The 86382-nt window shown below is 56.7% G+C and carries 74 protein-coding genes and 3 pseudogenes (1 of these 77 only partly in view); 45 read left to right on the forward strand and 32 right to left on the reverse strand.

The genetic code is table 11. The features are described from left to right. The 11 genes from E8E91_RS24980 to folK (E8E91_RS25030) all read left to right on the forward strand — a co-directional run. A protein-coding gene (locus E8E91_RS24980) for a DUF1302 domain-containing protein (RefSeq protein ID WP_348530032.1) crosses the window boundary here: on the forward strand, positions 1-1321 show its 3' portion. Its footprint begins 323 nt before the window's first position; 1321 of the gene's 1644 nt are visible here — the last part of the coding sequence; its start codon lies off the left edge, out of view; its stop codon occupies positions 1319-1321. Between the two features lie 8 nt (positions 1322-1329). Next, the gene (locus tag E8E91_RS24985; RefSeq protein WP_179057929.1) at positions 1330-2688 is read left to right on the forward strand and encodes a DUF1329 domain-containing protein; all 1359 of its coding nucleotides are present in this window, start codon (positions 1330-1332) and stop codon (positions 2686-2688) included. Positions 2689-2763: 75 nt separating this feature from the next. After that, positions 2764-3861, forward strand: coding sequence for a YCF48-related protein (locus tag E8E91_RS24990; protein ID WP_256873270.1), 1098 nt, complete (start codon positions 2764-2766; stop codon positions 3859-3861). A gap of 56 nt (positions 3862-3917) precedes the next feature. Beyond that, positions 3918-6338 (forward strand): MMPL family transporter, encoded by a 2421-nt coding sequence (locus E8E91_RS24995; protein ID WP_280359978.1) that lies wholly within the window; start codon positions 3918-3920, stop codon positions 6336-6338. Between the two features lie 119 nt (positions 6339-6457). After that, a complete protein-coding gene (locus E8E91_RS25000) occupies positions 6458-7249 on the forward strand; it encodes a hypothetical protein (RefSeq protein WP_179057930.1) in 792 nt (263 codons plus the stop codon). A 166-nt stretch (positions 7250-7415) separates the two neighbouring features. Beyond that, complete coding sequence (locus tag E8E91_RS25005; RefSeq protein WP_179057931.1) at positions 7416-9446, forward strand: methyl-accepting chemotaxis protein; 2031 nt, start codon at positions 7416-7418, stop codon at positions 9444-9446. A gap of 666 nt (positions 9447-10112) precedes the next feature. Continuing rightward, positions 10113-11495, forward strand: a complete 1383-nt coding sequence (locus E8E91_RS25010; protein ID WP_179057932.1) for an aminomethyl transferase family protein — start codon at positions 10113-10115, stop codon at positions 11493-11495. 161 nt (positions 11496-11656) lie between these two features. Beyond that, complete coding sequence (locus E8E91_RS25015) at positions 11657-12811, forward strand: epoxide hydrolase family protein (RefSeq protein ID WP_179057933.1); 1155 nt, start codon at positions 11657-11659, stop codon at positions 12809-12811. Between the two features lie 68 nt (positions 12812-12879). Further along, the gene (gene purU / locus E8E91_RS25020; protein ID WP_179057934.1) at positions 12880-13755 is read left to right on the forward strand and encodes a formyltetrahydrofolate deformylase; all 876 of its coding nucleotides are present in this window, start codon (positions 12880-12882) and stop codon (positions 13753-13755) included. A gap of 14 nt (positions 13756-13769) precedes the next feature. Beyond that, positions 13770-14639 (forward strand): bifunctional methylenetetrahydrofolate dehydrogenase/methenyltetrahydrofolate cyclohydrolase FolD, encoded by an 870-nt coding sequence (folD, locus tag E8E91_RS25025; protein WP_179057935.1) that lies wholly within the window; start codon positions 13770-13772, stop codon positions 14637-14639. An 8-nt stretch (positions 14640-14647) separates the two neighbouring features. Beyond that, positions 14648-15184 carry a 2-amino-4-hydroxy-6-hydroxymethyldihydropteridine diphosphokinase gene (gene folK / locus E8E91_RS25030; RefSeq protein WP_179057936.1) on the forward strand — a complete coding sequence of 179 codons (537 nt, stop codon included), beginning with the start codon at positions 14648-14650 and terminating at the stop codon, positions 15182-15184. Positions 15185-15395: 211 nt separating this feature from the next. On the opposite strand, the gene E8E91_RS25035 is transcribed toward folK (E8E91_RS25030), so the two are convergent. Both E8E91_RS25035 and E8E91_RS25040 read right to left on the reverse strand, forming a co-directional pair. Beyond that, positions 15396-16100 carry an abortive infection family protein gene (locus tag E8E91_RS25035; protein WP_179057937.1) on the reverse strand — a complete coding sequence of 235 codons (705 nt, stop codon included), beginning with the start codon at positions 16098-16100 and terminating at the stop codon, positions 15396-15398. Between the two features lie 215 nt (positions 16101-16315). Further along, positions 16316-17002 (reverse strand): hypothetical protein, encoded by a 687-nt coding sequence (locus E8E91_RS25040; RefSeq protein WP_179057938.1) that lies wholly within the window; start codon positions 17000-17002, stop codon positions 16316-16318. A 255-nt stretch (positions 17003-17257) separates the two neighbouring features. On the opposite strand from E8E91_RS25040, the gene E8E91_RS25045 reads away from it, so the two are divergent. Beyond that, the gene (locus tag E8E91_RS25045; protein ID WP_179057939.1) at positions 17258-19021 is read left to right on the forward strand and encodes an AAA family ATPase; all 1764 of its coding nucleotides are present in this window, start codon (positions 17258-17260) and stop codon (positions 19019-19021) included. Then, positions 19018-20751: an ATP-dependent helicase gene (locus tag E8E91_RS25050; RefSeq protein ID WP_179057940.1), complete on the forward strand. Its 1734-nt coding sequence runs from the start codon at positions 19018-19020 to the stop codon at positions 20749-20751. Before E8E91_RS25045 ends, E8E91_RS25050 begins: the two co-directional genes overlap by 4 nt. A gap of 162 nt (positions 20752-20913) precedes the next feature. Here E8E91_RS25050 and E8E91_RS25055 read toward each other — a convergent pair whose 3' ends face one another. From E8E91_RS25055 to E8E91_RS25125, 15 genes are all read right to left on the reverse strand, one after another. Further along, a complete protein-coding gene (locus E8E91_RS25055) occupies positions 20914-21618 on the reverse strand; it encodes a hypothetical protein (protein WP_256873271.1) in 705 nt (234 codons plus the stop codon). Next, positions 21615-22601, reverse strand: a complete 987-nt coding sequence (locus E8E91_RS25060; protein ID WP_280359983.1) for a methyl-accepting chemotaxis protein — start codon at positions 22599-22601, stop codon at positions 21615-21617. Before E8E91_RS25060 ends, E8E91_RS25055 begins: the two co-directional genes overlap by 4 nt. A 332-nt stretch (positions 22602-22933) precedes the next feature. Further along, the gene (locus tag E8E91_RS25065; protein ID WP_179057942.1) at positions 22934-24181 is read right to left on the reverse strand and encodes an alginate export family protein; all 1248 of its coding nucleotides are present in this window, start codon (positions 24179-24181) and stop codon (positions 22934-22936) included. Between the two features lie 346 nt (positions 24182-24527). Then, complete coding sequence (locus E8E91_RS25070; protein ID WP_179057943.1) at positions 24528-25319, reverse strand: ABC transporter ATP-binding protein; 792 nt, start codon at positions 25317-25319, stop codon at positions 24528-24530. A 79-nt stretch (positions 25320-25398) separates the two neighbouring features. Then, on the reverse strand, positions 25399-26256 hold the full coding sequence (gene ntrB, locus E8E91_RS25075) for a nitrate ABC transporter permease (RefSeq protein ID WP_179057944.1): 858 nt from the start codon (positions 26254-26256) through the stop codon (positions 25399-25401). A 14-nt stretch (positions 26257-26270) separates the two neighbouring features. Continuing rightward, positions 26271-27554, reverse strand: a complete 1284-nt coding sequence (locus E8E91_RS25080; protein ID WP_179057945.1) for a CmpA/NrtA family ABC transporter substrate-binding protein — start codon at positions 27552-27554, stop codon at positions 26271-26273. Positions 27555-28058: 504 nt separating this feature from the next. Next, a complete protein-coding gene (locus E8E91_RS25085) occupies positions 28059-28637 on the reverse strand; it encodes an ANTAR domain-containing protein (protein ID WP_179057946.1) in 579 nt (192 codons plus the stop codon). 20 nt (positions 28638-28657) lie between these two features. Beyond that, positions 28658-29872, reverse strand: a complete 1215-nt coding sequence (locus E8E91_RS25090; protein WP_179057947.1) for a CmpA/NrtA family ABC transporter substrate-binding protein — start codon at positions 29870-29872, stop codon at positions 28658-28660. A gap of 270 nt (positions 29873-30142) precedes the next feature. Beyond that, positions 30143-32875 carry a LuxR C-terminal-related transcriptional regulator gene (locus E8E91_RS25095; protein ID WP_179057948.1) on the reverse strand — a complete coding sequence of 911 codons (2733 nt, stop codon included), beginning with the start codon at positions 32873-32875 and terminating at the stop codon, positions 30143-30145. A gap of 289 nt (positions 32876-33164) precedes the next feature. After that, positions 33165-34394, reverse strand: a complete 1230-nt coding sequence (locus E8E91_RS25100; protein ID WP_179057949.1) for an acyl-CoA dehydrogenase family protein — start codon at positions 34392-34394, stop codon at positions 33165-33167. Between the two features lie 83 nt (positions 34395-34477). Next, a complete protein-coding gene (locus E8E91_RS25105) occupies positions 34478-34930 on the reverse strand; it encodes a heme-binding protein (RefSeq protein ID WP_179057950.1) in 453 nt (150 codons plus the stop codon). A gap of 274 nt (positions 34931-35204) precedes the next feature. After that, positions 35205-36140 carry a catechol 2,3-dioxygenase gene (locus E8E91_RS25110; protein ID WP_179057951.1) on the reverse strand — a complete coding sequence of 312 codons (936 nt, stop codon included), beginning with the start codon at positions 36138-36140 and terminating at the stop codon, positions 35205-35207. A gap of 360 nt (positions 36141-36500) precedes the next feature. Continuing rightward, positions 36501-37448 carry a PDR/VanB family oxidoreductase gene (locus tag E8E91_RS25115; protein ID WP_179057952.1) on the reverse strand — a complete coding sequence of 316 codons (948 nt, stop codon included), beginning with the start codon at positions 37446-37448 and terminating at the stop codon, positions 36501-36503. 56 nt (positions 37449-37504) lie between these two features. Next, a complete protein-coding gene (locus E8E91_RS25120; protein ID WP_179057953.1) occupies positions 37505-38566 on the reverse strand; it encodes an aromatic ring-hydroxylating dioxygenase subunit alpha in 1062 nt (353 codons plus the stop codon). Between the two features lie 222 nt (positions 38567-38788). Beyond that, positions 38789-39841, reverse strand: a complete 1053-nt coding sequence (locus tag E8E91_RS25125; RefSeq protein WP_280358978.1) for an SGNH/GDSL hydrolase family protein — start codon at positions 39839-39841, stop codon at positions 38789-38791. Between E8E91_RS25125 and E8E91_RS25130 the strand changes: the two genes are divergently transcribed. The 13 genes from E8E91_RS25130 to E8E91_RS25190 all read left to right on the forward strand — a co-directional run bounded on the left by E8E91_RS25130 (position 39840) and on the right by E8E91_RS25190 (position 51436). Then, positions 39840-40934, forward strand: a complete 1095-nt coding sequence (locus tag E8E91_RS25130; protein ID WP_280358976.1) for a helix-turn-helix domain-containing protein — start codon at positions 39840-39842, stop codon at positions 40932-40934. The two genes, E8E91_RS25125 and E8E91_RS25130, sit on opposite strands and share 2 nt — an antisense overlap. A 101-nt stretch (positions 40935-41035) precedes the next feature. After that, complete coding sequence (locus E8E91_RS25135; RefSeq protein ID WP_179057956.1) at positions 41036-41740, forward strand: NAD(P)H-dependent oxidoreductase; 705 nt, start codon at positions 41036-41038, stop codon at positions 41738-41740. A 49-nt stretch (positions 41741-41789) separates the two neighbouring features. Then, positions 41790-42971, forward strand: a complete 1182-nt coding sequence (locus E8E91_RS25140; protein ID WP_179057957.1) for an acetyl-CoA C-acyltransferase family protein — start codon at positions 41790-41792, stop codon at positions 42969-42971. A gap of 442 nt (positions 42972-43413) precedes the next feature. Continuing rightward, positions 43414-44874 carry a 2-hydroxymuconic semialdehyde dehydrogenase gene (locus tag E8E91_RS25145; RefSeq protein WP_179057958.1) on the forward strand — a complete coding sequence of 487 codons (1461 nt, stop codon included), beginning with the start codon at positions 43414-43416 and terminating at the stop codon, positions 44872-44874. 60 nt (positions 44875-44934) lie between these two features. Further along, a complete protein-coding gene (gene dmpE / locus E8E91_RS25150) occupies positions 44935-45732 on the forward strand; it encodes a 2-oxopent-4-enoate hydratase (RefSeq protein WP_179057959.1) in 798 nt (265 codons plus the stop codon). Continuing rightward, the gene (gene dmpH / locus E8E91_RS25155; protein WP_179057960.1) at positions 45729-46532 is read left to right on the forward strand and encodes a 2-oxo-3-hexenedioate decarboxylase; all 804 of its coding nucleotides are present in this window, start codon (positions 45729-45731) and stop codon (positions 46530-46532) included. Before dmpE ends, dmpH begins: the two co-directional genes overlap by 4 nt. Positions 46533-46549: 17 nt before the next feature. Further along, positions 46550-46759, forward strand: coding sequence for a tautomerase family protein (locus E8E91_RS25160; RefSeq protein WP_179057961.1), 210 nt, complete (start codon positions 46550-46552; stop codon positions 46757-46759). Next, positions 46756-47670 (forward strand): acetaldehyde dehydrogenase (acetylating), encoded by a 915-nt coding sequence (locus E8E91_RS25165; RefSeq protein WP_179057962.1) that lies wholly within the window; start codon positions 46756-46758, stop codon positions 47668-47670. The genes E8E91_RS25160 and E8E91_RS25165 overlap by 4 nt, the downstream gene beginning before the upstream one ends. Next, positions 47667-48719, forward strand: coding sequence for a 4-hydroxy-2-oxovalerate aldolase (dmpG, locus tag E8E91_RS25170; RefSeq protein WP_179058010.1), 1053 nt, complete (start codon positions 47667-47669; stop codon positions 48717-48719). Before E8E91_RS25165 ends, dmpG begins: the two co-directional genes overlap by 4 nt. A 55-nt stretch (positions 48720-48774) precedes the next feature. Beyond that, positions 48775-49530 (forward strand): SDR family oxidoreductase, encoded by a 756-nt coding sequence (locus tag E8E91_RS25175; protein ID WP_179057963.1) that lies wholly within the window; start codon positions 48775-48777, stop codon positions 49528-49530. Positions 49531-49587: 57 nt separating this feature from the next. Next, positions 49588-50019 carry a tautomerase family protein gene (locus E8E91_RS25180; RefSeq protein ID WP_179057964.1) on the forward strand — a complete coding sequence of 144 codons (432 nt, stop codon included), beginning with the start codon at positions 49588-49590 and terminating at the stop codon, positions 50017-50019. Next, positions 50009-50365 carry a 2Fe-2S iron-sulfur cluster-binding protein gene (locus tag E8E91_RS25185; RefSeq protein ID WP_179057965.1) on the forward strand — a complete coding sequence of 119 codons (357 nt, stop codon included), beginning with the start codon at positions 50009-50011 and terminating at the stop codon, positions 50363-50365. Before E8E91_RS25180 ends, E8E91_RS25185 begins: the two co-directional genes overlap by 11 nt. A 165-nt stretch (positions 50366-50530) precedes the next feature. Then, positions 50531-51436, forward strand: coding sequence for an acetaldehyde dehydrogenase (acetylating) (locus E8E91_RS25190; protein ID WP_179057966.1), 906 nt, complete (start codon positions 50531-50533; stop codon positions 51434-51436). A 171-nt stretch (positions 51437-51607) separates the two neighbouring features. Here the strand turns inward: E8E91_RS25190 and styE are convergent, their stop codons facing one another. Further along, positions 51608-52978, reverse strand: a complete 1371-nt coding sequence (gene styE / locus E8E91_RS25195; protein ID WP_179057967.1) for a styrene transporter StyE — start codon at positions 52976-52978, stop codon at positions 51608-51610. Positions 52979-53469: 491 nt separating this feature from the next. Here styE and E8E91_RS25200 point away from each other — a divergent pair, with 491 nt between their 5' ends. Further along, a complete protein-coding gene (locus E8E91_RS25200) occupies positions 53470-55284 on the forward strand; it encodes a GGDEF domain-containing protein (protein WP_218648994.1) in 1815 nt (604 codons plus the stop codon). A 265-nt stretch (positions 55285-55549) separates the two neighbouring features. On the opposite strand, the gene E8E91_RS25205 is transcribed toward E8E91_RS25200, so the two are convergent. Continuing rightward, on the reverse strand, positions 55550-56491 hold the full coding sequence (locus E8E91_RS25205) for a LysR family transcriptional regulator (RefSeq protein WP_179057969.1): 942 nt from the start codon (positions 56489-56491) through the stop codon (positions 55550-55552). A 123-nt stretch (positions 56492-56614) separates the two neighbouring features. On the opposite strand from E8E91_RS25205, the gene E8E91_RS25210 reads away from it, so the two are divergent. From E8E91_RS25210 to folK (E8E91_RS25235), 6 genes are all read left to right on the forward strand, one after another. Further along, the gene (locus tag E8E91_RS25210; RefSeq protein WP_179057970.1) at positions 56615-57886 is read left to right on the forward strand and encodes an OprD family outer membrane porin; all 1272 of its coding nucleotides are present in this window, start codon (positions 56615-56617) and stop codon (positions 57884-57886) included. 32 nt (positions 57887-57918) lie between these two features. Next, positions 57919-59250, forward strand: a complete 1332-nt coding sequence (locus E8E91_RS25215) for an MFS transporter (protein WP_179057971.1) — start codon at positions 57919-57921, stop codon at positions 59248-59250. Between the two features lie 131 nt (positions 59251-59381). Continuing rightward, complete coding sequence (gene purU / locus E8E91_RS25220; protein WP_179057972.1) at positions 59382-60251, forward strand: formyltetrahydrofolate deformylase; 870 nt, start codon at positions 59382-59384, stop codon at positions 60249-60251. 49 nt (positions 60252-60300) lie between these two features. After that, positions 60301-61560, forward strand: coding sequence for an aminomethyl transferase family protein (locus E8E91_RS25225; RefSeq protein ID WP_179057973.1), 1260 nt, complete (start codon positions 60301-60303; stop codon positions 61558-61560). A 55-nt stretch (positions 61561-61615) separates the two neighbouring features. After that, on the forward strand, positions 61616-62491 hold the full coding sequence (gene folD, locus E8E91_RS25230; RefSeq protein ID WP_179057974.1) for a bifunctional methylenetetrahydrofolate dehydrogenase/methenyltetrahydrofolate cyclohydrolase FolD: 876 nt from the start codon (positions 61616-61618) through the stop codon (positions 62489-62491). Between the two features lie 5 nt (positions 62492-62496). Continuing rightward, positions 62497-63063: a 2-amino-4-hydroxy-6-hydroxymethyldihydropteridine diphosphokinase gene (gene folK / locus E8E91_RS25235; protein ID WP_179057975.1), complete on the forward strand. Its 567-nt coding sequence runs from the start codon at positions 62497-62499 to the stop codon at positions 63061-63063. Positions 63064-63405: 342 nt separating this feature from the next. Here folK (E8E91_RS25235) and E8E91_RS25240 read toward each other — a convergent pair whose 3' ends face one another. Continuing rightward, positions 63406-63873 (reverse strand): NUDIX domain-containing protein, encoded by a 468-nt coding sequence (locus E8E91_RS25240; protein ID WP_179057976.1) that lies wholly within the window; start codon positions 63871-63873, stop codon positions 63406-63408. Positions 63874-64076: 203 nt separating this feature from the next. Then, complete coding sequence (locus E8E91_RS25245; RefSeq protein ID WP_179057977.1) at positions 64077-64859, reverse strand: SDR family oxidoreductase; 783 nt, start codon at positions 64857-64859, stop codon at positions 64077-64079. A gap of 307 nt (positions 64860-65166) precedes the next feature. Here E8E91_RS25245 and E8E91_RS25250 point away from each other — a divergent pair, with 307 nt between their 5' ends. The 6 genes and pseudogenes from E8E91_RS25250 (at position 65167) to E8E91_RS25275 (ending at position 71012) form a co-directional block, all read left to right on the forward strand. Continuing rightward, a complete protein-coding gene (locus tag E8E91_RS25250; RefSeq protein WP_179057978.1) occupies positions 65167-65952 on the forward strand; it encodes an enoyl-CoA hydratase-related protein in 786 nt (261 codons plus the stop codon). Positions 65953-66079: 127 nt separating this feature from the next. Then, positions 66080-66964: an SDR family oxidoreductase gene (locus E8E91_RS25255; protein ID WP_179057979.1), complete on the forward strand. Its 885-nt coding sequence runs from the start codon at positions 66080-66082 to the stop codon at positions 66962-66964. 180 nt (positions 66965-67144) lie between these two features. Then, positions 67145-68332 carry an acetyl-CoA C-acyltransferase family protein gene (locus tag E8E91_RS25260; RefSeq protein ID WP_179057980.1) on the forward strand — a complete coding sequence of 396 codons (1188 nt, stop codon included), beginning with the start codon at positions 67145-67147 and terminating at the stop codon, positions 68330-68332. A gap of 33 nt (positions 68333-68365) precedes the next feature. Continuing rightward, positions 68366-69214: a 3-hydroxybutyryl-CoA dehydrogenase gene (locus E8E91_RS25265; RefSeq protein WP_179057981.1), complete on the forward strand. Its 849-nt coding sequence runs from the start codon at positions 68366-68368 to the stop codon at positions 69212-69214. A 66-nt stretch (positions 69215-69280) separates the two neighbouring features. Beyond that, positions 69281-70287, forward strand: a pseudogene (locus E8E91_RS25270) (IS5 family transposase). Between the two features lie 62 nt (positions 70288-70349). Next, complete coding sequence (locus tag E8E91_RS25275) at positions 70350-71012, forward strand: TetR/AcrR family transcriptional regulator (RefSeq protein WP_179057982.1); 663 nt, start codon at positions 70350-70352, stop codon at positions 71010-71012. A 391-nt stretch (positions 71013-71403) separates the two neighbouring features. Here E8E91_RS25275 and E8E91_RS25280 read toward each other — a convergent pair. The 6 genes and pseudogenes from E8E91_RS25280 to camD form a co-directional block, all read right to left on the reverse strand. Then, positions 71404-71547 (reverse strand): annotated as a pseudogene (locus E8E91_RS25280) (IS110 family transposase); the annotation flags it as partial. Positions 71548-71606: 59 nt separating this feature from the next. Then, positions 71607-71755 (reverse strand): annotated as a pseudogene (locus tag E8E91_RS25285) (IS5/IS1182 family transposase); the annotation flags it as partial. Between the two features lie 79 nt (positions 71756-71834). Next, positions 71835-72158 carry a 2Fe-2S iron-sulfur cluster-binding protein gene (locus E8E91_RS25290; protein WP_179057984.1) on the reverse strand — a complete coding sequence of 108 codons (324 nt, stop codon included), beginning with the start codon at positions 72156-72158 and terminating at the stop codon, positions 71835-71837. Positions 72159-72211: 53 nt separating this feature from the next. Further along, complete coding sequence (locus E8E91_RS25295; RefSeq protein WP_179057985.1) at positions 72212-73480, reverse strand: FAD-dependent oxidoreductase; 1269 nt, start codon at positions 73478-73480, stop codon at positions 72212-72214. A gap of 18 nt (positions 73481-73498) precedes the next feature. Continuing rightward, entirely contained in the window at positions 73499-74746 is a 1248-nt protein-coding gene (locus E8E91_RS25300; protein ID WP_179057986.1) for a cytochrome P450, read from the reverse strand. 27 nt (positions 74747-74773) lie between these two features. Continuing rightward, positions 74774-75859: a 5-exo-hydroxycamphor dehydrogenase gene (camD, locus tag E8E91_RS25305; RefSeq protein ID WP_179057987.1), complete on the reverse strand. Its 1086-nt coding sequence runs from the start codon at positions 75857-75859 to the stop codon at positions 74774-74776. 266 nt (positions 75860-76125) lie between these two features. On the opposite strand from camD, the gene E8E91_RS25310 reads away from it, so the two are divergent. Further along, entirely contained in the window at positions 76126-76752 is a 627-nt protein-coding gene (locus E8E91_RS25310) for a TetR/AcrR family transcriptional regulator (protein WP_179057988.1), read from the forward strand. A gap of 987 nt (positions 76753-77739) precedes the next feature. Here the strand turns inward: E8E91_RS25310 and E8E91_RS25315 are convergent. The 4 genes from E8E91_RS25315 to E8E91_RS25330 all read right to left on the reverse strand — a co-directional run bounded on the left by E8E91_RS25315 (position 77740) and on the right by E8E91_RS25330 (position 80553). Beyond that, the gene (locus E8E91_RS25315; protein ID WP_179057989.1) at positions 77740-78054 is read right to left on the reverse strand and encodes a transposase; all 315 of its coding nucleotides are present in this window, start codon (positions 78052-78054) and stop codon (positions 77740-77742) included. Positions 78055-78269: 215 nt separating this feature from the next. After that, a complete protein-coding gene (locus E8E91_RS25320; RefSeq protein WP_280358959.1) occupies positions 78270-79106 on the reverse strand; it encodes an alpha/beta hydrolase in 837 nt (278 codons plus the stop codon). A gap of 220 nt (positions 79107-79326) precedes the next feature. Next, positions 79327-80073 (reverse strand): glucose 1-dehydrogenase, encoded by a 747-nt coding sequence (locus tag E8E91_RS25325; RefSeq protein ID WP_179057991.1) that lies wholly within the window; start codon positions 80071-80073, stop codon positions 79327-79329. A gap of 63 nt (positions 80074-80136) precedes the next feature. Further along, complete coding sequence (locus E8E91_RS25330; protein ID WP_179057992.1) at positions 80137-80553, reverse strand: nuclear transport factor 2 family protein; 417 nt, start codon at positions 80551-80553, stop codon at positions 80137-80139. 253 nt (positions 80554-80806) lie between these two features. On the opposite strand from E8E91_RS25330, the gene E8E91_RS25335 reads away from it, so the two are divergent. Further along, on the forward strand, positions 80807-81328 hold the full coding sequence (locus tag E8E91_RS25335) for a nuclear transport factor 2 family protein (RefSeq protein ID WP_179057993.1): 522 nt from the start codon (positions 80807-80809) through the stop codon (positions 81326-81328). Positions 81329-81339: 11 nt separating this feature from the next. On the opposite strand, the gene E8E91_RS25340 is transcribed toward E8E91_RS25335, so the two are convergent. Beyond that, positions 81340-82338, reverse strand: a complete 999-nt coding sequence (locus E8E91_RS25340; protein ID WP_179057994.1) for an NADPH:quinone oxidoreductase family protein — start codon at positions 82336-82338, stop codon at positions 81340-81342. A 261-nt stretch (positions 82339-82599) separates the two neighbouring features. Here E8E91_RS25340 and E8E91_RS25345 point away from each other — a divergent pair, with 261 nt between their 5' ends. The 4 genes from E8E91_RS25345 to E8E91_RS25360 form a co-directional block, all read left to right on the forward strand. Then, positions 82600-83118, forward strand: a complete 519-nt coding sequence (locus E8E91_RS25345; RefSeq protein WP_179058011.1) for a nuclear transport factor 2 family protein — start codon at positions 82600-82602, stop codon at positions 83116-83118. Positions 83119-83158: 40 nt separating this feature from the next. Then, a complete protein-coding gene (ribBA, locus tag E8E91_RS25350; RefSeq protein WP_179057995.1) occupies positions 83159-84262 on the forward strand; it encodes a bifunctional 3,4-dihydroxy-2-butanone-4-phosphate synthase/GTP cyclohydrolase II in 1104 nt (367 codons plus the stop codon). Positions 84263-84386: 124 nt separating this feature from the next. Then, a complete protein-coding gene (gene ribA / locus E8E91_RS25355; RefSeq protein WP_179057996.1) occupies positions 84387-84989 on the forward strand; it encodes a GTP cyclohydrolase II in 603 nt (200 codons plus the stop codon). 247 nt (positions 84990-85236) lie between these two features. Continuing rightward, on the forward strand, positions 85237-86382 hold a 1146-nt coding region (locus E8E91_RS25360), incomplete at its 3' end, for an LLM class flavin-dependent oxidoreductase (protein ID WP_179057997.1).

Consider the following 86382-nt stretch of genomic DNA (forward strand, 5'->3'; position numbering starts at 1 on the left):
TCGCGTTAGCGGTGCAGCCTGGTATGACGATATCTACAACAAGAACACTGACAGCGATACCCAACGTCATTTCCTTGATGACACCGAAGAGCTGCACGGTCGAGACGCCGAGTTGCTTGATGCTTTCGTGTACATGCGCTCTGCTGTTGGTGATGGGCAGGCCACGGTCCGTCTCGGTCAACACAGTCTCATCTATGGTGAGAGTTTGTTCTTCGGGGGCAATGGTATAGCCAACGCGCAAGGCCCAATCGACGTGGTCAAGCTTCTGAGCGTACCGGGCACCCAGTTCAAGGAAATTCTGCGACCGGTCAATCAAATCTCCGGCCAGTATCAGATCAATCCCCAGCTATCCATCGGCGCCTACTACCAGTTTGAGTGGGAGCGCTCGACGATTCCGGGTGCCGGGAGCTACCTGAGTTTCTTCGACCTCTTGGGTCATGGTGCAGGCACTGTTCAGTCGCTGACTGGGCCTACTCGGAATGGTGGCGATATACACGCTAAGGACTCGGGGCAGGGTGGATTCCAGATCCGGTTCAGTCCAGAAGGTTCGGACGTCGAGTACGGCTTCTATGCCGCCCAATATCACGACAAGACGCCGAGCAACATCTACGCCAATCTGGCTGCCGTTATCCCGACTCCGGTAGGTCCGGCCCCTTTCTTTGACTCCTATAACCAGGTCTTCGCTGAGAACATCAAGACTGCTGGGGTAAGCGCTTCTACCTCCGTGGGGTCGTTCAACTTCGCAGGTGAAGCTTCTATCCGCTGGGACGCGCCACTGGTTAGTGGGCTACAGGCAGTGACGCCGGGAGTGACTGCGGATAACGACGAGAATGGCCTGTTCGCACGCGGTAAAACTGCTCACATCAACCTCTCGACCATCTACTCGCTCGATCCGTCCTCTTTGTGGGACGGCGGCACCTTGCTTGCAGAGCTGGCTTGGAACCGCACTCTCAGCGTGACGGAGAACCGCGCGGCTCTTGATCCCAACAGTAGTCGGGACGCTACAGCGTTTCGCGTCCTCTTCGAGCCTGCTTACTTCCAGTTCTTTGATGGCCTGGATTTGAGCGTGCCGATGGGCCTGGGCATTGGTCTGGATGGCCAGTCCTCGGCTGTTAGCCAGGCCGGTTTCGGCACTCGCCACGGCGGGGACTGGAGCATCGGCCTGAAAGCCAACTACATGCAGTCCATTGAGTTCGGTGTGAACTACGTGAACTTCTTTGGCAAGAAAGATCCGCTATTCGATGAAAACGCTGTGTTCACCTACGGCCAGAGTTTGGCCGACCGTGACTTTATCTCTGCCTACGTGAAAAAGACCTTCTGAGGCCGATCATGAACAACAAGATCCTGAAGATTTCTCTCTTGGCCTGCGCGCTTTTCAGCGCACAGATGACCCAGGCGGCTATATCAGCGGATGAGGCTGGCAAACTGAAAACGACGCTGACTCCGCTTGGTGCGGAGCGTGCAGGCAATGCCGACAACAGCATCCCAGCATGGGATGGTGGTTACACAAAAGCTCCAGCCGACTACAAGCAAGGCGACAAACGCACGGACCCCTTTGCCTCCGAAAAACCGGTGCTGAGCATCACGGCCGCGAATGCGGACCAGTATGCGGATCAACTGGCCGAGGGCACCAAAGTCATGCTGAAGAAATATCCAGACTACCGTCTGGATATCTATCCGAGCCATCGCACCGTTGCGGCCCCGCAATGGGTGTATGACAACACCTTCAGCAACGCAACCCGTGCTCAAGTTGATGAGAAGACCGAGAACGTAACTGGCGCTTTCGGTGGTATTCCTTTCCCCATTCCGAAGAACGGTGCCGAGGTCATGTGGAACCACCGACTGTCTTGGAATGGTGGTGACTCATTCAATAGCTACATCAGCAGTTGGCTTATGACAGCCGGTGGCAAGAAGGTATTGGCCACCACTACTCCTTATTATTTCCAATATCCCTACTATTTCCAGGAAAGCAGTCTGGAAAAGTTCGATGGAAACTATTATCAGGGCAAGATCATTACTGAGCGGCCGTCCTCGAAGAACGGCGAAGGTTTGATGATCTTCTACAACACCAATCAAGACGCACGTGCCAGTTGGCAGTATCTGGTCGGTCAGCGTCGCGTGCGCCGACTGCCTAACGTGGCCTACGATACGCCAAACTTCGTAGTGTCTGGCGTCAGCTTCTTCGACGAAGCGTTCATGATGTTCGGCCCGTCCAATAAACATGACCTGAAGATCGTCGGCAAGAAAGAGATGTTCGTGCCCTATAACTCTAATAAGTCTCAGTTGGTTTCGAGTGACGAGTTGATGAGCCCGAACTTCCTCAATCCTGATCATGTGCGTTGGGAGAAACACCGCATGTGGGTGGTTGAGGCGACGCTTAAAGCTGGCCAGCGCCACGTGGTTCCACGTCGCACTTACTACATTGATGAGGACTCCTGGCAAATCATCCTGGTCGACGGTTATGACGCGCAGGGTAAACTCATCCGCCAGCAATGGTCTCTTCCTTACTTGGCTCCGGATCTCCCCGCATTGACCACTCAGTTTGCGTGGGGGCTCTACAACATCGAAACCGGCGCCTACGTTTATGGCATGTCGTCCAACGACTCCAAGTTCCATTACAAACGCACGGATCGACTCCCGCCATCCGCTTTCACTCCGGATGCAATGGCCAGCGAAAGCTCTCGTTGATTCTCGCTAATGGGGCCGGGGCGACATACGTCGCTCCAGGCCTGCTTATGAATGTTTTTTGCTGTTGGAGTGAATATGGCTAACCGGATTCTCTCGTCCATGCAGTTCAGGCTGAGGATTCTCATGGTCGCCACAGTAGTGATGCAGGCCGCCATGCAGACCATGCCTGTTGTCGCTGCTGAACCCCTGCGTGTGCTCAAGGAATCGTCAACCATCAGTGCCAAAGCACAGAGATCGGTTCTGCTTTCAATTACTCATGCTGGTAATCGATTGGTAGCGGTAGGTGAGCGCGGAATCATCCTGCTCTCCGACGACGCCGGGCAGAACTGGCGACAAGCTTCATCGCCGGTGAGCGTAACTTTGACCGCAGTCCAGTTTGTCAACGCGGATCAAGGATGGGCCGTCGGGCATCTTGGCATTGTGTTGCACAGTGCGGACGGCGGAGAAACCTGGACCCGGCAACTGGACGGCATTCGTGCTGCCGAGTTGATGATGGAACAGGCCAAGCAGAGTGGTAACGGCCAGGCGATCAAGAATGCCGAGTGGCTGGTCGCTGACGGCCCTGACAAACCTTTCTTGGACCTGGCGTTCATCGACCAATCCACCGGCTTTATCACCGGCGCCTATGGGTTGATCTTCATGACCCGTGATGGTGGGAAGACCTGGCTGCCATGGGCGCAGCACCTCTCCAACGACTCAAGCCTGCACCTCAATGGCATTACAGCCAACGGGAAGAACATCTTCATTGTCGGAGAACGCGGGCTTTTGCTGCGCTCTTTAGACGGAGGGGAAACATTCGCGACGATGGAATCTCCCTATGAGGGGAGTTTCTTCGGAGCCCTGTCAACCGGCGCCGGCGATGTCCTGATCTACGGACTGCGTGGCAACGCCTACCTCTCCCGTAACAACGGGGAAAGTTGGCAGAAGGTGAGTATTAAAACTGACGCAGCTATCTCCTCGGCCGCGCAGAGGCGCGACGGCAGCTTGCTGCTTGCCAGCCAGGCGGGCGAGGTGTTCACCAATAGGGGAGGGGGCGCCAGTTTTGAAACGCTGCCGTGGCGCGGCGCAGGTTCTGTTTCTGACATTACCGAAACGCCGGCGGGCGAACTGTCAGCCGTGGGATTGCATGGTTTGGAGCGGGCCCCGCTCGACCAAGGGGCCGCCGCCGAGTGAGGCGGCATCGTCTCCGCCATACACGGTCATTCACTTCGTCAGATTAGGGGCATCCCGTGACCATTGATATCGCTGCACAAAATAAAGACATAGTGGCGTCCCTTGAGGACTTTGACACCAAGTCAGGCGGCCTCGTTGAGCGAGCCATTTTCAATCATCGACTGCTGGTGATCCTGCTGTGCGCGCTGGCAACTGCTCTCTTGGCGTACCAGGCATTGGGTATCCGGCTGAATGCCAGCTTCGAAAAGGCCATTCCGACCAACCATCCCTATGTGGTCAATTTCCTGGAGAACCGCAAGGACCTGAGTGGGATTGGCAACTCTATTCGAGTCGCGATCTCCACAAAGAAAGACAGCATCTTCGACAAGACCTATCTCGATACGTTGGCCAAGATCAACGACGAAATCTATCTGCTGCCGGGCGTCGAGAAGCCCTACATGAAGTCGCTGTGGACGCCTAGCACTCGTTGGCTGGCGGTGACCGAAGACGGGCTTGACGGCGATACTGTTATTCCTGCGACTTACGATGGTTCGCCCGAGAGTCTGGAACAGATCCGTCAGAACGTAGCGCGGTCGGGGGAAATCGGTCAGTTGGTGGCTGGCAACTTCAAGTCCAGCGTGATCTATGTACCGCTCTTGGACATCAATCCGGAAACCGGAAAGCCCCTTGATTACGGCCAGTTCTCTCGGCAGCTAGAGGAGATCCGCGCAAAATATCAGACCGACGATATCCAGATTCACATCACCGGGTTCACCAAGATTCTTGGTGACCTGATCGAAGGTCTTACGCAGGTGATGATGTTCTTCGTCGTCGCTGTGGCCATCACCATCGTTATCCTTTACTGGTACACCCGCTGCGTGCGCAGCACGCTGATTGTCGTGTCGTGCTCATTGATTGCGGTGCTGTGGCAGTTGGGGCTGCTCACCATCCTAGGCTATGAACTGGATCCTTACTCGATTCTGGTGCCGTTCCTGGTGTTCGCCATTGGCATGAGCCATGGCGCGCAGAAAATGAATGGCATCATGCAGGATATTGGCCGCGGCCTACATCGCATCATCGCAGCGCGCTACACCTTCCGCCGGTTGTTTGCCGCGGGTCTTACCGCATTGCTTTGTGATGCCGTTGGATTTGCAGTGCTCATCGTCATCCAGATTCAGGTAATTCAGGATCTGGCCATTACCGCAAGCATCGGTGTCGCGGTCCTTATTTTCACCAACCTCATCCTGCTGCCAGTGCTGCTCAGCTACATCGGAGTGAGCAAGAAGGCTGCCGCACGCAGCCTTGCGGCCGAGAGCGAGGAACTGACTTCGAAGAGCAAGCATCCGGTCTGGGCTTTCCTGGATCTGTTCACTCGTCGGTCCTGGGCTACTCCAGTGTGCATACTGGGTTTCTGTTTGGCGGTATTCGGCTTCGTCGTCAGTCTCAATCTGAAAGTGGGGGACTTGGACCCGGGTGCACCGGAGCTTCGTTCCGATTCACGCTACAACCGTGATGCAGCGTTCATGACCCAAAATTATGCTGCCAGTACGGACATCTTTGTGGTGATGATCAAGACGGGCGAGGACCAATGCACTCATTACTCGACACTGTCCGCTGTCGATGCACTGGCCTGGAAACTGGAGCAGCTCCCGGGCGTTGAGTCCACCAACTCCATGGCATCGTTCAGCAAGATTGCCACCTCCGGCTACAACGAAGGCAGCTACAAATGGTACGAACTGATTCCCAATGACAGCGCTTTGGGGACGGTTCAGGGGCGTGCGTCTCGTGAGCTCTTCAACCAGGACTGCTCGCTGTTGTCGCTGTACGTCTACCTGACCGACCACAAGGCGGACACCTTGACTCGGGTCGTAGATGCCACTGAGTCCTTCATCGCTGAAAACGATCTCGGCAATGCGAAGTTCATGCTGGCGGCTGGGAGCGCGGGTATCGAGGCCGCAACCAATATCGTCGTGAAAAAGGCGATGCGAGAAATGCTCTTCTGGGTCTATGGGGCAGTGATCATTCTTTGCTGGGTGACCTTCCGCTCTTGGCGTGCGGTACTAACCGCGGTGCTGCCTTTGGTACTCACCTCGATTCTATGTGAGGCGCTTATGGTTGGCCTTGGCATGGGGGTGAAGGTTGCGACGCTTCCAGTGATCGCACTGGGCGTAGGGATCGGGATCGACTATGCCCTGTATGTACTGAGCGTAACCCTGACAAGGCTGCGTGCTGGGGACTCGCTTTCACTGGCCTATTACCGATCCCTGCTGTTCACCGGGAAGGTGGTGATGCTCACAGGTGTCACACTCGCGGCTGCAGTGGCAACTTGGGTCTTCTCGCCCATCAAGTTCCAGGCAGACATGGGCATATTGCTGGCTTTCATGTTCGTGGTGAACATGCTTGGAGCCTTGATTCTGTTGCCAGCCTTAGCTCATTTCCTACTCCCCAGGAAGCTCTTCGATAAAGCGCCTGACGAGGTCAGCAAGGCAAGGAGCTAAACGTTTCCCGCAGCGCGAGTGAGGTGGATGGACGCGCGCTGCGGGCTTTTCAAACCGCGTCATCCTCTCGTTCTGACGACACGTCGCCCACAATAAAAAACAAGAAAGGCCCGCCTGACATGGATCGCACCAATACTCTGCCCCCTCCAAAACGGGGTGGTATTCACCCTATGCGGATTTGCATTGCTGTTCTTCTGATTCTCATCGTGCCTGCCATTGCATGCGCGCAGGCGAATACGCAGGCCCTGTACCAAAAGGTCCGTTCGTCGTCACTGCTAATCGCCACCCATGCCCTGATCTACTACGGGGCCGAAAATCGTTTGAGCGATCCGCGTAGTCTTGATGCCTATCAGAAGAGCTACCAGGACCTACAACAATTGGTGGAGGCGTTGGGTTATCCGCAATCGCTGCAGCGCCCCGTCGCGGAGATGAGCGCGCTCCTTCCCCAACTGGAATCTGGAGCCACGGATCATTCGGTCAGCTATCCGGACCTTCTCATAGGCCTGATGGATGCAGATGCCGAGATGAAGAAAGCTGTTGCCAGTGCTTATGCAGACGCGAGCCCCGAGCTCTCCCAAGCTCGCTTGATGCTGCGGGAGTTGAGCGAGCGCATTGGCGATTTGTTGATCTCTAATCAGGCTCGCATCACGCGAGTGGTCGGTGAGTACTCGGTGGCCTATGAGGCTCAAGATGCCGAGGCCAAGGACCAGCGAATCAATGAACTGTTCGAGGCGCTGAAAGTGCAGCTGCCTGAGCATGCCAAGGTTCTGACTGACCAGCATCGTGTGTTCCGTTTCGCCCGTGGTCATCTGCTCGGTAACAACTACAAGGCGGTGTCCGGGAGCGCGGCGTTTTACCTAGGATCGGTCATCGCAAAGCTCGATGAGTTGGCCGGACAAACCGCTCCTTGAGTTGCCATAGCATCGACATTTCTCCCGGCTAATGGATGCTGAAGTCCGCCAGAAAGACGCGGCCTTTCAGCCGATCCCTAGAAGCAAAATACCGCTGCCTTGCCGTATCCACAGGTCAGTCGACTGCCGCTTGGCGTACAACAATCACGGCAACAGGAGACGTCTAGTGAATAGCGTGTTGTACCCTGCCATCAACCTGATGAACCGCATGAGCTTCGGCATGAAGTTCAGTCTGATCAGTGTGCTGTTCTTCCTGCCCATGCTGGTCACCAACTATCTACTGGTGCGCGAGTCCTATGACGCTTTCGTCGATACGCGTACCGAGCTGCAGAGCCTGGCGCTGCTCAAGCAGGGCCAGCAGCTGCGCCAACAGCTGGAGCGTCTCAGCGACCTCTACGAGATCAATGCTGTGCTCGCCGAGTCAGATCACGCGCCGACGATCATCGCCTTGATCACTCCATTGGAGAAGGGCATCGCTGAGACCTTGGGCGCGCTCGAACCCCCTAGCAGCGATGCTCAGGAAACCGAGGAGTTCAATGACCAGCGTGAGGTAATCAAGACCACTCTGGACGCGGTAGCAGCAGAATCATCCCTGCGCAGCAAGGCCAGCTTGGTGACCAAGGCGCTGGATAACTCCGAGTTGTTCATCAAGCTCATTGCCAGTGAGTCCGGACTCAGTCAGGACGGTGATCTGAGCGTACGCCAGATCAGCGAGCTATTAACCAGCACAAGCCAGCCGGTAACGCGTGCCATCAGCAAGGGGCGTGCCCTCGGCTCCTACTCCCTGGGCCAGGGCATCCTCGGCGCTTCCGACATCACCAAGCTCGACGATCTGCTACTGGAGCTAGAAAAGCTGCATGCTGAATATGGTTTCAAGCTGCAGGGCGTACTCGAGGGCAATGTCCAGGCCAAAAGCGCCCTGGGCGGAGTTGCCGAAGCCAGCCACCGTAGCTTGACCGATATCGCCAAGGTGCTTGAGGGGCAGTTGCTTACTGCTGACAGCCTGAATACTCCCTGGATGGGCTTCTACGACGAGACCAGCGCTGCCATCGACAAGACCTATGCGCTGAACGATGGCGTGCTTGGTTTCCTAGAGCAGGAGCTGAGCCACCGCCTGGAGCAGAAGCGTCTGCAGATGATCCTACTCGTAGTTGCCCTGATGGTGCTGTTCCTGTCCATCGTTTACCTCTACGGCGGCTTTTACGTTTCCACTCTCGCCACGCTCAAGGGGTTTGCTGTGACTCTCGGCCAGGTCGCTGGCGGCGACATGACGGTGCAGGTTAACGTGCAAAGCAGCGACGAGCTGGGCGAGCTGGGCGCGGTGTTCAATAGCACCGTGGCGAAGATCCGCGACCTGATCGAGTTGGTCGGCCAGACCGTCATTGAGGTAGAGCGCCAGGCCGACCGCGTCGAACTGGTGTCCGGTGAGAGCAGCCAGGCAGTGAGTGCCCAACGCGGGCAGATCGAGCAGGTGGCCACCGCAATGAACGAGATGTCCGCCACCGCTCAGGAGGTGGCGCGCAGCGCCGCCGCGGCAGTGGGTAGCGCACAGAGCGTCAACGAGGAGACCGTGAGCGGCCGTGCCATGGTCAGGTCGCAGGTCGACAGTATCCAGCGTCTGGCCAGTGAGATCGACCAGTCGGTGGGTGTGATCAACCAACTGGCCGCCGACAGCGCCTCGATCAGCCAGGTGCTGGACGTGATCAAGGAGATCGCTGGGCAGACCAATCTGCTGGCGCTCAACGCTGCCATCGAGGCAGCGCGGGCCGGCGAGCAGGGCCGTGGTTTCGCCGTCGTGGCCGATGAAGTGCGTAACCTGGCTAAGCGCACCCATCAGTCCACCGAGGAGATTGAGCAGATGATCGTCCGTCTGCAGGGTGGTGTGGGCGCTACCGTGATCGCCATGAACGGCAGCCATCAAATGGTCGAAAGCACGGTCAGCCAGTCGAGTCAGGTGCAGCAAGCGCTGGATAACATACTCAGCGCGGTTGGCGTGATCGTTGATCAGAACCAGCAGATCGCCGCCGCCGTAGAGCAGCAGACCGCCGTGGCTCACGATATCGACATGAACATCGTCGAGATCAATCAGGCCGGCGAACTTACTGCTGAAGGTGCCATGCAGACTGAGCAGGCTAGCCGCTATCTATCTGGTCAGGTGGCGCGGCTGAAGGAGCTTATAAGCGCATTTCGTGTCTGATCTGATCGGCGGGCATCGTTTTATATCGCCCGAATGCCACTGAACCATTAGCCGTGACCGAGGGGTAGCGCAGTGACCTTTCGGCGACCGGTCTCGATCAGTGTCTCTTGCGTAGCTTCGCGCAGCCTAGCTAGAGCGAGGCAGATGATCGAGCATCAACCAGCGGAGCGTTCTTCAGCCGACCAGGCCTATGGACGTTCCGCGCAAGCTCGCGCTCATCCGGCGATAGTCTGCTCGATCTCCTTAATGAGGCGACAGCCGGCTGATTCATCCAACGCCTGAGGGGCTCCGGTCAAAGGCACTTCCTTTCCCGTATTGGCCTGCAAATGCTTTGTGCTATCCGAAGATTCGACAGCGAGGCTAAGTGAGCAGAGTTCTTAGCCAAGTCTCGGATCTAACTCGGAAACTTTCCGCACATCTATCACTGGATGGCCCTCAGAGTTAATAGGCCACTGCTCTTATCTTCGTATGAACATGCAGAGATTCCGATACCTTTTTGGTATGAGGCGGCGGGAAATAAGGTATTGGAGATATCGAGCATCGCTGGATATCGTACTTCTAAGCGGCCCATAGATTGGTGCTGAGTTATAGACCATACCACATAGACGTACGGCCCGTAGGTTCTGCGGCTTTCTTTAGTTATTGGCAAAAAATAAGAGAAATTTTATGACTAAGCATACAAAGACATTCGGTCCCAGCCCTGTAATTCCTGTCGATGAACGGTCTGTCACTAGTCATATGGTGCATTTCGTATCCTATGCTTCCAATCCTATTCTTGCTGGCTTGCAGCCGCTTGAATACACCGGATGGAGAGATGAATCTCTTTCTTGGCATGACTCTAGTTACATTCACGCAAATCTCAATCCCTCCCCGACTTACCGCTTCTGGGGGCCGGACTCTATTGAGTTTCTCAAGAAATACTGCGGGAATTCTTTTGAAAAGTTCCCAGTTGGATTCGCTAAGCACGGCATTATGCTGGACGAGCAAGGGCGGATCATGGTCGATGGTTTGCTGGTTCGCCGCGAAGAGGATTACATCACTTACTGGATGAATCCTTGGTTGCAATATTGCGTAGAAAATAGCGACCTTGACGTCCAGGGTGAGGATGTTACCGGCAAAGTGTTCATGTTCCAGTTGGGTGGTCCGACCTGCTTGCAGGTACTAGATGCAGCTAGTGGTGAGAACTTGCACGACATCAAATTCATTCACCATCGAATGAGTAAGATTGCAGGTCGAGATGTAATGATCCTGCGCGTCGGTATGGCTGGCTCCCTGGCTTATGAGGTTCATGGGAATGTAGAGGATGCCATTCCTGTTTATGAACAGATTCTCAAGGCTGGCGTAAAGTACGGTTTGAAGCGATTGGGTACCCCCGCTTACAATATGACCCATTGGGAGAATGGATTCCCACAAGCCTATCTCGATTTCCCCCTTCCTTGGTTTGAGCACAAAGAATTTGCTGCATGGCTCCGTGAGCGCGAAATTGGGTTCCTCTGCGATCCCGAAATTGTTAAAGATTCTTTGTCTGGCAGCGTCGGTCAAGATTTCGCAGCTCGTTACCGAAACCCGATTGAGTTGGGTTGGGGTAAGACCATTAATATGGATCATGAGTTTGTTGGAAAGAAGGCTATTGAAGAGCTAAAGGCAAAGTCATCGCGCCAGATGGTAACTCTTGAGTGGAATAAAGAGGATATCCTTGATATCCACCGCTCGCAATTGGCCGATCCAGTCCCTTATAAAGATATTTCTAGTCCCGAAGATCTGGCATTTGGCGGTATCTATCCAGCCGATTGGGTTTTGAATGATAAGGGCGAGCAAGTAGGTGTCAGTAGCGGTCGGATGGTGTCCTGGTTCTATCGGGAAATGATTTCGCTCTGCTCCATTGATGAAGAGTACCTGAGCGAAGGCACCGAGGTCTGGGTTCTCTGGGGGGAGCCCGGTACTCGGCAGAAGAAAGTGCGCGCTAAAGTAGCTCGGTATCCCTACTTCAATGAATGCCGGAACCAGAAGGTAGATACCAGCCTGATCCCCGTTGGTACGATGGATTGATAGAGATACTCTGGTTCTAGGTCGAGTTGAATTCTAGGGTCAGAAGATCTTTATATGAAATCCAAGACGGTGGCATTTATGCCACCGTTTTTCCAGCTGCGGGTTGTATTTCATTCCAATTATGTCTGCTTGCATATTGGAAGCTGTGGGGGGAGTTCTTCATGAATCCGACGCCCTATGAAATTTGCGTGCCTCAAGTAGTACTAAATGACTTGAAGCAACGGCTAATTGGCACTAGATGGATAGATGCGATTGAGGAGTCGCAATGGTTATATGGTGCCGATATTGATGTTGTTAGAGAGTATATAAGCTACTGGCGTGACGATTTTGATTGGCGTAAGCAAGAAGCTATTCTGAATAGCTGGAATCACTATACGTCAGAGATCGATGGTGTTGAGGTGCACTTCATACACCACAAAAGCCAATTTCCTAATGCTGTTCCTTTGCTGCTGCTGCATGGTTGGCCGAGTAGTTTTGTACAGCTCCTCCAACTGGCACAGCAAATCATTAATACAAATAGCGAAAGCCTCTCTTTCGATATTGTGATTCCATCGTTGCCAGGGTATGGCTTCTCAGGAAAGCCGGCAGTAAGTGGATATGGAACCAGGCGCGCAGCTCGTGCTTTGAATCTGTTGATGACTAGCGTTCTTGGTTATCAACGATATGGGGTTCGCGGGGGGGACATAGGGAAGCTGATTACAGACTGGTTGTGCAGTGATTATGCAGAGAGAGTAATAGGCGCGCATCTGGCAGAAATTATCATGCCTGGACCGTGTGAAGTGCCAGCTAATGCGTCGGAAGCAGAGGCGGAATATATCAAGAAAAATAACTTGGTATGGCAAGAAGAGATGTCCTACTGCCTCCAGCATATGACAAAGCCTCAAACTCTTGCTTATGGGCTTAATGACTCGCCAGTGGGTTTGCTGGCATGGATTCTAGAGAAATTTCAACGTTGGGCCGGAGTGGATGGGGATTTGTCTAGGCGATTTACCAAAGATGAGCTCCTGACCAATATCACTCTCTACTGGGTCACGCAGACGATAGCTTCATCTATACGAATCTATTACGAATTCTGTAGGGAAGACTATTCCAGTCAGGATTGTAGAGCTGTCCCAGTCGCTTTCTATCATGGCTCCAAAGATATGTTTCCGAATGCACCGCGAGAGTGGGCTGACCGGTTTTATAACGTTGTCAGTTATTCCGTATGCGAATCTGGTGGACATTTCCTGGAGTGGGAGGAGCCGGTCTTGGTGGCTGAGGATTTGCGTGAATTCTTCTCCGGTTTGCGGAGTTCAGCTTTTTCTTTTGGCTCTTGAATGTAATCGCAGCTATGTGTGGGTAGGATGGCTGTGGTTCTGATAAAACATAAAATTTAGGTGATTGCATGACTTATAAATCTCAAGAATCAACTTTTATATTGAATGTTAGTTGCAAGGCCGGGACAGGAATTTTGGCGGCAATTTCTACATTCCTTGCAGACAGAGGTTGCTATATTTGTGCGGTTGAACAGTTTGATGATGAAACAACTGAAAAGTTCTTCATGCGCGCCGTGTTCAGGATGGAAAGCCAAGATATTTCCATTGGCCAGATGCGCGAAGAATTTGTTGAGGTTTCTGAAAAATATGGCATGACATGGCGGTTCTATGATGCCGTTGAGCCTGTTAAAACGGTAATCATGGTTTCGAAGTTTGATCACTGCCTGAATGATCTGCTCTATCGCTACAAAAAAGGTGAGCTTAACTTGGAGATTGTTGCCGTCATCTCCAATCATCAAGATCTGCGAGGTATGGTTGAGCGCGAAGGTATTCGATTTGTTCATCTGCCTGTTGATAAGGATAATAAACCTGCTCAAGAAGCTCGCTTGCTCGACATCGTTAGCGAAACTGATGCTGAGTTGGTAATTCTTGCGCGTTACATGCAAATTCTTTCCGACAATCTAAGTCGCGAATTGTCAGGTAAGTGCATTAATATTCACCACTCGTTCCTGCCTGGATTCAAAGGTGCCCGCCCATACCATCAGGCTTTCGAGCGCGGAGTTAAGCTAATTGGCGCAACTGCTCATTATGTGACTTCCGATCTGGACGAGGGTCCAATTATCGAGCAAGTCGTGGCTCGAGTTGATCATAACTATAAGCCTGAGCAACTGGCACGTGTGGGTCGAGAGAACGAGTGTTATGCATTGGCTTCGGCGGTCAAGTGGCATATCGAGCGCCGTGTCTTCTTGGACGACAATAAAACTGTTATTTTCCTTGGCAGTTAAGTTTTGAGGCGCAAATGAAAGTCATTGATGGCAAGCTGTTTGCCGATAAATTATGCGCTTCACTCCAGGTTGAGATTGCGGCGCTAAAAGTATCGACTGGGCTCTATCCAAGCATTGCAGTTGTATTGGTAGGAGATGATCCTGCGAGTCATGTTTATGTGCGTAATAAAGTGAGGCGCTGTGAAGAGGTTGGCATCCGCTCCCTAGAATACCGATTGCCTGTTACTACTGGACAGGCTGAGCTACTGGAGTTGATTGATAGCCTCAATAAGGACAGAGACGTTCATGGTGTTCTGGTTCAGTTGCCACTTCCTCGTCAAATTGATGAAGAAGCGGTGATTGCAGCGATCGATCCAGCCAAGGATGTCGATGGCTTCCATATTGAGAACGTAGGTGCACTCTCTGTCGGCAAGGAGGGGATGATACCATGCACTCCTCTCGGGTCTTTGATGCTACTTGAGGACACCCTTGGGTCGCTGGATGGTTTACGTGCAGTAATTGTAGGGCGTTCTAATATCGTCGGAAAACCGATGGCTAGCCTGCTGCTGAAAAAAAATTGCACAGTTACCATCGCTCATTCAAAGTCCAAAGACTTGGCAGAGGTTTGCCGTCAGGCGGATATTTTAGTTGCTGCCGTTGGTCGCCCGAAGTTGATCAAGGCTGACTGGGTGAAACCGGGAGCTACGGTCATTGATGTCGGTATAAATCGCATCGAAGAGGGTGGTAAAAGCTTGTTGTGCGGTGATGTTGACTATGACGGCGTGGCAGAAGTTGCGGGTGCGCTTACACCGGTTCCTGGTGGGGTTGGCCCGATGACAATTGCTTGCCTTATGTATAACACGCTTACCGCAGCAAAGAGACTTGCCAAGCCTCTTGGTGATTGATCTATATAATGACGGATGAATTGCATACCGTTTATTTAGGTCTTGGATCTAACGTCCTGCCATGGGAGTCTCTCTCTGCAGGATTGGACCGTCTTGAGGGGGTTTTTAATATTCTCGAGAGTTCATCAGTCTATTTTAGCGAGGCTGTAGGATTCGACGGTCCTCCTTTTTTGAATATGGTGGTCAAAGTCTTGACGGAGTTATCTCTCGCTCAAGTCGTTTCGAGTGTCCGTGCTATAGAAAGTGACTTTGGTCGTGCTAATAATGATCTTCTTAAGTGCTCTCGGCGCCTTGATATTGATATTTTGCTATTTGATGACTTGTGTGGATTATTCGGTCATGTGCATTTGCCTCGTCCGGGGATGGTTGAGAGCGCATATGTTTTGGCTCCAATGGCGGAACTGAGTCCTAATCTGGTGCATCAAGGCTCATCAAAGACGTATGAGGATTTGTGGCTGCTATATGGGCATGATTTGCCATTAATACAGAAAGTGAATTTTGAGTGGAATGGTAAAAGAATTTCCTGTGATAAATCTTACCTGTAAACACATTGCTGCTCGCCCATTTTTGACTTGGTAAGATGTTAGTGTTACTCCCTCGGTCATTCCAGTTCGCCACGAATAATCATCGTCCGGCCTCAAGCTCGATTTGCCTAGCGCCGGTAGCCAATGGATATAGCAAGTGGTGAAAGGAGGCGCTGCGAAGGGTTGCGAACGGCCAAAAGCAGCCATAGAGCACCTACGAAGCTAGAAGCATTTAGACTTGACTAGCCTCAAACTCCTCAAGCAGGTACAGGGCAGCTGCTCCGGCAAGATTCACACAGAAACCCGCCTCGCTAACTGTTGGGGGTGTGCTGCTTGAGGCTGCGCCATGAGCGTCACCAAGTCTATTCCTCATTTCGCCTATGCCCCAGATGATCGAATTAAGCCCTTCGATAGTTTTCTCAACGGGCTGTCCTTTAACAACAATCCCAAGGGCGTCAATCGCTCTGCTAAATAGCTCTCTGTTATTTTCAGTGGGTTTTCCTCCGCGCTCCTCAATAATCCATTTAAGTGTTGTTTCAAGAAGGCTTCTTGCCGCCGTAATCGCTCCGCTTGGGTCTGTCACGCGGCGATGCAGAGCTTTTTCCCACTTATCTCGTATATTGTAGCTTGGAATCCGAATTAAGAGGTCGGTCAAAACGTCGTCAGCGGGTGTTGGTTGGCCGGAAAGCTCATTTAAATGGCATTCGCCTTCAAATGTAAGTCCGCCATCAACTAGAATAAGGCTGTAAGACATATGACCGGACATGGAGTCTATTTGCGGAATAATTCTCGATATATACCCTTGTTTGTGAGCATAAATAACCGCTTTCGCAATGGCTTGGAATTTATCTGGGTCGCCACTTGCATCTTTTTGGGGGGAGAATGATGTCGCTCCGGACTTCACCTTTCGCAAAACTTCGTGTAGCAGCAAATTCATGGTCGTCGCCCCTGTATCTCTTGTGGTTTTTAGCTCGATCAATCTGTGTGGCTGCTTCGCAATCTCTGTCGGCAGCCGACTGATTGAAGTACGACTGTGGCCGTGAACTCGCATGCTTAATGGCTAGCGAGAGGATCGCTACGTTTCTCCAATGCAGACAGTGACAGCTAAATCTATAGGGTCAGTGTTCACTACTCTGTAAGCCACAATCGAAGCTACAGACCCAGGCTTTTCTTGAGAAGGTCACCGAAAATTGGCCAAATTACAGGCTGAACAGCCGTCCATGCTGGCCCGCAGACTTTTTCAAGTAATCTCTTAGCTTCTTTTCCGTTACCTTCGCTCGCCTCCGCTATGGCGGAAACTAAAATTTCGCGCTGCTCTATTGAAACCACTTCCCCCTGTTTCTCCAGTATCGCAACCAATCTCACTAGAATGTCACTATCCGTACCGGAAACGGAGTCCATCCTTTGCACTACGCTACCGCCTGTGGCGAGTTGTAAATTGGAAAATTGGCCGCCAGAAATGTGTACATTGTTTATGATTCGCTGAACCTTGCTTGGGCGATTAGTTGACTGCCTAGCAGTCTTGTATCCTAGTTCTGTGAGGCCTGCGTATTCTCGCTTGCTATAGCCGCCAATAATAATGAGCCTATCACCAGGCTCATTCTTGTATGCCTCATAAGGCCCGGTATTAATTAGATTCTTTTTTTCAAGATCTGAAAGGGCAATATCGAAATCAACTTGTGTGATATCGTCCCCTGCACAAATAGCCTTGGCGAGATCAGATACTTTAGGGCCTTCATATCCGGAGTTCAGGTGATCAGCATTCAGGTTTCGATCTGAAAAATCTGCTAGAAGCGTGCCAAGAATTTGTTTTTCAGCTTCATCTAAACGTACGGTCATACTAATTCCTTGTAAATAAAAAACTTAATCTTGAGTTATTCAAATAATTGACACTCTTGACAGCCTATCATCTTTTGTCGCTGACCAGCATGGCTGGCCAGAGGATAAATTGTTCACGTTGAGCAATGCGCGTCAGAGGTTGGAGATATGGACTATCGATCTTCAGGACCAGCCACCATTACAATGCTGCTGAGGGGGGCTCGCTGGAACGAGCTTCGACTCTGATCAGAAACTCAAGGATGGAGGCAACCCAGCATGTATCTGGCCGAACTGAATATCTGTAATTTCAGGAAGCTAAGGGATGTCCAGCTGCGCTTTCAGTCCGGCCTGAACGTCCTGGTTGGGGCTAACAACGTAGGCAAGAGCGCTGTAGTCGACGCACTACGGGCATTGCTGGTCGGGTATGAAGAGTCCTATCCGCGCTTCGGAATCGAAGACCGCCATCGTCCTCCGCGGGAAGAGCCAACTGGAGACATCGAGTTCCACTATGTCTTTCGAGGGCTAGGACCCGACGACGAAGCCGACTTTTTGGCCGCACTCAAACTCGGCGCCGTCGGTCAAGTGGAGGCGCACTTTCATGTCCGTTATTCAGATGCGGACCAAGGGGGGCGCTTTAGGGTGCGCCGCTGGTGTGGCGATCATCAGGAGGTGTCGCTGACGGCGGACATGATCGAGAACCTACGTGGGGTCTATTTGCAGCCCCTACGTGATGCAACACAAGGGCTTCGCCCCGGCCGAAACAGTCAGCTTTCGCGCTTGCTTCATTTGCTCACCGATGGAGCAGGTCGCGAGGGCATCAATGACGCGTTGCAGCGTTTGGATAACGAGCTTCGGGAGCATGCTCCTATCCGGAGTACGCAGACTGCAATTACTGATCGTCATAACGCGATGCTTGGAGAGCAGCTACGTCAAGCCCTCACTGTGGGACTGAGTGCCTCCGACTTTCAACGCCTTTCCACACGATTGACACTCTCTGTAGATGACTTCGAGCTTGAGCAGAACGGCCTGGGCTTCAACAACTTGATTTTCATGGCTGTGGTACTCAGTGAGCTGGCTCGTAACTCTGACGCGGCATACCGCGGCCTAATCGTGGAGGAGCCGGAAGCGCACCTACATCCTCAACTGCAGGCAGTGCTGTTGAGATATCTGGCGAGCTTGCAGGAGGTGGATGGAGAACAGCCTGTTCAACTCTTCGTGACGAGCCATTCACCCAACTTCGCCAGCAATGCAAATCTCGATTGCCTCGTTTGCTTGGTGGAGTCGGCGGGACGAGTCGAGACGTTCTTTCCGCGCGAAGTAAGGTTTGAGAGGGGCAAGCGGGAAAAGCTGGAGCGATATCTCGATGTCACTCGTGCGGAGCTGTTCTTTGCACGGCGGGTCATTTTTGTTGAAGGGGCAGCAGAGATGATGCTCGTCGATGCTTTGGCCACCGCGGCTGGCTTCGACTTACATGGGCATGGAGTGAGCCTCATCAGCGTCGAGGGACTCAATTTCGATTCCTTCCTTCCACTGTTTGGCGAGAACGCACTAAAGATTCCTGTCGCGTTGATCACTGACGCTGACCCATCAGGGGTCGTGGTTCCCGGTCAACCGGCCCAGCCCTTGTATCCTGCCTTGGGGGCTGATGTTCAGGTTTCTGACAACACGGCCAATATGCTTGAGCTTGAGGACAGATACGTCCAAGTTTTCCATGGCGTTAAAACGCTGGAGTACGACTTGGCTCTGCATCCGAACAATCGCGCAGCCATGTTGGTTGCCTTGGCTGAAATCCATCCTCAGATTGCTCAAGACCTTGAGGTGGTCGTTAATTTGGCCCCTGACGATGCAGCTAAGGCAAAAGCACTGTTCTGTGGAATGTTTGAACGTCCATCTACCCAGAAGAACGTGCAGAAGGGCCGCTTTGGTCAATCCCTGGCCTATGTAATCGGAGAGGGAGCCGCCTGTGAGGTCCCACCTTACATCCTCGATGCGATCGTTCATGTGTGCCAGGTACCGGACGCAGGAGCGGAGGCAGAATGATTGAGCCATCCCCCGAACAGCAGCTCGTCATCGATGCTCCCCTGGTACCCCTAGCCGTTACGGCATGTGCGGGAAGTGGCAAGACGGCTACTGCCATTCAGCGTCTAGTTGAGATGCGCCGACGCCTTGGTGGAGCGAGGGGACGCATAGCACTGCTGTCATTCTCTAATGTGGCCGTGGAGACATTTCGGCAGGGTTACCAGGAACTTTCGCAAACACTGCCGAATAGCTCCGGTCGAAGCAGGGTTGATATCGATACGCTGGATAGCTTCATGACGACCCACGTCATGAAGGCCCATGGTCACCGCACTATGGGAGCAAACCAGACAGCTTTTCTAGTAACCGGCGGAGAGCCTTTCCTGGCTGGGTTCAATTGCCCAACGCGGGATCACCCGATACCTGTAAGCGACATCAAGGTTCGATTTAGCGCTGGTCAGCCGCTCTTCTACTACACGGTACATGGTAACGAGATGCCGCTTAACCAGCTGGATGCTAGTCGAGTGGTTGCTAGATTGGGACGCGTGGGGGGCTATACGCACGATCTGGGACGCTATTGGTGCTACCGCGTCCTAAGTGAGCAGCCTGTGGTGCTTAGAGCTTTGGCTCGACGCTACCCTCATATCATCGTCGATGAGGCCCAGGATATTGGAGTCCTGCATCAAGAGCTTTTGGAGCTTCTGATTGGTGCTGGCGTGCAGGTGTCGCTGATTGGTGATCCAAATCAGGCTATCTATGAGTTCGCTGATGCCGACGGTCATTTTTTGCGGAACTACCACGAGCGGGAAAGAGTTGTTCCTTACAACCTGACTCGCAACTATCGCTCCGTGCCCTCGATCCTGAGTGTTGCAAATTACCTTTCGGGAAGGGCGGATGATCCTGATCGTGCTGACGAACCCCCACCTCTCGGAGCCTACTTCATTGGCTATAACGAGCAGGCGCTTCCACCTCTGTTGGATGCTTTCCATGCAGAACTGAGGCGGCAAGCAATCAACCCTGATAGATCGGCTGTCGTATGTCGTGCGGCTGCAATGGCCTCCAGGCTGTCGGGAGAAAGAGATCCTGAAGGACGGGGAGTAGTGAAGCTGTTTGCCGAAGCCGCGGTACTTCGAGATCAGAACTCCGACTTCCTGGGGGCATTCAGAATGGTCGCTCGAGGCATTGTCAGTCTCTTGAATGGCCCACCCCCAGGGCTTCTCAATAGGCTGAGTGGCGTCACTCATGATCGTGATTTGCGCGAGCTGCGACGTCGGCTGTGGTTGTTCACTAGAGATGCTGCTCAGGGTTTGCCGGCTTCAAGTCTGCCTGCCTCAGGCCAATGGCTTCCCCTGCTGCAGGGGCGAGTTGCTCAGCTGCTTCGTGACATTCAGCGTGATTTTGAGTTGATCGCACTGGATGGGCTGACACGCCGGCTAACGCGCGCCTCGCTGCCTGCTGGGCCACTTAGTGTGGGGCTTGAGGTGGCGGTTGAGCAGGAGCCCAAGGCCCGCGTGAGAACCGTTCACCAAGTTAAGGGTGAAAGTATTGATGCCGTCTTATATGTGGCCAATCGGGCCAACATCGAAGCCATGCTGGCAGGAATGAATACTGAGGTAGGCCGTATTGGCTATGTTGCGGTGACTCGCGCCCGCGATCTGCTTTGGTTGGCGGTTCCTGCGACCGCCTTGGTTGCCTTGAGACCTCAGCTGGAGCGGGCCGGCTTTCTCGAAGCTGGTCAGGCTCTTGCTGGGTAATCGTCCGCTCTTGGCCGGTAGCTACCTGTCATGAAGGGCAGCAATCGGCAGTCGAACGCAGTCGGTAGCGAATGGCAGCTAGCGGTTGAATCCACAGTTGGTTGTGGACACCAGTACGTCACGGGAGCGTTCCTGGCTCCTGGCTCCCAATGAGGAACCAGGTCATGAGGCGCGGAGGTGTCCAGCAGGTCGGATACCGCTTTGAATCGCTTCGATTCGCGCGTCGATCAGTGGAGTGAGCAAGGCATAGAGTTCGGTAGGCCGGAGAGTGGATCGTTGTTTGCCCAGCAGTTCAATGGACAGTCGCCCCAGGGCCGTGCGAAGAGGCATGTCCGCATCCTTGAGAAGGCGATCATGCAGGTACTGCAGTTGGATGCGAAGCTCCAGCGGGCAGTGTTCCTGGGCTGCCGCCCGTATCGAAAGGCCGCGCAGTCGGCCGAGCTCTTCGACTTGCCAGCACCGCTCGGCGACCTCCGGTGTGAGTGCCAGCAGGTGGCAGCGTTGCAAGTCCAGGTGCTGGATGTGGGCGAGTAATTGCTCCAGCAGACGGCAATGTCCGTCGAAGTCCTCCGGCGTGAGCAGCAGGCGTTGCCAGGCTCGGTAGTTTCCAGCATCGGTCCAGGCCCGCCAGGAACGTTCCAGTTCGGCTTCAAGCTTCCGGCGGTGGTGCACGGCGTCAGCACTGGTCTGAGCACCTAGCGCACGATGGCGCTGGACGCCCTGCATGAGTACCAGGCCCAACTGCAACATATCGCGCAATTCTTCTTGCTGGCGGAACTGCCGGCGTCGATCGGCCAGCCACAGGACAACGCAGGACGCGGCCAGGGCGGCCAGTACGGCCAGTGCGGGCAGGCTCTCTATGATCATGGCGTTGCGTCGCCTGTGAGTCGGGTGAGGTAGCGGGTGAGGTCATGCAGCTCATGGGTCTGCCGGCTTTGCACCTGAAGGCTGGTGCTGATCTGCTGGAGCTGTTCGCCGAGGTCCTGGTTCGCCTGGTGATGTTCGACCAGCGCCTGTTGCATGCCGTCGAAACGCTGCAGGTTTTCCTGGCTTTTGCGGGCCAGCCGGTCAAGGCTCTCGGCGAGGCTATTGCTCTGGCCGCTGCCACGCTCCAGCAGCTCGCGATGGTGTTCGACTTCCTTGCTTACCTGGTTCACGGCCCCGGCGATGGATGTGGCGGCGGCGATGATGTCGCGCGTGGTCCTGTCGGTAGCGGTCGCCATCTGCCGGACTTCGTCTGCCACCACCGCGAAACCACGCCCTTGCTCGCCAGCACGGGCAGCCTCGATCGAGGCGTTCAGGGCCAGTAGCTGGGTTTGCTTCGCCAGGTCCTGGATGCCTTGCACCGACTGTTCGACGAGCGCGGTACTTTGCAGCAATTGCGTCACCGCTCGGGCGGTGTCGCCCAGGCTGCTGCGGATGTCAGCCATCCCGGTCCCCAGTTCCCGCGCCGCCCGGCAGCCGTCCTCGCCCTGGGCATGGGCGGCCGCAAAATCCGAGCGGGCGCTGCTGGCCATTTCGTCCACGCTGGCCAGGCTGCGTTCAATCTGTTCGCTCGCGGCTGCGATCATGTTCACTCGCTGGCTTTGCTCGCCGCCCTGGACATTGGCCTTCTGCGCCAACTGCTCCAGTGCCTGGCTGGCGAAGCGCACCTCACTGTTCAGGCGATCATTGCCGCGCAGACGTTCACTGCACTCGACCAGCAGGGTGGCTTGATCGTTGGCGGATTGGGTACGGAGCAGGCGTGCCAGTTCGTCGAACCAGAAGGCCTCGCTGTAGCGCTGGCGCAATTGGTGCAGATGTAGGGAAATGCCCAGGTAGAGTGTTCCCAGAACAAGCCCAAATGCCATTGTCGGCTGACCTGCATGCGCGCAGGCCGCCGCGCCAAGCGCGGTACCGATGGGGACCCATGCACCATGCTGAATGCTGGCGACGAGGGCGATACCTGGCTCGAATGGCGGATAGGTTGTCCATTGCCGAGGCGTTCGCTGGAGGTCCTGAACGAGTCTGGTCGCTCCTTCGATTCCAGTTACACGGGAGTCAGCGAGATTGCTCATGGTTGGATTCCCACGTGAAGTGAAGACTGTCCGTTGTTCATGGTTGTGCTGCGTCCTCGCGAGACGTCCAGCAGGATCGGTGTGGGGGCAAGACGCCCGCACACCGATGTACCCAGCCGTTACGGTCAGTAGGTGTATTGCACCTGCACCCAGAGCTTGTCGGTATCGACCGTGCGGGCTCGATCATCCGAGTCGTAGCTGGCGTACTTGAGCAGTCCGACCAGACCTTTCACGCCTGGTATCGGATGGGCGTAGGACAGGTCGATCTCGCTGCCGTAGCTGTCGCTGCCCTGCTCGGTGTCGAAGTCGTGGTACCAGGCTTGCAGGCTGCCGCCGGCCAATGGCGCGGTGAACCCCAGGTAGGCGTCCTCGATGCCGTCAGCCGGCGTGGTGAGGAACTGGTCGGCCCAGCCCTGGAAGATGTGCTTGGTTGCCAGCGGCGTCTGGAACGCTCGGTTGCCGGGGCCGCTGTCGCCGCCCAGTACCTCGTAGCCGCCCTTGAGCTGTACGCCGTTGAAGACATACCCCAGCTCCGCCAGGTAGTACTCACTGTCCAGGTCCAGCGGGTTGTCGGCGTAGTCCTGCTGGCGTGCGTACTCCAGCGCATAGCTGAAACCGGCCAGCGCACCGTTCAGGCGCAGGCCGCTGGTCCGGCTGGACAGGCTGCCCAGTGGGGAGGTCGCAGTGGTCGCAATGTTGTCCAGGCCGAGCAGGTAGCTGTAGGCGGTCACTGCGAGTTCCGGCCGCACCAGGTACTGGGCATTGAACAGGTGACTGTGGCCTTCGATGTTGGCGGGGTTGGTACGGTTATCGAAGCGGCCGTTTTCCGGGCCGAAAATGGTGTTGATGTTGTCCAGGTAGCTGTAGGTCAGGGTCAGGCCATCAAGGGGCTTGAGCTGGGCCAGTGCAGCGTCGTAGGTCTGCTCGTTCTGCCGCCAGGCCGAGCCGCCGACAAAGCGTTGGTTGTCCAGGTTGATGCGTTGGCGGCCCAGCACGGCGCTGCCGAAGGCCTGGTCATAGCGCAGCAGGGCCTGGTTGACTTCGGTGCCGTCGGGGTCGACCACCATGGCGTAGTTGGTCTGGCCGTTGCGGGTGCTGTTGTAGGCGGCATCGCCGAGGCGGCTGACGTTGTCCACTTCCACTAGGCCCGAGAGGCCGTACCACTTGCCGGTCTGGAAGCCGACGCGGGTGCGCAGGGTCTGGGCATTGGCGTCGCGCAAGTTGTTGTTCTGGTCGACGTTCTCAAAGCGGTAGCGGGCATCGAGGATGGCTTTGCCCCCAGTGAACAGGTTGCTAACGTCCTCTGTGGCCAGGGCGGCGTGACTGGTGCCGGCAACGGCCAGCGACAGCAGAGCGGGTTTCAGCATGTGCATAGCGGACTTCCTAGGTCTGAAAAGCGCAAAAAAAACGTCACGGTGTCCGCGCTCCGGGTGGAGAGGGGATTCCGCGACGTCGTTGTCGGTTGAGTGGCAGACACGCCGTTGTGCTGACCGGGGAAGGTCTTAGCAGGCACTGTGCCAGTTTGTTCAACTACTTGATTTACATGATGTTTGTTTAGCGACAAGAACATTTGGCGATTACGTCATGCACCTGCGCGGGCAAGGTTGCATTGGCGGGGTGCGAAGCCGGGTACGGGGGCCCCTGCATGGGGCATGCGGGCAAGTCAAAACGCGAAAGCCCGGCACGGGGCCGGGCTTTCGCGAAGGGCAGGGCGGATACCTAGGCGGCGGGGCGCTGCTGACGTTGGTAGAGGAACTCCAGCACTGCGGTGCGGTACTCGTGGTAGCGGGCATCGTTGGCCAGGGCCAGGCGGTCGCGTGGGCGCGCCAGCTCGACCTGGACGATATCGCCGACGGTGGCCGCCGGGCCGTTGGTCATCATCATGATGCGGTCGGAGAGCAATACGGCCTCGTCCACGTCATGGGTGACCATCACCACGGTACTGTGGGTCTCGCCGACGATGCGCAGCAACTCGTCCTGCAGGTGCGCGCGGGTGAGGGCGTCCAGGGCGCCGAAGGGCTCGTCCATCAGCAACACCTTGGGTTCCATCGCCAGCGCACGGGCGATGCCCACGCGCTGCTTCATGCCGCCGGAGATTTCATTGGGGTGCTTGTGCGCCGCATGATCCAGGCCGACCATCTGCAACGCCGCGGCGGTACGTTCCTTGAGGCGGGCCTTGCTTTCACGGGCGCCGAAGACCCGCTCTACGGCGAGATGGACGTTGCCGAAGCAGGTCATCCAGGGCAGCAGGCTGTGGTTCTGGAACACCACGGCGCGCTCAGGGCCAGGGCCGTCGATTTCCCGGCCATTGCAGATCAGCCCGCCGTCGCTGGCATCCAGCAGGCCAGCGATCAGGTTGAGGACGGTGGACTTGCCGCAGCCGGAGTGGCCGATCAGCGAGACGAACTCGCCACGGGCGATGCAGAGGTTGACGTCGCTGAGGGCCTGGAAACGACCCTTGCGCGTATCGAAGTGTTTGCTGACGCCGGTCAGCTCGACGAACTTGTCCATCAGGGTTCTCCTGCTCTTGGTAGGAGCGAGCTTGCTCGCGAATGCGGTTCGCGAGCAGAGCTCGCTCCTACAGGAATGGTCAGTTGTTGTAATCGAAGCGCTTGGCCAGCCACAGCAGGCTCTGTTCCAGGGCCAGGCCCACCAGGCCGACGATGATGATGGCGATGAGGATGTGCTCGACGTTGAGGTTGTTCCATTCGTCCCACACCCAGAAGCCCAGGCCGGTGCCGCCGGTGAGCATTTCCGCCGCCACGATCACCAGCCAGGCGACACCGATGGCCAGACGGATGCCAGTCATCAGGTGAGGCAATACGGCCGGGAACAGGATGCGGGTGAGGACCTTGAACTCGGAGAGCTTCAGCACCCTCGCCACGTTGAGGTAGTCCTGCGGCACGCTGGCCACCCCGGCGGCGGTGTTGAGGATGATCGGCCAGATCGAGCTGATGAAGATCACCCAGATCGACGCGGGGCCAGCGGCCTCGAACACCAGCAGGCCGATGGGCAGCCAGGCCAACGGCGACACCGGGCGCAGCAAGCTGATGATGGGAGAGAGCATCCCGGCCAGGAAGGTGAAGCGGCCGATGGCGAAGCCCAGGGGTATGCCCACCAGCGCCGCCATACCGAAGCCCAGGCCGACGCGGCCCAGCGAGTGCAGGATGTTCCAGCCGATGCCCATGTCGTTGGGGCCGTTGTCGTAGAAGGGATCGGCAAAGAGTTCCAGCGCCGAATGCCAGGTCGACAGTGGCCCCGGCAACCCTTCGCTGCGCGCCGCCACCAGGGCCCAGAGGCCAATGAACAGCAGCAGGCCGAGCAGTGGTGGGACCAGCGCCCTCGCCAGGTTGCTGAATAGCTCCGCGCCTGGTCTGGCCAAGCGTGGATGCGAGCTGGGTGCGGCCTTGGCCGGCAGTGGCAGCGGAGGATTTACCGGAGCGTTCATCGTTACCTCCCGGGTCAGGCTTTGATGGCGAAGGACTGGGCGTAGGCGGCAGGGTTCGAGCCGTCCCACAACTTGCCGTCCATCAGGGTGCTGCCGCGCATCTGGCTGGCCGGAACCGGCAGGCCGAGGGCGCTGGCCGCCTCACTGAACAGCTTGGTCTGGTTGACCTGGGCGGCGACGGCGGCGTAGTCCGGATCCTGTTTGATCAGGCCCCAGCGCTTGAACTGGGTCATGAACCACATGCCGTCGGAGAGCCAGGGGAAGTTCACGTTGCAGTCCTTGCAGAAGGCCATGGCGTGCTTGTCTTCCCATTTGTTGCCCAGACCGTCCTCGTAGTGGCCGAGGAAGCGCTGTTCGATGACGTCCACCGGGGCGTTGACGTAGGCCTTGCCGGCGATGAGTTTGGCGGTGGCCTTCTTGTTCTCGTCGCTGGCCTCGATGAAGCGGCTGGCGTCGAGCAGGGCCATCACCAGGGCGCGTGCGGTATTGGGGTTCTGCTCGACGAAGTCGCGCGAGCAGCCCAGCACCTTCTCCGGATGGTCCGCCCAGATCTGCTGGGTGGTGGTGGCGGTGAAGCCGATCTTGTCGAAGATCGCCCGCGCGCCCCAGGGCTCGCCGACGCAGAAGCCGTCCATGTTGCCGACGCGCATGTTGGCGACCATCTGCGGCGGCGGCACGGTGATGGTTTTCACATCGGTCAGCGGGTTGATGCCGTGGCTGGCCAGCCAGTAGTAGAGCCACATGGCGTGGGTTCCGGTGGGGAAGGTCTGGGCGAAGGTCAGCGGGTTGCCGCCTTTCTTGATATGGGCGGCGAGCTGCTCGCCATTGGTCACGCCGGCTTCCTTCAGCTGGCGAGAGAGGGTGATGGCTTGGCCGTTCTGGTTCAGCCCCATGAGTACGGCCATGTTCTTCTGCGGACCGGCCACGCCGAGCTGGGAGCTGTACATCATGCCGTAGAGCACGTGGGAGGCATCCAGCTCGCCGGTGTTCAGCTTGTCGCGCACGCCCGCCCAGGAAGCTTCCTTGCTGGGTGTGATGGACAGGCCGTACTTGGCAGCGAAGCCCTGGGTGGCGGCCACGACCACCGAGGCGCAATCGGTGAGGGGAATGAAGCCGACCTTCAGAGCGGCCTTTTCCGGTGCATCCGAGCCGGCGGCCCAGGCCGCGCTGCGCAAGAAACCGGGGGCGGAGAGGCCGAGGGCGGTCACGCCACCGACCGTGCCGGCAATGGCGATCGATTGCTTGAGGAAGTTACGGCGACTGCTGTTCACCGGGTCTTTGGAATCACGTTCGCTCATGGTGTTGTCCTGAATGGAGGGCAAAACAAAAACGGCGTACGCCAGAGCTCCTAATAGGGGAAGGAACTCTGACGGACGCCGTTGTCCGTGATCCGCGGCCCACCGCCGTTGGCGCGCTACGCAAGAATCTGCAGGTGAGATTGCAAACGCCTTGCCAGCTTGGCCTGCAGCCCGAAGCCATGGTCTTGGCAGGTTACTTTCGGTCGTTATTGTCTTTTAAATCAGTAGCTTGGCTATTGCGGTAATGCTTCGGGCTAGCTGGCGGCAATGAGCCATGTTCGTGCGGCGCCGATGCGGCCTGAACGGTTTTGGTTCGCTTGGAGCAGGAGAGGGCAGCGAGGGGCGGATGCCAGGAACGGGGTGCAGTATTCGGGGCAACGGAGGACAGCACCACAGTGCGCCTGCGTACTGTGTGTGGCTAGAGATTGTTGCGAGCGTTGGCCCTGTCCATGGGGAGCGAACAAGTTCGCCTCCTCATGGACTTGACCGATTTCTGGTTGACGCTCAGACGCCAAGCATCTCGTGCGTGGCGATGATCTGCTCGGCTACCTGGATCAATCGTTGTTGGCGTCCCATGGCCTGGCGACGCATCAAGGTGTAGGCGGCCTCTTCGTCACAGCTTTTCATCTTCATCAGCAGGCCCTTGGCCAACTCGATGCGTTTGCGTTCGGCCAATTGGCTGTCTCGCTCCAGCAGTTGGGCGCGCAGGGCCTGATCACTCTCGAAGCGCGCCATGGCCACGTCCAGGATTGGTCTCAATCGCTCAGTGTGAATGCCTTCGATCACGTAGGCGCTGACACCGGCCCGGATCGCCTGGCGCATCAGCTCGGGATCGTGATCGTCGGTGAACATGACGATGGGGTGGGGCCGGTCGCGGCTGACCATCACCACCTGTTCCATCATGTCGCGGCCGGCGGACTCGGTGTCGATCAGTACGACATCGGGGCGCGCCGCTTCGATGCGCTCGGGCAGGTTGATGCTCAGGCTGGTTTCGTCCATGACCTCGAAACCGGCCTCCACCAGGGCATTACGCAGACGGCCGACTTTCTTCGGGGTGTCATCGATCAGGAGAATGCGGAGCATGCAGTGGTCAACTCTAGGCGTCAGAGGGCAGCGGCCGCAGTGGCGGCGCTGTGGGCGTGAATAGCGAAGCTGCGGGCGTAGCCGGCCGGGTCGGTGCCGTCCCAGATCTGGCCGTCGAACAGCCTGGAGCTGCGCATGGGGTGCGCGGGGACCGCTATGCCCAGCGCTTCGGCCGCTTCGCGGTAGAGTGCTAGCTGGTGGACTCGACGGGCCACGCCGAGGTAATCCGGGTCGTCCCTGAGCAGCCCCCAGCGACGGAACTGGGTCATGAACCACATGCCATCGGACAGCCAGGGCATAGACGCCTCTCCGCCGGCAAAGAAGCGCAGTGGGTGAGCATCGCGCCAGGCGTAGCCGAGGCCGTCCTCGTAGTCGCCGAGAAAACGCGGTTCGATGGCCGACAGTGGTGCATCGAGGTACTCGACACCGCTGATTAGCCGGGCAGTGCTGCGCTTGTTCTCGTCGCTGGCGTCGATGAAGCGGCTGGCCTCGAGCACCGCCATGGTTAGGGCGCGGGCGGTGTTGGGGTACTGCTCCACGAAGGCGCGCGTGCAGGCGAGCACCTTTTCCGGGTGGTCGGGCCAGATCATCTGGCTGGTGGCCAGGGTGAAGCCCTGTTTCTCATCCACCGCTAATGCGCCCCAGGGGCCGCCAGCACAGAAACCGTCGATGTGCCCGGTCTTGAGGTGCTGGACCATCTGCGCGGGCGGAAGCACGACTGTGTTCACATCTTCCAGCGGGTGGATACCCTGGGCCGCCAACCAGTAGTGCAGCCACATGGCATGGGTGCCGGTGGGAAAGGTCTGGGCGAAGGTCAGTTTCGCACCGTGCTGACGCACCCGGGCGGCGAGAGTGTCGGCTCGGGTCACACCTGCCTGACGCAGTGGTTCGGAGAGATTGATCGCCTGGCCGTTCTGACACAGCCCCATGAGGATCGCCATTTCGGTGGGCGAGCCACCCAGTCCCAGGTGGGTGCCGTAGACCTGGCCATAGAGCGAGTGCGCGGCGTCCAGCTCGCTGCTCAATAATCTGTCACGTAAGCCAGCCCAGGAGGTCTGCCGCTTCAGCTCCAGGGTCAGCCCGTAGGGCTGGGCGAAACCCTGGGTGGCCGCGACGATCAGCGAGGCGGAGTCGGAAAGGGCCATGAAGCCCAGGTTCACTGTGCGCTTTTCCGGGGCATCGCTGCCCGCGACCCAGGCGAGGTTGTCGTTACGGGTGCAACTCTTGTCGGTCATGTTGTTTGTCCCACCACTGAACGAAAAAGGCGCCGTCCCAGTCGCCATGGGATTGGTGACCGGGTACGACGCCATCGTCTATGAACTGTCTCCGCCGTTGGAGGGAGTTCGGAGTGCTGGTGTCAGCAAGTGATGTGCCATCGTTCAGTAATGAAACTGAACGGAGGGCAGGGAAGAGGGCGCTGCTGGAGCTTCGATTAGTAGACGACCTCAACTTGGCTGTTATCTGCCATTCGGTATCGGCTGCTGCATAACCCAGCCCCTCGCTTATTAATGAATCAATCCACGCTCTCTGGCGGCACGTACCGCCAGTTTTCGCTTTCGTACTCCAAGCTTTTCAAAGATGCGCTGCCAGTACCATTTAACAGTGTTCTCCGTCAGCCCCAACGCTTGAGCTACTTCCTTGGCGGCGAGGTTTTGGGCCGTTAGACGAATGATCGCCAATTCGCGTTCGGACAGGAGCTCGGCGCTGGCATCGGTGGATACCAGCTCAGTTACTCGGGGTACTTCAGGGCGTTGGCCGAAGGCCGCAAGCAGTTTGTCTAGATAGCTGGTCCATGCCAGAGGGATATCAGCTGCTGTTGATTGTTTCAGCTGAAGCAGTAGCCCACACAGCTCTTCGCCCTCGTCGACAAAGATGCGCACAAATAGTCCTTCGGAGCGGCTTAAAGCTTCGATCAATGTGCGGCGCGCAGCTAGGTTGTCGCCAGAGCGAGACAGCAGACGTGTCAGCAATACGGACACGCGTACAAAGGACCGATTGTACTGGCGCTCCTGCAACAGATTTGCCCAGCGTCGTAGTACGCGTATGGCATTGGCATATTGGCCGTTCTCAAGGCTAACGCGGGCGAATGCCATTGCGAAACTCTCTCGGCTGCTGTCTGCCCCTTTCTCAGGGGATAAGGATTTGAGAGCAGTGAAATCCGGGCTGCGTTCAAGCAATCGCTCGGCCTGCACCAACTGACCCTGTTCAACGTAAAGTTGCACTTGGGCCGCCAGCACCCGGGCGCGCAAACGCGGCAGCTGGAATCGCATGGCAAATTGATGGGCTGCGTCGAGTTGCTCGTGCGCCACGGTGTAACCCGCATCTAGCCTTGTCAGAAGCGCGCCGGTAATCACTCGGGAAATGATGGAGTCGACGATGCCGAAGTCCAAGCTACTGATGGAAATCTCGGTCAACAGCCTGCGGGCTTCGTCTAGGCGATCCGTTTCATACCAAAGCTGAACCAATGGAGCTGCAGCCATGGACGCGAGTGAAGAGTCCCGTCCCTGGATACGGATTGCCGTTGCGTGAGCGGACAGGAGCAGACGCTCCGCGGTGGCAACCTGGCCGCGCGATGCAAAGACGCAGCCGGCGACAACGTCCAGGAAGACTGTTCCATAGCCGGCCCCTACGTTGAGGAATAGCCGACGTAGCTCGTCCACCTCCAGCTCGGAAACGAGACTCTGATAGCTATCACGCCGGCACATTATCAAGGCAACTTTTGCCGAGGCGAGCATGAAACTATCGCTGTGCTGATAGGCCTGCAGCCAATTTGTGATGGCGCGTTCGGCTGGGCGTAACTGGTCGGTAAAGGTTTGCAGCATGCAGTCGCGATGCTCCAGGGTTACACGGAGCAGCTCCTGCTCCCTGGCGGCGCTGCTGCCCTCAACAACATCTGGGTCAAGAAGTTGTTGGGTCTCGAAGAGCAGGCGGCGAGCCTCGAAAAATCGCCAGCGAATGATGTTGTCCCATACCAGCTCAAGCTGTAGCCGAGGAAGGCGTTGCATCACGTTGGCATCGAGCTGATCGGCCAGCGCCTGTAGCGTGGTGGTTTGTCCGCTGCTGAAGAGCGCTGGGCTTATACGGTCCAGTAACGTGCCGGCCCATTCCTGTTCGTCCAGGATGAACGCATGCTCGATGGCTTCAAGCTCCCGCCCGTGTCCAGCCAGCCATTGACCGGCACGACGATGGTACTGCTGCGCCGAGCGCGGAGATCGGTCCATCAGAATACGGCGCAGCAGGTCGGCGAACAGATGGTGATAACGGTACCAGTTGCGCTCCCGATCCAGCCCGAGAAGGAATAGGTGCTTCACCTCTATCTGATCGATCAAGTCCCTTGCGTTGCTCACTCCGAGTACCTCGTTTGCGAGCTCGGCGTTGAACGATTTGAGTAGCGAGGTCGCAAGGAGAAATTGCTCGATCTCTTGAGATTGCTTGGCAAGTACCTCTTCCACCAGGAAGGCGGCAATGTCTCTATCTGCGCCGGAGAACCGCTGGAGAAAAGTATCGACATCTACTCCAGACTCCAAGGCAATCGAGGCCATGCGTAGGCTTGCCGGCCAGCCTTCTGTTTTCCCCAGTAAGGTAATCAGCTGCGTTTCGGACAATTCCGGTATATGGAATCCGGCCATGAACTGGCGGGCTTCTTTCTCGGAAAATGAAATCGCTGCGCTATCGATCTCATGCAATTGACCGAGGGCGCGTAGCCGGGAAAGAGGCAGCCGCGGTAACTCGCGCGAGGAAATCACCAGATGCAGGTTATGCACTGGGCTGGTAAGAAGCAGGCTGATCAACTCCAGCACTCGAGTGTCGGTGATCAGATGGAAGTCATCCAGGAACAGATACACGCGGTCTGGCAACTGCATGACACGTTCGAGAATCTCTGCTGCCAGGTAGGGAGTGCTGGGGCCGGATCCTAGGCCATGGTGCGAGCCGGAGGCATTGATTGCACTGTGGCCATCAAGCGCTGATAGGAGCAGGGACGAGAAGCGCACTACGTCGTTATCGTAGCTGTCGAGGCCCAGCCAGGTGGCTTGCAGGTGCCGTTGCTGCAGGCGACGGAGCAGCGCGGCCATAAGACTGCTTTTGCCATATCCTGCCGGCGCGCAGATCAGTAGCAGCGACTTGTCGAGACTTCGTTCAATCCGATCCAGCAAGTCCTCTCGCTCAATCAGCCCGCCGGCCTGCGTTGGCGGTGCGAATTTTGTTGGCAGAATCGGCCATGAGGCTGGGCCGTTCATCGACTGTTCACCGGGCATGATCAAACTGAACGCTGCTCAGGCTCCAGCGTTGAGTGGAATACCCATCACGGAAACCCTTGTTGTTAGAAACTGCCGAAATCGGCAGCGAGTGCGTCGTTTATCACATAGCCGTCTGTGATGCTCAAGGCCCTTGAGCGTGCGGCCCCGGAAGGACGAACGATGGCAATGCCCGAAAGGGAGGGTGGGGGCGTTGCTGCTGGGATGAGAATACCGGCCAATGCACAGTGGAGTGCCCAGCCGGTAGTCCCTTAGCTATTCGAGTCAGGTATCAACCGGTGAAGTCTTTGCCGAAGATGTTCCGAGCGATCACCCACTTCTGTACCTCGTTGGTGCCTTCGTAGATCTCCGCGATCTTGCTGTCGCGATACACCTCTTCAACATGATAGTGCGACCCATCGAAGGCCAGCTCCTTGGTGAAACCGTAGCCGCCGAAAATCTGAACACCTTCGCGGGCGAATTCGCTGGCCAGGTTGGTCCCGTACCATTTGGCCATGGCTGCTTCAGGCTCGGGGAACTGCTCCCCCCCATCCATTCGCAATGCGGCTTTGAGGTACAGGTTGCGTGCGTTTTCGATTTCGGTAGCTCGTTCGGCCAGGCGGAATTGCCAGTGCTGGAACTGGGCCAAAGCCTTGCCGAAGGCTCGTCTTTTCTGCAGGCGGGCAACGCTATGGTCGAAAACGCTCTGCGCCATGCCTACACCACTGGCGGCGATGCCAATGCGTCCGTAAGTCAGTACTTGCAGCGCGATCTTCAGTCCGTCGCCACGCTTGCCCACAACGTTGTCTAGCGGGACTCGGACCTTGTCGAACCGTATATCGGCGGTCAGTTGCCCATGGTTTCCGAGTTTTTTGTCAGGCGCACCGACAGTGACGCCTGGTAGGTCGAGGTCGACAACCACTTCGGTCATTCGCTCACCATCGCGGCACAGCAGCACGACGAAGCTAGCTACTGGCGAGTTCGTGATCCAGCGCTTGTGCCCATTGATCTCAATGTGGTCGTCGTGGAAGGTCGCATGGGTCACCAGGGCCTCTACCGACAGGTCAGTGCTAGCCTCCGGTTCGCTGGTGGCAAAGCTGCCGATCTTTCGACCTTCCAGTAGCGGCGTCAGGTAACGCTTTTGGAGTGCGGGGTTGGCCCATTCGAGAGCGTGGCCGGCGAGGATGCAGTGCACATCGTAGATCGCCGCGACGCTATTGCTGAAATAGCTCAGCTCCTCGATAACGACCGCGGTTGCTGCTGCTGGACATGCCAGGCCGCGCCCACCGACTTCAGCGGAGAAGGGAATTCGAAAAAGGCCGGCATCTGCCATTGTCTCGAAGAGGTCGAAAGGGAAAGCCTCGACAGCTTCTTCACGGTGGCCGATTTGCCAGGCAACAGGTGCCACATGCTTTTCGCAGAACGCACGCACTTCTGCCCGAATCGCAAGTACCTCCTCTGGGCTCATCAGGTCGTGGTACAGACGTGGTTCCTGGCGAGGTGGATGAATCTCGTTTGTCATTGTCATTTCTGGCAATTCTCGTGTTGGTCGGGATGGGAGGTGCACTTTGTCCGGATATCCGCCCTGGTCGGGCCTGAACACACTCAACACGCACCCAGGGCGATGAGCGCAGCCCGGGCGCAGGCTTCGTCTTCGGATTCACTACCACCGGAAACAGCGACAGCACCTATCAATTGACCGTCGATACGTATCGGCAGACCACCTCTCACCAAGGTCAGGTCGCGGTGCGATAGCAGACCATCACGTACGCGTTGGCCGGAGGCTTCCAGGACTTGTTCGAGCTCAGCTGCTGTGATGCCGCAGCCTGCTACGCTGCGCGCTTTTTTGATGGCCATTTCATGGGAAATCAGAAACGCCCCTGGCATCCTGGCGAAGCCGGTAAGCGCGCCTTGGGAGTCGACAACGGCGACCACTACCTTTATCGCCAGTAGTTCCGCGTGGTGGATCGCGGCCTCTATGGCCTGTAGCGCAGCTCGATGGGTGATGAGGGGGTGAGAGATGTACAGGGGATCAGTGGACTTCGGATTGACGACCATCGTTGACTCCGAGACCGAACGAATTCGGTCCTGCTTTTGTTGCGCTCGGGGCGATGTGCGCCAGCGGAGCTAGCCAGGGGCTCGGTGCCTGTAAACATGCAAGGCTCAATTCCCCTGGGCATTGATGAAACTGGCTGATCGGCACTCCGCCCACCGGCCACACTGAAAAAAAAGGGCGTCTCGGTTTTTCACGCTCGATAAGGTAGACGCCCGTGAAAGGAGCACTGCTGGTTTTCTCTCCGAGACCTTGTTGGCGGTTGCGGAGAGGCAACAATCAGGTCACCACAGTGAGAAAAGTTTCGTGAAGCTTGCGCTGCACGTAGTCGAGACCGCCGCCATCACCGATACCGTCGAAAGTCCAAGTCAGCGGTGGATGGTCCGGATAGGGCTGGCGATCTTCCTTGAAAGTCTCGAAGCGATTGCCGGACGGATCCCATGCATAAATGGTCCTGCCACGAGTCACGCCATGTCGGGTTGGTCCGATGTCCACAGGCACGTTGTTCATCGCCATGATGTCGCCGGCGCGCAATACCTGTTCCCAGCTTTCCATCAGGAAAGACACATGGTGGAGCTTCCCTGGCTCCTCGTAATGACCGAAGGCGATGTCATGGGATTTGATCGAGCAGCTGAGGAACCCAATGATGTTGGTCTCGCCATCTGGGCCAAGTACGCGCTCGACCAGCGTGAACCCGAGCACATCGATGAACAGCTTGAGCGTCTCTGGTACGTTCGGTCCGTACAGCAGCAGATGGTCCATCCGCAGTGGTGAGATGCCGTGAGTAGCCGTAGGGTCCCACGGAGTCGGATTGACCTCACCGCACCCGTTGCCGACGAAAGTCTTCTCGGCATACAACTCGACTTCGTGACCACTGGGGGTGGTGAAGCGTACGCGTTCACCGGTCTCTAGCAGGTCGCCGGCGGCGATGCGATGCGTGTCTACCCCGTAGGCCTGCAGCTTGCCTTCAAGGTCATTCAGGGTAGCGACATTCAGCACCTTGAAGCCGACGAAATCCATACCTGCGCGATCGGCCTCACGCAGTATCACGCTGTGATGATCAAACTCGTCGCGGCATTTGAGATAGATGCGACCCTGGGAATCCCGCCCGGTCTCTAGCATGCCGAGAACATCGCGGTAGTGGTGTACGCCCGCCTCAAGGTCCATGACACGTAGTTGAACGTGCCCGGGGCGCAGAACGCCTGTCATTGCCATGTTTCGCTCCTGATTGTGTTTGTTCTAGAGAGGGCTGGCTGTTGCCCCCGGGCGTGGGCCCGTCTTCTGGCCTAGCTGTTCGACCCGACGGTGGCTAAACACGTCTGGGTCATGTACCGGAGGTACCACTTACAGAGGTCATGGAGCGCGGCGATGCTGCTCCAGTCTGTATGTCGGCTAGCTCCATTTGGCAGTCAGTAGATACCCTAACTACCGTTGTAAATACCGTCTAATACCTTGTTTTCGTCTGCCTCATACCTATTTGGTATGTCTATGGCTCGCCCTCTTTAGTCGCCCCAAGGGGCTGCTCTTGGCGGTTTTCCTTGTGCCGTGGCCTTGTCCGCATGCGGCACAGCGTGTTCAAAGATCGAGATACAACGTGTCTGACATTGCGCGGGATACACAGATGATGATGTGCTTGTTCGCCGCGCGTTCGGCAGCTGAGAGCACGTTGTCACGGTGCTCGGGAATACCATCCAGCAGGCCCGTCTTGCATGTGGCGCACAGGCCCTCGCGGCACGAATAAGGCACGCCTTCACCACATGCCTCGAGCTCTTCGAGAATGCTGCGTCCGGCTGGTACTTCGAGAGATTTCCCCGAGCGCAATACAACGGTGAATGGCTTGTCCCCGGTGGTATCGATCTCCGTTGCCGTAAACCACTCGAAGTGCAGGGTTGCTGGGTCGCGTCCGGTCGCCGAGGCCTCGACCGATTTCATAAGTGGGTCAGGGCCGCAGCAGTAGATGTGGGCTGTTGGGCTGATGCCGACCAGCGCCTGTGATGGATTGAAGAAGTCTTGCTGTTCGTCATCAAAATGCAGGTGGCAGCGCTCCGGTGCCAGCGACATGAGGTCTTCATAGAACGCCATGCGCTGGCGATTCCTCGCGCAGTAGAACAGCTGCCATTTCTTGCCCAGGCGAATACAGGTATGGATCATCGCCATGATTGGCGTAATACCAATACCGCCAGCAATGAAGACAAACTCGTCTGCCTCTTCCTTGAAGGGGAAGTTGTTTCGAGGCGCGCTGGTCTGCAGCGTTACACCAACGCGGATCGACTGGTGGATCAGGCGGGAGCCGCCGCGGCTGTCTTTGGCCAAACCTACGCCAATGCAGTAGCGATCCCGCTCAGTTGGATCATTGCAGAGTGAGTAGTGGCGAATCAGGTTGCCCGGCAGATAGACCTCAAGGTGCGAACCAGCCTCGAAGGGGGGCAGATCCTTGCCAGCGGGATTACGTAGTTCCAGGAGCATGACGTCACGTGCTTCGCAGCGTACGTCGGTGACTTTCAGGGAGATTTTTTCGCTCATTTCGGCAGCCTTTCCATAAGGTGTCGTCGCGGGCACAGCGCTCGCGGCCACGGACGTCAGAGGGACGATGCAATAAGTGCTTCTTCTTGCATGCGTTCTTCTCTGATCAGCTTGTCCAGCACCCAGAGCATTTTGCCGGGGCCAGCATCGGCTGCGATGTCGAAGGTCTTGAAGTCAGGCTTTTCCTGCATGCGAATGCGCTGGCCTTCGAGCATCACCTTGTCTTCAAAGAAGGCGGCGTCGATGCCTTCCTTGAGTAGATCGGCTAGCCCCGGGCGTTCGGTAGCCTTGCTCACACCCCAGGAGAAGTAGTAATCCACCGAGTCTGCGTCACGAGGCGTAATGGCTTGGCAGCTCCAGGAGTCCAGTACCAACTCGCCATCGGACTCGCCTTCAGTGGCGGTGCCTGCAGTAAATACGCGGAAGTGCAGGATCCAGTTGCAGGGGACGGTCTGAGTGATGTCGAAGTGCGCATCGCATGTGAATCCCGGCGGGAACAGGTGAGCGACGAACTTTGGAACCGGTACGTTACGTACCCAGTAGTCGGTCTTGATCCCGCGAGGCAGGATCTTGTGCTCGGGTCTGGCAAGAGCCTGTGCCCAACCCATGGCAATGGTGTTGTCGTGCGTGAATGAGCTATGCGACAGGTCCGCCAGGTTGGCGTTCTCCATGCGATAGTCCGCATCAACCTGGATGTAGCTCGGGCGTACTATGTAGTCCGGGTTGCCTGGGCCGACGGAACTGCAGATCAATGCGGGATCAGCCTTTTCCGGGTCACCCATCCATACCCAGATCCAGTTGTCCTTCTCCACTACAGGGAAGGCTCGCACGCAGGCGCGTTCGGGGATGTTGTCCTGGCCGGGGATTTCGTTGCACTTGCCATCGGCGCCGAACTTGATGCCGTGGTACATGCACCGCAGGTCGTCACCTTCTTTGGCGCCCATCGAAAGGGCCGCCTGGCGATGTGGGCAGCGGTCTTCGAGAGCAACGACATCGCCATTTAGCTTGCGGTACAGAACGACGCGCTCTCCGGCGATTTTCCGGGCGACGATGGAAGTCTTCCCTTGCGATATCTGGTAATCCCAGCCTGCGCAGTACCAGCAGTTTTTGAGAAACATGGCTATCTCCTACCAGGGCGCTGTAGAGCAGCGTTGTTTTTGTTTGGTCTGGCTTGTGGTGTCGTAAGAGCACCTGTGGCCAAGGTAGCGAGCGTGGGAATGGTGACGCACCAACCTTTTGGGATGGTGGGGCGAGGCATCGTGGCGTGGGGAGTGGGGCAGCATGCGGGGGGCAGTAACCAGCCCGAGGCGTTACCTCAGGCCGGTTTACACGATTCAGCGTTAGAGCAGAAAGCCCATTGCCAAACGATTGAAGCGTTCGCCAATCAGGCGGTAGCCATCTGCATTCGGGTGCAGGCCGTCTACCAGTAGCGCGTTATCGGCAGTGCCGAACAGGTCCAATCCATTGATGTAGTGCAGTTGCTGGTCGTTCTGGCTGCGATGAGATTCGACTACGCCTTCCAGGACCTGGCGAATCTCCTCCAGAGTCATGCCTCCGTTCTCGCCAGCTGCTTCGCGGGACGGCGATGCGATGGGAGATACGAGAACGATTGGGAGTTCGGGCTTCGCGTCCCGAATCAAGACCAGCATGGAATGGGTGGAGTCTGCCAGGGTGCGCGGATTCATGGCGCCGCCGTCCCAGATATTGATACCTAGTTCCAAGACCAGGGCATTGATGTCCTGCTTGGCGATGGTCCGAGCTGCCAGGCTGCTGATCAGGCAGGAGCCCGCCCAGCCCATGTTGAGCATGCTGACATCGGCGAGGGCCGAGGCGACTGCCGGCCAACTGCCGGTGCCGCTATCAGCTTCCATGCCATGGGTAATTGAGCTGCCATGGAACAGTACCTGTGGGCGGACGTCAGGCGCTGCGCTCCAGCTTGCGCCGGCATCCACCTCAAGCGATTGGATGATTTGCACGGTGGATTGTGGGAACCAGATTTCCACGGTTTTCTCGCCTGCGGGCAGATGCTCAACACTCAGCACGGCGTGCGGATCACCCTGCGGGGCCTGGCCTGGAGTGAGAAACGCACCACCTGCAGCTGCCGCTTGCGCAAACACCTCGTTGTTAACGCGAACCTCGAAGTTGCGTTTCCACTGTTCCGGTTCGCTCAAGTAAGCCTGGGTCTGCAAGGTCCTCAGTCGCACGTTGCGGCTATTGGTGTTAAGGCGAAGGCGCACGCCCGATGTCATCGCTGCGGTAAAGCCGTTGAGCGGGTCGAGCATGAAGCCAGTAGCCGGATCGAAGCGAACTGGCTGCAACCCTGCCTCATGCTCGATGCAGCCGAGCTGACCTGTCAGCAGGGACTTGAGGTCGGTAAGGGGGACGTGTTGCATGGTGCGCACCTCTGGTTGTGGATCCGTTTTGTCGGACAAAGGCGCAGTCTATGAAGCTCGACTGAATGGCAGTAGTGTAAAAAAAGCCACTTTATATGCGGAAACAGACGGTATGCCTGTCGCGGCGATTTTCCTATACGACAACTGCTACGCCTCCAGCGTGGGCGGCTTTGCCGATGTGTTGCAAGTCGCCAACGCGCATCTTGCCGCTCAGAACTCAGCGCAGCGTTACACCTGGTCATTCCTCGCGCCGAAGGCTGGTGGTATCACGACGAGTAACGGATTACCGCTCCAGGCTCGGCAGCCTGAGCCGGGTGAACACTTCGATATTGTCTACATTCCTGCCTGTCACTATCTGGGCTATCACTCCTTCAGGCAATTCCTTGATCAACAGTCGCTGCATTGCGAATGGCTCTGCCGGCAGTGGGAGGTGGGGGCTGAGCTCATTGCCACCTGCACTGGAACATTCGTCCTGGCCAATACCGGACTGCTTGATGGTCGCGTCGCAACAACCACCTGGTGGCTGGAGGAGCAGTTCCGCGCCTGGTTTCCCGCCGTGGATCTCCAGATGGCGCCGATACTGACTCAGTCGGACCGACTGTTCTGCGCCGGAGCACTGTCCTCCTATCACTTGCAGTCGATCCAGACCATTGAGCGCCATTCAGGTGCAGCACTGGCAGCGCAGTGCGCCAAGAGCTTGCTGATCGATGTCAGCCAGACGCTTCAAACGCCATACCTTCCGTTGTTGGCGCATCGTTCGCACAGCGATGCCGTGGTGCAGCAGGCGCAGGATTATCTCGAGCGCCACCTCGCCGACCCCATTCGCCTGACAGATCTTGCGAAGCGTCTGGCGGTAAGCGAGCGCACGCTGATTCGTAGATTCCATCTGGCGCTTGAGCAGACTCCTCTGGCCTACCTACAGAGCTTGCGCATCGAGGCAGCGCGAACCATGTTGGAGACCGGTAATCAGCGCATCGAGAGCATTGCGCAGGCAGTCGGGTATCTGGACAGCAGCTCGTTCGTCAGGCTGTTTCGCGAGCGCATTGGACTCACCCCGGCAGCCTATCGGCGGAAATTCAGGCTGGGCGGTTAAATTGCTCGCTTGTCGGAACTCGCATAGTTGGAGTCATTTTTGCCACTGTGCGAGCAATATGCACGCCCTTACTCTGGCGCCCTGCCAAGTGAGGTGCCTCCATGAATGTCTTGATCGTGCATGCCCATCCGGAGCCTGCCTCCTTTACCTCAGCGCTCTTCCAGGCCGCAGTCGAGCATTTCCGCAACCTCGGAGCAGCGGTCGAGGTTTCTGACCTTTACGCGATGGGGTTCGATCCTGTTGCCAGCGGTGCGGACTTTAACGAGCGCGCCAATCCGGACTACCTGGTGTACGCCCTGGAGCAACGCAACGGAGTCAAGAGCGAAACCCTTCGTGATGATATCCAGAGGGAAATCGACAAGATCAAGCATTGCGACTTGTTGGTTCTCTGCTTCCCCGTCTATTGGTATGCGATGCCAGCCATCCTCAAAGGTTGGATCGACAGGGTGTTTGTCTCCGGGGTGTTCTACGGTGGTCGACGCATCTTCGACCTAGGGGGTATGCGCGGAAAGCGTGCGTTGGTTTGCGCGACCCTCGGAGGGCGCGAGGGCATGTTCTCCGCTGAAGGCATACACGACGACCTGCATGCTCTGTTTCGGCCTCTGCTGAAAGGGACACTGGGCTATACCGGCTTCGAAGTGTTCGATCCATTCTTTGCCTATCACGTGCCCTATCTGGATGACGCCGCGCGCGGAGAAATTCTCTCCCAGTGGTGCGAGCTTCTGGCTGAAATCGATCAGCGACCGGTGATGCCGATGCCCTTCACCGACGAATACGACACGAATTTTGAACGGCGTGTTCGCTAGCGCGAGCGAGCCCGAAACCCTCCCTACTATTTGCTCAGCAGGAGTTCCCATGAGTTCCCAGGATGTCTTCGTCATCGAAGCGGCACGTACAGCTATTGGTACCTTCGGTGGCGCCCTCAAGGATGTGGAGCTGGCCGACTTGGCTACCACACCCATCAAAGGAGTGATCGAGCGTTCCGGGATTGATCCGGCAGCTATTGGTCATGTCGTTATGGGAAACGTCATCCCTACGGTGCCGCGCGACGCCTACCTGTCCCGAGTTGCTGCGATGAATGCAGGAATTCCTAAGGACGCTTCGGCCTTCAACGTCAACCGTCTGTGTGGCTCGGGCCTGCAGGCCATTGTCTCTGCCGCACAGGCCGTGATGCTGGGGGATGTGCAGTTGGCCATTGGCGCTGGCGCAGAAGCCATGAGCCGGGGGCCATACATGATGCCGGCGGCCAGATGGGGCGGTCGAATGGGCAATATGCAGGCCCTGGACTACGTGCTCGGTGTTCTGCATGACCCCTTCCACAGTGTTCATATGGGCATCACTGCGGAGAACGTTGCTGCACACAGCGGTATCAGTCGCGAGACTCAGGATGAGTTCGCGGTGGAAGAACAGCGCCGTGCTTCGCTGGCCATCATGGAGGGGCGATTTGTAAGCCAGATCATCCCGGTTGAACTGCGCACTCGCAAAGGTGTGGAGCTTTTCAGCGTGGATGAACACCCGCGTGAATCCACTGCGGAGCAACTGGCGAAAATGAAAGCCGCGTTCAAGTCTGACGGCACCGTCACCGCCGGTAATGCGTCGGGGCTCAATGACGGCGCTGCGGCATTGCTGTTGGCTAGTGCTCAAGCTGTCGGCGATCAGGGGCTTAAGCCGCTGGCTCGCATCGTTGCGTACGCTCACGCCGGTGTGGAGCCCGAACTTATGGGGCTCGGGCCTGTTCCGGCAACACGCCTAGCGCTCAAGCGTGCTGGCCTCGCTATCGATGATCTGGATGTGATCGAAGCCAACGTGGCCTTTGCGGCGCAGGCCTGTGCGGTGATGAAGGAGCTGCAGATGGACCCCGCCAAGGTAAATCCCAACGGTTCTGGAATCGCTCTTGGTCATCCCATAGGGGCGACCGGGGCGATTATCGCCACGAAGTTGATTCATGAATTGCACCGTACTCAGGGGCGCTATGGCTTGGCGACCATGTGTATCGGGGGAGGTCAGGGCATCGCGGTGATTTTCGAGCGCGTCTGACCTCTCGGGTATCGGGCAGGGGGGCGATACCGCTCGATACCTGACGCAGCGTTTCTCCTCATTATTGGCCGTCTAGATTCTCCGCTGTTCGAGCTTTGAGAGAAGTTTCTTGGAGTGAAGGGCGGCCAGTACTCAACTAAGTGTGAACCGTCGCGGAGAACTGCGCTCCGCGATGTCTTCGGGAGTCGCGTGGCGAGGAGCCCAGGACAATCGACTCCGCTGCGGTCCTTTTCGCGATATACGCGCAGCAACTCTGACCCATTTCTATTGCTGCTTTAAGGCGCCTTGCCGCAAGGTTGTTCGCTGTCCAAAGAGATACCCGATTGGTATTGGCGAGGAACGAATAAAGTATTAGTCGGTATCGAATCCGCTCCCTAGACTCAGTAAACAGTCTGGTTCGCCCTTCCGGCGGACCACCTAAGGACAAGAGTGCGGAGCGATCATGCGCAATATCGATAACTTCATCGCGGGCGAATTCGTCGCCGCTGCCAGCGGCAAACGCTTCGACAAGCGTTCGCCGGTAGACAACCGTGTGATCGCTTCGATTTCCGAAGCGGGCCGTGCGGAAGTGGATAGCGCCGTAAAGTCTGCACGCAGTGCCTTGCATGGCGAATGGGGTGGCCTGACCACCGAGCAGCGTGTCGACATGCTGCATGCCGTGGCTAACGAGATCACCCGCCGCTTCGATGACTTTGTCGAAGCTGAAATGGCCGACACCGGGCAGCCGGCACATGTCATGCGGCATGCCTTCATTCCTCGTGGCGCGGCCAACTTCAAGGTTTTCGCCGATGTAATCAAGAATGTCGCCAGTGAGTCTTTCCGGATGGATACCCCGGATGGTCGCGGCGCGCTCAACTACTCCATGCGTGTGCCGAAGGGCGTAATTGGAGTGATTTGCCCATGGAACGCGCCCTTCCTGCTGATGACCTGGAAGGTCGGCCCGGCGCTGGCATGCGGTAATACCGTACTGGTCAAGCCTTCCGAAGAATCTCCGCTCACAGCAACTCTTCTCGGTGAAGTGATGAACACCGTAGGCATCCCCAAGGGGGTGTACAACGTATTGCACGGTTTCGGTCCGGATTCCGCGGGCGAGTTCATTACTCAGCATCCTGGCATCGACGCCATCACCTTTACCGGTGAAACGCGCACAGGCACAGCAATCATGAAGGCCGCTGCCGAAGGCATGCGAGATGTGTCATTCGAGTTGGGTGGGAAGAACGCAGGAATCGTATTCGCCGATGCCGATTTCGATGCGGCAGTGGATGGGATTTTCCGTTCGTCCTTCCTCAATTCCGGACAGGTCTGCCTGGGTACCGAGCGCGTTTACGTCGAACGTCCGATTTTTGAGCGCTTCGTTCAGGCACTGAAGGTTAAGGCAGAGGGCGTGAAATACGGTCGGCCTGAAGATCACGCCACGACCTATGGTCCGTTGATCAGCCAGGAGCACCGCAGCAAGGTGCTTTCCTACTACCGCAAGGCGGTGGAGGAGGGGGCCACGGTGGTAACTGGCGGTGGTGTGCCTGATATGCCCGGTGAGTTGGCCGAGGGCTCGTGGGTTCAGCCCACTATCTGGACGGGGCTGCCGGACAACGCTGCGGTAGTGCGCGAGGAGATCTTCGGCCCCTGCTGCCACATTCGCCCGTTCGACAGTGAGAACGAGGTGGTGTCGCTGGCCAATGACAATGAATACGGCCTGTCTACCACCATCTGGACGAGCGACCTATCCCGCGCCCATCGCATGGCTGCGCGTATCGATGTAGGGATTACCTGGATCAATAGCTGGTTCCTCCGCGATCTGCGCACTGCGTTCGGCGGTTCCAAGCAGTCGGGAATCGGTCGCGAAGGTGGCGTTCACTCCCTGGAGTTTTACACCGAGACACGCAACGTGTGCGTGAAGCTGTAAATCGCCTTTTAGGGCGCCGCTTCATGCGGCGTCCGACTTCCGCCGTCCTGTGAGAAAACCATGAACGACAACAAGATCGAGCAATACGGCGACGAGCTCTACGAAGCGTTCGTCTCTCGTCGCACAGTTCCCCCGTTACTGCAGCGTGAGCCCGAGATAACCATCGAGGATGCTTACCGCATTCAGCAGCGTTACGTTGCGCGTCGACTTGCCGCCGGCGAGACCGTGGTGGGTAAGAAAATCGGCGTCACCAGCAAGCCTGTTCAGGACTTCCTCGGGGTTTTTCAACCGGACTTCGGCATTCTCACCTCCGGCATGGTGTACCAGGAGGGTGATGAGATTGACCTTGGTACCCTCATCCAACCGAAGGCCGAGGCCGAACTCGCTTTCGTTCTTAAGCATGACCTGGTTGGGCCGGGGATCACCGCAATGGATGTGATCCGGGCAACTGATTACGTAGTGCCGTGCTTCGAGATTGTCGATTCGCGCATCACGGATTGGCAGATCAAGATCCAGGACACCGTCGCGGACAACGCTTCCTGTGGCGTGTATGTGCTGGGGAATGACAGAGGTGATCCGCGAGAGCTCGACCTGACATTGGCCGGCATGGTGCTGGAGAAGAACGGCGAGCTGTTCTCCACCGGCGTTGGTGCTGCCGTGCAAGGGTCTCCAGCCAATGCGGTCGCCTGGTTGGCCAACACCTTGGGAGAGCTGGGGATTCCGTTCAAAGCGGGAGAGGTGATTCTTTCGGGCTCGCAATCTGCCCTGGTACCCATCGCCGACGGTGACGAACTGGTATGTACCGTGGGTGGTCTTGGCAGCTGCAGGGCGAAGTTTACCGGGAGGAGTGCAGTATGAGCGCACAACTGACACTGTCCCGCGAGGACATCGTGCGTCTTTGTGAGCGTGTCGAGGGGGCTCAGACGCACGCCTATTCGATTCGCAAATTGACCGATGAATACCCCCAGATGTCGATTGCTGACGGCTACGCCGTGCAGTTGGAGTTGCTGCGCCGCTTCAAGGCGAAGGGGCATCGTCTCGTCGGCTGGAAGGCAGGACTGACCTCCAGGGCCAAGATGCAGCAGATGGGCGTTAACGTGCCCTCCATCGGTTTTCTGACCGACCGCATGGCGCGTCCGGAGAACTCGCAGATCAAGACCTCCGACTTGGTCCATCCCCGTGTGGAGTGCGAGGTTGCCTTTGTCCTCAAGGAAGGACTTGAAGGCCCGAATTGCACTGTCGCCGATGTGCTGGCCGCCACCGACTATGTGTTGCCTGCAGTGGAAATCATTGATTCACGCTTCTCCGGCTTCAAATTCGATCTTCCCAGCGTGATCGCTGACAACGGTTCCTCCGCCCGATTTGTCGGCGGCGGTCGTGCCCGCAAGGTCGATGAACTGGACCTGCGCACACTGGGCGTGGTGATGGAGAAGAACGGCGAAATCGTCGGCATGGGAGCGAGTGCAGCAGTGCTCGGGCATCCGGCAGAGGCTGTGGCGATGCTGGTCAACATTCTTTCCGAACTGGGAGAGACGCTGCCAGCCGGCAGCTTTGTGATGAGTGGTGGAATCACCGAAGCCGTCGCAGTGAAACCCGGCGACAACGTCATTGCACGCTTCCAGGAACTGGGCAGCGTTTCCATGCGTTTTATCGAGTAAGGCCTCCAGGAGAAGTCATGCCCATTATCGAAATGCACCTCGTCGAGGGGCGCACCGCCGAGCAGAAAAGCCGCGTCGCTGCAGCTGTGACCAAGGCTGTTAGCGAGAGCCTTCCATGCAACCCGGACACGGTCCGGATCCTGATTACCGAACACCGCCACGACGAGTTCTATGTCGCTGGTTTGAACAAGATGCAGCGCGATGCGCTGCAGGGGCAGGCGAAATGAAGAAGATCCGTTGTGCGTTGATCGGCTCGGGCAACATCGGTACCGATTTGATCTACAAGATCATGCGCAGCCCGGTGCTTGAGCCGGTCTGGATGGTAGGTATCGACCCGGAGTCAGAAGGTCTTAAACGAGCTCGAGACATGGGCTTGAAGACGACCTCGGAAGGTGTCGACGGTCTGCTGCCCCACGTTCTGGAGGACAATATCCAGATCGCCTTCGACGCTACCAGTGCCTATGTGCACGCCGAGAACAGCCGCAAGCTCAATGCGCTGGGTGTTCTGATGATCGACCTGACGCCGGCTGCTATCGGTCCGCTGTGCGTGCCCCCGGTGAACCTGAGCGAGCACACCCAGAAACAGGTAGCGAACGTCAACATGATTTCGTGTGCCGGCCAGGCAACCATTCCCATCGTCAATGCCGTTTCACGTATCCAAAGCGTGGGTTATGCGGAGATCGTCGCTAGCCTGTCGTCCAAGTCCGTAGGGCCAGGTACCCGCGCGAATCTGGATGAGTTCACCTACACGACCTCCAGCGCTATCGAGGCAGTCGGTGGTGCGCGCAAGGGTAAGGCCCTGGCCATCATCAACCCGGCTGAGCCGCCGTTGATCATGCGCAACACGATCTACTGCCTGACCGACGATGAGCCTGACCAAGAGCGCGTGACCGCGTCGATTCTGCAGATGATCGGCGAGGTGCAGAAGTATGTTCCGGGCTACCGGCTGGTCAATGGCCCGCTCTTCGATGGCAACAAGGTCTCAGTGTTCCTCGAGGTTGCAGGGCTTGGTGACTACCTGCCGACTTACGCTGGAAACCTCGACATCATGACCGCGGCCGCGACGCGCACAGCGGAAATGTTCGCCGAAGAAATCCTTGCCGGAAAGCTCCAGTTGCCCACTGTGGAGGTCGCATAATGAGTCAGCCCATCAGCCTCAAAGGCCGCAAGGTCATTCTCCACGACATGTGCCTGCGTGACGGCATGCACGCCAAGCGCGAGCAGATCAGCGTCGATCAGATGATCAAGGTTGCCACTGCAATGGATGACTCCGGCATTCCGTACATCCAGGTGACCCACGGCGGCGGTCTCGGTGGGAACTCGCTGCAGCATGGCTTCGCCCTGCACAGCAATGAGGAATACATCAGCGCTGTCGCATCTCGGATGACCCAGGCGAAAGTCTCGGTACTGCTGATCCCAGGTCTCGGCACGATGAAGGAACTCGAGTCCGCCTACGATTGCGGCGCACGCAGCGTTCACGTGGCCACTCATTGCACCGAGGCAGACACCTCTCCGCAACACATCGCCTTCGCTCGAAAGCTGGGAATGGACACTACCGGATTCCTGATGATGGCCCACCTCAACGATCCTGCAGGCATCGCCCAGCAGGGGAAATTGATGGAGTCCTATGGGGCGCAGACCGTTTACGTCACTGACTCGGCCGGATACATGCTGCCGGAGGACGTCAAGGCACGGGTCGAGGCTCTTCGTGATGTGCTCAATCCCGAAACCGAGATCGGGTTCCACGGGCACCACAACCTGGGCATGGGCGTCGCGAATTCCATTGCAGCCATTGAAGCTGGCGCCACCCGGATCGACGGTTCGGTAGCTGGGCTGGGAGCGGGGGCTGGCAACACTCCTCTTGAGGTATTCGCCGCTGTTTGCGAGCGCATGGGCATCGACACCGGCGTGGACCTGTTCAAGCTGATGGATGTGGCCGAGGACATCATCGTTCCCATGATGGATCACCTGGTGCGTGTTGATCGCGAGTCTCTGACGCTGGGTTACGCCGGCGTGTATTCGACCTTCCTGCTGCATGCGAAACGAGCGGCAGAACGCTTCGGCGTTTCGGCGCGCGACATTCTGGTTGAGCTTGGCCGCAAGAAGATGATCGGTGGTCAGGAAGACATGATCCTCGATACTGCGATGACGATGGCCAAGGAGCGTGGCTTGCTCAAGAGCGCCTGATGCGTCCGCCGAGCAGAAGTATCTGCTCGGCGTTTTCTCGAGTAGCGGAGTGCTCATGAATTCGACCAATGAAGTCGCGGTAATCGTCGGCGCCACAGGTGCTTTCGGACAAGCCATCGTCTCAAGGCTATGTGCCAGTGGCCTCGATATCATCGCCGTGGCTCGCAGCAGCGAAAGCCTCAATTCGCTAGCGGATCGATATTCACAGGTCAGACCTTGTGAAGCTGATATCGGAGACGACAGTGCAATCGAAGTCATTCGAACTTCCCTGAACTGCCCCGTCCGCATGGTCGTCCATGGACCTGGCGTAGCAGTTGCTGGAGGGGTGCTGGATGCCTCGGTAAGCGCGTTGAACTCCGCAGTTAACATCAAGGTTGGCGGCATGTTGCGCCTGGTGCGAGCAGTAGACGACTTTCTGCAACCAGGTTCACGCCTGGTCGCCATTGGTGGGCACTATGGCTTCGAGCCTAGTGCCTATGCGGCGGCGGCAGGAGTCGCCAATGCAGCCCTTGCCAATCTCAACCGGCAGCTCAGTCTGGCTTACGGCCCGCGTGGCATTACCTCCCATCTGGTTGCCCCGGGTCCCGCGGATACCGAGCGACTGCATCGTGTCGCGGCAGACCGTGCGGCGCAGCGAGGCGTGAGTGTTGATGCTGTGCTGGAGGAAATACGTGCGGAATCGTCCCTTGGTGCTTTGACCACGCCCGAGCAGGTGGCCTGGGCTATCAGCATGCTGCTGGCTCCTGAAGCTACTGCAATGTCGGGATCTGCCGTGATGCTTGACTCCGGTCGCCGACGAGGACTGCCCTAGTTTCCTTCTCCACATCGGTTGCGCCGCCTGGCATCGATAACAACAAGGAGAACAGTCATGCCCATCGTGAATTTCCATCTACTAGCCGGCGAAAGTACCGGCGAACAATGCGAGCTCTTGCTCGTTGAAGCCTCGCAGCTCTACGCGAAGGTTCTGCAATCTCCCATCGAACGTGTACGTGCATTCATCACATGGCACGACTCGCGCCATTTCGCCGCGGCGGGGTCTTTATGCGCGGCAACTGGTATGCACGCACCATTCTTTGACTTCTTCGTTCTCGATGGCCGCTCCGTCGAGCAGCGCCATCAGTTGGCGGAAGGCTTCACTGAGTTGTTGGTCAAGCATCTGGCGGTACGACGCGATGTTGTGCGGGGTCGATGCCAACGTATTGCCCCCGAGGATTGGTCGATTGCAGGTGTTCCGGCAAGTCTGCAGAGGGCTGATGAATTGGCAGTTCGCGCGGCCGGAGAGCCTGCTCATGGGCCATGAGGTTTTGATCGTGGATACGGGAGACCGCTTCTCCTGCACCGATCGGGAAAGCGTTCTTAGTGGAATGACGCGCCTGGGACGCAAGGGGATTCCCGCGGGTTGTCGTGGTGGTGGCTGCGGGGTGTGTAAGGTCCGAGTCATTCAAGGTCAGTACCAGGCTCGACAGATGAGCCGACAACATGTCAGCGCGGAGGAACAGCTCGATGGAGTTGCCCTGGCGTGTTGCATCGTGGCGGAGAGCGATCTACGCCTCACCGTCGTGGGGAAAATCAGAAAAGCAGTGGTTCGCGTGCGTGAGCGAGAGACCACTTTTCCAACTGTTACCGGAGCACGGACTACGGGGTGAGCCTACGGGACCACAAACGAAGGGATCACAAACGACGTTGAGCGCGCGAAGCAGGTCGAGCGAATTTATCGATTCTCTACCAGCTTCTGACCCTTCGCAGGCTTGCCGGCACCAAAGCTATAGCCAGGCAAATGGCCAGGTGGCTACTCAAGTGGGACTTGGATCATGAATGAGAAAGTGAAATGCGCGGTGATCGGCTCCAGCAGCATTGGAATGGACCTGGTCCACAGGTTGCGGCTTAGCCCCCTGCTGGACCCCGTCTGGTTGATAGGGACGGATCCTCAATCCCAGTACCTTTCTGAAGCTAAAGGCTTGGGGCTCAAGGTCACCCATCAAGGCGTGCGTGGTTTTCTGCCTCACGTCGTCGAAGATGGTGTGCAGATCGCATTCAACGCTGCCCAAGGTGCTGGGCATGATGAGGCCTCTCGTAGCCTCAATGCCTTGGGAGTGACCACAGTTGGTTTGGCATCCACCGGCGATGGGGTGCATTGTATTCCTGCATTGAATCTTCCGAAGTTGATCGCGAACGGTCTGCAGCACCTTCAATTGGCCACCGCCACCAGCCAGGCAGCTGTTCCCATCGTCAATGCGATCTCCCTGGTACAGGATGTGGATTACGCGGAGGTCGTTATAAACGTCACTCCAGCATCCATGACATGCGAAAGCACTGAGACACTTGCTAACGCAACCGTCGGGGCCTTGATTCGTGTCGGGGGGGCCAAACACGGGAAGGTGCACGCGATAGTCAAACCCAATCTGGGATCTAGCGCTGTCATCAGCTGCATCGTCGAAAGCGAACCGAGGCGAGACGATATTGTTGAATCGGTACAACGCATGATTGGAAAGGTGCGGCGATATGTGCCGGGGTACCGTCTGATCAGTGGCCCATATTTCGAAGGAAACCTGATTACTTTTGGTGTTTCAAGCAGTGAGGGGGGGAATACTTTGCCCGTCGGTTTCGCAGACGAAGAGATCATGGTGAGCTCGGCAGTCCATTCTGCAGAGGCACTCGTGGACAGGATCAAGTCGATTGGCCGCGTGTCCTCCGATTTTGACGTTCTGCCCACATAGCCGAACCTCTTCGGAGCTTGGTGCATTCGCCCGTCACGCTTAATTCAGTGTTCGCCCTGCGTTCTAGCGTAGTGGGTGTTCTTGCCGCCCAGATTGATCACGATATGCTTCAGCGAGCTGTCGGTTTGTGGTGGCGGCGCTACGCAAAAAAGAAGCCGAACAACGTATGCTTCAGAAACGATGGGTATACGAAAAAACTAAATTATCTTGGCCATGGCTATTGCGAATCGGCACTGGGGCATTGGGTAGGGAACGATTGGTAGTGGTTGCTGTGAATGCATGAGAGTACGCGAGGTCGATGGAGCCGTATCCCAGGTCATACGAAATACCTGCCGATGCATGTCGGGTAGGTGTTACCGGTAAGCTTGCAAATAGTAGGTTGCTAGGGGCAGCTTCTGTTGCCTGCCTATACCCTAATCGTAGGGTCCAGTTGTTGATTCGATAGCTAGTTCCCAGCCCGACAATGGTCTGATTATGATAGTTCTGCGGAAATTTCAGATTGAGGTCACCACCACTATCGCTGTTGAAGGCGACGTTAATGTCTTTCATTACGTCTTTCCAGAACACGCGAGAAACGTCGACGGCGATTAACCACCTGTCGTTCACTTCGTGTGCGACTCCTAGGCTCAATGATGCCGGCATCTGGAAGTCTTTAATCTTGATCTTTCCAGGGAGAGAAATTTTCCCTACGACACTATCGATCGCAGTGACCGTCGCGTCGCCTTCCAAGTCGCCCATTTCGCTGGCGAAGTTATAAGCAAGTCCGACATTAGTGGACGTGGTAGCTCTCCACAGCACGCCAATACGCCCACCGTATCCCCACGCGTCGGCGCCGCTGGCAATGGGTTCCGCTCGGCTGAAGCTAATATGAGCACCATCAAGCGCTGGCAATGCACCTAAAACTGGTAATAATGAACCGCTAACGCGACCGTCTCCGATGAGGGCGCCAACTTGGTTCCTCGCAAACATCATGTTCAAGTTCATGCCCATCCACATGGCATCCAGACTGGCGCCTACAGTCAACTCATCGGTTACATCGAAGCTGAAAGCGAATGGAATATTGAGGACGAGCAGTCGACTACTACTATCTAGCCCTGTGGGCTGACTATTTCCATCGTCTGAAAGGAAACTATCATTGCCATACTCGGTACCGACTCCGCCTTGAGCAAAGGTACCGATACCAAGCGCCCAGCGTTCTCCGCGATAGGTGTATGCAATCTGCGGCGCATAATAAGGTCCACGATTCTTTGACTTATTTTTGCTTTCGGCAGTTTCACCAGAATCGAGATTGCGAGTGCTGATATCCGGTTGAAGCAGGTCGACGCCAATGCTCAATCGGCTGCCTTCCTCGCCCAAGGAGAGAGTGGCTGGGTTGCTCATCATGCCTGCTGTTCCGATATCAAACGCCATGGCTGTCCCTCCCATGGATCGGGAAATGGGTCCGAAGCCCTCAAGGCGCATCACATCAGTTGCATTTGCTGTATGGAATATGGCGATCATTGGCAGGCATTGTGCAAAACGAAGAGCTGCCTTGGCGTTCATTAGACTGTTCTCGCTTGATCGTTATCGTTCTATTCGGCGAGCACCAGCGGTAAATGGCGGAATGGCCAAGGTACGTACCCTGCCGCTGATTACTCTACATAGTTGGTAGATACCCTTCCCAGTCTAGTGCGTGATGGTACCTGGGGAGGCTTTGCGACGCCGGGCGAGAACCTTCGCTGTGCCTGTTCGCCCGTTGGGGGCGCTCGCAGCCGGCGCGCAAGGACCATAACGGCATCGCCTGGACCGGTGGCTGGAGGCGGCGTTGAATCGCCCAAGCGATGACGGCCCCGGGTAGAGATCGAGTACGACTGTCAGATAAATCCAGCCTTGGGACTACGCTTACAGAGCTACCACTCCGGGCGAAGGCGATGACGCAGACATCGAAACACCGACACGCTGTGAAGCGCTCCGCCTTGAAGATAACGGGCGATAAGCTGACTGAATTGGAGCGCCTATATCGCGTTCTGAGGACCCTCAGCGCTGGTAACCGTATGCTTTTGCGCTCGAGTGATGAGCTGCAGCTTCTGAAAGGAATGTGTGACGTAGTGGTAACGCAAGGCGGATATCGCTACGCCAGTGTCTGGTACGCCAGCAATGACGAAGGCCAGCCGCTCGTTAACCAGGCTTACTCCCTTGGTCTCCCACACGAGAAAAACGAAGTAGAGTTCTTTGAATCGCTACGGTTGTCATGGGCTTTCCCTGAGCAAGGAGGGGCCACAGCGATCGCTGTGCTGACTGGCACTCCTTGCATTGGTCGCAATCTGTTGAGCGATCCTGACCATAGGGCATGGAGGGAGGACGCGATTCGGCTTGGATATGGTTCGCTCACTTCTTTTCCCATTCGTGTCGATTCAACAGTGATTGGGGCCTTGAGCATCGCTGCTACTGAGCCTGATGCGTTCAACGATTCCGAAGTGGCTCTGCTGGGGGAGTTGGCGGAGGACCTTGCTTACGGCGTAGAGCATATCCGCGAGAGGGCTCGTAGACGTGAAGCTGAAGAGATAATTCAGCGCATGGCATTCTACGACCCTCTGACAGAACTACCCAATCGGCAACTTTTGTTTAAAAGGGCGCGGGCGCTAATTGATGGCCTTGAGGGGAGGTATCAATCTTTTGTTTTGCTAATTATAAAGGTGATTCAACTTAATGAGGTCAATGAAACGTTTGGGTTTCAGCAGGGTGATAAGGTGCTTGTGGGGGCGGCGCGGCATTTATGTGAAACGTTAGGAATGTCTGGTGATGTGTTTAAGGCGGGAGACGCCGAGTTTGCTGTTATTTTGCCTTCTGCGGATTTAGAAGTTGCCACTCGGCAATCTCAGCGAGTGGTTTCCTTGTTTAAGGATCAAGGCGGAATTCCGGAGCATGAACAGTATGCTAGTTTTTCTATAGGTATCGCGGTATATCCAGGGCATGGTTCTGATCCAGAATTGCTGATCAGGCGCGCCCGCTCTGCTATGAGTGAAGCTAGACGCACTGGGCGAGATTATGCAGTTTTCTCGAGCAAACTTGATGAAGGATGCAGTCGCCGGCTAGGGCTGACAGCGAAGCTCAGAGATTCTATTAACAAGGGGCAGTTGTTGCTTTATTGTCAACCCAAGCTTAGGCTGAAAAACTCAACGCTTTGCGGGGCAGAGGCTCTTGTTCGGTGGCGATGTCAAGAAGGGGAAATGATTCCCCCAAGTGAATTCGTGCCGCTTGCGGAATTTTCTGGTTTAATCACTCCGCTTACACATTGGGTGCTTGAAACTGCATTTAGACAGCGCTTTGCTTGGCGCGAAGTAGGTATAGACCTTCCACTTTCCGTTAATTTGTCCGCTCAGGATCTATGTGATCCACATTTGGTCGGAAAAATTGAGGGCCTGATGGCTACGTGGGGAGGGGAGGGGAGTTGGATTAAGTTTGAAGTAACTGAAAGTGGGATGATGAAAGACCCGCTGTTGGCGCTCGAGGCTATTAATAAAGTTAAGTCGATGGGTGTTGGTTTTTCTATTGATGATTTTGGGGTTGGTTATTCTAGCCTGAGTTACCTGAGGAATCTTCCGGTTGATGAAATCAAGATTGATCAGTCTTTTGTCAGGAGCATCTTGAGTGAGCCTGAGGTCGCGGCTATTGTTGGGTCTACGATTGAGATGGCTCATCACCTGAACCTAGAAGTGGTCGCGGAGGGGGTGGAAAATGAGGCGGAAAAAGACTACTTGACGATGCTGGGGTGTGATGTGATTCAAGGCTACTTTGTAAGTGCGCCGATGCCTATTGATGAGTTCAAGGATTGGTTGGTGTCTTCAGTTTGGAAAATAGAAAAGTAAATGCCATCACGTCAGGGCACACGCCTCTTATACGAAACCCGGTGCGATACATTCCTAGGCGGCGATAGGGCCGGCTAATCCATCTTTAGTCAGTGTCCACTCAGGCTGAAACGACCATTTCAGAGATTTAGTGCATTAGCCAGTAACTCTTTGGGACTATCCCCGCTTTTACCGCTGAACCTGGCCCATGCCTGGCTCGCCTTAGGTGGCACATTTTTTTGTCAGTAAGTTGGCCTTCGTCGGTTGAGTCCGTCCGGCAGTTCACTCACCAGTCATTCCCTGACTCCGGGAGGAAATCATTGTAGATTTCCTTCATCAACTGCCTGAGCCAGCGATTCGCTTCGTCGTGATGAAAGCGCGGGTGCCAGTACTGGCAGATGGGGAATGGTGCTAGATCAACCGGTGGTTTCAATCGTCTAACCCAACCGTACTCATCGAAGATGCGGCCGATCTCTCCAGGTACGGTTGCAATCAGCTCCGGATCATTTCTGATCAGCATGGGAATGACCAGATAGTGGGGAGTCAGCAGGAACACCTCACGTTTGATTCCGTGTTCGTCTAACGCCCTATCGTAGTGAGTGGTCTTGCCGCCCAGATTGATCACGATGTGCTTCATGCGCGTGAACTGCTCAAGGCTGATCGAGTCCCCGACCTGGCTGTTCTCTCTGCTGACAATCGTCACGAACTTGTGGACGAACAGATTTTGCTGAAACAACTCATCGTTGACCGCGAGCTGCGAGCCCATCGCCAGGTCGGCCTCGCCTGACTCCAAGGTGGCAGCAATGTCTTCGGGGCGGACTTGCAGGGTCTGGATGGTGCAGTGGGGGGCCCTGCGCTTGAACTCCTGGATCATCCTGGGCAGAAACACCAGTTCGCCCATATCGGTCATGCAGAACTTGAACGTGCGGACTGCTGTGCTTGGATCGAAGCGTGTCTGGGTGAGCAGCGAATCTTGCACTGTGCTGATGATCCCGAGGATCGACACAGCCAGCTGTTCGGCTTTGGGCGTCGGCTTCATGCCGTCGCCGACTTTCACGAACAACGGATCGCTAAAGAAGTCCCGCAATCGCTTGAGCGCATGACTGACCGCACTCTGCGAGAGATCCAGGCTATCGGCGGCCCGAGTGACACTGCCTTCGCGAAGCAGGGCATCGAAAACAGTCAGCAGATTGAGGTCGAGCTTCTTTTCATTATGAATGCTGTGCATAGAGGTGATCGTTGTCGTGATTATGGTGCAGTAGGATATTTCAATAGGATCGATTCTTGAAACACCGCATGGGAATCGGCGGCGCCGATTCCCGCAGTAGATAACAAGAACAAGAGTCATCCTATGAACCCCAAAACGTGCAGCGCATTCGCGCTATCAGCTCTGTGCAGCCAAAGCCTCCTCGCCGCCGGCCTGATCGATGACAGCCAGGCCACATTAACTGCCCGAAACTATTACCTCGAACGTGACTACCAAGGCTCCCGGGATCCAGACAAGGCTGAGGAGTGGGCGCAGGGATTCATTCTCAGATTCAAGTCGGGACTCACCCACGGTGACCAGGGACTGGGCCTGGACGCGTTGGGTATGGCCGGTTTCAAACTCGACTCCTCACCTTCCAGGACCGGTACCGACTTGCTACCGGTATCGACCAGTGACCGTCGTGCTGCTGATGAGTACTCCAAGCTCGGATTGACGGCGAAGGCCAAGTACTCCCGCACCGAACTGAAGGCAGGCAGTCTGGATGACGTGTTCATCCCCTTCGTCTATGCCAGCCAATCGAGGTTGTTCCCACAGACCTTCAGGGGGGCGTCGGTGGTCTCGAACGAGTTCGACGACCTGACGCTGCGAGGTACCTGGTTCGATCAGACCACCAAGCGCAACTCCACTGATTTCGAATCGCTATCCCTGGCGGCGCCAAACCAGCGTTTCAACGGTGGTGCGCAGAGTAACCAGGCCACCTTCCTAGCAGCCGAATATCACCCGCAGAACCGTTATCTGGCACGGGCCTATCACGGTGACGTCAAGGATCTCTATCGCATGGAGTACCTGGACTTCAAACGCAGTTGGCCCATCGGCAACGACACCTTCACCGCCGACTTGCGGGGATTTTATGGCACCGAAGATGGCAGCGCCCGGGCGGGAGAGGTCGACTACAAGAACATGACGGCGACTTTCAGCTACCAGACTGGCGCCCACCTGTTCAACCTCGGCTATCAGCACGCCACTGGCGACACCGCCATGCCTTATCTCTCAGGCACCGAGATTCTTGTGCTGAGCGAGTTCCTGATGAGCTCCGATTTCGTCGGCGCCAACGAGAAGGCCTGGCAGGCCAAGTATGTCTACGACTTCGCCGCATCCGGCATTCCCGGCCTGAAGACCACCCTGCGCTACATGCGTGGCCATGACATCAACTTGCCCGAGCGCCTTGGCGGCAATGGGCTCACAGAAAGCGAGAAGCACGCTGAGCTCTCCTACGTCGTCCAGTCCGGTCTGCTTGCCGGCCTGTACCTGAGGGCGAGGTATTCCGTGTACCGCAATGATTTTGCGGATGCCGCTTCGATGCGTGATGAGAACCACCTCCGGCTGAACATCGATTACAGCTGGAAGCTGTGGTGAGCCCTCCAACAACAACTACAAAGGTAACAAATATGTCGGTCAAAGACCCACGTGACCATATCAAGCATGGTCACATGAGCGGATTCAGAATCAGCCTTGTCATCTTCTGCGTCGTCCTGGCGGCTCTCGACGGTTTCGACGTTCTGGTCATGGCCTTCGTGGCTCCCACGCTATCGGCGAGTTGGGGGCTGAACGGATCGATGCTAGGCGCGCTGTTCAGTGCCGGGATGATTGGAACCGCGATTGGCGCGTTCTTCCTGGCGCCCCTGGGCGATCGGATCGGACGGCGCCCTATCGCATTGGGATGTCTCATGCTTCTGGCAGTGTCGATGCTGATGTCGGCTGCCACGCGCAATTTCAGCGAGATGTTTGCCGCCCGGCTGTTCACCGGAATTGGTGTCGGTGCCATGTTGGCAACCATCAACATCGTGATAACCGAATACGCCAATGATCGTCGTCGCAGTCTGTGCAATGCAGGGATGTCGGTAGGCGTTCCGCTCGGGGCGACCCTGGGTGGCCTGGTGTCGGTGCTGCTGATCAACCATTACGGTTGGCAGGCGCCCTTCGTGTTTGGCGGTGTGGCGGCTATCGTCCTGCTGCCTTTCGCCTGGTGGCTGTTCCCTGAGTCTCTGGACTTTCTCATCGAGAAACGTCCTACCCGCGCGCTGGATCGGGTCAATCGAATACTGCCGCGCCTTGGTCTGCAGGAACTGTCAGCACTGCCTGCTGCACGTGATCCGAACATCACTGATGGTCGCCTCAAGGACTTGCTGAGCGCGTCGCTGAAGGGACCGTTCGTTGCCAGTTGCATCATGTACTTCTGCATCATGATGACGTTCTACTTCGTTTCCAGCTGGACACCGAAGATCCTCACCGACGCGGGGTTGAGCGTTACAGGGGGGATCTCCGGTGCAATGCTGCTCAGCTTCGGCGGCATGCTCGGCTGCATGAGCTTCGGCCTGCTAGCGGCGAAAGTCGGGGCTCATCGACTCACTGCCATCACCATGGTCGCCCTGTTCGCCATGATGCTGCTGTTCAGCAACATGGGTTACCACCCGACTCTGTTGGTGGTGGTCGCTGTGACTCTCGGCTTCTTCCTCTACTCGGCGGTCACCACTCTCTACGTGGTGGTACCGGTGGCATTCCCGGCAACCCTGCGCGGTAGTGGCACGGGTATCGCCATGGGAGTAGGGCGCTTGGGGGCAGTGTTTGGCCCCTACCTGGCGGGCGTCCTGATCGACATGGGATGGAGCCGCGAACAGTACTTCCTCGTGTTGGCCCTGCCTGTGCTGCTGGCGGCGATTCTGCTACGTGCGCTGCGCTCTCCGCAGATGAGAGGGGACGCTGAGTCGGTCACTTCATAGTTATGCATATGGCGCATGCGATTAATCGATGCCATTCGTGGCTTTCATTTTGTCGCGTTTTTATAGTGGCCCGCACTTCAGCGCCACGGCGCTGAAGCCCACTTCAATAAAAACGATGATTGGAGACCGCCGTGTCCAACCCCAAATTCATTCTGCTGTTGTCGTGCCGCAATACCGCCGGAATCGTGAAGGATGTTTCCAGCTACCTCTTTGAGCAGGGATGCAACATCCTCGATGCGCAGCAATTCGATGATCTGGATACTCAGCAGTTCTTCATGCGGGTGGTGTTCGACGCGATAGACAGCGCGACGCAACTGGTACTCGAGGACATCAAGGCTGGATTCGCCGATGTTGCCCATCGGTACGGCATGGAGTGGTCGCTGCGTCCGCAGGACCAGCGCAAGCGCGTAATGCTGCTCGTGTCCGGCTATGACCATTGCCTGCGCGACCTGCTTTACCGCAGCCGAATCGGCGAGCTGCCGATGGAGATATCGGCCGTTGTCGCCAACCATCCCCAGGAGCGATACGCCGCGGTTGATCTGCAGGGCATAGCGTTTCACTACCTGCCAGTGACCCGGGATAACAAGTCCCAGCAGGAAGAGAAACTGCTTGCCTTGATCGAGTCCACCAGGACCGACCTAGTTGTGCTCGCTCGCTACATGCAGATCCTCTCCGATGACCTCTCGCGCAAGCTGGATGGGCGCTGCATCAACATCCATCACAGCTTCCTGCCGGGATTCAAGGGCGCGCGTCCCTATCACCAGGCCCATGAGCGTGGCGTGAAGCTGATTGGCGCGACCTCGCACTTCGTCACCGCCGACCTGGACGAGGGCCCGATCATCGAGCAAGACGTCGAGCGCATTTCCCACCGCGATAGCGCGGAAGATCTCGTACGTAAGGGGCGTGACATCGAACGACGCGTCCTGGCCAGGGCAGTGCGCGCCTATCTGGAAGACCGCGTCATTCCGAACGGTCGCAAAACCATCGTGTTCGAAGGCTGACGCCTGGCCACGCATAACAACAATTCGTTGAAGTAACCGAGGTAAAGACATGCTCCCCAAGAATTTCAGAAAGACTCCAGAGGGCTATTTCACGTCCCGTTGGGGGCAGCCTGAGTACACGGACTGGCTCGACGAGAGCATGTCCTGGAAGGACCACTGCTACATCGGTGATTGGTCGTTCCTTTGGCAGCGGCGTTACCGTGGACCGGACGTGTTGAAGCTTTTCTCCGATACCTCCATCAACAGCTTCGCCAAGTTCGACATCATGCAGTCCAAGCATGTCACCCACTGCAATCGTGATGGCAAGGTGATCCATGAGGGTATCCTCAGCCGCTGGGGGGAGGATGACTTCATGCTCTTCGGTCGCGGCGGCTTCCTCATGGACTTCCACCTACGCAAGGGTGATTACAACGTCAGCTCGGAGGTTGTCGAAGGGTTCAAATTCCAGGTTGCTGGGCCCAAGGCTGCCGCATTGATCGAGAAGCTGACAGGCGTGGCCCTGGCGGACATCAAGTTCATGCACTCGCAAGTGGTGAAGATTGCCGGGCATGAGGTCTACGCGCTGCGACAGGGCATGTCCGGGGAGCCTGGTGTGGAGCTGCAAGGTCCTGCCGAACATGCTGCCGAGGTGTATGAGGCAGTGGTGCGAGCCGGCGAAGCGTTCGGGATTCGCAAGCTGGGTGGTCGAGCTGCCTTCATCAACCACCTGGAAGCCTGTTTCCCCACTATCGTGACCGACTACCTGCCGGCGATCTTCAGCGAGGACATGGCTGAGTATCGCGCCGAATTCGAAGCGTCTCTGCCGGCGTTCGCCTCGACCTTCAACGTTGCCGGCAGCTTCGAGGCTGATGATGTCAGCGCCTGGTACCGCAGCCCTGTCGAGCTCGGTTGGGGGCGCAACATCAAGTTCGATCACGACTTCATCGGCCGCGAGGCCCTGGAAAAGGAAGTGGCCAACCCACGCCGGGTGATTCGCACCCTGGTGTGGAATCCCGATGATGTGCTCAAGGTATTCGCATCCCTGTTCCAGAAGGGCGAGCACTACGCCTTCATGGAGATGCCCCGGGATCAGCGCGGTTTCATGTATGCCGACAAGGTGCTGGTGAACGGCCGTGAGGTCGGCGTTTCCACCTCTCGTGGCTACAGCTACTTCTTCCGCGAGATGCTCTCGCTGTGCACCCTGGACATCGCCCAGGCAGAAGTAGGTACTGAAGTCACGGTTATCTGGGGCAATCCGGGCGAGCCGCAACTGCCCATCCGCGCCACTGTCCAGCCCGCACCGTACAAAACCGACAACCGCCGCAGCTGAGTCGGCAAGGCCCTGGGTCTCAGGGCCTGCTTCATCTGTAAGACCCGGAGAAACAATGTCCGCATTCCTGATCGACGGAAAAGCCGAAGCCCGGCAACTGCGTGAACGTCTTGTACAGGACGTGAGCGCATTCGCTACTCGACACGGCCGCGCGCCCGGCCTGGCAGTCATTCTCGTGGGGGCCGATCCCGCCAGCGAGGTGTATGTACGCAACAAGGTGCTGCAAACGGAAGAGGTAGGTATGCACTCGTTCGAGTACCGCATGCCCGCCGACACCACGGAGGAGCGTCTACTCGCAAAGATCGACACCCTCAATCTTGATGACCGCGTTGACGGCATCCTGGTGCAGCTGCCCCTGCCAGCGGGCATCGATGTCACCCGGGTCATCGAGCGCATTGACCCGGCGAAGGATGTCGATGGATTCACCATCACCAATGCGGGTCGCCTGGCAACGGGGCTGGATGCTCTGGTGCCCTGCACGCCGACGGGGGTGATGTTCCTGCTGAGGAATGTGCATCGCACTTTAGTTGGCCTGAATGCGCTGGTGATTGGCGCATCCAATATCGTTGGCAAGCCCATGGCACGGCTGCTGCTGCAGGAACGCTGCACCGTGACCATCGCTCACAGCAAGACTGTAGATCTTGAGGCAAGGTGTCGGCAGGCCGACATTCTGGTCGTGGCAACCGGCGTTCCCCAGATGATTCCCGGCGATTGGGTAAAGCCCGGGGCTACGGTTATCGATGTCGGTATCAGCCGCATCAAGCAGGCGAACGGAACTACCAGGCTGGTGGGCGACGTTCACTTCGAAAGCGCAGTTGAGCGAGCCGGAGCGATTACACCTGTGCCAGGTGGCGTTGGGCCGATGACGATCGCTTGCTTGCTGGCCAATACGCTAAGTGCAGCACAGCGGCGTGTGGAAGTTCAGAGCTAGCTTTAATGGAACTGCTAAAGGTGCAGCCCATGGTAGGGCTGCATCTTCCAGATCGTGAAATGACCGGCAAGATAGCAATGCCAAGCACCCTCATTTTTCTTGGCCTGGGCAGCAATCACCGGCGCGAGCGTAACCTCAGTGACGGACTGCGATTGCTGGCGAGGAGGCTGCGCGATATCAGGTGCTCCGATATCTATGAAAGCACTGCCGTTGGAGCGTCATACGCCGCGCCATTCCTGAATCTAGTGGTTTCGGCCGTGACGACACTTGAGTTGCAGGAGCTGGTGCGTTGGCTGAAGAGCGTAGAGGCAAGTTGCGGACGAACCGCTGAGCAGATAGGCCTTGATATAGATTTGCTGACCTATGGCGACCTGGTTGGCCGATTCGAGTGTATCGAATTGCCTCATCCAGATATCTCTCGTCATGCCTTTGTCTTGCGCCCGCTTGCGGAGCTTGCTCCCTACCATATACATCCCAGGTTTGGACTCAGCTTTTCGGAGCTGTGGGACGACAGGCAGCCCGGTCCGTCGCTGAATTGGCACTGTGCTCAATGGCAAACCGCTGCGCGGTAAGGGGCGGCGTCACTCCGCCAGGGCAAGCTCATTGTGACCTTAGAGGGAGTGCTAACAACGCCTCGGGAGCCGCCAACTGTCGATCATTAGCCCACCAAAGCGTGGAGAGTGTCTAGGAAAGCCGGGGCGATTCGGGTTCTAAGCGGTTCAGCACAAGCGGTCTTCACTCGGACGCCTCACCATACCGGCCGTGGTGGCCAGGTGGCCGAGTCGCTGTCTTCAGCAGCAGTTAGCGGGAGTCCAAGGAAGCCGGTATGCACGAAGGAATAGTCCCCCAGTAAACATGTTCAGAGTGTCCTTGTTGGGAATTGGTAGACAGTAGGCGGGACGTAAATGAGAGTTTTAGCTTAGGTTAGCCGTCATTGACGAGGATCTGAGCTCGCAGGCATTCAAGATGTGTGCGAACCAGGAGACGGTGGGCACCTGACCCAGTTCATGCGGCGCCAGCCAGACTGAGGCGTCGTTTTCCCAGTTAAGCGTGAGCGTTCGAGTCAGGCTGTGGAAGTGAAAGGCGTAAACACGCCAAGTGCGACCATCTTGACCCGGCAAATTCAATACGCTGCTGCTAAGCAGTTTCAAGTGATGCTTTGAAATTCCCGCCTCTTCTTCCACTTCGACCAGGGCCTGAGAAAGCGGATCGCGATCGTGGTCGAGAAACCCGGTAATGCAATTCCAGCGCCCGACATCACCTGTTACCAGATTGCTGCGACGCAGCAGAGCTAGCTCCCCCTTATGGGAAAGAACCGCCGCAACAATCTCGCAGACACTTCCGGAAAATCGTTGAACAGCTGATTCGCGTTGACTTCCCATGGTGTGCTCCATTAGTCAGCACAAGCGGTGGTGCGGGGGAATGGCGTAGTCGTAATGATTAGCCGTAAATCGACGCCAGTCAACTATGGTGTTGATTTTTTCTGTCGCTCTCTGATTTCTCAATTTTCAACCTGTCTATGGCACGTTTGTTGTTGACATCTGAGGTGGGGGCTCCAGCCGAATGGCTGGAGCCTTTGGGACGCCTAGCGTACAGCGATCAGGCCACCATCCACCGGGAACATCTGACCGGTCATGAAGTGGGACGCGTCGCTGGCGAGGAACACCATTACCGGTGCCAGATCCTTGTCGGCATCGCCGAATTTTCCGCCCAGCGGTATGTCGGTCTTGGTGGCGGCATCATGGGCAGCTAGATCTTCCGCTGACAGTGCATTGCGGAAATCGATATACATGGGGGTGACCATATAAGGCAGAACGGCGTTGATGCGGATGCCGTCAGGACCCCATTGGCGGGCGACATTGCGTGTCCAGGTGTGAACCGCCGCCTTGGTGGCAGAATAGAGGGCATTGTTAATTTCGCCCGTCAGTCCCGATTCTGATCCGAAGTTGATGATGTTGCCGATACCTTGCCCCTTCATAAGGCGATAGGCAACGGCATTGGTGTTGATGGTTCCTAGTACATTAACGCGGAAAAGCATGTCGAACAGTTCTTCCGCTATGGCGTCCGGCGGGGAATGGCGTTGCACCCCAGCCACATTGACCATGACATCTAGGCCGCCCATATCCTCAACAGCTGCAGCAAAGACCTTTTCCACCTCTGTGCGGTCGGCAATGTTGCAGTGGTAGTAGCGGCTGATGCATCCGGGATGGGCCCTGATGGCTTCGGAAACAACCTGTTGTCCTAGCGAGTCGTTCATATCCATTGAGGCCACTGTTGCGCCGGCGGCAATGTAGGCCCGCACCACAGACGCACCAATACCTTGTGCGCCGCCGGTTACGATAATTCTTTTACCTTCTAGCGGTTTCATGTTGCCTTCCTGTTCTCTGTCTTGTCGATCGAAGGGCTGATTGCCTAAGCCTAGGGTTGTATACGGCGTTGTGCCGTCCCGCTGATCTAGCGGAATTCGTGCTGCCACGTACTACGCGGTACCGGTGCTTTCAAGAATGGGGCTATCGGATTGGATCAGTCAACCAAGGTGTTGATTTTTTGTTTGAATAGTCAACATTGACGTTGACTTGTCGGTCTCGGTGGTGCAACCATGATTTGAGCGTTACCGCAAGTCGGGCGAGCGCTTGGGCATTGCTTCTTCCGATCAACTAAGGTTCCGCTGCCATATGTCACCTACGAATATTCAGTCAGGCAACGAGTCGGCCATTTTAGAGATGGTTGGTCCTATTGCCGTCATCACGCTCAACCGTCCCGGCTCATTCAATGCAATTGATATAGAAATGGCGGTATGTCTGGAACAGCTGGCTTTGACTGTTGAGCGGAGCGATAGCGTCCGGGTGCTGGTCATTCGTGGGGCGGGTAAGGCGTTCTGTGCCGGCGGTGACGTCAATCTGTTCCTCTCCCATCTCGACGATTTGGCGCCGCCGATCGGTAAATTACTGGAACATTTCAACCGCTTTCTCTCGGTCTTGCGACGCATGGACAAGTTGGTGCTGACCAGTGTGCATGGCGCGGTGGCCGGTGCTGGATTTTCCATGGCCTTCATGGGGGACTTCTGTATTGCTGCGGCAAATACCCGTTTTCGTCCTGCCTATGCGCAGATCGGGGTTTCACCTGACGGTGGCGGTACGATCGGTGTTGTGCAGGCGCTAGGGGCGCGGCGCGCCCTGCAGATATTTCTGGACGAGACGGAGTTGAGCGCTGACGAGGCCAGCCAACTCGGTTTGTTGTCCAGGGTGGTCGAGCCGGCCGAACTGGAAGGCAAAACCCATGAGTACGCCGAGCGTCTGGCTGAACTGAGTCCGATAGCTGCGTCCCGTACAAAGCGTCTGGTCTGGCAATCAGCCTCAGTTCCGTTGGAGCAGCAGCTTGAGGCCGAGGCACAATCCATCATCGCCTGCATGGCTACCAGCGAGTTTAGAGAGCTGCTGAAAGGCTTGCGGCGTCGCTGAGGCTGGGTTGATGTGCTCGCTCTTCGGAGGGGGAAAGGTGTAAAGTTAAAATCAACTCAAGTGTTGATAAGTGGTGAATGATGTGCAAGAGTGCCTCCAAGATCAACAAAGACAAGAAGGAGGGGACATGTCGAGATTGCAGGGTAAGGTGGCTATCGTCACTGGCGGCGCTCGGGGCATTGGCAAATGCATTGTCGAGACCTTTGTTGCCGAAGGTGCGAAGGTGGTGGTCGGTGACATCAATGACCAGGCTGCCGACCTCGAATCACAGCTTGGCGCTGAGTGGGTTGCGTTCAAACGCACGGACGTGACCAGCGATGTCGAGATTGAGGCGTTGGTGGCCTATGCGGTTGAACGCTTTGGACGCCTGGACATCATGGTCAACAACGCCGGTGCCCTCGGCGATCAAACCAAGCTGATCGAGCTTGATGCGGACGGTTTTACCAAAACGGTAACTTTGCTGCTTCGCTCTGCGGCACTTGGTCACAAGTATGCTGCGCGTCAGATGATTGCCCAGGGGCAGGGCGGTAGTATCGTTTCAATTTCCAGTATTGCCGGTATCGAAGCCGGCTGGTCATCGGTTTCCTACGATGCAGCTAAGGCCGCAGTACTGCACCTGGCGCGTTCAGCCTCTTATGAACTGGCGCCCAAGCAAATCAGATCCAACGTGGTCGCGCCCGGTCTAATTCTCACACCAATCATTGGTACCGCTTGCGATGTGGCACCTGAGCATTACGCGGCGTTCACTGAAAGTCTTGAGGAGCCCTACGGCAAGCTGATTCCTCTGGGCCGGGCCGGCAAGCCGAAGGATATTGCTGAAGCGGTACTGTTCTTTGCCTCCGATGCTTCTGCGCATGTCACCGGCCAGTCCATTGCCGTTGACGGAGGTTTAACCTCCATGACCGGCTTTGACATCGGCGGAGTTGTGGCGCAGGCGGTTGAGAGTTTCAACGCGCGGATCGGTAATACCGAGAGCGGAAAGGTCGGCTGGCTACCGAACAGGAATGGCTGAATATAGGGGCAAAGCGAACTTCCGTTAATTACCCTGAAGTTCGCGCTTCCGGTTTAGTTTGTGGCAACGCTCCATTTTGGGCCACTGGCAGATAATGTCAGTCAGGCCCTTCTTTTTTAAGGTATAGGGGCGGCACTGTCGCCAAGGTCGCTACCAATTTACTGATTAGGATGGCTACACATGACACAGCGTCAGGTATTTGTGGTGGGGGCTGCACGCACCGCAATTGGCAGTTTTGGTGGTTCCCTGAAGGATCTTCCGCTTTCCACTCTGGCTACCGTAGCGGTACAGGCGGCAATTGAGCGTGCCGGCATCGAGCCGGGACAGGTCGGGCACGTGGTCATGGGGAATGTGATTCCCACCGAGCCCAGGGATGCCTACCTGAGTCGAGTCGCTGCCATCGATGCCGGTGTGCCGCAGGAAACTCCCGCGTTTAACGTCAATCGTCTGTGCGGCTCCGGTCTGCAGGCCATCGTATCCGCCGCGCAGTCGATTCTGCTAGGCGACACGGATATTGCTATCGGTGCTGGAGCGGAAAGTATGAGCCGCGGCCCTTTCATGATCGGCAATCTGCGCTGGGGCGCGCGGCTCGGCAATGCTGAAGCCATCGACTATATGAACGGCATTCTGCATGACCCCTGGAAGCGCATTCACATGGGGGGCACCGCCGAGAATGTGGCTGCCCGTTATGGCATTGACCGTACTTCGCAGGATGAACTCGCGGTTGAAAGTCAGCGCCGCGCTGCCCGTGCAATTTCCAAGGGCTATTTCGACGAGCAGATTGTGCCGGTCGAACTCAAGACTCGCAAAGGCACCAGTTACTTCAGCCGCGACGAAAATGTCCGCGCCGACGTGACAATCGAGCAACTCTCAGCAATGAAGCCGATTTTTGTCAAAGAAAATGGCACGGTTACCGCCGGAAATGCCTCCAGTCTGAACGACGGTGCCGCAGCATTAGTACTCATGGAGGGCAAGGCAGCAGAGACGTTGGGCCTGACTCCCCTAGCCCGCCTAGTTGGCTACGCCCATGCCGGCGTCGATCCAGATTACATGGGGATAGGCCCGGTGCCGGCGGTTCGTCAGGTGCTTGAGAAAACCGGCATCAAGCTCGACCAGATTAGTGTGATTGAGGCTAACGAAGCCTTTGCCGCCCAGGCCTGTGCGGTAATCAAGGAGTTGGGGTTGAATCCAGAGATCGTGAACCCCAATGGTTCGGGTATCTCTCTCGGGCACCCGGTCGGTGCTACCGGTGGAATCATTTCCATCAAGGCCATTTATGAGCTGCAACGTACCGGTGGGCGTTATGCCCTGGTCACCATGTGTATCGGCGGCGGGCAGGGTATTGCCGCCATATTTGAGCGTGTGTAATAGACAGCATTTTTTAGAGGTTGGACGACAGCTATGCAGATCAACAAGGTTGGTGTTGTCGGAGCCGGTACCATGGGTAACGGTATTGCTCAGGTTTGTGCCATTGCGGGACTGAGTGTGGTCATGCTGGACATTGATCAGCGGTCACTGGAGCGAGGTCTCCATACTGTGTCTGGTAGCCTTGAGCGACTGGTGCGCAAGGAAAAGCTGTCGCCGACCGATTGCGAATCTGCCCTGCAGCGTATCAAGAGCACTACCGATTACGCCGATCTCGCTGATGTGGATCTGGTGATTGAAGCTGCCTCCGAGGTGGAGAAAGTCAAGCTGGCCATCATCCAGACCCTGGACAAAACGGTACGTAAAGACGCGATTATTGCCAGCAATACGTCATCCATGTCCATCACCAAACTGGCGGCGGCAAGTAGCGTGCCGAACCGCTTCATAGGCATGCACTTTTTCAACCCAGTGCCGGTTATGCTGCTGGTCGAATTGATTCGTGGGCTGCAGACCGATGATGCCACCCACCAGGCAGCCGAGAAGTTTGTAGAAAATATCAGGAAGACTGCCATCTCGGTAAAGAACAGCGCGGGCTTTGCCGTGAATCGGATTCTGGTACCGATGATCAATGAGGCGGTATTCGTTTTGCAGGAAGGGATCGCCAGTGCTAGCGCGATCGATGAGGGCATGCGCCTGGGCTGCAACCATGTCATCGGGCCGCTGGCGCTGGCAGACCTGATTGGCCTGGATACCCTGCTGTCGGTGATGGAAGTGTTTTACAGCAGCTTCAATGACTCCAAATACCGTCCTGCACCGCTATTGCGTGAGATGGTCGAAGCCGGCTACTTGGGGCGCAAGAGCGGCCAAGGCTTTTACAGTTATTGAGGTTATTCAAGCAAGCTGTGAAGAGGACTTCTCATTACTGGTGAAATATGCCAACCCAGTTGCCCGATGAAGCTGATGACCTTCGCCGGCGCCGAGTACTCCGGCAAGCGTAACCAGATTGCAAGGAGTTGTTCCTGATCGAGTTAGATCAGGTGGTGCTGTGGAAGGGCTTGGAGGCCCTGATCGAGCCGCATGACCCGAAGGGGGGGAGGGCCGTACGGTCTATCCGTTGGTGGCGTTGCTGCGTGTGCATCTCATGCACAACTGGTTTGGCTACAAGGATCCGGCGATGGAGATCTCCTTGTGCAAGACTACCCTCCTGCGCTAGTTCGCCGGCCTGAGCCTGGAGGGTATCCCCAATGAAACTAACATCCTCACTTCCGGCGTCTCCTGGAGATGCATGAGTCGGCGATTGGGATTCTGGCCGTGATTAACGGCTGCCTGTGGGGATCTTGGCCTGTCCCTGCCCCAGGGCAGTATCGTCGATGCCTCACTGATCCATGCTCTGAACTCGACCAAGAACCAAGGCTGCAAGTGTGACCCGGAAATGTATCAGGCCAAGAAGGGAAACTATTCTACTTCGAGCTAATGCCCACGTTGGCTCCCACGAAGAGTCGGGATTGGTACACCGCGTGGTGGACACTGCGGCCGTTATCGTGGATATCACCCAGGGCGGAAAACTGCTGCACGGCGAGGCAAGCGTGGCGTGCGCTGACGTCGGTTATGCCGGAGTCGAAAAACGTTCTGAATAAGAAAGTCGCCAGGTCATCGGGCAGATCACGGCTCGGCGCAGTTCCTACTAGAACTTTGGCAATCGCAGTGCTTTTACAAGGATCTCGGCAAGATCGAGCAAGCCAATGCGCAGGTACGGGCGAAAATGGAGCATCCTTTTCGGGTGATCAAGCGGTAGTTTGGCTACACCAAGGTTCACTTCCGGGCTCGGCCAAAAAATGCGGCGCAGCTGGTCACCTTGTTCGCCCTATCAGAACCTATGGATGGCCCGCCGAGAATTGCTGGTAGGGGCAGCCAGGTGGCAGCATCTATTTCTTTACGCATACGTTGATAATCGTTAGCATTGTTTGAAAAGTGATCAACAATTGGATCACTAAATTTGACTTAAGGAAGAACCTACAGTATGGCCAATTCCTCACCTCCGAGTAGCAATATATCCCGGCGTCGTAAGTCTGCTTTGAATGACGGGGGAGCCAAGTACAAGGCCAAGAGAGATGAGTTGATCCGCCTTGCAGCCGAGCTTTTCAAGGAGCATGGTTATCAGACAACGACCCTTAACGACATCGCCAATTATGCTGGAATGGATCGGGCCAGCGTCTATTATTACGTCGGAAACAAGGAAGAATTTCTCCGCGATGCAGTCAAGGGGGGAGTTGAGCAGAATGCCAAGAATATCGAAAAGTTGCTCAGCCGTGAGGATCTAGGCACCGGGGAAAAGCTCAGGCAACTAGTACAATTGCTGATGCAGTCATACAGTGATAGCTATCCTTACATGTACGTCTATATTCAGGAGGAGATGCACAAGATTGCCGACGCCAAAACCCCTTGGGCGCAGGAAATGCTTGAAAAAACCAAGGGCTTCGAGCATGCGGTGCTGGTTCTGATAAAGCAGGGCGTGGCTGAGGGCAACTTCCGAGATGATATCCCCGCTAGCCTAGCAGCCAACACTATCTTCGGAATGTTGAACTGGACATATCGCTGGTACACCCCCAGGAGTAAGTTTTCAGCCAAGGAGGTGGCAGATGCATTTTGCAATATATTCTTTACTGGAATGCAGAAAAACTGACCTGACATCAGCTTCAAAAATCGGGCTCTAGAAATAGTTCGGTTATGATGCCGGGAAGCTCTTCAGTGCATGATTTGCCGTTGTCAGTATCCCGATCTACTGTTCTGTGTTTGTGGCGGTTAGGGAAGGTATTTCATGGACATCTTCCGGAGCGCAATCGGTCAACATGCTGTCGGCAGGTGGGAGCAGTCTTTATCCGGCCTGCTATGTAGGCCGAGAAGCCCTGCCGATCTTGATGGAATCCGCTGACGAGGTCCTTATCTGAAGTGCGAACTGCAGGCAGTACCCTTGGCTCATACTCCCAACCAGGATTCCGCGCCACGACTGCCATCATCTGTTTACCGCCAGCGTTCCCTGTGAGGACTGGTGCTGTGATGAGTTGGGTTGGTCTACTGGGCGATGCGCTGATTAGTTCGGACCGGTAGGGCGATCCTGTGGCTAGTATCGTCCACACGGTTCGGGCCAGCTTGTTAGCCAGCACTGCGACCACCACGTTGTAGGGTCGCTTGGCCGTTAAACGCTCAATCCATGCGGATATTGGCCTTTGGCGATGATTGAGCGCGATGGGGGTATGGCCAACTTCGTGGCAGGGGAAATTTCTTCGCTCTTGAAGTAGCCCCGGTCGGTGACCACCGGCAGCACTTCCATGCCCATGGCCTCCTGGGCTTGCTTGGCCATCGCACTCATTTGATTGTGGTCAATGCCGGTGTTGCGACTTCGTGTGTCACGATCAGATGAGTGCGGAGAACCGCGCGAGCTGGATGGCCTGCCGGACAGAAGTCGGTCCGGCAGACTTAGGTCGCTGTCTGTCAATACCGCGAATTACCATTGTGTGTCTGGAATATTCACTACAATACCGTCTAGTTCAGAGGTCATGAAGATCTGGCAGCAGAGCCTGCTGTTCGGCTTTACTTCCGCCGCCGCGCAATCCAACATTCCACTTTCGCGGTCGGTGGGAGCCGGTACTTTGTCCATGAAAGTGTTGTCGACATACACATGGCATGTTGCGCAGCTGGCACTACCGCCGCAATCACCGACAATATCATAGATGCCATTTGAGACTGCCGCGTGCATAAGGCTAACTCCGTCGGCGACGTCCAGCTCGCGACGCGTTCCATCATGCGACACATACACTACCTTAGACATTTGTATATCCTCATATTTAATTGGGCAAAGGCGGCGATTAATTGATGGTGCCTTTAGATACTATTTAAACCGGCTTTGGCTGCCGCGATTATTTCTTTCAACGGCACACTTTCGTCATCCAGTAGGCTTGGTTCAACAGGCAGTCGGTCCGTTATGATTTGTTTTGCTAGGTTGAACTCAACCGGGCGGTTCACAGTGTCGACCGCCAGGACTCGGTCGCCCAGCAGGTAGAAAACTGTGAAGTCGGGCTGTTCCAAAGAGCCACGGACAATGATCCGATCGTATCCTTCAGATAGCCCGACCATTTTCAGTCCGACTTCATACTGGTCGGACCAGAACCAAGGAGCAGCTTCGCTGCGTGGTGGCTTACCGCAGACGATAGCGGCAACTTTCCGCGCTTGCTCCAATGCATTCGGCACCGACTCGATACGTACCCAGCGGCCATAGATCCGGCTGTGAAACCGGGCGCAGTCGCCGATCGCCATGATCGCAGGATCAGAGGTCTGCATCTGCTCGTTGACCACGATACCGTTATCTACCAGCAGTCCGGCCGCACTGGCCAGTTCACAGTTCGGGATCAAACCAATCCCGGCAACTACCATATCTGCGGGCAGTCGCGTGCCGTCCTTACACAGTACGGCAGTCACTTTCTGCTGATCGGCTGACATCTCGAATCCACACACTTGCATGCCGGTTCGTATGTCAACGCCAGCATCACGGTGCAGGCGTTCGTAAAAGGCTGATACCGGTGGAGCAGTAACTCGCGCGAGAACACGGTCTGTCGTGTCGAGCAGCGTGACCTGCATGTTCGCTTTGACGGCGGTTGCAGCCACTTCAAGTCCGACATAGCCGCCGCCAATCACCACCAGTCGATTGCCTCGAGTCAACTGTTGGCGGATACACTCGGCATCCTCAAGTGTGCGTAGATATCGTAAGTTAGCCGCCTTGCCGACAGCGCCACTGGCTACCGGTAGCAGCCTCGGACGTCCGCCGGTCGCCAACACCAACAAGTCGTAGGGCAGTACCTGGCCATCCGACAGGCTGACGTGCCGTAGGTCGCGGTTTATTGCCGTTACCTGAGTGCTGCTGAGCAATTGGATGTTCTGCGCCGCGTAGGTATTCGGGGCTCTCAGGTACAGGCTTTCCGGTGTAGCTGTGCCAGCTAGATAGGCTTTGGACAAAGGCGGGAGATGATGGGGAACAGCTGCTGCTTCCCCCACTAGCCAGATATTGCCTTCCCAGCCGTTGGCGCGCAGCCCAAAAGCAACCTCAACCCCTGCGTGGCCGGCACCGACGATGACCAGATTTTTGTTTGCGTTCACTGCACGCACCCCACGCTTTTAAACTGCATTAGTGGTCGCCGGATCCCAGACGAGCGGGAGTGCATGCACGCCGCTGACAATGCCACTCTGGTGGCGTACTTGGGCGTCCGGGGCAATGGAGAAGTCAGGGATCCTTGCGAGCCATTCCCGGAGGGTGGTGACGATTTCGCGGCGGGCTAGATGCTGGCCAAGGCACAGATGACTGCCGTGACCAAAGGTCGTATGCGATACCTTCTGGCGGCTGAAGTCGACGTGCATCGGGCAGGCGTTTTCACGCTCATCCAGGCCCGACAGCAGTTGCGGCAGGAGGATCTGATCGCCCTTCTTCAGCAGTACACCATGGAACTCGAGGTCGGATTTGAGAATGCGGCCATCAGCAACCAGCGAAAAGCGGCGGAGTAGTTCCTCGGTGGCAGCCGGAATGCGCTCTGGATGCTCGATCAGCTCTTTGCGGTGCTCTGGACTTTTGGCCAGAAACTCCATGCTGAAGCTGAGGAAGTTGACGACGGTATCCAAGCCACCAACCAGCAGCAGACCACACATTCTCTTCGCTTCGTCGCTGGTGATTGGGCGCCCGTTGACTTGGCCATTGGCGATTACGCTTATCGCGTCGGTACCAGGCTTCAGTTTGCGCTCCGCAATGATTGGCATCAGATACTCATAGAGCCCGTCTCTGGCCTCCACAAAAGTCATGCTGCCATCCGGGCGGGTCATTTGATCCGAGAGGTATTTCAGATGCGGAATGTCTTCGTCTGGCAGCCCCGCGAGCCGCATGAAGATTCGAATCGGGAACGGCTCAGCAAAATCTTCAGTAAAGTTGCAGTGACCTTGAAGGCGGATGTCGTCGATCAGTGAGCAGGCCAGCTCCCTGATATGGTCCTCTAATTTATCCACTGCAGGCATGCCTACGACTCCGCTGGCTAGGGCGCGAAAATGGCGCTGCTCCGGCGGATCCATTGAAGTGGGAATGAAGTCATAAGCCTCGCCAGCTTCGCGGGGAATGAACGGGCACTCGCTGGAAAAATGTGCATGGTCTTCGAAGGCTTCGCGTATCAATTTTCCCCGGGTGGCAATCCAGTGCCCGCCATTGCATCGAGTCCATATCAGATCGGGTACATTGGGGCCCTGCAGTGTCGCCCAGGCTTTTTGCACACCTTCCGAAATGTTAGGCGGGTTGTACATGTCGAAGTCAAAAACCAAGTGCTCAGGTACGTGGGGCGGCAGGGGCGCAAGATTGGCAATGCTCTGTTTGGCTTCAGTACTCATTTTTGTTCTCCTGAAATAATGGGGCGGTTAGAGCGTTGGATCGATCACGGGCTTGATCAGTGCACCTGTCTTGACCAGCTCAAGCGCCTTGTTGGCATCATTGATGGAAAAACGCTGCGTGATTAGGTCGGCCAGCGGGAAACGGTCCTGCAGTCGCGCCGCAAGCTGCATGGCCTGGTAGTAATGCTTGGGTTTGGGGAAGGTCGCTCCGGCAATCGTCATGTTCCTGATGGTCAGATCGCGGGGAGCGATGGGCTGAGTGCCAATCGCGCCCCACAGGCCGAGAATGACGTAGCGGCCGTGGTTGCCGGTCAGGTTCACGCCTTCAGGGAAGGCCGGTAAGGCGCCGGCGGCTTCCACTACCAGGCTGGCGCCTCGCTTGCCGAACCGTTCGGCGACGATGCGTAGCCGGTCTTCTGGGGTGGTGTCCTTGAGCGAGATGGTCTCAGTCGCGCCTAAGCTGCGTGCCATTTCCAGGCGAACTGGGGAATGGTCGATGGCAATGATTTCCTTCGCACCAGATGCCGCAGCAACCAACACAGCAGCGAGTCCGACCGGTCCGGCACCCTGAACAACTACAGTATCGTCCAGGCCCACGGGGCCGCAGCGGTCATAGCCGCGCAGCACGGTTGGTAAGGCGCAGCCGAGTGCGGCCAATGCTTCCGGTTGGGCGTGATCGGGCAGACGATAGAAGGCCATGCCGCTGGGTAGGCAGGCAAAGTCTGCATAACTACCCCAGTTGGGCTTGTCCGCATGCTCAAAAAAGGTTGAGTTGTCGCAGGGGGTTTCATCCAGAACGGTGCAGGTATGGCAGCGATGGCACAGAGCGATTGGGGCCCAATACACCATGTCACCCTGCTTAACCGGGACTCCTGCATAGTCCGTGGTGACGCCGGCCCCGAGTTTTTCGATGCGCCCCACACCCTCGTGGCCGAGAATGATCGGGAAGGGCATGGTGCCCGCCTCTCCGGAAACGATGTGCACATCGCTGCCGCACACGCCACCAAGGACGACGCGTACTAGGGCTCCGCCTGGTGCAGGATCAAAAACCGGGACGTTCCAGGTCTCGACCTGATTTTGTTCGACCATCACGGCTGCTCTTGCATATTGCATTCTTACACCTCGTTTTTGTTGTGCTTTGGGGCTGGGCCAGCGAAGCCTTCCCGCTGTGCTCAATTGGTCAGGTTGAGCTGTATATCGGTGATATACTGAATATATGGACGATTGCGTTGATGGTCAACATGCGCGGTGAAAAATATTCAACACGCGTGTTGAGTGGCGGTTTTGACTTGTGAGTCATGCTGGTATTGTGCGGACCGGCTTCCCGCCGGGGCGTTTAGTAGCCGTGTGGCTTGGGTCGCCCTGAATCGAACACGGCAGTGAGGACTTACATTGAAAGCAGCCCAGCCTCTGGAAAAAAAAAAGGTCGTATCGACCCCAGCAATGGCGATATCAAGCAGGACTTGCTGCGTGCAGCCGTGCACCTGTTAAGTACCAAGGGACGCGAGGGTGCAACCATGCGGGCGATCTGCGCGGAGGTAGGCGTAACGCCGCCAACGTTGTATCACCACTACGGTGATCTACATGGACTGCACAAGGCTGCGATTGACGTGACCTACCTGCAGGTTGCCAAGGCCTATCACGACGGTATCGACGAGAAGGGGCCGCTCAAGGGGATACGCGATGGATGGGCAACGTTCCTGCAGTTTGCCTACTCAGAGCCGAATATGTGTCGCATTGTGATCCAGCAGATCATGGCGGGAGAGCCTCCGAGCCTGGTCGCTGATACCCTGCGAGGTGTCGCTGACGACCTATCCCATTTCCATACGCAGGGGCAGTTGAAGTATTCACCCAGGGATACGGCGCAGCTGCTGTGGATGGGCGCATTGGGCGCACTGACCTACGCGGTCAGCCTGGAAGGGGCTGGGGGGGCGCAAGATTTGGCCTTGCAGAAGGCCAAGCTCGATATCACTCTGGCGGCACTCTTCAATATCGAAGATGAATAGGTAGGCCTATTCCCGACATGTGGTGTGTCCAGGAGCTAGTGGACAGGTAGTTGAGAGCTAATGCTCGCAGAGCGCCGCTCAAACTCCATCAGACTGAGATAGCCCCGCGTCGAGTGGCGGCGACGGTGATTGTGTCGTAGAGCAGATCGGGCTTTGCCTCCTGGTAGCTGGCATAGCGCATCAAGTATTCCCCCTCGACTTTCAGCGAGCGGAAGAAACGCGCTCCCACCGAGTGTCCGGGCAGTTCCCCGAATGTGAATGGCTGGCACGATTTGATGTCGTCTAGGCAAAGCCAAGTAGTCGTAGGCGCAGTATTGGCTGCCGCTGCCGAATGCAGCAGCACCTCCGCCCGTCCCTGGCGTCGTGCAAGGGCTATCTCCAGCGCAGTGCGTACGGGGCTGATGCATACGGTGAAGCATCGCCCAATCGACGACTACACGCGAATACAGATCGAGCACCAACGCCAGATATAGCCTCCTTGGGCTGTCCGCTCGTAGGTCATGTTCGAGATCCAATGCCGGTTGGCGCGATCCGAAGCGAACTGGCGTCCAAGTGATTCGGGGCAATCGGCGGGTAGTGGCGACCGCGGGCTAGAATCTCGTAGCCCGGAATCCAATACACGCTGGCCAACTCGATCGCCACTGTGGTGTCCCCGAGCTGGGCCAACTAGGTACACATCAGCAGTGAAGGCTTGATAGTTTGTACCGATACTTCGGTGAGTTCAGTGGGGTTTCCGACCACATGAAACCGCGAGCCAAGATCAGTACCGGTTGCGCAATCATGAATGACCGCCAGGTAGCGCGTTGATATGAGCTATATCACGTGCCCCGGCCACACCGAAAATTCCGGAGGGGGCTCGGATCAGATCTCCTTCCTAAGCGGGATCACGAAACGCTCCACCACTCGCGGGTCTGCAGCTTCCTCTGGGACAAGTATTTTGATGGGGACTCAGCCTCCCAGAAAGCAGACGACCGCGGTCCTGCGGAGTCACCGTAGTGGGCGTGCTACTAATCCAATGGGCCACGGACTGCCGGGAAGGTGGTTTTTTAACACTTCGCGCACCATGGTGGCCTGGGCCAATTGCTGGTGCAGGCGGAGAAGTTCAGCGCGCTCAACACGATGCTTGCCGTTGCCAAGGAAGGCATCGCCACCTTGCTGTTCGTAGTGGCTCTTCCATTTGTCTAGCAGGCTTTCAGCAATACCCAATGCCTGGGGTACATGACGATGCGACATCTCGCAAAGTACGTGGTCTATCGCCTCGCGTTTGAAGGAGTTGGGAAAACGTCGTCTGATCTGGGGCATGAGCATGCCGTGTGGTGGGCATTACTCACCTTAACTCAGTGCCCACTTAGCCCGGGATGATTCAGTCTGCGAGTTTCCCTAACTACCTATGCGAAGCGTCAATAGCCGCTGCGAAAGGCATAAGCATAGCTTCCTTGTCTTCTGCCGTTTGGCCGTAAAAATCAACGTGATTACACATGGCTGCGCCTACCTTCAACATCAAGTACGGATAGTCCCTAAGCCTCCACCGAGCTGTTCAGGAAGTCGAACAAGGCATCGTTGAACGCGTCGTTGCTGTCGCCGGCGACCATATGTTCGGCTCCGGCCACATTAGCCAGCCGTGCGTGCGGAATCAGCGCAAGAAGCTGATTTACCCCCTTTTTACTGACCAGCCGGCTGGCGCCGCCACGGATAAGAAGCGTAGGTATGTCCACCCTTGATGCAGCAGCTTCTAGACGCTCGGGGCGCCGGGAGCGTTGGTTGTTTGGGGCGGTGAATGCTGGATCGTAGTGCCAGCGGTAGCGGCCGTCGGCGCCCAGGCGCAGGTTACGCTGGAGTCCTCCAAAGTCGGTCGGCCGCTGCCGATGGGGAAGGTAGGCTGCAACCGCATCGGCTGCTTCTTGCAGGCTAGTGAAGCCATTCGGAGCGGCCTGCATGAACCGGAGGATTTCCGCTGCTCCTTCGGCCTCGATCCGCGGCACCACGTCCACCAGCACCAGGCCATGGGCAGGCTGACGGGCCTCGCCGATGGCGAGTAGGGAAGTCAGCCCACCAAGCGAGGCTCCGACCAGCACCGGTGGTCGGCGCAGGGTCTCCATAACCTCGTGCAAGTCAGCAACGAAGACATCCAGGCTGTAGTCCTGGTCGTGCGACCAGCCACTGTCACCATGGCCGCGCAAGTCCAACGACACGGTGTGAAAGCCGCGATCGACCATGCGCTGCGCCGTGTTTTTCCACGAGTGACGAGTCTGTCCGCCGCCGTGCAGTAGCACGATGGGTTGACGATCGGGGTCGCCGCCGACATCGGCCGCCAGGCTGATGCCCGCGGCGCCCTTGAATAGCATCTTGCGCATTTTTCGTCTCAACGCTTGTAATCAACCGAAGGTCGGGCAGCTCACTGACGGAGGTGGCGTGGGCAATCAGCTGGCCACCCATCGACCTAGTCACGTGGCTACGACCCTTCGCCGCGCTCGAGTCGGTACCCCGCGAGGGGCTGTTGACGTCTCGAGCTTGGCAAAGAAAATCTCAGCACGGCTGCTGTGAAAGTATCTTCGTTCAGCAATAACGGGCGACTTACTGAGCCAGCATCCCCGCGTCAATCAGGTGTTCACTGCCTGTGATGTAGGAGGACTCGTCCGATGCAAGGAACAGCACCAGGTTGGAGACCTCTTGGGCGGCGGCGATACGGCCCAACGGAATCATGCTCAGTGCATCTCCACCGTTCTCATCGGTTGCCTCCACCATCATCGGCGTCTGAATGAAGCCAGGGTGTACCGAGTTAACGCGGATGTTTTTCGGGCCGTATTCAATTGCTGTCGCTTTGGTCATGCCACGTACCGCGAACTTGCTGGCCACATAGGCCAGGTTTGGGAAGCCATAGTTTGCGGCCATGCCGGCAATCGACGAAATGTTCACAATCGAACCGATGCCTGCCTTGAGCATGGACGGCAGAACGGCCCGCATACCCAGAAACACCGAGAGCTGGTTGACGCTGCAAACCTTCAGGTAATCCGCTTCGCCGAGGGCCAGGGTGTTGGCTACCGGGCCGAGTATGCCGGCATTGTTGACCAGCACAGTGGGGGGGCCAAACGCGGATTCGGCCTCGGCCATCACCTCTGCCCAGGAGTTGACGCAGGTGACGTCGTGCTTCAAGAACAACGCGTTACTGCCAAGCTCCTTAGCCAGTGCCTGGCCGGCTTGTTCTGACAGATCGGTCAACACCACCTTGGCACCTTCCGCAACGAAGCATCTGGCATGGGACTCGCCCATGCCCCTAGCGGCCCCGGTAATCAACGCCACTTTGCCTGCTAGTCGACTCACGATGTTGCCCTCTTGTTGTTATGTGTTGGGCAGGGCGGCCGCGCCCCGCCAAGCTGGTGTGATCTACTCGGCGATGAAGGTTTCGTACATGTGCAGAGTGTCACTGTATTCCCGGATATTGGTGATGCGCTTACCATCCACCTCGAAAAGGAAGTGATAGGTGTTCTTGAACACCCGTCCGTTTTTCAGCTCCGAGCAAGACTCTGCCTCCACTGCGACACGCTTGCCTTCGGCAGTCATGCTGCCGGAGGTGATCGGCAAAGCGCCATGCTTGTAAACGTTGACGACGCCAGCCAGCAGTTCTCCCATCTGAAGTTTGCTGTAGCTGCCAGAAATGCCGGGTACGTTGCCGGATATCCACCAAATACAGTCATCGTCCAGGCAGCTGACGATTCCGGCCACATCACCGGTGGAGAAAACACTCAAGAAATGGCGCACCACTTCCTTGTTGCGTTCAAGTGGGTTGTTGGCTGTGTTCACCCTGGACTCCTGTGACTTAGATTGTCGGATCCGAACGTTGTCAGCGCGTCTCGCGAAGCCCGGCTTATCCCATCATCTGTTCCATGGCCATCAGTAGCATTCTTGCTTCCTTAAAGTCAACAAATGTGTTGATATTTGATCGGTAAATGAATCACTGTATGACCTACCGGAACGTGTCCGTTGAATCCAGTTCGAGTCGACTTAACCCCTGGCTCATGGCCAGGATCGCGATAACAACATCAAGGGCAGAGTAATGACCAAAGACATGCAGGTTCTGCTGGACAAGCAGGCGATCTATGAAGTGCTGATCCGTTATTGCCGCGGTGCGGATCGCTGCGACGAGGAGTTGATCCGTTCTGTCTACCATGACGACGCCTACGATGATCATGGTTACTGGCGGGGGACTGGCAGTGACTTTGCTCGTTTTTTACCCGCACGCCTAACCTCCGCTAACGTGGCGACTACACACTCGATCACCAATGTACTGATTGAGGTTGATGGAGACACGGCTCGATCGGAGTCGCAGGTCATGGCGACTCTTGTGCGAATCGGTAGTCCACGGATGGCCGATGTAATGGGGGCCCGTTATCTGGACCGTCTCTCCCGGCGCAATGGCGAATGGAAGATTGATGAGCGCACGGTGGTGTTGGATTGGCACAAGGTTGAAGCCTGGGTCGAAGCGGAGGCACCGATTCCTCTCGATGGATTTACGCGCGGTGATCGCTTCCCGGTTGATCCGGTATACAGGCTTATGGCGACAGAGCCCCCTCGCTGAGTGGGGTGGATCTAGTTACTTGGTTCGGTGGTCGGCGTGATGACCAGTTTGCCAATCAGATTGCGGGACAGCGCCATTTTGAGGGCATCCGGTGTCCTTTCTAGCGGATAGGTCCGCGAAATAAGCGGCCTCAGACTTCCCGCTCTGTAAAGCTCCGACAGGTGCCTGAAGCTGGCGTGGTGTTGCGCCGGATCGAGTTGTACGGCGGGCCACCAGAAGATGCCGGCGACCTGAATGTTCTTCAGCAGCAGTAGGTTGGCCGGTATCTGCGGAATCTGTCCGCTGGCGAAGCCGACAATCAATAGCCTGCCACCGTGGCTCATGCAGCGTGACATGCTATTGAAGGCTTCGCCGCCCACCGTATCCATGCACATATCCGCCCCTCGGCCGTCGGTCAGCTCTAGTACCCGCTTCTTCAGGTCTTCGTTGCTGTAATCGATTAGGTGGTCGGCGCCGTGTGCCTTCGCAGCTTCCAGCTTGTGTGTGGAGCTGGCAACAGCAATGACTGTTGCACCGAGCGCCTTGGCAATTTCAATACTGGCAAGGCCCACGCCGCCCGCGGCGCCGAGCACAACGAGAGTCTCATTTGCCTGAATCCGGCCGCGGCGAACCAGAGCGTAGTAACTGGTGCCGTATGCGGAATAAAAGCCTGATGCGGTTACACAATCCATGCCCTCCGGCACCTTGACCACCAGTTCGGCACGGGCCACGGCCTCTTCGGCGAATCCGCCGTAGCCATCTCGGGTCAGAGCCATGACGCGGTCACCAGGGTGTAATGCATTGACATTGGCGCCGACCTCAATTACCTCGCCTGCGATCTCAAAGCCTGGGGCAAAGGGCATCGGCGGTTTGGCTTGATACTTTCCCTGGATGATCAGATTGTCTGGGAAATTGACTGCTGCCCCATAGACCCTGATGCGAATGTCGTCAGTTCCGATGGCCGGGCTGTCCATTTCGCCTTGAGTCAGCGCCTCTGCAGGGCCGTATTCGCTGCAAATAATTGCCCGCATCTGAGTACTCCTGGTGTTGATCGTGGGCGCCGAATGTGGGCCGGCAAGACTGTTCAGTCAACTGTAATGTTGATTTGGTTGCCGCGGATCTGCAACCAGAGATTGGAAATGATTTGTCCCGATGACGCTTGCTGGGGGGGCCGCGGAAGGTTACCCGGAAATCGAGTCGGGGAGGGTCGATGATAGAGCAAATCAACTGTTGTGTTGACTAATTTCGACAAAGGCCGCACGATGGTTCAAAACAAGAAAGAGGGTATTCATATGTCAGATATCGAACGCAGGCTTAAAGCGCTGGAAGACCGCGCCGAGCTGCAGGATTTGGCCGTCCGCTACTTCGTTGCCACAGACGATGATGACTTCGCTACCTTGGAGGCGCTCTTTGCGCCTGGAGCAGAATTCCATGCCGGTGGGTTCGCCGGCGGTACTGATCGGGCCGCGATCATGGTTTTCCTGCGAAGTGCCAGAGCGAACATGGGCATCACCATCCACACGCCTCACTATAGCTTGATCACTTTCACCGGTGATGACACCGCAACGGGAGTGGTTGGCGCGCATCTCGAAATTGCCATGGCTGGCCAAAGCCTGTTTGGGGCCGTGCGCTATTACGACAAATACCAACGTCTGCACGGCAAATGGCATTTTTCGAAAAGGGAAATGCTGGCAGTACATATGGGGCCTTGGGAGCAGGTCGCGACCTCACTCACCGCAGACTTGCGGGTCCGGTGGCCGGGTGGCAAGCCGCAGGCTGCCGATCTGCCGGCGCGCCGGGAAAACCTGTAGCTAAGGGGAATCCCATCAAACGGCCATTAAGGGTGCAGCTATGCAGTTAGACAAGATTGAAGACATTATCGAAGACATCCGCCTCGGTAAAATGGTCGTATTGATTGACGATGAGGATCGCGAAAACGAGGGCGACCTCGTCATGGCCGCTCAGCATGTGAAGGCTGAGCACATCAACTTCATGGCTCGCTTTGCTCGCGGCCTGATTTGCATGCCAATGAGCAAGTCCCAGGCCGAGCGCTTGGGGCTGAGGCTGATGGTCGAACACAACGGGTCAGGTTTCGGCACCAAGTTCACCGCCTCGATTGAGGCGGCAAAGGGGGTGAGTACCGGGATCTCCGCCGCAGATCGGGCTTTGACGGTACAGGCCGCAGCGGCACACTCTGCCAGGGCGGAGGACATTGTCCAACCGGGGCATATTTTCCCACTGATCGCCGAGCCGGGTGGTGTGTTGGTTCGAGCTGGGCATACAGAAGCTTCCTGCGATCTCGCCAGACTGGCCGGTCTTAATGAAACCGGGGTGATCTGTGAAGTGATGAACGAAGACGGCTCAATGGCGCGCCTGCCTGAATTGATCGAATTTGCCAAGGAGCATGGGCTCAGGATCGGCACCATTGCCGACCTAATCCATTATCGGGCTGTCAATGAAGCGACCATTGAGCGGCTGTATAAACAGTCAGTGATGACCGATCATGGTCAATTCATGATGCATGCCTATCGCGACTGTATTAACGGAGATATCCACCTGGCTCTGACCCAGGGCGAACTGGATGGCTCGGCTACGCTAGTTCGCGTGCAGCAGTCGGTTTGCCTCCGTGATTTGCTCGGCATTCAGATTCCTGGCAGTAGTGGCTGGAATATCCAGCGCTGCCTTGCGCGAATTTCGGCGGAGAAAAAGGGCGTGTTGGTACTTCTTGCAGGCGCAGAATCTTCCTCAGACATGAAGCACAAGATAGATGCCCTGAGCAGCATGTCCAAAGTGCCTAGAGCATCGGCAGATGGTGATCCTCTGATGATTGGTGTTGGGTCGCAGATACTCCGTGATCTCGGCTTAGGGGATATGCGGCTTATGGCGTCGCCGGCAAAGTATCACGGGATCTCTGGGTTCAACTTGCAGGTCTCGGAGTACGTCGTCTACCGCTGATTCTTCGCGTATGTTCTGGGTGCCCGGACACAAACAATTAACATTTAACCCGAGTTGGTGTACGTGTGTCGTGCTGTGCAAGAAGTTGTGCGTTGGTCATGTCTGAACAGATCGAGAGCAGGATATGAGTTTGAAATATGCGGTATCCACGCATCTGCCAACGCCCTTTGCGACCTTTGATATTCATGGGTTTGAAGACCTCGAGACCGGCAAGGAGCATGTTGCCCTTACACTGGGCGATGTCCGTTCAGGTGAGCCTGTCCTGTGCCGGGTGCACTCCGAGTGTCTGACCGGGGATGCACTGTTCAGTCAGCGCTGCGATTGTGGATCGCAGTTAAATATCGCGCTGAAACTGATTGCCGAGGAAGGGCGAGGCATTTTGCTCTATCTGCGCCAAGAGGGGCGAGGCATTGGTTTGATCAACAAGCTCCGGGCCTACGAACTCCAGGATCAGGGGGCAGACACTGTCGAGGCTAATGAGCAACTGGGATTCGGAGCGGACATGCGCAATTATCTGATTGGTGCACAGATGCTCGGTCATTTTGGCATTGAGTTTGTGCGCCTGATGACGAACAACCCGCGGAAGGTGGAGGCCCTGAGGCGTGACGGCATCAGCATTGTTGAGAGGGTCAAGTTGCAGTCAGTACTGACGCCCTGCAATGCACATTACCTGCAAACCAAGGCAACCAAGTTGGGGCATATGCTCTCCCATCTCAAATTGATGTGATCTCGCATCCTATTTTCAACGGTTGACCCATGCGCGCCTGCGGCTCACGCCGACTGGAAGTGGGCGCCATGCCGCTTCGGATCCGCCGCGTCGGCACGAGAGTTTTTGATTTAAATCAATGAGTTATTGATTCATGGCTGGCGGTTCAGCTTGCCGCTCATTGCTCCGTCCAGCGTATCAACATATGTGTTGACAAATGGGTCGGAGCTGATTAGTTTTGATAACACAACGAACAGGAGGGGACGCAATGAAGTTTCATTTGATGCAAACAGGTGTAATCGGTCGTCGTTATGAGCTGGAAGCGGGTATGGCTGGGCAGCGTCCTGAGTTGTATCAGCGCTTTCTATCCGAAGTGCGTGATTACGTTCGTCTGGCGGATGAGCTTGGTTATGCAGGCTATTGCCAGCCTGAGCACCACCTGCAGATCGAAGGTTTTGAGATCAACAACCATCCCGGCATGTTCAGTCTCTATGTGGGCCTGCATTCCAAGCGGATGAAGGCCGGCATCATGGGGTACACCCTGCCGACCCATAACCCGGTGCGTATCGCCGAAGAAATCGCCACCCTTGACCACATGCTCCAAGGGCGCCTGATGGTTGGTTTCACCCGTGGCTACCATGCGCGCTGGGTCGACTCCTATGCTGCGCGTCCGGGTGTCAGCGCCACTACGCCGGACAACGCCAAGGCCCGCGACGAGCAAGATGCGCTGAACCGCGAAGTCTTCGAGGAGTCGCTGCAGGTCATCAAGAAGGCCTGGGCCAATGACGTGTTTAGCCACAAGGGCAAACACTGGGAGTTCCCGCCAAATGGCGGCTCTGCCGGTCACCCGGCCTATGCCAGCATGGGCAAGGGCATGGATGCAGATGGCATCGTGCGCCAGATCGGCATTGCGCCGAAGTGCTACCAGAGTCCCCACCCGAAAATTTACGGCGGCTTTGCCGGCAGCATGCGCACCGTCGACATGTGGGCCCGGGAAGGCGGCAAGCCAATCGTGCTGGCTTCCGACCTGGACTTTTGCGATGCCCTGTGGACCCGCTATGCCGATACCGCACGCCAGCACGAGCGGGAGGTTGCCCGTGAGGATGTTGCTGCCTGGGGCGGTTTCCTGATGCTGACCGATGACAAGGACAAGGCCAAGCAGTTGATGGCCGAGCATAAGTGGTTCTGGGACAAGTGGTTCATTCCGTTCGGCCAGAAAATGCCGAACGTGCTGATCGGCTCGGCTGACGAGATCGCCGATCAGATCGGCCGCGCCCACGACCGCCTGGGCTTCAACGAGCTGTTCCTGATGTTCGGTCAGGGTCACCTGGACCCGGAGCAGAACAACGAGGAACTGGAAAAGTTTGCCAGCCTGGTGGCTCCTCGCTTCGCGACCAAGGATGCCGAAGGCACG

This window comes from Pseudomonas sp. BN515 (assembly GCF_029873155.1).
GTDB lineage: Bacteria > Pseudomonadota > Gammaproteobacteria > Pseudomonadales > Pseudomonadaceae > Metapseudomonas.

What these genes read in the sequence shown, in the direction of transcription:
- E8E91_RS25090 (WP_179057947.1), bottom strand. Translation starts at nt 29,872, where the DNA reads ATGACCGACAAGAGTTGCACCCGTAACGACAACCTCGCCTGGGTCGCG.
- E8E91_RS25210 (WP_179057970.1), top strand. Translation starts at nt 56,615, where the DNA reads ATGAACCCCAAAACGTGCAGCGCATTCGCGCTATCAGCTCTGTGCAGC.
- folK (WP_179057936.1), top strand. Translation starts at nt 14,648, where the DNA reads ATGACGGATGAATTGCATACCGTTTATTTAGGTCTTGGATCTAACGTC.
- E8E91_RS25315 (WP_179057989.1), bottom strand. Translation starts at nt 78,054, where the DNA reads ATGCCCCAGATCAGACGACGTTTTCCCAACTCCTTCAAACGCGAGGCG.
- E8E91_RS25185 (WP_179057965.1), top strand. Translation starts at nt 50,009, where the DNA reads ATGGGCCATGAGGTTTTGATCGTGGATACGGGAGACCGCTTCTCCTGC.
- styE (WP_179057967.1), bottom strand. Translation starts at nt 52,978, where the DNA reads ATGAACGCCAAGGCAGCTCTTCGTTTTGCACAATGCCTGCCAATGATC.
- E8E91_RS25050 (WP_179057940.1), top strand. Translation starts at nt 19,018, where the DNA reads ATGATTGAGCCATCCCCCGAACAGCAGCTCGTCATCGATGCTCCCCTG.
- E8E91_RS24990 (WP_256873270.1), top strand. Translation starts at nt 2,764, where the DNA reads ATGGCTAACCGGATTCTCTCGTCCATGCAGTTCAGGCTGAGGATTCTC.
- E8E91_RS25215 (WP_179057971.1), top strand. Translation starts at nt 57,919, where the DNA reads ATGTCGGTCAAAGACCCACGTGACCATATCAAGCATGGTCACATGAGC.
- E8E91_RS25130 (WP_280358976.1), top strand. Translation starts at nt 39,840, where the DNA reads ATGGTGCGCACCTCTGGTTGTGGATCCGTTTTGTCGGACAAAGGCGCA.
- E8E91_RS25335 (WP_179057993.1), top strand. Translation starts at nt 80,807, where the DNA reads ATGACCAAAGACATGCAGGTTCTGCTGGACAAGCAGGCGATCTATGAA.
- E8E91_RS25275 (WP_179057982.1), top strand. Translation starts at nt 70,350, where the DNA reads ATGGCCAATTCCTCACCTCCGAGTAGCAATATATCCCGGCGTCGTAAG.
- E8E91_RS25180 (WP_179057964.1), top strand. Translation starts at nt 49,588, where the DNA reads ATGCCCATCGTGAATTTCCATCTACTAGCCGGCGAAAGTACCGGCGAA.
- E8E91_RS25225 (WP_179057973.1), top strand. Translation starts at nt 60,301, where the DNA reads ATGCTCCCCAAGAATTTCAGAAAGACTCCAGAGGGCTATTTCACGTCC.
- folD (WP_179057974.1), top strand. Translation starts at nt 61,616, where the DNA reads ATGTCCGCATTCCTGATCGACGGAAAAGCCGAAGCCCGGCAACTGCGT.
- E8E91_RS25160 (WP_179057961.1), top strand. Translation starts at nt 46,550, where the DNA reads ATGCCCATTATCGAAATGCACCTCGTCGAGGGGCGCACCGCCGAGCAG.
- E8E91_RS25110 (WP_179057951.1), bottom strand. Translation starts at nt 36,140, where the DNA reads ATGGCAATGACAGGCGTTCTGCGCCCCGGGCACGTTCAACTACGTGTC.
- E8E91_RS25060 (WP_280359983.1), bottom strand. Translation starts at nt 22,601, where the DNA reads ATGGCATTTGGGCTTGTTCTGGGAACACTCTACCTGGGCATTTCCCTA.
- E8E91_RS25035 (WP_179057937.1), bottom strand. Translation starts at nt 16,100, where the DNA reads ATGAATTTGCTGCTACACGAAGTTTTGCGAAAGGTGAAGTCCGGAGCG.
- E8E91_RS24985 (WP_179057929.1), top strand. Translation starts at nt 1,330, where the DNA reads ATGAACAACAAGATCCTGAAGATTTCTCTCTTGGCCTGCGCGCTTTTC.
- E8E91_RS25260 (WP_179057980.1), top strand. Translation starts at nt 67,145, where the DNA reads ATGACACAGCGTCAGGTATTTGTGGTGGGGGCTGCACGCACCGCAATT.
- E8E91_RS25080 (WP_179057945.1), bottom strand. Translation starts at nt 27,554, where the DNA reads ATGAGCGAACGTGATTCCAAAGACCCGGTGAACAGCAGTCGCCGTAAC.
- E8E91_RS25045 (WP_179057939.1), top strand. Translation starts at nt 17,258, where the DNA reads ATGTATCTGGCCGAACTGAATATCTGTAATTTCAGGAAGCTAAGGGAT.
- purU (WP_179057934.1), top strand. Translation starts at nt 12,880, where the DNA reads ATGACTTATAAATCTCAAGAATCAACTTTTATATTGAATGTTAGTTGC.
- E8E91_RS25240 (WP_179057976.1), bottom strand. Translation starts at nt 63,873, where the DNA reads ATGGGAAGTCAACGCGAATCAGCTGTTCAACGATTTTCCGGAAGTGTC.
- E8E91_RS25095 (WP_179057948.1), bottom strand. Translation starts at nt 32,875, where the DNA reads ATGAACGGCCCAGCCTCATGGCCGATTCTGCCAACAAAATTCGCACCG.
- E8E91_RS25085 (WP_179057946.1), bottom strand. Translation starts at nt 28,637, where the DNA reads ATGCTCCGCATTCTCCTGATCGATGACACCCCGAAGAAAGTCGGCCGT.
- E8E91_RS25245 (WP_179057977.1), bottom strand. Translation starts at nt 64,859, where the DNA reads ATGAAACCGCTAGAAGGTAAAAGAATTATCGTAACCGGCGGCGCACAA.
- E8E91_RS25320 (WP_280358959.1), bottom strand. Translation starts at nt 79,106, where the DNA reads ATGCGCAAGATGCTATTCAAGGGCGCCGCGGGCATCAGCCTGGCGGCC.
- folK (WP_179057975.1), top strand. Translation starts at nt 62,497, where the DNA reads ATGGAACTGCTAAAGGTGCAGCCCATGGTAGGGCTGCATCTTCCAGAT.
- E8E91_RS25265 (WP_179057981.1), top strand. Translation starts at nt 68,366, where the DNA reads ATGCAGATCAACAAGGTTGGTGTTGTCGGAGCCGGTACCATGGGTAAC.
- E8E91_RS25290 (WP_179057984.1), bottom strand. Translation starts at nt 72,158, where the DNA reads ATGTCTAAGGTAGTGTATGTGTCGCATGATGGAACGCGTCGCGAGCTG.
- E8E91_RS25145 (WP_179057958.1), top strand. Translation starts at nt 43,414, where the DNA reads ATGCGCAATATCGATAACTTCATCGCGGGCGAATTCGTCGCCGCTGCC.
- ribA (WP_179057996.1), top strand. Translation starts at nt 84,387, where the DNA reads ATGAGTTTGAAATATGCGGTATCCACGCATCTGCCAACGCCCTTTGCG.
- camD (WP_179057987.1), bottom strand. Translation starts at nt 75,859, where the DNA reads ATGCAATATGCAAGAGCAGCCGTGATGGTCGAACAAAATCAGGTCGAG.
- E8E91_RS25010 (WP_179057932.1), top strand. Translation starts at nt 10,113, where the DNA reads ATGACTAAGCATACAAAGACATTCGGTCCCAGCCCTGTAATTCCTGTC.
- ntrB (WP_179057944.1), bottom strand. Translation starts at nt 26,256, where the DNA reads ATGAACGCTCCGGTAAATCCTCCGCTGCCACTGCCGGCCAAGGCCGCA.
- E8E91_RS25200 (WP_218648994.1), top strand. Translation starts at nt 53,470, where the DNA reads ATGCTTTTGCGCTCGAGTGATGAGCTGCAGCTTCTGAAAGGAATGTGT.
- E8E91_RS25065 (WP_179057942.1), bottom strand. Translation starts at nt 24,181, where the DNA reads ATGCACATGCTGAAACCCGCTCTGCTGTCGCTGGCCGTTGCCGGCACC.
- E8E91_RS25115 (WP_179057952.1), bottom strand. Translation starts at nt 37,448, where the DNA reads ATGAGCGAAAAAATCTCCCTGAAAGTCACCGACGTACGCTGCGAAGCA.
- E8E91_RS25140 (WP_179057957.1), top strand. Translation starts at nt 41,790, where the DNA reads ATGAGTTCCCAGGATGTCTTCGTCATCGAAGCGGCACGTACAGCTATT.
- E8E91_RS25250 (WP_179057978.1), top strand. Translation starts at nt 65,167, where the DNA reads ATGTCACCTACGAATATTCAGTCAGGCAACGAGTCGGCCATTTTAGAG.
- E8E91_RS25135 (WP_179057956.1), top strand. Translation starts at nt 41,036, where the DNA reads ATGAATGTCTTGATCGTGCATGCCCATCCGGAGCCTGCCTCCTTTACC.
- E8E91_RS25255 (WP_179057979.1), top strand. Translation starts at nt 66,080, where the DNA reads ATGTCGAGATTGCAGGGTAAGGTGGCTATCGTCACTGGCGGCGCTCGG.
- E8E91_RS25070 (WP_179057943.1), bottom strand. Translation starts at nt 25,319, where the DNA reads ATGGACAAGTTCGTCGAGCTGACCGGCGTCAGCAAACACTTCGATACG.
- folD (WP_179057935.1), top strand. Translation starts at nt 13,770, where the DNA reads ATGAAAGTCATTGATGGCAAGCTGTTTGCCGATAAATTATGCGCTTCA.
- E8E91_RS25055 (WP_256873271.1), bottom strand. Translation starts at nt 21,618, where the DNA reads ATGATCATAGAGAGCCTGCCCGCACTGGCCGTACTGGCCGCCCTGGCC.
- E8E91_RS25345 (WP_179058011.1), top strand. Translation starts at nt 82,600, where the DNA reads ATGTCAGATATCGAACGCAGGCTTAAAGCGCTGGAAGACCGCGCCGAG.
- E8E91_RS25340 (WP_179057994.1), bottom strand. Translation starts at nt 82,338, where the DNA reads ATGCGGGCAATTATTTGCAGCGAATACGGCCCTGCAGAGGCGCTGACT.
- E8E91_RS25205 (WP_179057969.1), bottom strand. Translation starts at nt 56,491, where the DNA reads ATGCACAGCATTCATAATGAAAAGAAGCTCGACCTCAATCTGCTGACT.
- E8E91_RS25300 (WP_179057986.1), bottom strand. Translation starts at nt 74,746, where the DNA reads ATGAGTACTGAAGCCAAACAGAGCATTGCCAATCTTGCGCCCCTGCCG.
- E8E91_RS25040 (WP_179057938.1), bottom strand. Translation starts at nt 17,002, where the DNA reads ATGACCGTACGTTTAGATGAAGCTGAAAAACAAATTCTTGGCACGCTT.
- E8E91_RS25175 (WP_179057963.1), top strand. Translation starts at nt 48,775, where the DNA reads ATGAATTCGACCAATGAAGTCGCGGTAATCGTCGGCGCCACAGGTGCT.
- ribBA (WP_179057995.1), top strand. Translation starts at nt 83,159, where the DNA reads ATGCAGTTAGACAAGATTGAAGACATTATCGAAGACATCCGCCTCGGT.
- E8E91_RS25015 (WP_179057933.1), top strand. Translation starts at nt 11,657, where the DNA reads ATGAATCCGACGCCCTATGAAATTTGCGTGCCTCAAGTAGTACTAAAT.
- E8E91_RS25165 (WP_179057962.1), top strand. Translation starts at nt 46,756, where the DNA reads ATGAAGAAGATCCGTTGTGCGTTGATCGGCTCGGGCAACATCGGTACC.
- dmpE (WP_179057959.1), top strand. Translation starts at nt 44,935, where the DNA reads ATGAACGACAACAAGATCGAGCAATACGGCGACGAGCTCTACGAAGCG.
- E8E91_RS25000 (WP_179057930.1), top strand. Translation starts at nt 6,458, where the DNA reads ATGGATCGCACCAATACTCTGCCCCCTCCAAAACGGGGTGGTATTCAC.
- E8E91_RS25120 (WP_179057953.1), bottom strand. Translation starts at nt 38,566, where the DNA reads ATGTTTCTCAAAAACTGCTGGTACTGCGCAGGCTGGGATTACCAGATA.
- E8E91_RS25190 (WP_179057966.1), top strand. Translation starts at nt 50,531, where the DNA reads ATGAATGAGAAAGTGAAATGCGCGGTGATCGGCTCCAGCAGCATTGGA.
- E8E91_RS25125 (WP_280358978.1), bottom strand. Translation starts at nt 39,841, where the DNA reads ATGCAACACGTCCCCCTTACCGACCTCAAGTCCCTGCTGACAGGTCAG.
- E8E91_RS25105 (WP_179057950.1), bottom strand. Translation starts at nt 34,930, where the DNA reads ATGGTCGTCAATCCGAAGTCCACTGATCCCCTGTACATCTCTCACCCC.
- E8E91_RS25100 (WP_179057949.1), bottom strand. Translation starts at nt 34,394, where the DNA reads ATGACAAACGAGATTCATCCACCTCGCCAGGAACCACGTCTGTACCAC.
- dmpH (WP_179057960.1), top strand. Translation starts at nt 45,729, where the DNA reads ATGAGCGCACAACTGACACTGTCCCGCGAGGACATCGTGCGTCTTTGT.